Origin of the sequence: Flavobacterium sp. C4GT6 (genome assembly GCF_036347315.1) — a bacterium.
GTDB lineage: Bacteria > Bacteroidota > Bacteroidia > Flavobacteriales > Flavobacteriaceae > Flavobacterium.
The window spans coordinates 115343-230685 of the sequence record NZ_JAZGZU010000004.1 but is presented as its reverse complement, the minus strand read 5'-3'; the positions used below and the strand labels follow the sequence as shown (position 1 = coordinate 230685).

Below are 115343 nucleotides of genomic sequence, written 5' to 3'. Positions count from 1 at the left end.
TAATCCGTTTCAATATAAAGGACTTACCCTTAAAAATCGTTTTGTAATGGCACCGATGACCCGTGCTTTTGCCACAGATGGTGTGCCTAACGAACAGATAGCCGACTACTACTCACGCCGTGCCGCTGCCGGTGTGGGGCTTATACTTACCGAGGGTACAGTTATAAACAGGCCTGCCTCAAAAAATATGAAAGATATTCCTAATTTCTATGGAGAAGAGGCTTTGGCAAACTGGGGCAAGGTAGCACAGGCTGTGCATAATAAGGGAGGATTAATCGCTCCGCAAATATGGCATGTAGGGAATACACAGGCAGGTACATGGTTGCCCGAAGCTCCGCTTGAAAGTCCTGATACCATGACGCTACAGGATATACAAGCTACGATTAATGCCTTTGCCGAAGCTGCAAAAAACGCAAAAGCTTTAGGTTTTGATGCATTAGAGATTCATGGTGCACACGGATATTTGATAGACCAGTTCTTTTGGGCTGAAACCAATCACAGGACCGATGAATATGGTGGGAAAACGTTAAAAGAGCGCAGTCGCTTTGCGCTTGATGTGGTTAAGGCTATTCGTGAGGCTGTAGGGCCTGATTTTGTAATTATCCTTCGTCTTTCACAATGGAAACAGCAGGATTATACCGTGCAACTGGCACACACCCCTGCCGAACTGGAAGAATGGCTGGTGCCACTTGTTGAAGCCGGAGTGGATATTTTTCATGGCTCACAAAGAAGATATTGGGAGGCGGAGTTTGATGGTAGTGACCTGAATTTTGCCGGATGGATTAAAAAAGTAACCGGTCAGCCTACTATTACAGTTGGTTCTGTAGGACTTTCAGATGATTTCATGGGTGTATGGACAGGTCAGGGTGCCGAAACTACTAAAATAGATGAGCTGTTACGTCGATTTGAGCGCGGTGATTTTGATTTGGTTGCTGTAGGCCGTTCTCTTTTGCAGGATCCGCAATGGGTACAAAAAGTAAAAACGGGAAGCTTTGAGGATATTAAGCCTTTTGAGGCTGCCAGCGTACAAAAACTATATTAATTGATTTTAGCTTATCAGGCTAAGTGAGTCCGGGGCAATACTGCTTCGGGCTTTTTTATTTTCAGTATTTTTTAAAAAAAAATTATTCATCAGGCAACCTGAAGAATAAAAATTCCGTCTTTCAGATATAAACCAATTAAACAGAGCTTGAAAATTATCCGGTTACATACTTCTGACGAAGCTGCTATTAAAAAGGTACTGCAGGGAGACAGCAGGGCCGAAAAGCAGCTTTATGACCGCTATGCAGCAAAAATGCTTGGTGTTTGCAGGATGTATATTAAAGATATGCATTATGCCGAAGATGTAATGATACAGGGTTTTACCCGTGCGCTGGATAATTTGGGCAGGTTTAGGTTTGAAGGAAGTTTTGAAGGCTGGTTAAGGCGTATAATGGTTAGGGAGTCTATAGACTTTTTGAGGCAACGCACCCAGCTTTATTTTGAAGATATAACACAAGTGGAAGCAGGGCCTGTTATAACCGATAATCAGGATATGGATGCCGAGCTGCTCCAGTTACTGATTGATAAACTTCCCGAAGGCTACCGTACCGTGCTTGTAATGTTTGCGGTAGAGGGTTACAGCCATAAAGAGATAGCAGAGGTGCTAAACATTAGTGAGAACACATCAAAATCACAATTGTTCAAGGCTAGGAAACAACTGCAGGAACAATTGGAAAAAGTAAGAAGAATTGAAAATGAAAGATAGGAACCTTGAACAACAATTAGCAGACAAGCTAGGCAACCGAAGTATTACACCTTCGGCGAAAGCCTGGGATCGTATTGCGAATAACAGGCAACAGGGTAAAACCCAAAAGAAAAAGAAAAAGATGTTTGCCTATTATGCGGCAGCTGCAGTGTTTTTCCTTTTGGCCTCAGGGTATGTGTTCCTTATGCAAAATAAAACCGATGTTATTATAACAGAACCACAGGTTGTGGATGGTGGAGAGGTTGCAACTCCGGTATTACCATCAGAAGAGGCTGTTGTTAGTAAATCTGTAGAAATAAAAGAAACAGAGGCAGTAGCTTATAAAAAGCCTGAGGTTTTGGTTAAAAAACATAGTGTTGAGGTTGTTGCTGAAAAACAGGAAATGGCTTCGGTAGGTAACAAAGAGGTTGTGATAAAGAAAAAACAACCCAAATTCAATTTGCATGTTGAGCCTATAGAGGCACTTGTTTCTATAGAAGAGGACGAGTTCTATGAGCAGGAAACCGATATGCTTTTAGAAGAAGCTATAAAAGACGTCGCAGCAAACAAATATTTATCTAATACTACAAACGATACCGCCCTGCTGAAAGAGGTAGAGGCAGAAATGGATGAATACTACCGTGAAAAGGCTATGAGTATATTTTCACTTAAACATAAAACCATACGCATAGCGGTTAAAGACAAACAATAACTTCAATTTTTTAAATTATGAAACGCACCTTATTGTGTATCGCCTTTTTGGCGACAGGGATTTTTTTGCCTAAAGTTAACGCCCAAACCAGGAATGATACTGTAAAAGAACTATCTGCAAAGGAGAAGAAAAAGGCCGAACTGGATGAACGTGAAAAAGAATATTATGCGAGGGTAAAGCAAAACATGCTTGATGATCTTAAGGAAGAAAAGCAAAATATTATTGAGAACGAAAAGTTTGAACTTAAAAAAATTGTTGCAGATATAGACAAGAAACTTGAGAAAGGAGAAATAGATCAGGAAAAAGCTACTGCCCTTAAAAAGGAGGCGGCAAAACGATCGGCATTGAATATAGATAACAGGACGGCTATTATAGAAAACCAGATAGCGCTTACCGAAAGGGATATGGCTATGTATAGTTACAAACCCAATACAGGGGCTTATATAGCTTTAGGATTTGGTAATGTAGTTGATGAGAAAGGGAGTTTTTTATTAGGTATAGATTATAAAGGACTGGATAAAAAAACTAAGTATGATAAACGTACCTATAGGGATGTAGTGCTTAAATCGGGATTTGTGAATGCTGTGGGTGATGGGCAAACCATAGGAGACAGTTATAAATTTTGGAGAAGTAGCGGGTTTGAGTTAGGCCTGGCTTTTAAAACAAGACTTTTAAAGGATTCAAATTATTTCAGGCTGTCTTATGGTTTGTCGTATCAAATCAGTATGTACTCTCCGGGGAAGGATAAGTATTTTGTGAATGATAACGGTAAAACAATAGTGCAGCAGTTTCCGTATGAACTTAAAAATAGTTTCCTGCGAACAGAAAATCTTGTAGTACCGGTACATCTTGAGTTTGGTCCTTCAAAGAAAAAAGAATACAAAGATTATTTCAGGTATGATACCACTACCAGTTTTAAAGTAGGTTTAGGTGGTTATGTGGGAGTAAATACAGGGGCTGTACAACGACTGCAATATGAGATAGACGGTAAAAAGGTAGTGGATAAAAACAGGGCAGACTATAACGTGAACAAATTTGTGTACGGACTGGACGGATATGTAGGTTTTGGGGCGGTTAGTCTTTTTGCGCGATATGAGCTAAATCCTATTTTTGAGAATTCTACTTATAAGGAACATGCCGTATCGTTTGGAGTGAGGTTCGATTTGTAAAGGCTCCGCTTTTTTCGTTACATTTGGGATATGAAGCTAGAATCGCAATTAGAGAAAATATCATCATTTGGGCATCTGGAGCTTTTAGCTAATCAGATTGTGGAAGGATTTATTTCCGGTATGCATAAGAGTCCGTTTCACGGGTTCTCGTCAGAGTTTGCCGAACATAAAGTATATAACCCCGGGGAAAGTACCCGACATATAGACTGGAAGCTGTTTGCAAAAACCGACAGGCTTTATACTAAGCGCTATGAGGAGGAAACTAATTTAAGGTGTCATATCATACTGGACAACTCTTCTTCTATGCATTACCCGGCTTTAAAGGACGTACAGCCGTTTTATGAAAATAAGATAGGTTTTTCGGTATTGGCTTCGGCAGTACTTATGGATTTACTGAAAAGGCAGCGTGATGCGGTAGGATTAAGTGTGTATTCTGATTCATACGAGTTTTATGCGCCCGAGAAAGGTAGTGGAAGGCATCACAGGATGCTTTTAAATAAACTTGAGGATGTGTTGCAAAAACCGGGAGAAGCCAAAAACACCGATACAATTACCTATTTGCACCAAATAGCACAGAAGATGCACAGGAGGTCTATGATTATATTGTTTACCGATATGTTCCAGGCCGAGGATAACGAAGCATTGTTTAATGCGCTAAGGCATTTAAAGCACAACAAGCATAAGGTGGTGCTTTTCCATGTAACGGATAAGAAAACAGAGTTCAGTTTTGATTTTGACAATGCTCCACGCAAATTTGTAGACCTTGAAACAGGTGAACAGGTAAATTTATTTGCCGAAAATATAAAAGAAGAGTATGAAAAAAGGGTGGCCGACTATTTTAGGAAGATAGAGGAGACCTGCATGCAGTACCGAATTAAGTATGTTCCGGTTTCGGTGGACGAAAAATTTGAAAAAATTTTACTTACATACTTGGTTGAAAAACAAAAGTTTGGCTAAAAATGGAAATATTTTTTTAAAAATTTCTTTCAAAAGGCTTGCAAATGTCAAAAAGCGCCGTATATTTGCACCCGTAATAATGAAACAAACAACGGCACTCACAGAGCGCCAGTTTTGTTAAAAACGCTGGTTTGGTAGTTCAGTTGGTTAGAATACATGCCTGTCACGCATGGGGTCGCGGGTTCGAGTCCCGTCCAGACCGCCAGTAAAGGAGAAGTAGCCTCGCAATTGCGGGGCTTTTTTCGCCTCAAAGCATTTAAGATTAGTTGTGTTGTTTGCCCTAACGGGCTGGTTTAGTAGTTAAACCGAATGAAAGGCTTTCCATTAAATTGGAGGGCTTTTTTGATTTTAATACATTTGGTTTTAAAAATAGGTTATATGGAAATTAAAACACACCAAACAGATAATCTTACCATAGCAGAAATAATTTCTCAGAACATTATCATCACTACAGTTGAAGATGGAACAGACCTGGTAGGGAATCTTTACTATCAGGGATTTGATAAGGCTATACTTTACGAGAGGAATATCACACCGGCATTTTTTGATTTAAAAACCCGTATGGCAGGGGAGATCCTTCAAAAATTTTCCAATTATAAAATCTGGCTGGCTATTGTGGGTGATTTTAGTAAGTATGAAAGTAAAAGCTTAAATGATTTTATTTTTGAAAGTAATAAGGGAAGCGCGGTTAATTTTGTTGCTACTATAGAAGAAGGATTAGGTTAATGATATGAAAATACCCATTTATAGGTATTGTTTTGTTAAAACCTAATTGTTAATTTTATAATGTAAAAGCTTATTAAATAGCTTTTTAGTTTTTTAATAAATCGTATTTACATAGAAACACATTTTATTAATAACTAAATCTATACATTATGAAAACAAAAAGATCGTTTTTTGCCGCTGCAACACTAATGGCAGCAGCTTTTTTATGCTTTGCATTTACAACAAATGAAAAAGTCAACATGGTTGATGAAGGTCCGTCGGGTACAGCTTATGCTGTAACATGGCAAAACAGTTCAGGCTACTGGTTTGCAGTAGGCCCTGTACAGGCACTTTGGGCAGGAGAGCAAACCGAAGAGAAAGCTCTTGATTATGTAGTTGGCTCTAAGGCTAAGAAGGCAAAAAAAATGAAGTATAAAGATAGCTGTGGTAAGTTTAAGGTGTATAACCTTGGGGTTGACTACGAATCGTATGATACCGATGCTTTAAAATATGCAAGAAAAAAAGGATACGATTGTAACTGGCCTTAGTTCATGTAATCCTTAAATTAAAAAGCCTTTCAGAAACTGAAAGGCTTTTTTTAATGAATGAGAAAAGGTAGTTGTCTTTTTTCATCATTAACATTACAATAGCTAAAAAAATCAGCTATCCTAAAACAAGTGGCAATACTTAAGTTTTTAAAGCTCTAATAGAATTTTAGAAAATTCGTCTTTGCTTTTTCCTAGTTTTGTTTCTACTCTTCTAAACATAATATCTTTTTTTCCTTCCTCAAAATGCAAATCGGCATCAGTAAGGCTTGGAAACTTTAGTTTAAGCTTTGCCTTTTCTTCTTTCCATTTGGTTTTTACTGCTTGAGAATTTTCGTTTTTATTTTCCATTATGGTAAAAATTAATGAAGCTTAATTGCTTCATAACAAAGGTGGCTTTTTTTTAATTCTGAATGTTACAGTACTTTTAGTTTGTTTTATATCATTCTCATGTTTTTGCAATTCGTATATTTTTACCAGTTCTGTTAGTTGAGATTTTAAAAAACTTAAATAGCTTTTATAGTCAGCAATACTATTGTCTTTTTTCTCATAAGAAAGGAAAAGAGGTGTTTCAGTCAGTTTATCATAAAGCTCAGGGAAAGTATTTTTTATGATTGATGTATAGTTGTTAATCTCATTTGTTATTTCGTTTATTGTTTTCATAATTAGGTAGCTTTTGAGGTTATAAAAAAAGCATCATGAATTTCATGATGCTTAAGTAGTGTTAGGTTAGCTTTAGCTTTTACATTATTTAATTAATGATCTCAATTTATATTTGTTTATATTATAGTGATTGCTTTTATAATGAGTAAAGTTAGATTACAAATTGTTTATTTGCTTATATCATTATGTATTTAGCTTACATAATTCACAGGTATTGTAATTCTTTTCTTTTTTTCTCTTTTATAGTTTTGAAAAAAGTAGGCGTTAACCCTGTGATTTTTTTGAATTGTGCCGAGAGGTGAGCAACACTGCTGTAGTTTAACAGATATGAAATTTGTGTAAGGCTAAGCTCATCATATATTAGCAGTTCCTTTACTCTCTCTATTTTATGGTTTATAATGTAATGCTCAATAGTGGTACCGGTTGCTTCCGAAAATATATTAGCCAGGTAAGTATAATCATAATTAAGCTTGCTGCTTATGTACTCTGACTTTTTTGTTTTAATAAGATTACTGTCTTTATAAACGAGTTCAATAATTATATTTTTAATTTTCTCTATTAAAATGGCTTTTTTATCGTCCATAAGTTCCAAGCCGACTTTTATAAGAGATACTTTCAAAGCTTTGCTTTGTTCTTTGGTAATAGGTTCTTTTATTTCAATTTCCCCAAGCTCTACACTACCATACTTAATTTCCAACCTGTCGAGTTCGGCTTTTACAATTATCTTACAGCGCAGGCTTACCATATATTTAATGAAAATTTTTAGTGACATAATGGTTTTGTTAAAAACAATTGGTAATCCCGGCGTGTGATTTGTGAGGCTCTTAGTTTAATTGCCCAGCAAAGAGATATTTATTTTTTTAAGCATAGCTTTAAAGTCAGATGTGACAATGGTTTTAAAAGTATTGCTTTTAATGTTTTTTATATAAGCGTCGCAATTGTAGTTCCATAAGTACATCTCATTTTCAAGAGTGTTTTTGTCGCTTAATGACATCGGAAGCTTTAATATTTCCCTATATATTTTATTTCGCATTTCGGTTAATGCGGCAGGCTCTGTCATCTTGAAAAAATCTGCAATCATTTTTTCTATTTGTTCTTTCTTTTCAGATTTTTTCATAGTGCTAATTATTTGATAAACAATTTACAACATAAAAGTATTGTAATTACAAAACCCTAACTTTTATTTAAGTATGCCTGCTTTCCAAATTTTTTTAATACATGATAATGTGATTTTAATGCATCAAAAAAAGTTGGGTTCTCTATATAAGGCAGGTTAAATTCCTGAGCGGTTTCTCTAATTATACCACCTATTTTTTTATAATGTATATGGCAAACTCTTGGGAATAAATGATGCTCTATTTGTTGGTTTAATCCACCTAAAAAAAACGCCGCTATGTTATTCCCTGTAGCAAAATTTGCAGTAGTTCTCATTTGGTGTTCAGCCCAATTATCTTCTATATTGCCTGCCTTATTGGGTTCAGGGAAACTCGTGCCCTCCACTACATGAGCTAACTGAAAAATCATTCCCATTGTTAGGCCTTTAGTAAGGTGTAGTGCTGTAAACCCTATAATAAACTGCCACCAGGTTATATTAAGCACAAGTAACGGAAGTATTATAAATAAAAAGTAATATAATGCTTTAAAGAAAAATAGATTGAAATATTCAATTTTAGGATGTGTTACTTTGAGTTGACCGATTTTTGACTGGAAAAATTTTTTATAATCTTTTCTGAAGATCCATGACAGCGAAGCTAAGCTATATAGTGGGAAAGCATATAAATGTTGGTAGCGCTGTATTTTGTTTACGGGCTCTTCATCAGTAATCCTGATTAATCCTGGGGCGACAACAAGGTCTTCATCATGACCGGGTATATTTGTAAACGTATGATGAACCGTGTTATGCATAATGCTCCATAGGTAAGGGTTAGCACCTACTAAGTTGAACAAAAAACTGAAGCCCTTATTTACTTTTTTATTAGAAGATAATGAGTCATGTATGGCATCGTGGCAAATATTAAAGCCTATAAATGCACTAAACATGCCAAGTAATACAGTTAATAAAAGTAATATCCAGCTGTTAAAAGAACTGGTTATTATTAAATTATAGAGGAGTAAAAAGATTCCAAGAAAAAAAATGACTTTAAACCACATATTGCTGTTCGCATTTGGAGAGATATCATGCTCTTTAAAATAGTTGTCTACTTTTAATCTAACGGTAGGAAAAAATGCAGATTTTGTCTGGGTTTTAAATTTTAATCGGGTCATACTATGAATAGCTGCAACTTTTATTCACTATTCAAATCGTAAAATTATGCAAGTGCGAAAGGGCGACTATATTATCAGGATACTGTAATTTTTTCGGAAGCCCCGCCTGTTGAAGTTATATGTTTCAATATAACGATAAAAAGTGGTTTTTATTTGTTAGTTATTGAGTTTTAACTGTATTTAATGTGATATTTAACTTTTTAAACAAGGTTTTGTAGTTAAACAGTAATTAAAAAGCCTTTAAGTTTCTGAAAGCCTTTTTTTATTATATTAGCACAATCAAAATTTACTGCAAAACACCTTACCATGTTTAAAAAAATCGTTTACGGCTTTCTTGTAATTCTTCTGGCACTTTCTGTTTATCTGTATATATCGGTTAGGCAACCTTATGGTATTTTAGCTTTAGGACTTGTTGTAGGAGGTTTACTTTCAATGGTTTTACTTAAAATAAAATGGTTAAGAGTTAGCTTAGTTGTGATTTTTTCTTCAGCAGGTCTGTTTGTGCTTTCAGCAGGTTATTATTTTATGCTTGAAACCAATTTTAAAAGGGAAAAGTTTAATGTTGAAACGGCTGTACACTTTGAAAAAAATGGTTTTGAAGATGCCCTTGCTAAATCTAAAAAGGAAAATAAATACATATTTGTTGATTTTTACACAGGATGGTGTACACCATGCCTGCATATGGTTCAGCATGTTTTTACCGATGACCAGGTGGGGGATGCCATGAATGAGACCTTTGTCAATCTAAAATATGATGCAGAGAAAGGAGATGGTGTTGAGTTGGCTAAACGTTATAATGTTCGTGGTTATCCTACATGTTTAGTGCTTGACAGTGAGGGGGATATTGTTGAAAAAGTAGGCGGAAACCTGGTGCCCCGCAAGGATGATTTAATAGCTGTTGCAAAAAAATATAAACGTCATTGATTGTTATATTACTGCGTAGTACTGTTTCTTTCCTGAAAATTTCCTTATTTTTGGCTGATACGCCAAAACGTTTATCCCTACAATGAAGAAAGCAGTTGTTGCATTATCACTTTTACTATTGGGTTCCTGCCAGTATTTTGATAAAAAGGTGCCCAGTGAGGAAGAATTGCTGCAAAAACGCCGTGCCGAAATCAATATGGATGAGGTTAGTTCTTATCCGTCAATTGGTGAGTGTGACAGTGTAATGGACAAGGAGCAGAAAAAAGAATGTTTTTTCTCTTCCATGACCCGTTTGGTACAGGAAAGACTGGATGCCGATACCCTTTTGCTCCTATATCCTGAAATTGATACCATACAGCTTAAAGTAACTATATTCCCCGATGCTACCCTGGCTTTTGAAACCGAGTTTCCTAAAGATAGTGTGGGCTATGACCGAACTAAAATTGACAGCCTTTTGCGTAGCAGGCTTAGCGATTTTCCTGCTGTAGAACCGGCATCAAAAGAAGGGATTCCTGTAAAGAGTCAGTTTATTTTACCGGTTATTATTAACGTGGAGTAGTATTGGTTTTGAATCTGAATACAAAATAACTTCCTATACTTACAGGAATCACTATGTTAAGCAGCCATTGTAATGTGGCAGCAAATACCACAACCCACTCATTAATTCCCATTTTACCGAAAAACAATACGGCAACACTACCGCGAACGGCAAAATCAAACAGCTGGAATGTGGGTAGTGACGATCCTAAAAAATATACGGCAGTAATAGCAGCAATCATTTCCGGGTAGGGCTCGTGTATGCCAAACAGCAGGAATAAAAAATAATGCTGATGTATAAGGCAAAAATACCTCCCGAAGGCAAGCAGTATGTTTTTTCGGTGTATTTGTTTTGGTAATGCATTTACCTTATTTATTATTTTTTGAACCGAATATCCTTTTATGGTAAAGTTACGGGCTGTAAACAGTAATACGATTACAATAAAAACTATTGCTAATAAAATTAGCAAATAGCCTGCGGGTAAAATGCTGTAATAGGCATTAAACACGGCGAGCCCTATTAGCCCGGCAAATACTGCTATTATCAGTTGGATACCGTTGCAAACAAGGTTAAGGAAAACAATATTCTTTGCCTCTGTTTTTTCGAAGTACAATGCTTTGGCAGCATATTCGCCTATTCCGTTTGGGGTAAACAGGGCTGCAGTCATAGCAGCCAGTACCTGTGCTGCCGACTCCCTTAATTTTATTTCCCTGAATGAAGAAACCAAGTTTTGCCATTTTATAATTTCCAAAAAACGGTTTAGGAATGTTAGCGCTATAATAACAGCAGCTATAACGAAAGAAGTGCTTCCGTTAAAAAGGTTTTTCAACTTTATCCAGTCGGGGCTGTTGTCTCCTGCAAGCCTGCTGTAAATAAAATAAAATGCGCCGCTAACTATTAAAAGTTTAACAACCACAGTTAGGAAATGCTTAGCTTTGCGGGACAGTGTAATCATAACTGCAAAATAAACAAATTAAATTGGCAAACGAGCGCATCATATTAGGTATTGACCCCGGTACTACCATAATGGGATTTGGTCTTATTAAGGTGGTGAATAAGAAAATGGAATTTATTCAGCTAAACGAACTTCAGTTGAGTAAATATGATGACCACTATGTAAAGCTTCGCCATATATTTGAAAGAACTATCGAGCTGATTGATACCCATCATCCTGATGAGATTGCTATCGAGGCTCCCTTTTTTGGTAAAAATGTACAGTCTATGCTCAAACTGGGCAGGGCACAGGGGGTAGCTATGGCAGCCGGACTTTCCAGACAAATACCCATAACCGAATATGAGCCTAAAAAAATTAAAATGGCGATAACCGGTAACGGTAATGCCAGTAAGGAACAGGTGGCAAAAATGCTGCAACAGTTACTGGGACTTAAGGAAATACCTAAAAACCTTGACAGTACCGACGGACTTGCAGCTGCTGTATGTCATTTTTTTAACTCAGGTAAAACCGTTGTTGGTAAAAGTTATTCGGGATGGGATGCTTTTGTTAAGCAAAATACCAACAGGATAAAATAACAGCGATGGCAGGTATTTATATTCATATTCCTTTTTGCAGGCAGGCATGTCACTACTGTGATTTCCACTTTTCCACTTCCATGAAGAAAAAGCAGGAAATGGTAACGGCACTTGCTAAGGAAATTAGCATAAGGAAAAATGAATTTACAGGTCAAACGGTCGAAACTATTTATTTTGGGGGCGGTACACCATCGGTATTAACCAATCAGGAAATAGAGTTTCTTATCAATACGGTTCTTAAAAACTATACGGTATCAAATAATCCTGAAATTACCCTTGAGGCCAATCCGGACGACCTCTCAATTAGCCGCATAACCGAATTAGCAAATTCCCGAATAAACAGATTAAGCATTGGAATACAGTCGTTTTTTGAAGACGATCTTAAAATGATGAACCGTGCACATAATGCACAACAGGCTAATGAATGCCTTACCGAAGCGGTTAAGTATTTTGATAACATTTCTATCGATCTTATTTATGGTGTTCCGGGAATGACAAATGAGCGTTGGCTGCAAAATGTAGATAAGGCACTGTCTTTTGGAGTACCCCATATATCAAGTTATGCCCTTACAGTAGAGCCCAAAACGGCACTACATAATTTTGTACAAAAAGGGATCATTGCCCAACCGAGTGATGAGGTTGCCCATGAACATTTTATGTTGCTTACCGAAAAACTTCAGGAAAATGGCTTTGTACATTATGAACTTTCTAATTTTGGAAAGGAAGGCTATTTTTCCCGAAATAATACGGCCTACTGGCTTGGTAAAAAATATTTAGGCATAGGACCTTCTGCACATAGTTATGACGGAATTTCACGCAGCTGGAACATTGCTAATAACGCCTTGTATCTAAAAGCTCTTGAAAATAATGAGTTGCCTGCCGAAAAGGAAAAGCTAACCATAGCCGACAGGTATAACGAATATGTAATGACAGGTTTACGTACCATTTGGGGTGTATCAGTAACAAGGGTTGAGCAGGAATTTGGCTTATTGTACAAAAAACATCTTCTAAATGAGGCTGCTAATTTTATTGGCAACGATTTGCTTTCGTTGGAGGATAATGTTTTAAAAACTACTTCAAAAGGAAAGTTTCTTGCCGATGGTTTAGCCAGTGACCTGTTTTTTATAAATTTGGAATAGCATAAACAAACAAAACATGAAAGCTACCATACAGCATAACAATACTACTTACCAAGTTGATTTTTCAAACCCTATAGATATTTCCATCCCTTTAACTAATACCGATGCTAATCCTATTGCATGGTACATAGATAAACCGATAATAGAGCCCGTAAAAATGGGTGACTGGGTAGGGAAGGTGAGCGAGGGTTCGTCTACAAACTTTAATAATATATTCTTTAATCCGCATGGTCACGGTACGCATACCGAATGCCTGGGACATATAACTAAAGAATTTTACAGCATAAACCAGTCGTTAAAGCAATTTTTCTTTTTAGCCGAAGTAATTTCGATTACTCCTGAGGTGGATGGGGAAGATCTTGTTATTACCCGCGGTCAGGTTGAAAAAGCACTGGAGGGTAAATCACCGGGAGCAATTATTATCCGTACCCTGCCTAATGAAGCGATTAAAAAATCTAAAAACTACAGCAATACCAATCCGCCTTATCTGGAAGAGGCAGCAGCGGCTTATATACGTGAGTGTGGTATAAAGCATCTTTTAATCGATTTGCCTAGTGTAGATAAAGAGAAGGACGAAGGGAAGCTGGTTGCTCATAAAGCTTTTTGGAATGTTAAAGATGTAAACAACCTGAATGCCGACGCCAGGCATGATGCCACCATTACCGAAATGATTTATGTAAACGATACGGTGGCCGATGGGAGTTATTTACTAAATTTACAAATAGCATCTTTTGAGAACGATGCCAGTCCAAGTAAACCTGTATTGTACAAACTGTAATGAAAACACTTATAAAACTGGAGGAAGCCGCCCTGTTTTTGTTGGGGATTTATTTTTTTAGCCAACTGGATTATGCATGGTGGTGGTTTTTGGTGTTACTCCTGGTGCCTGATTTTTCAATGATAGGTTATGTGTTTGGCAATAAAGCCGGGGCATGGGCTTATAATTTTTTCCATCACAGGGGTGTGGCAATACTGTTGTATTTAGCCGGAGTGTATTACTCTAATCAGCTCTTACAGCTAATTGGTGTAATATGGTTTGCACATTCCAGTATGGACAGGATGTTTGGGTACGGACTCAAATATGAAAACGGGTTTAAATTTACCCATTTGGGAGAGATAGGGAAAAACTAAGTAACTACTAATTATGAATATCCAGTCTTACTATGATTACTGCCTTTCCAAGAAAGGCGTTACCGAACACTTTCCGTTTGATGAGGAAACACTTGTGTTTAAAGTGGGCGGAAAAATGTTTGCGCTTTCTTCACTAAAAGGATGGGAAGCCAATACACCTTCAATAAATTTAAAATGTGATCCCGATAGAGCGCAGGAATTTCGTGCCGAATATGAGGGTATAAAACCCGGTTATCACATGAGTAAGGTGCATTGGAATACGGTTACGGTAAACAGTGATGTCCCTCAAAAGCTTTTACTGGAACTTATAGATCATTCGTACGAACTGGTATTTAAAAGCCTTACCAAAAAACTACAGGCAGAAATAAGTGGTAGTTAAGGCAATAAGTAAGCATGATAAGATGTTATACTTTGTTTGACCTTACTTAGATTATGGAAACCACTACTAATATTGAACAGCTTATACCTCACCGATACCCTTTTTTATTTGTAGACGAAATTGTTTCGGCAAAAGACAATCAAATTGTAGGTACGGTAGTTTTTGATTCTGAAAATTTACTTTTAAAATGGACTTTTCCCGGCAAAGGTGTAGTGCCAAACACTATACTTTTAGAGTCTATGGCGCAATGCGGAGGCGCTGGTGTGCGGTTACTGGGAGTTAATAAAGGAATTTTTGCCCTGGTCCATATTGAGCAGTCGGCTTTTTTTGATGTAGTGAAATACAACGATGAGGTTAGGCATGAAGTCACCAATATACGGATGAGCGAAAAAATAATCAAACAAACAGGCAAGGCATATGTAGGGGACGCCCTTATTATGGAAGCTACCTGGATGTCTATCAGGATAGATTAACAAAAAAGAACCCATTGGGTTCTTTTTTGTTACATAACGTTTTTTTGTTTTTCACTAAAACTGTCGGCCTGCATTTGGAGCAGTTCTATAGCCTTTTTCTTCTTGTAGTCATACAGTTGTTTATCCTGCCTTATTTCGGCATATACATCATCATAAATTTCGGCATCGGTAGTTCGCATCAGTTCGCGCTGATGTTTGTTTTGTGCTAAATTCGTTTTTAAGGCTGTTTCACTGTCTTCCAGTTTAAAATCGTATTCACCCTTAGGAGAAAGTAATTTCGCGATTATAGGGGTTGTTTCTATGGCTAAAAACAGTAGCATTATAAACAGGGACGGAAGCAACGGCAGTTTATTAAGTGCGTTGATGCGTGCCATGAGTCCGTCAAACTTATCAATTATGGGTTGGGTTTCGGTAATTTTTTTATCCAAATTGCTTCTAAGGGTAATCGCCTCAGCTTCTTTTGTTGCTATTTTTGCTTCATTCCTTTTTCGTAGTGTGTCCAGTTGTGCCAGGGCAGTGTCGTGCTTATCCCTTTTTTCTTTATAAACAGGTCCTTTGCCCAGTTTCATAGTGCCGCTGGTACCTTCGGCTTCTGTAATGTAAGTGGAATAAAGGTCATTTACTTCCTTCTCCTTTTGTACAATTTCCGACTTAAGACTATCAATAGATGCTTTGTTCCTGTCTAGGTCAGACTGGTAATAATCGGCGACCTGTTTTTTATTGGCCATTGCCAGTTCGTTTTTCTCTTTAAGCAGTACGGTGTCTATTTCCTTTTGGAATATTTTTATTTCCAGCGGTTTTGAAATAACCACAGCAATGATAAGTGCTAAAATAATACGCGGTGTTGCCTGTAGTAGTTCCTGACCAAAGCGCTCCCTCTTTCTGATTGTGGAGACGATAAACCTGTCTAGGTTAAAAATAAGCAGTCCCCATATCAAACCGAAGAATACAGAGGTGTAAATATTGTCGAAAACCGTATACAGGGCATAGCTTGCGGCAATAAATGCCATAACAGCCGTAAAGAAAACGGTGGCTCCTATACCGGCATATTTATTCTGTTCGCCGTCAGAGCAGGAATAGATTAGTTTTTTATCTGCCCCAGAGCAGATAATGAAAAAACGTTTTAACATGATGATTTGATTTTTGATTGATGATGTAACAAAGGTAATGCGTTTTTTACTGTAAATGTTATAATGTGTTGATATGTTTTAGGTTATAAATAAAAAATCCGCCTTTATAGGGCGGATTTTGGTAATATAGTAAGATGGTGTGGTTATTTGGTTTTACGGTAAGTAAACACTCTATTGACTGTAATAGGTTTTCCGTCTTTTTGTTGAGGAATCCATTTGGGAGATGCTTCAAAAACTTTTTTTATGTCATCATTAAGTTTTTCATCATTATCGCCATATAGTTTTACATGAGTAACCGAACCATCGGTGTTTATAGTATAGCCTATAAATGCTTCGTTATCTTTTATAATACTATCCAAATCAAGGTTTTTACTGATATAAGCGTCAAATGCCTCGTTTCCTCCGGGGAATGCAGCATCTCTGGTGTGTGCTGTTTTTGCATTGTCTTCTTCAAAATTATAGGTAGCAGCACTTATCGTTGTTTCCTGTCTCATATCTATAACCTCTTTGTCACTTTTGCCTATTTCACTCCCTGATTTTATAATTTTAAAACTATCGGGAACAGGTTTTTTACTTATGGTTATTTGGCAGGTTTCTTCAGGATAATGATCATTTAAGTGTTTTATGTGTTTGTTATAGTAAGGATAGGTGTAGTAATATAACATAAATGTCATTGACATTTCTTCACCTGCTTTTGTTTCTCCAAACATTTTGAATCCTGTTGAGGCAAATTCTTCACGTTTATGCTTAAGGAATTCTTCCCTGCTTATTTTAATATTATCAATGTAAAAATAACTGTCTTTCTGTTCTAATGAGAATTTGTAATCTTCTTCGCTAACGCCATCTGGGTTATCTTTTTTCTTTGGAACTGTAGCGAGGTATAGTTGTTTCTGTTTTAAAGTAAGTTTCTCATAAGGCGAATTTATAAATACATTTCTAACACTATCCTGAATTATTATTCTTACTCCTTTAAAATATTCATCTCTTCTGCTGTTAGGACTAACAGAATCGGTTGCTGTAAGTGTTTTGTTTTGTTGTGTACCGGCATAAGCTACATTTTCTGTGCTTAAAAAATATACTATTCCGGCAACGGTTAATACCGAAGCCACTTTAAGTGCCAGTGTTTTGATTTTGGGTGTGGTTTTGGTCATCATAACAAATCGTTTTTTAGTTATGGGAAAGTTAAGGTTACTTGCCAGTATTGCAATTGGAGCCCTTTGCTGACTCCTGTTTAGCAATAATTGCTGGTAAGAAATAATATCGTTTTTATAAATTACATTCTCATCGGCCAGAAACTCGTGATTAAGCTGTATGGCTTTTTTATAAAAGTAAAGCAGCGGGTTAAACCATAATATTGTTTTTAGCAATTCGATAAACAGTATGTCTAGTGTGTGTCGCTGCTTTACATGAGTGAGTTCATGACTGTAAAGTTCGGGCTCTATAGCCTGGTTTTCATACTCCTCTTTGTTTACATAAACAGTGTTTAAAAAAGTATGAGGAAGTATATTGTTATCAATAAGTACTAGTGTTACACCTTTATAAGGAATATTTTGATTCCTTTTTTTAAGCCTGTAAAACCTGGTAATGTTTATTGCAAACCTTATAATTAGTAACAATGTCACTATGCTGTATATACTCCAAATAATGTATGGTATGTAGTTTGTTTTTGGTTGTAATACTACATCAGGTCCTAAACTATATGGTATTTGCGGACTCATAACAATATTGGATACCGTTACAGGGTTCTCAATAGGGATAGTAGGTATGCTAACATATACCGGTATGGTTATAAATGGCAGGCACAACGAAAATAGAAGGCTAAACAATAAGTAAAACCTATTGAAACGGTGCATTTTTTCTTTTTCAAGGAAAAGTTTGTACAACAGGAAAAGTACCGTCATACTTATTGCCAATTTTATAAGAAATTCACTCATGGTTTAGCCTTTTTATTTTAGTCGCCTATGTTTAATGTAATAGGTAGGGTATAGCTACTTCTTACCGTTTTACCATCCATTTCTCCGGGTATCCATTTTTCAGGTACTGATTTAAGTACTCTTACCGCTTCCTCTCCGGCACCATAGCCAGGATCACGTAATACTTTAATGTTAGTCATTGATCCGTCTTTTTCAATAACGAAAGAGATGTAAATTTTCAGCACTTTATTTTCTTTTACATCTGGGATTGTAAAGTTTTTATTGATGTAATTATAGAACTCAGGCATGCCTCCCGGATATTCAGGTTGTTTTGTAAGTCCAGATGGATTAAGTACTTCATCAGCTTCTGGAGCACTTACTTCAGGTTTTACGGTGCCTTCTTCAATTACGGTTGGAATTTCCTTTACAGAATTTGTTTCAGGTTCTGGTTTTGTTTCATTATCTGCGCAGGATATTAAAAACAGTCCTGCCATTACCGGAACAACAAGCAGTTGTTTGCTTATTGCTAAAAATCGTGGTGTGGTTTTAGTCATCATAACAAATCGTTTTTTAGTTATAGAAAAATTAATGTTGCTGGCCAGTGCAACAGTATGGCTTCCGGATGCCATTTTGAGTAATAGGTTTTGATAACCTGTAGTGTTTTTATTGTTGTTTATTACAGCATCATCGGCTAAAAATTCATGATTAAGCTGTATACTTTTTTTGTAGAAATATAAAACAGGATTAAACCAAAACAGGGTTTTAAACATCTCTATAAGCAGGATGTCCATAGTATGCATTTGATTCACGTGCGCTAACTCGTGTGTATAGAGATCTTTTTCAATAGCATTTTTATTATGGTCATCCTTACTTATAAAGATGTACTCAAGGAAGGTGTGTGGTAAGGTGTTGTATGGTAATAATACTAATGTTGCTGTTTTATATTTTATTTTTTTATTACTCTTTATTTTAGAAACAAAGGATAGTATGTTTTTTATGAATCTTATGACAAGTAATAAAGTAATGGATGTGTAAATTAAGATAAGCCAAAACTGTATGTCAAAACCTGCACTTTCTCGGGTTATGATAATCTCATCTAATGCTATTTGTGGTAATTCATTAATGTTTTTACTGTAATTAGCAATTGAAGGAATACTTATAAATGGCACGCAAATAGAAAATACAAGGCTTGTTAACAGATATATTCGGTTAAACAGATGCATTTTTTCTTTTTCTAAAAACAGCTTGTAAACCATAAGGAGTACAGCCATACTTATTGCCGATTTTATAAGAAATTCAGTCATAACTTAATTTTTAGGAGTGTCTGTTGTTAATTTTAGTAGGGTAAGAGCCATGTAAAATTGGTTGCTGATAGTGCATTTTTTAATGCCATTGTTTATTACAATTATAATAGTGTTATTTCTTCTTAGCTATTTCTTTGTCTATAATAGCTTTTAGTTCCTCCAGCTCCTTAGTACTCATGTTTGTTTCCTTTGTGAAAAAAGAGGCAAACTGAGAAGCAGAATTATTAAAAAAGTTTTTGATTATGCCGTTAACCTGTTTTGAAAAATAGTCGGTTTTTTTAACCATAGGGAAGTACTCTCTCGATTTTCCATACTCTTTATATCCTACAAAGCCTTTATCGGTCATTCGTTTTAAAAGCGTGGCAAGAGTAGTGGGTGCGGGTTTTGGATCAGGGAACTCATCCATCAAATCTTTCATGAAAGCTTTTTCCTGTTTCCATAAAAGTTCCATTACCTGTTCTTCTGTTTTTGTAAGCTGCATGTTCTACAATTTTAGAATTGTTTCTACAAATGTAGAATAAAAAATAATATGTGCAACTTTTTTCAATAAAAAATCCACCCGGTTAGGGGTGGATTAGTGAGTTTAGTTAGTAATTAAGATAAAAAGGTATGGTTATTTATATAGAGAACTAAATAATTAAAAAGGTTGGGAGGGGTATAAAAAAAATCCGTTACTAGTAACGGATTTTTCTTCTAAATAAATTAAAAAAGGTATAAGAAATGGAAGGTGTGTAGGTTGTTTATTGGTTATTTAATGGAAATGCTAAATGGCAAAGAGTAATTTGTTTTTACTGCTTTACCGTCTATTTCTCCCGGTGTCCATTTTTCATCAATGGAATTAAATATTTTTAAGACTTCAGTACTTATACCATAACCTGGGTCTTCTGTTGTTTTTATGTCTGATAATGTTCCATCCTCATTAATAACAAAAGAAATCATTACTTTGTATTTTCCCGGCGGGATTTTTTCATGAATAATAAACTTGCGGTTTATTAGGTTGTAAAAAGCCTGAATGCCGCCCGGAAAATCTGGACTTTTACTAAGCTCACTTTCATTAAAAATGGTTTCTTCCTGAGATTTCTCCTGTATTTGAACTGGTTTTGTTTCTTCTACAGGAGCTGTCTCAGTTTTTTCCGTCGCTGTTTTCACAGGTACGGTTGTCAATATTGGTTGGTTGGTTGGTTGTTCTTTTTTACTTTTAGTTTTCCCTGCTTTAGGTTGCTGTGCTACATTAGTTTGTTTTTCCTGTTTAACAACAACCAGATCAGTTTTCTTCTCCTCTGTTTTAGGGGCTGATGCCTGCTTAGGTTCTGGTTCTTCAATGAACAACTTAGGTTCAATAACAGGTTCAGGTACTATATAGTCTTCTTTGGTGTTTTGAATATTGTCTGTTTGCTTTACAACAGGAGCAGGAGTATTTGTTTCAGTAACTTTTATGTCTTCAGTTTTATTAAGACTGATAATGGCATATGCTATTCCTGCCGATAAAACTCCGCCTATTAATAAAGACTTCAATACAAAACCTTTTTTCAAAGCTGCTTTTGTTGCTGTATTTGCAGGTGGCGTATTGCTAAGCTGTCCTTCAATTTTAGCCCACAACTGATCCCCCGGCTGCTCATCAAATATGTCAGTTCGGTCTTTAAAATACTTAAACAATTCGTTATCTTTCATTGTTTATTGTTTTAGGATTTGTGAACTAAAAAAGGTTTTCTTTAATTTTTCTTTGGCATAACTAAGCTGTGATTTAGACGTGCCTTCGCTAATGCCCATTTTCTCGGCTATTTCGGCATGTTTATAGCCTTCAATAGCATATAGGTTAAATACTATTCGCGCTCCTTCCGGAAGACATTTCAGCATTTTTTCGATATCATTATCCAAAAGGTTGCTTTCATTGTCTGTTACTGCGATAGCAATATCATCAGTACTTATTTCATTTTTAAAATTCGTTTTCTTTCTTAACTCCATAAGGCAGCAGTTAACGGCTATGCGTAAAATCCAGCCTTCAAAACTGCCTTGGTTATTATATTGTTCAATTTTCTGAAAAACCGTGAGGAAGGTGTTCATTAGCATCTCCTCGGCGCGCTCGTGGTCTTTCATATAACGCTTGCATATACCCATTACTTTTGTGCCATAGGTATTGTAGACACGGTTTTGGGCAAGCCTGTCTTGTTTTTTGCAGCCTTGTATAAGTTGCTGTTCGGTCATTTATGGTTGTAGCTATTGCCGGTTATTTCGGATGGTTATTCTCTTTTTTGCGGATCTAGAAAGCTTTTTTCTTGTGTATTCCTGCTCTAAATTTACAAAATTAATTAAGTTGTTTAGTTATTGTCTAAACAACGGTGCTTCTGTACAGTGATTGTTTTTCCGATATTATAACGAGCAATGCCACAAAAAAAGTATACTTCATTCGGTGTGGCCTTGATTCTTTCTTTTAAAGATGCTGTTAGAATAAAAAGGGTTGTAATGGTATAAAAAAAATCCACCTACTGGTGGATTTTTTTTATTTGTAGGATGATTTATTACTTGCTCATCTCTGTAAAGTGCTTATAAAACAACGGAATAGTTTCAATACCTTTAAGGTAGTTAAATACTCCGAAATGTTCGTTTGGCGAGTGGATAGCATCACTGTCAAGGCCAAAGCCCATCATTATGGTTTTGCTTTTCAGTTCTTTTTCAAAAAGGGCAACAATTGGAATACTACCGCCCGAACGAACAGGGATAGGTTTAACTCCAAAACTTTCTTCATAAGCTGCCGCCGCTGCCTGATACCCTATGCTGTCTATAGGTGTAACGTAAGCCTGACCTCCGTGATGAGGTGTAACTTTTACTTTTACTCCTTTTGGAGCAATGTTTTCAAAGTGCTTAGTGAAAAGTTCAGTGATTTCTTTCCAGTCCTGATCAGGTACTAAACGCATAGAGATTTTTGCATAGGCTTTGCTTGCAATAACCGTTTTAGCACCTTCGCCTGTATAACCACCCCAAATACCGTTTACATCAAGTGTAGGGCGAATGGAGTTTCTTTCGTTTGTTGTGTAAGTTGCTTCACCATACACATCATCAATATCAAGAGCTCTTTTGTACGCTTCAAGAGAGAAAGGCGCTTTTGCCATTTCATCCCTTTCTTCGCGTGAAAGTTCTTCAACTTTATCATAAAAGCCCGGGATAGTAATGTGGTTGTTTTCGTCGTGAAGCTGGGCAATCATTTTTGCCAGTATGTTGATTGGGTTAGCCACAGCACCACCATATAAACCTGAATGCAGGTCGCGGTTAGGGCCTGTAACTTCTACCTCTACATAGCTAAGTCCTCTTAGTCCTGTTGTGATAGATGGCTGAGTGTTAGATATCATTCCGGTATCCGAAATTAATATCACATCATTTTTAAGTTTTTCCTGATTGCGTTCCACAAACCAGCTAAGGCTTGGTGACCCTACTTCTTCTTCACCTTCTATCATGAACTTAACGTTGCATGGCAGGTTTCCGTTTTGAGTCATGTACTCTAACGCTTTTACGTGCATGTACATCTGACCTTTATCATCACATGCCCCACGTGCAAATATTGCGCCTTCAGGGTGTAGTTCTGTTTCTTTGATAACCGGCTCAAAAGGAGGGGAAGTCCAAAGCTCTACAGGATCTGGTGGCTGAACATCATAATGTCCGTATACTAATACTGTAGGAAGGTTTGGGTCTATAAATTTTTCACCATATACGATAGGGTATCCCGGAGTTTCGCAAAGCTCTACTTTATCGCAGCCTGCTTTTTCCAAGCTTTCCTTAACTGCCTCGGCAGTGTTTATCACGTCTTGAGAATAGGCGCTATCGGCACTTACCGAAGGTATTTTTAATAGCTCAACAAGTTCGTTGATAAATCGGTCTTTATGCTGTCCGACATAGCTTTTTATGTTATCCATCTTATAATTAATGATATAGAATTGACGCCCAAAAATACAAAAAAATAAAATGAAAAAAATTTTCGTTTTTTCTTTGTTTGTTTGAAAGTAGTTGTATATTTGCAGCCGTAATAATGAAACACACTATTAGTTTTATTATCGGCCTGCGGGTGTGGTGAAATTGGTAGACACGCCAGACTTAGGATCTGGTGCCTCACGGTGTGTAGGTTCGAGTCCTATCACCCGCACAAAAAGCTCTTGATTTTCAGGAGCTTTTTTTATTTCCATCCTTTTTATCTGATTATTTTATTTGTTTTTATTCGCGCTTATTTTGTGTGACTTGCATTTTAGAGTTAAATAAAGTGAAAATTTATTTAAATAAGAGGTCAAAAATTACTTTGAAGTTTAAAAACTATGCGTATATTTGCAGCCGTAATAATGAAACACACTATTAGTTTTATTATCGGCCTGCGGGTGTGGTGAAATTGGTAGACACGCCAGACTTAGGATCTGGTGCCTCACGGTGTGTAGGTTCGAGTCCTATCACCCGCACAAAGCCTCTGAGAAATCAGAGGCTTTTTTTATTTCAAATAATCTCATTTTCAGGTGTTTATTTATCGGATAATCAAAAAAGTCCGTAAATTAGTTAGTGTATTTACCTTGTTTTTAATCACTAACTTAACCTTTTGCCTATGTCAATCATTAAAAAACCAACCAGGGCAGTAATATTAGGAGGGCTTTTTTTGGTAATTCCCTTAGTGCTTATCCTTATAATTATTAATCATGCCATTCAGATTTTAATTCCGTTAGGTCAAAAAATCTCCGATGGATTAAATATTCATTCCGTTTTTGGTGCTGCCACTTTAACTGTTATATGTGTATTGCTCATTATCTTTTTGTGTTATGTAGCCGGGATGCTAATCCAAATAGGGCTTGTGAGGCAATGGGGTAAAAAAATGGAACAGCAGCTTTTTTTGGTAGTACCCAGTTTACAGGTGCTTAAATACAGGCTTATTGATGAAAACCGTGCCGGGGTAGAAGGGGCGTGGAAAGCCATATTGTTAAAGGATGGTGATTTTTACCTGCTGGCTTTTATTACTGATAAAGGGGATGATAAATTTATGAGTGTATTTATACCCGATGCTCCAAATATGGGAGGAGGGGAAATACGCTTTGTAGAAAAGGCAACTTGTGAATACGAGCCTATTTCCATGCATGTAGCTATGAGTGCGCTAAATAGCTTTGGTGCTAATGGTAGGCCGTGGAAACATATAAAAAAGCCATAAGATTATCTCTTATGGCTTTTAAAAACCAACTCTATATACTAAAATTATGTTTATGTTTATTGTGCAAAGAATAGGGAAGCGATATCGCTTGCCTGTTGTCCGGTAAGGATTTCGTCAAACGATTCCGGTCCGGCTGCTGCAGGGATATCAGGTCCGTTTGTAGCCATTACCGATGCGGTATTGAAACCAGCCTGCATTGCATTTTCCTCTCCGTCATAAACGGCCTGTGCTGCTTCCGGTAATCCGCCACGGTCACTACCTACAATCCATCCTTTTTGTCCTCTCAGTCTTCTTATCTGTGAAGCATGGCGTGCCTCAACCGAGTGTATTTGTAATCCTGCGGTAAGTAAATCCCCGTTAGACATCAGGTTGCCTGCCTGACCTTTATAAGCACGAACTCCTGTATCTTCAAAAGCCTGTGCTAAAGCCATGAATGTTGGATAATCTCCAAAAGTGTCAAAAGCACCACCTACGGTAAAATCAAAATCGGGTTTTTCCGGAGCCATATCTCCTAATGCACTCGAAAGGAACTGTACGTGTGCTGCTTCGTGTTGTGATATTTGTGCTATTATTGCCTGATCGGCAGCCGGAATAAGTCCGTTAGTGTCAAGTGCCATCTGGTAAAATTCGTCTTCAAGGTATTCAAGTATCAGTGCCAATTGCAGGGCAGTGGTAGGAGTATCCTGAGTAGTCATAAATGCGGTAGCTGCTGCATTAGCTTTTGTAGGAGCCAGTACAAGCGATGCAATACCCAAAGGCAGGGAAGCTAAAGCTGCATTTTTTCCTAATGTTTTAAACTGGTTAAAACTATCTCTTCTGGAGCTTTTACTGTTTAGTAAATTATCATCAGTAAACGACTCTATAAATTTTAAAATATTCATAATGCTGAAGTTTAAATGTTAGTTGATTATGGTAAGAACTGTGCTGTGAAAGGTGTTTGTACCACACCCAGCGAACCTACCGCTGCTAAAATCTCTGAAGGCATTTGTGCAAGGTCTAGCCCATTTGCATCAATCACATCGTCTCCTGCAAAATCTGCTGATCCAGGGTTTAGTAAGCTCCTGATAGCCGATGCGTGTCTTGCTTCTACCGATACAATTTTACCTGCTATTACAAGATAATCAGGTGTTGTAATGTAACGTCCGGCACCGTTGTAAGCTGCTACACCAGTGTCTTCAAGTGTTTTTGCTGTATTCAGCACCTGTAATCTGTTACCGAAATCAAGTCCGCCATAATCAAAATCTAAATCCGGTAATACGCGGTCAGGGTCATTCAGCGCGCCTGCCAGTGCTGCCCTGAAAAACTCGCGGTGTACTACTTCATGTCTGTATAAGTCAGTAAGAACCGATTGTTCTTCACTACTGAAAACAGAACCGAAATTGTTTCCGTTTACTACTCGTGTATAAAAATCAGCCTCAAGCTGTTCTAAAGCATAAGCATAAGTAAGAATACCGGCATCTCCGCCACCAAGGTCAAATACTCCGTTTCTTACGCCGGGAAGCTGGTTATCTACCGGTGGATCTGTCATCATACCACCATCATCATCGTTACTGCATCCTGCTATAACAAGACCGGTTCCCGCAATGGCAAGCCCGCTGATTCTAAGGAAGCTTCGCCTGTTGGTCAGGTTTGATTTTACTTCCTCAACTTTTACTTTTTTCATAATTAAAAATTTTGAGGTTAATAATAATTGCTTTTTTACCGATGTAGGTTTAGTGTACGGTTGATGCTTTTACTTACGCCTTATTTTCAATGTTGGTTTTTGGTATATTCTCATTTTTGTATTTTTTTAACATTTGTTTGTTTTTTAATGATGCATTTATAGGTGTTATTTTGAATATTTTTTAATTGTTAACTCTTTTGTTTCAAAGGGTTAGCGGTATGTGAGTTAAGGATGTTTTAAAAGGAGGGTGATTTTACTTTTTTAATAAAAAGGATGAAAAATAATAGATTTTTAGTGTTCTAAATCCTTTTTATTAGTGTGATAACCGTTATAAATTCATTTTTTTTTGTTTCTTTACATTAAGAATTTATCCGCAGTATATGAAACCAAAAGCTACATTAAAACAGATCGCAAAAGAGCTAAATGTCTCTGTATCCACAGTATCTAAAGCTTTAAGCAATAGCCCTGAAATTAGTGAGCCTACAAAAATTAAAGTACAGGAGTTTGCCAAGCTTAAAAACTATAAGCCTAACCACATGGCGGTGAACCTTAAAAATAAAAGGTCTAAAACCATTGGGGTTATTATTCCAAACATCCTGAATCCGTTTTTTGCCAAGGTTTTTAGCGGTATAGAGAAAACCGCTAACGAAAAGGGTTACAATGTAATTACCTGTATCTCTAACGAATCGCTTGAAAAGGAAATCCACGCTATGGATATGCTTAGTAATGGTACTATAGACGGGTTTATCCTTTCTATATCAGAAGAGACACAGAAGGAAGGTGAATTCAAACACTTTAAGGAGGCAATGTCAGATGATTTGCCTATAGTTATGTTTGACAGAATATCTGACGAAGTAAGCTGTGATAAGGTAATTGTAGATGACTTTGATTCGGCTGTATACTCTATGAATCATTTCATAAAATCGAACTGCAGGAATATAGCACTATTTTCTACTATTGATAACCTTAGTGTTGGTAAATTAAGAGCAGAAGGGTATCTAAAAGCTCTTGCCGTAAACGGAATTGAGGTAAACGAGAAAATAATCCTGAGAACAGAAAGCACCGAAGAGTTTGATACTAAATTTCAGGATCTTTTTGATAATAATAAACTGGATGGGGTTTTTGCGCTTGATGAGCACGCATCTGTAATGGCAATGAAAGCGGCTATCAAGAAAGGTATTAAAATTCCGGAAGAGCTTTCCATTATCGGTTTTGCCGATGGGGTTTGGTCCAGAAGGCTAACGCCAAGCCTTAGCACAGTAAGTCAGCACGGACCTGAAATTGGGTCGGCGGCGGCAGAAATGCTTATTAACAGGCTTGAAGCCAAAGAAGGAGAGGAGCCAGATTATGAAACCCGTATAATTAAAACCGAATTAAGACAAAGGGAATCGACCCGTAAGTTATAAAACAATAAAAAAGCCTCCGTTTAGGAGGCTTTTTTATTGCTCTTTTCTGGTATAATTAAACTGTATTTGTCCCTGTTTGAGTACAAAACTGTTATTATCCCTAAATGTTATTTCAATATTCGCCTGGTTAAATATAAACTGTGTGTCGCTGGTAGGGGTTAGCGGGAAAGCGCTTTGCCCTGTGGCTTGGGCTGTTAGTCCGTCTTCGGTATGTTTAACGGTTATCTCTAACGGAATATCAGAAGAATCATAAGTCCCCTCATAACCTTTTAAAACTTCAGGAGCTACATCTGCAACAGTTAGGTTAGGTAATGGGTAGGGTATTTTGTAATAACAGCTTAAAATGCCTATTAAAATTTCGTTTAGGTCGTAGTTACTGCCATTTTGAATAACTGATATTGACATCTGTTCTTTTGGGTAGTAACCTAAAACAGAACTGAACGATTCTATGCCGCCGTTATGACCGTAAAAGTTACGGCTGTTAAAAGGAAAAATAAACATTCCCCTGCCATACCCCATATCAATGCTTTTCATTATTTCAAGCGACTCCTTTTTGATTATTTTTCCGTCAAACAGAGCTTTTATGAATTTGGTAAGGTCGTTAGGGGTAGAAACCAGTGCGCCCGCAGCATAGGCTACAGAGCTGTCCCACTCGTCCGACTGTACCCATTTACCGCCTTCAAAAGTATACGAGTAGGCCTCGTTTCTTTTTGGGTTGGTTTTAGAGTAGTAATAGGTGTCGGTTAGTTTTAACGGTCTTGTGATTCTGTTGTTAATGTTTGCTTTGTATGTTTTTTTGGTTACATCTTCAATAATATAGCCCAGTAGCACATAGTTGGAATTGCTGTATTCGGCTTTTTCACCCGGTTTGAACACAGGGTCAAATCCTGAAATCCTTTTTAGCATGTCCATTTTAGTTTGCGCATTTTTGGTGTAATCAACAAAATCATCGGCATTGGTATAGTTATAAATACCGCTTTTATGGCTAAGCAAATGGTCTATGGTTATGCTGTCGGCATTTTTTACCTCCGGATAAAACTGTGATAGTTTGGTGTTCAGTGTAAGCTTTTTGTCTTCAATTAGCTGAAGCACAATAGCAGCCGTAAACATTTTTGTTATCGAACCAATTTTGTATTTGGTATGGGTATTGGCTTTAATACCGTTTTCTGCATCGGTATAACCGTAAGCGTTTTCAAAAACCACATCGTTACCTTCTCTTATGGAGACTGATCCCATAAAGCGGTCGTTGGTGTAAAAGTGGTTTAAAAGCTGGTCTATTTTTTTAAACTTGGGTTCGGTTTGGGCAATACCCTGCGCCGAAGCCATTAAGAAAAATAGGAATAAAGCGGTTTTTCTCATAGCTGGTTTTAATTGTTGGTTTAACAATTAGACGGATGAAATGCCTGGTTGTTACAGTATTAATGTGCCTCAAGCCAGTTGTGGCCTTCGCCAATTTCCACATCAAGCGGTACTGCCATTTTAAAGGCGTTTTCCATTTCATGCTTAATCATTGGTTTTATTTTCTCCAGCTCACTGTTGTGAACATCAAACACAAGCTCATCGTGTACCTGTAGTAACATTTTGCTCTTCCAGTTCTCGTCTGTTAGTTTTTTATGGATGTTTATCATCGCAATCTTAATAATATCGGCAGCGCTACCCTGTATTGGTGCGTTAACGGCATTACGTTCGGCTGCTCCGCGTACTACCGCGTTTTGCGAGTTTATATCCTTAAGGTAACGGCGGCGTCCTGATATAGTTTGAACATAACCGTTTTCACGTGCCCACTCTATCTGGTCGTTAATATATTTTTTAAGGGTAGGGTAGGTTTTGTAATAAGTGTCGATAAGCTCTTTTGATTCCGAACGGCTTAACGATGTCTGGTTACTTAACCCAAATGCTGAAACACCATATATAATACCGAAGTTTACCGTTTTGGCATGACTACGCTGTTCGCGTGTTACCTCATTAAGCGGTACATTAAACACTTTTGCAGCAGTAGAGGCGTGAATGTCCTCTCCGTTTTGGAATGATTTTACCATTTCGGGGTCACCACTTAGGGCAGCAATAATACGAAGCTCTATTTGCGAGTAATCGGCAGAAACAAGGGTGTAGTTTTCATCTCTTGCTATAAAGGCCTTACGTATCTGTCGTCCTCTTTCGGTACGTATAGGGATGTTTTGCAGGTTAGGGTTGTTGGAACTTAGCCGTCCGGTAGCTGCTACCGTTTGCATATAGTCGGTATGTACACGGCCTGTGGTTTCCTGTACCTGCAAGGGTAGTGCATCCACATAAGTGTTTTGCAGTTTAACCAACTGTCGCCAGTCTAAAATATCCTGTACAATAGGGTTGTCTTTTGCCAGATAAGAAAGTACTTCCTCACCGGTAGCATACTGTCCGGTTTTGGTTTTTTTCTGTTTGGCTCCGCCTATTTTCAGTTTGTCAAATAAAATGTCGCCCAACTGTTTTGGGGAAGCAAGGTTAAATGTTTCTCCGGCAACTTCATAAATACGTTGCTCTAATGTTTTAGCATCGTTTGAAAGTTCTGTAGAAAGCTGTTTCAGGTAATCAGTATCAAGCCTAATGCCTTCGTGTTCCATATCGGCCAGTACGGGCATTAACGGGATTTCTATTTCATCAAACAGTTTGCGTGTTCCGGCAGCTTCCAGTTGTGGAGCAAAAAGCTCTTTTAGCTGTAGGGTAATATCAGCATCTTCAGATGCGTATTCCTTAATGAGTTCTAATTCCACATCACGCATTGACTTTTGGTTCTTACCTTTTTTGCCAATAAGTTCCTCAATAGGTTTTGGCGAATACTGCAGGTAGGTTTCTGCCAGTATATCCATACCGTGCCTCATATCAGGGTTAATAAGGTAATGGGCAATCATGGTATCAAATATTTTCCCTTTAACGGTAATGCCATAGTTGGAAAGTACCTGCAGGTCGTATTTAAGATTCTGACCTATTTTTTCTATGTTCTCATCCTCAAAAAACGGAATGAATTTATTGATTAGTTCCTGTGCTTCATTTCTGTTTTCAGGAAACGGAATGTAAAAACCTTTTCCGGTTTCCCATGAGAATGACATGCCTACCAGTTCGGCAGTAAGTGTATTTACTCCTGTGGTTTCGGTATCAAAACAAACACTAGGTTGTTTCAGTATGTCTTTAATTAACAATCCGGTTGCAAGGTTGCCCTGAACCAACTGGTAAAAATGGTTTGTGGTCTCCAGGTTTTTGTAAAAGCTCTCGGTTGCAGTGTCGGCTGACGGAGTTTCTTCTCCGCCTCCAAATAGTGAAAACTGCTGATCGTCACTTTTAGCTACCTTTTTGGTAGGGGCAGTACTATTATTTGAAATTTCGCTGTACTCCTCACCATCGGCAAACAGTTTATGGAACTGGTCGGCCATTCTTCTAAACTCAAGGTCATTAAAAATGGCTTCCACTTTTTCGGTATCCGGTTTGGAAAGCTCATAGTCTTTCTCATCAAACTTTACATCACAGTCGGTAATAATCGTAGCCAGTACTTTTGATAGTCTCCCCTGATCGGCATTCTGCTCAATCTTCTCTTTCATTTTACCTTTTAGCTCGTGTGTGTTGGCTAAAAGGTTTTCCATAGAGCCGTACTCTTTAAGTAATTTTTTGGCTGTTTTTTCACCTACACCCGGTAGTCCCGGTATATTGTCTACAGCATCGCCCATCATACCCAGAAAATCGATTACCTGTTCCGGTCTTTCTATCTCAAAACGTTCCAGTACTTCGGGTACTCCCCATATCTCTATACCGTTACCCATACGGGCAGGGCGGTACATAAAAATATTTTCGCTAACCAGCTGGGCAAAATCCTTATCGGGTGTTACCATAAAAGTTTGATAACCCTGTTTTTCGGCCTGTTTTGCAATGGTTCCTATAAGGTCATCGGCCTCACAGCCTTCAAGCTCCACAATTGGGATATGCATCGCCTTAAGGATTTCCTGTATATAAGGAACTGCCAGTTTTATAGCCTCCGGGGTTTCATCTCTGTTGGCTTTATATTCGGTAAACATTTCAGTACGCACGGCACTCCCTCCCTTGTCAAAAGCAACGGCTAAATGGTCTGGTTTTTCACGCTTTATCACATCCAATAGGGAGTTCATAAATCCCATAATGGCTGATGTATCCATTCCTTTGGAGTTTATCCTTGGGTTTTTGATAAAGGCATAATAACCACGGAAAATTAATGCATATGCGTCGAGAAGGAAAAGTCGTTTTTGCTGTGACATGATAAAATCTATTTGGCGTAAAAATAAACAAACTGGTGCAGAATAAGAATAATATGTCAGGCTTTTGTGTTACATAAATGCTACTGTGTCGTTTATTGTTTTATGGTGCGTTTTTTTAGGCGCACCATGCGAAACTTTGTTAAATTTGGATATCGGGTGTTTTTTTGAAATACCTTTATTCCCACTTATTTAAAAATAATTAGATGTTACGTTGGATTATACTTTTTGTTTTTGTGGTTTTAGTTGAGCTATATGCTTTTCAGGCTGTAAAAACATTAACCCGAATAAAATGGGTGCTTATTGCTTATCAGGTAATTTCCCTTTTAATTGTAGTTTATATATTTTACTCGTTTGCCACTCAGTTTGACCGAAGTGTGGGGCAAAATAAATATACCCTGTTTACCATAGGGTTATTGTTAATAACCTATATCCCTAAAATGCTCCTTATGGCTTTTATGTTTGGGGAAGATATTATTCGTGTTATTGGTGGGTTCCTTAAGGAATTCTCGGGTACTACAAACGAGTCTTTCCTTACCAGCAGGCGAAAGTTTGTTAGCCAGATCGCACTTGGTGCGGCAGCAATACCTTTTCTTTCCTTATTATATGGTATGACAAAAGGGAAGTACAATTTTAAGGTGCATAAAAAAACGATTTATTATCCCGATCTTCCGGATAGTTTTGATGGGTTTACCATTACGCAGATATCTGATGTGCATAGCGGTAGTTTTGATAACCACCATGAAATTGAACATGCCATTAATATGATTAATGAGCAAAAGTCAGACGTTATATTGTTTACCGGTGATATTGTAAACACGCATGCCGATGAGATGAATCCGTGGATTGAGACTTTTAAGTCTATTGAAACACCTCAGTTTGGTAAGTTTTCGGTTTTGGGGAATCATGATTATGGTGAGTATGTTACCTGGCCTTCGCAAAAGGATAAGAATGAAAACTTTGATGCTATTAAAGACCTGCACAGGCAAATTGATTTCAAGCTGTTGCTTAATGAGAATGTAAAGCTTAGAAAAGGGGATGACGAGATTGCTCTTATTGGTGTAAAAAATAAAAGTAGATGAGACTTTTTAGTAAAAGTAAGTGAGATACAATATATTTACTAGAAGTTGTTGAGACAAACCGAAAACTTGTTTGTTAATAACTGTACAATAATTATTCGTTTTTATCTGAGATATATTAGTTTTAATTGAACAAAATTTGTGATGATGCTTTCTATTATTATAAAGATTTATTACTACATTTAAAAATAAAAACTAAATGTTAAAAAAACTACTGCATTAGAAAAAATGCAACTAGATGAGAAATTTCATAATCAAAATTCGATTATTCGTAATATTTAAAAATTTCAAATACTAGGATAAATGATATAACTGAATGGCTAGTTTTATCTCACGATTTTTATCACCATTAATATGAAATCGATAGTTGAACCAATTTTCATCACTTTTGGAAACAAAACCTAAATAGTTTGAGTGAGTTGGAGTTACAGCATATACCTTTGAAATTATAGCTGAAAAATCTTTTTGTCTAGCAAAAATTATTATTGAGGCTTTTGTATCCCTCCATGTTAGGTACCCAAGTAATTGATCTATTGTATTCAAATACCCCTTCTCTCCAGTCCAAAACTTACACTCTGCAATAAAAACAACAGAACTATCGTAACGCAATTGAATATCAGTCTTTCCTGTCTTGTTAAATGTTTCTCCAGTAGCACTTCCATATTGAAAGTTAGGATCAAGTACCATTATAATATGATCTCTTAAATCTTCTTCTCCCTTATCTTTATAAATACTCGGCATCCGTTCAAAATTCTTACCAAGATCATTGATTAATTTTAATATATGATTATAAACATCACTGTTTAATGTTGGTTCAGGTCTAAAAGTTTCATTTTTAACTGAAGGCCTATCTATTGCAATTTTAGTTCTAAGAATGGGGTTAGGAACTGAAAAAGTTTGTGGAGTGTTCAAATTCTGTTTCAACGGCACTCCTAGTGAAGACATAAACTCATTCTTTTTCATAAAACTACTTTTACGATTTCTAAAACTCTTCATTATACTATTACTAAGTGAATTATTAAATAATCTTATATCACTTAATAAATCATCCAACTTTCGATGAATATTTCTACTATTTTCTTCATAAGTATCTTTTACTTTTTTAGGATCATTATAAAAGTTAGGAACTTCCAATTTTAATTTTGAAGAGCTTACCTCGAAATCGCATTGCCCTCCGCTAATCGTTATCGAGTTGATACCAGGACAGTATTTTAATATTTCAGAGTTCCCGTTTACTGGGATGTAGAAACATACAATTTGAGCTTTGTGTTTTTCAGCTCCATCGCCCCGAAATATGTGTGGATAATCACTAATATTTATTTCTTTTTCATAACTATCCGCCTGTACATTGTCAAACTCAATTTCGGGAAAATCTATAGTATATTTGTTAATCATATATTCCGAAAATTGCTCCTCACTTACGTTTAATATATAATCCTCTGAAAGATTTTCTATTTCAGATGTGATACTTTGTACTATTGGTTTAAAGTATTCCCTAATCGAACCACTCCCGCTAAAAATTCTATTTCTTGATCTTCTATACATATTATCCTTAATTATTATTCAAAAATAAACTATTTTAAAATTTATATATAAAGATTTCATTTACAAGCTTGCGATATTACTTATAAAAATTTTCAATTTTCTGAAACTTCTTTTAAAGCTTTAAAAGTGTAATATTGTCATTATGATTTTCCTTTCCTCCTAGCCCAAGGAGTTAGTTATTCAGAGTAGGACTCAAACATACTTTAGCCCCATTATTCAAAGGTTGGTCATAGAATACAAATTTTAAATCTTCAATAAGACATTTACTAATATAACTATCTTACCAGAATAAACCATCATAATTTTATCTACTTATGATAAATTAAGTTACAAACATTACTATTTTATAAAGTTTGCTAATAGGTGAGAAATTTCGTAATCAAAAATAAATATTCTCTATAATCATATAGATAATTAATGAAGCTACTTTAATATTTTTTTAACAGTCATTAAAGTGTAAACAACTTTACTTTGTTAATTATCAACTAATTAAATTTTTACAATTATGAAAAAAGTAATCTACTCAGCTCTGCTGGTATGTGGTGGTTTAACGACAGCTTTTCCACAAACATTAACATGTGGTTGCGGAAGTAAGGCATCAGGAACAACTATTGAATATCAAATTTTGGATCCAGGGCGACCAATAGATGATTGTTGTAGAGAAATAGCAGCGGGCTATGGTAATGCATATTCATTTACATGGATACCTGCCGGACGAGATAATTTTGTAATGACATCGGAAAGCACTTATCCTTCAAGCGCTTTAGCTCAACAGGATTGTTGCGATGAGGCAGCGTAATAAATAATAACCTAAAATGAAAAAATTTATATATACTATAGTAGGTCTTATAAGTTTTACCAGCATTATAAGCTGTTCAGACGATAAAGAAACAACAGAGGAAGGCCTTACGTTAAAATCCGAAAAAGTTAGTGAAGATAGAATGAAAGGAGATGTTCCCAGGGACAGAATAATCTACTCAGCATTTGGAGAGAGTGCCAACCTTTCAGTAGATGAATTAATAGAACTCTATAAAGAAGATATATCAACAGCTAATCCGGACTATGTAACAAACTTAAAAAACATGTGGTTAACAGTCATAAAACACCGACTAATGAAAGAAGCCACAGAAGATCAGAAACTTTTTTACATTAAAGAATCCCTTGCGATAGAAAACAACTTGGCCCACTTTACCGGTTTCTATACAATGTTAGCAACATCTACATCAATAGACAGGAAAGAAAAAGACGTAATGGCCGATGAATATTATAAGAAAAACTATGATGTAATTCAGCAACTTCAATGGAAGAGTCCTGAAGATAAAAAGAAAAAAGAAGGTGAGCTTATTTATGCAAAAAGAAATTATACAAATATCGCTAATTTCACTAAGTAATTACTGGAATAACTAATTTACAAAACAGCCCAAATTAACAGGTTGTTTTTCATTGAGACATATTAAATCCTAATTACATCAAAAAAGAGGAGGGTGGAATTTCGCTAAATAATAAATATCTAAACTGAATATCTTAAGGTAAAAAAAGAATCATTTATTATATATCATTAATACTTTACCTACATAATATTATACTTAGTCTTTAGGCAGCATTGATACTCCGTTATACAAGCATCAATTTCCTTTTGATTACCGTAAAATATAGAAATCATCATTTTGAATTACAATCAAAAGTTATATACTCGGTATAAGTCCTATTCGTGGTCTTTATAAGACATCTTCAAAATGTTATGAAAAATTAAAAATGAGTAACTAAATAATAACATTGTGATAATCAGAATATTATTTTTTTTACTTAAATTTATTTTAAGTGAAATTTAATAAAAAAGTCTTTCGAACAAGTATTCAATATACCTACTCTTAGGTATTTAACAAACCCAAGATATTTTTTAGTTTTCAAAACGTAACAACTAAAACTCATTACTATGATAAAAACTAAAATGTTTTTTTTAGAAAACTTAGAAAACGAGAATATTCCTAAAGAACTTATTGATGAGCTTAATACGCAGTTAGCAAGCGGGGTAAAAAACGATGATAATATTAGTCTTGTAGAGTTTAAAGTACACCAGAGAATATCAGATATTGAAAGTCAACAGAAGTTTAATTTCGGCCCTTTTGTCAATGCAAACTCTAATATAGACACTATGCATACTAGCTATGTTGCTTCCATAATGTCAGACAACTACCAAAGAGTAACAGATGGTGAGGGCGAAGTTATTATTTTACGTAGGTTTGGTATTGGTTTTGAACTTACTTTAAAGGCAAAAGAAGTAAAAACAAAAATAAACGCCAACTATGGCATATTAGCAGCCGCGGCATCTATGAATCTATCAGAAGTATTTTATAAAATAACGGTATATGGTATACTAACCCCGGAGTTAGCACAACATTTACCAAGTAGAGAAGGAAAATTTACTACTGAAATTTTTGAAAAAATACAGAACTTTTTTAACGAAGCCAAAATGCATATTAATAATATGCCTACCACTACACTTTTTCCCATTGAGGTATTAAAAAACAAACAAATAGTACCAGACAAACTTAATTCAAGAGCAATTTACTATGCTTCGGTTTGTGTGATGAAAGGCCTACCATTGGCTGACTGTATAACTTCTGATACTGTAAAAAAATTAAAATTTGATTCTGACGTTTTACAATTTATCTATCGCTATTTTGATATTGAAAATGCATACCTAGCGCCAACTGAATCTCAAAAAGATGCTGCAAAAAAATGGATAGCAGGTTCTTTTAATAAAGTAAAAAAGACACCATATGACGGCTCTTGGGTAGAAATAGACTCCGCATTTGTAAGCAATTTACCAGAAGATAGCCCATATAAACCACACCCTATGAATGACTGGGCAACTAGACCCAAAGCATTAGATGAAGAAAACTTTGATATCAGTTCAGAATATTCATCAGAACTTAAATTGGCTGGTATATCAAATACTTCAGGTAAATTTAATTCATACTTGTTTGGTAGACGTATAGGTTTTTTCACCTACGTTAACAATACCGATGGCAGCGGAAATAAGGTATTAGAAACCCGCTACGCAGTTGGTATAAATGTTCTAGTTAAAATTACAGGAGTTGAATTTGGCACCAATGTAAACTATGCTAGTGTAGGTGCCCTTGCAGAACTTAATTTGGGTAAAGTGGAATATGAAATATCGGGCATTGGTATAAATGATAAATCCTTGATAGATATATTACCAGTTCCACAAGATATAAATGCTACAACCTTTAAAGAATTAAATCTTATTATAGAAAATTTAAAGTATATGATAGGTAATATAGATCCTGATAAGTTTTCACCACGACCGGTATCTATTAGGGTTAAAGAAGCTGAAAAAGTAGATCCAACCCTGTATGCACAAACCGCTATTTACACATACGATCATATTAGAAATAGAGAACCTTATGAATTAACTGTAGCTAAAGTAAAGGAACTTGGACTAATGGAAGAAGTTGTAACGGAAATATACGATGATTTAGATATTAAAGATAATGAAAAACCTACTCGATCAGATAAACTAGAAGCACAAGACTGGCTAAACTTTGAGTAGATTAACTTAAATTTCTCTTTTAAATATTACTCAATAATCGAAATTAAATACACAGAGGCTTACCTTGCATATAATTAGATTTTTTTATTAAAGACTCAGATATTTATAATATATAATTTCAACATCTTTAAAAATAGCACTTAATAATTCAAGTTTAAAATATCTAATATAAAGCTAATAGCTATTTGTATACGATCCTTTTTTTCTGTTTCTTTTAATATAATTGATGCGTTTAAATCATAGCTAAGACGATACTTATCAAACAAAACTTTACAAGCCTCATCGATATCTTTTAATAAATAAATTTGCCATCCTAGTCTAGTGCTTTCGATTCGTATTTTTTCGTCAATTTTAATATAACTTAAATCACTAAATCTACCATAGTATAAAATAATCCGATTATTATCTTTAAACTCATTACGTAATGCAATTTCATATGAATTTAGATGGTAAGAATGAAGAGGTTGTTTTCCCGCATTACCCAGCTGACTTATCTCAAACCTTTCATCATCTAAGCATGAAAATAAATTAAGCTTCCTTCCATAATTATTTTTTGTAATTGAAGAATATGTTATAAAATAATAGCGCCAGTCTCGTAAATCTGCTTTATAATTAGCTATAATATTCTCTAGTTTTTTACTATTAGTATCTTCTTCATTATTAATATAATCAGTAAGAAATTTATCTAAAATTAAAGATACTTTTTTTCTCTCATTTTTTTCTGTAGCAGTAAGAATTCTTCCCCAATTGCCTTTAATACCAAAATACCTAATAGAACCTATAGAGGATCGGGAATGTGTCATGACTGAGTAATCTCCATAACATAAAAATGCACGTACTAAAAGACTATTTTTGGTAGAACTTGACCATAGAGATAAATAAGCTTCAATTTTTTCTATTGTATTCTCTTGCTCAAAATTAAAATTAATGGTATTACCCTGTATATTAGAATTCTCTTCAAGACTATGAATAGCATTTTTCCATTCTGGATTATCTATAATTGCTTTCGCCTTATATTTTTCACTTCTAATACTATCTCTTGTGAAACCCATAAATTCATTTTTTGCAAGTATCTGATAGGTTCCAATAGAAGGGTTACTATTTATTAGAGAAATAAATCCATCTATAAAACTACAATAATCTGAAACATTAGGCAAACGAAGATTTGATATATATTCAATCCTATTATGAGGATTAGGTTGACGGACTGTGTTTAATAGATTCCTAACAATACGAATATATTCCTTATAACTATCATTGATTGATGTAAAATTAGTTTTTATTGTATAAATTAACAGTGCATAAAAGATTGTTTTATCTTTTACTTCAAAACCAATATTAGTAATACACCTTAAAAAATAATTTTTACCATAATTATCAAATGTATCAATATTCTCAAATAATGAACTAAAAAAATTAGAGACGCTATCCAGACCTGATAAGAAATCTAGTGAATCGAATAGAAAGTCAATGTTTTCCTTAACAGAGAAAACTTTTCCAAGAAAATCAATATCACGCTTAGGTAATATTCCGTTGTAAATTCTGTCATCTCCATCGTAACGATAAAATAAAAACTCAGATACAAAATAAAGATAATTCAAAATACAATTATCAATACTATCTCTAATTTCATTTCTATATTTCCAAAAAAGATCAAGCCATTCTCCATCAATTTTAAAGGCAAAATAATCCTGATAACTTACTTCTGTATTCTCAAATATTTTTTTCTCATTGATATACTCTGTACTTTTTCCTGACAGTATTCCACAGAATAAAGCTTTAAAATTCTCAAAATCGCTTAGTGGTTTTCCTCTCGAGTTCATTTTAATATACAACTCATCTGTCAATCTGAACTCATCTGATTTAATATCTATATAATCAAAGGTTATCTTACCTTGAATGAGATTATACCATGCAGTCTCCCTGTCATTTATATTTTCCTGAATCGTATCTAACATAGTAAGAATAGATTTTATTGTTGGATCATTACTCCATGAAGACATATACCAAGGAGAGTCAAAAATCTTTTCACTTAACAAATCATATCCTTCTATGCTCAAGGATTCATTAATTAAACATTCACAAAATCTCTTTGATGAAACTCTTGTTTCATAACTAAAATTCTGTAAATAATTCATGCTTTCATTATTCAGATAATAAAAAGTATAATCTTTAGAAACTTCTTTAATTCTTGGACTTAAATACCAGTAAAGTAGCCAAAGAGTTGTGAGTCGTTGTTGACCATCTAAAGGAATAAAATTTTCTTTTTCTTTTCCTACAATCTCAGTATAACCATATATAAAATCCAGATTCATAACTTCTAATATTTCATTACTGAGTGTAGACTTAATCTTAAGTATAAATCCTCTCCTTAAATCGCTTTCTATTTCACGTCCCTGAGCATAATCTCTTTGAAGTTGAGGGATTACAACATTGTACTTTTCTAATAATTCTTTAAATGTAAATCGCATTTCCCTAAACTATTTTTCGCGTATAATAATCATAAACTTTTTTTATATCAGTTAGATATGCTTGTTGATCTTGCATAGTCCAATAAGCATAACTTGTGGGATATTTAGTATAAGCTTTCATAAAAACATTACGAGTACACACAGGAATGTAATGTCCTTTTGACTCTCTTTCTTTTATTTTTTCACGCTTTACATCAAAAACCGAATTATTGAGTAAACTATTAGTAGGACCATCAATAAGACATAAATTTCCTATTTTATGTATCGCATTTTGATTCTGTCCGGTCTTCGAACTTATAATTGTATAAACATCATCCACTATAGTTTCGAAATCATCCTTATCAATAATTTCAGATTTATATAAATTTCTCATTTGATCTAGGACAGAACTATAATCAATATCATTTTGATTTTCAAAAGATTGTATATGGTCTCTAAGCCATTCATATTGTCCCTCACTTTTTGTTATATATGCAGATTGCTGGGCATGTATGTGTTCTAAACTCCATCTTAGATTAGCTTTCGTATATTTATAAAGGTTAAAAGGAAATTTAGCTTTTTCTTTGTCACTTCGTAAAGACGAGTCAACATTATGCAATAATAATATTTGTCGAATTTCTAGACGATTATTTTTTTTCTGATCTTCATTCTCATAAACGAGATCCTCAATCGTCAAAAGGCATTCCTTACCATCCAAGTCTTTAAATGTTCCATTAATTTGTATGCTTCTCCCAATCATTTGTTCTAGGTAAATTACAAACTGTTTCTTTCCTAATAATTTAGAATTAAGGATAAAATTTTCAATTAAAGATGTGGGCCTAGATGAAATAGTGATTAAATAACCTATGTAATGAAAAAGTACTCTATCATTATACCAATTATAAAAATATTCAAAGTATTCTGTAACTTTTTTCCATATCATTCCAACAGCATCTACCCTATCAACATTCTCATTATCCAATAAATCCTGTAGATAAGAAGAAAGAATTAAAAAAGTAGCATGCTTAAGTGGTTTCTTTTCGAAATAACGTTTTTCTTTAAAAATTGTATCTGCTATTAAATCCAATATGAATTCAATATGCGTTGGTTTTATATTATTACTATTATTAAGAAAATACCAAAAATCTGTATCCTGCAATGTGTACTCAATTCTATCCCATTCAGAAGCCAATTCAAACAGCTTCATTTTCATAAACTTAAGCTCTTTTTCATCGTATTTATCCTTCTGTAAAAGAAGAGCTTTAACAAGTTCAGCATCAGTTAGAGGTATTTTACCAATATTAAGTCGAACAAAAATGTCTATGGGATTTATTTTTGGTTCTACAGTATACCAAATAACTCTTACATTTCGATTACTTTTCGAATTAGCGTCCATTAATATTGGTATGAGCTTTCCTTTTGCTCCAGCATGTTTTTTTTCTTTAAACCACTGTGTTATGATTTCGTATGCATTACTGATAAATAAGTAATCAATATTACTTTCATCTCTTCCATTTGAAAATTTTTTTTGTTCCAAAAATTCTTGACAATCTTTTCGTGTTTCATATCTCAAATGAAATAAGTCCTGATTATAGCCATAGTCAAATCGCGTATCTTCTAAGAAAGTAAGAATAAGATAGAGCGTTGTAAGTCGTTGCTGACCATCAAGAACAGTATAAGTGTTTTTTCTATTTTCCTGTAAAACAATAGGTTGAAGACAGTAAAATTCTCCATTATTAGATGTATTCTGAAAGTTCCAAATATCATCTAGTAATTCTTCAACTTCTTGGGCTTCCCAGCGATAACCTCTCTGATAGTGAGGAATTATAAACTCTTTACCAAACAAATCCACGATAGCAGTAGTCTGATTCAAAATTTCCATAGTATAAGGTGTGTTAAAAATATCTGCAATTTAACAAATATTTTCTGTATTACTTAAGATTAATAATCTATAAAATAATAATTAAAAACCTCATATTTATTAAAATATCTCAGATTGATTAATATATTCAAGTATAAGAAAATATATATTTTAACAACTAAAAATATATTTTATATCTTAGCAATCAATAACCTTACCTTATGCAATCTTTTCACAATCTTATCCCTAGATTATCAATAGTACTCCATTATTACTTCAAAGAGTTCACCGGAATAAAAAGAAAAAAAAACACATTTTTAATCCTAATAGGATTAGGTGGCATCTTTTTGATTAATCCATTTGCTTATGAAACACATTCATACCTTGAATATCAATCTACTTATTACATTAGAACTAATAAATTAAAAAACCGTAAAACGGTAATAGCAATTGTGAAGATATATGTAGATCGCATTTTAGCTAACATACCAAAATCCGGTCACCTATATATAAAGATGAGTTAGGCATAAATGTGCTGATAGAGTTAATCTAATATTGAAGCGTCAAATGACAAATAATAATACTTAAACATTAAATAGTAACATCTTTTTATTATGTTTGAAATAATAACAGAACTGATAGAAGAACCAGAAAAAAAAATAAAATACTTAGTTTTTGGGTTAAGAACCACAATGAGTATCGTATTAGCCTCATTTCTGTATAGTACTTTTATATCATCTTATATCCTATTAGATATTTTCAATAGTTCATTTTGGTTTGATTTCTATGCATTCATCATTGAAGGACGTCTCTTGCTAGCTGTATTTTTATTTCTAATTAGTCGAGTAATTCTTTTTGATTTAGTTTCAGGAATAATTATAAGTCCTCTTGTAGATTACATAATAAAATATTTTGTTCCAAACATGTCTAGTAGACATGATGAATGGATTATACGCTGGCCACTTATAGCAGTTGGAGCCATAAAATATAATGGTAATAAAATTATTAAAGGAAAAGATTTTGACTACTTCTATAAAATAATTAAAGAATATAGAAAAAAGGCTGCAAAAGAAGAAATTGAATATTATAAAAATATGCTTATCACACGAGTTATACACCTCTATTACGCTTTTCTTCTTATATATTATTATATTTTAGACACCCCAAGTAATTATTTCTTAAATATAATAATTATTATTTCTGGTGTAATTCTAGGGCTCTTTTACTATACTATACACTTCCTCACTCAAATGCTTGAAGAGAATGAAAATCAACTTTATAACAGTATGAGAATGCTGAAGTCAGACAAAATAGTTGAAGATTTTATAGAATATTATAATATACCTGCCAACTCTAATGAAAATGAATCAATATCAGCAACACCTTATGCTCGATATGTCTATGAACAAGATAATCTAATAGTCGTAGATTATCTAACTTTTGATAATTCGATAAGTGCAAAACATATAGATAAACTACCTAAACTAATGAAAAATAAGAATTGGCAACATTTACTATTGATAAGTACGCAAAAGCCAGGTCCCTCTGCAACAAAATTTCTAAAAGATTATTCTGACAAGATAACTCTTATCGTATTTTCATCTGAGAAAACACTTTGGAAATCATTATATTCTTTTTTTGAAAAATCAATCACTAAAGAGAGCTTAAATAACAAATCTTCACAGAAATAGATTCAGTACACTAAGTAGTTATTATTTTTATACATAATTCTTCTAAAATCGAATTTAAAAGCTATTCTTTCTATTAAAAATGGACGAAATTTGCCACATATACCTGAAAGGTATTACAAAAGTTTAACTAAAACAGATATAGTATGAAAAGAGAAAACTTCAAAAAATACTTTCTTAAATTTAAAGTTTGTAATACTAAATATCTTTACAACCAATTATAAAATATAAAAATGGGAAAGCCTTTTAACGAAGAACTAAAAAAAATTAATCAAACCTATAAGTGGGCTTCTGAAGTTGAAATTAAAAATTTAGAAGAGCTTTCTAGTGATTTGTTTAAAAAACCTCTATTGGTCATTGGCTCCGGAGGTTCATCAAGTGCATGCTCTTTATTTGCTTTATTACATAGACAGAAAGGGTTGATAGCTTCAGATATGACACCATTAGAACTACAATATTCTAAAAATGCAATTAATAAAAATTGTAATGTAGTATTTATTAGTGCGAGTGGCAAAAATTCAGATATATTGTTTGCCTTCGAAACTACTATAAAAAATGAACCTAATAAAGTTTTCAATATTTGTTTAAATAAAAACTCTCTTTTAAGTAAAAAAAGTAATAAATATTCTATATCCAGTATGATTGATTTTGAAAATCCTGCTGGTAAAGATGGTTTTTTAGCTACTAATTCATTGATAGCTTATCTAACTATAATATCTAGAATTTACAATTCTTTTAGCTTTATCAATGAACTAGAGCCTAAAAGAGAATTCACATTAGCTATACAAAATTTTGTAAATTTTTTACACAAAGATTTCACTATTACTGTTCTATATGCAGGTTGGAGTAAGCCTGTTGCTCTTGATATAGAATCAAAATTTTCTGAAGCAGGCCTTGGAAATATATTAGTTAGTGATTATCGAAATTTTGGACATGGTAGGCATAATTGGTTTGACAAGAAAAAACAAGAATCTGCTATTGTTGCTTTAATTACTCAAGAAGATAAAGAATTAGTTAATAAAACATTAAGTCTACTACCTAAAGAAATACCTTGTTTAAAAATTAATTCAAATTACGAAAAGGCTAATGCAACTACTGATTTACTTGTAAAATCATTTTATTTAGTAAATGAAGTTGGTAAACTAAAAAATATTGATCCCGGAAAACCAGGAGTACCAGATTACGGAAGTAAATTATATCATTTAAAATATTCCAAATTTTATCAAGAAAAAAATGTAATTCCTCATAAAATGAAAATTGCAATAACTAGAAAATTTGGAAATATAGGGTTAGCATCTGCAGAAAAAATGCTCCCTTTGTGGATAAAGGCATATAAAAATTTTATAAATGAATTGAAAGTTGCAAAGTTTAATGGCATCCTACTGGACTACGATGGGACACTATGTTCTAGTGAAGAACGTTTTGGGGTTCCCAGAAAAAAAATAATTGAAAAAATAATAAATTTTTTAAGTAATAATATAACTATTGGTGTAGTAACAGGGAGAGGAAAATCAGTAAGAGAAAGTTTTCGAAAAGTGATACCTGAAAAGTATTGGGAAAAATTCATAATTGGATACTATAATGGATCACAAATTAGTACTTTAAATGATTGTAATATCCCGTTAAAAGAAAATAGTAGTGACTTGCTTTTTGAAATAGAAAGTCTTTTGCTCTCTGAAGTGCTAATCAAGGATTTTATTGAGTTGGAATTAAGAGAAGGCCAATTAACTATATTAATCATTGATAAAATAAATTCTAATTTAATTAAAAATATCATTGTTGATATTCTTAAAAAGAATCATGCCTTCAGCATTCAAATTTTAGAATCAAGTCATTCAATAGATATTATTTCAATAAATACCTCTAAAAATGCAATAATCAATTATTGTAAAAATCTACTTGAAGATAAAAATTTTAATAGAGAATTTCTTTTTATAGGCGATAGAGGTAAGTGGCCAGGTAATGATTTTCACCTTCTATCAAACAAATTTTCATTAAGTGTTGATCAAGTTTCTAACGATCCTCATACTTGCTGGAACCTTTCTTCTACGGGAAATAATTGTGTAGAATCAACATTAGAATATTTTGAAGCTATAGAAGTAATTGATAAAGGAATTTTTAAGATCAATATTTAAGATGAGAACAGCCTTAGCAGAAAAATTACTTGTGAAAATTATGGAATGGAATTCCTCAGAAATAAGTAAAGAAAGGCCTTTAATACAAGCTCTTTCAAACCTTAAATATAATGAATATCAACAATTTTCAATCGGAACAAAATTCATTGAAAGCCTTGTTAAATGGCTTAAACAATTTGACTCAATAGAGGAAAGACAAATTGCTTATAATTTTTTAAAAAGCAAATTAATTTTCATATCTAATGACCAAATGCTACATTTAGTAAATATAACATTTAGCGATAAGATTAATCCCTTTCTAATACAAAAAACAGCTAAAGAATTAAATATCAGTCATTTTCTAACTAAACAAATTATTAATAGTCCGGAGTATAAAAAAATTATACGTAGAAGTCTTTTTATTGGTTTAAGCGATGGATCAAGAATTGATCAATTGAGAAGATATAGTAGCTTAGATAACGAACAAGTCATACCAACATACCAAATAAATCAAGAAAAGGTTGACGATATGCTTTCTGAATTAAAAAAAAGTAATATAATAGAAAGATATAATACAATATTTTTAATTGATGATTTTACAGCAAGTGGAACAAGTTATTTTAGAACAGAAGGAACAGAGAAAAAAGGTAAAATATATAAAACAATACGTGCTATATACGAACCCTCTTCAGAACTGTACCAGCTAATTGATAAAACACAACCCATAGATATTAAAATTATATTTTATATAGCTACTGAAGAATCTATTAATAAGCTAAAAAATGAAATAGAAAAGTGGAAAAACGAATCTTGTGATAAAAATTTCAATTTTACGATTGATGTTATTCAAATTATCGATGAAATAATAAAATTAACCCCTAATAATGATAATGATTTCATTGAGTTATCAAAAAAATATATAGATAGTGATATAGTAGATAAACATTTTAAAAAAGCGAAACATGAAAATTATTTTTTAGGATATAATGAATGTGCGTTACCTTTAGTACTGGTTCATAATACTCCTAACAACTCAATGCCTTTACTATGGCAAAATTCTAAGAATTTTGTTGGTTTATTTCCTAGAGTTACAAGACATAAATAAAGATGAGTAATAAATTACGTAATCCGTTTAAAATAAGGGCTTCTGAAAAAATAGATTCAGATGCTGGTTTTTTAAGACTATTTAGTCCTTTGGTTTTAGAATCGATGACAGAAAATCATGAGTCGGGTAAATTATGGGATAATGTATTATATATACATAGTTCTCCTGGAGCTGGAAAATCATCGTTAATCCGAGCGTTTGAACCTTCATCATTAAAAATATTGCTTAACAGTAAATCAGCTCCAAATTATAAAGAACTATTCACTTCACTCAAAAAAATTGATGTTATTGATGAAGAAAAAATTTCTGTTTTAGGAGTTTCCATGCCTTGTACAAGAAATTATGAAATTTTAGAAGAATTGAATATCTCAGATGCGATGAAGACTAGATTGTTTTTTTCTCTTTTGAATTCAAGAATTATATTAGCTACTCTAAGAAATGCTTGTATTTTAATTAATAAAAAGTTTCCTGAAGAATTAGATCAATTAAAATATAATTATAATAATTACAATAATTATTTTAAAAGCTTAGAAGTTCCTTGTGATGGTAAAACTCTATATAATTGGGCTTCAAAAATTGAAAAGAATATTTATCGAGCTATTGATAGTTTTTTACCCCTTGAAGACAATGAAATTGAAGGGCATGATGAACTTTTCGCTTTAGAAACTCTAACTCCCCAAAACATCACATTTAAAGGCTCAAAAATATGTAGTAGGATATTATTTGTTTTAGACGATGCTCATAAATTATCTTCTTCACAAAGAAAAAATTTAAAAAAATATTTATCTGAAAAAAGAGGTAGTTTTAGTATTTGGATATCTGAAAGATTAGAAGCTCTCGATTCAATAGAAAATATAGGTTCATTTCTTGAAAGAGATTATAATGAAATTAATTTAGAGAGCTTTTGGCGAAAAAATCCAAAAAAATTTGATAAAATATTAAGAAATATATCAGAAAAAAGAGCCAGTATCTCAACAGAAGATATTCCTTCTTTTGAAAACTATTTATTAGATAATTTAAATGAAGAACAGTACAAAGAAACTCTAAAAACATACTTTAATAAAAAAATAAATTCATTACAAAATATATCTCAATACACTAATAAATTTGATGAATGGATTGAATTTGCAATAAATTATTCAGGAAGTGAATATCAAAAATCTCTTAAAGCAAGTGAAATTGATATTTTAATCAAAAGGAATTTAGGAAAACAACAATTAAGTTTTGAATTCCCTTTAACTAAAGAAGAACTTAATGATAAAATTACTTCAGATATAACTTCAGCAGCTTTATTATTTCTTTCAAAAGAAATAAAACTCCCTTTTTATTACGGCTTTTCATCTTTAGTTAAATCTTCTTCTTCAAATATTGAGCAATTTCTTTCATTTTCAAGTGTATTTTTTGAAGAAATGATTTCAAATAAAATTTCAGGAGAAAATATTGTTTTAAGTGATAGTGATCAGGACAAATTAATTAAAGATGTTGCATCTCAAAAGTGGAAAGAACTAAAAAGAATAGTACCTTTTCCTGAATTAGTCATTAACTTTCTTAATTCTCTTGGCGAATTTTCTAGAAAAGAAACATTTAAACCTAATGCCCCATATTCACCAGGGGTTAATGGTTTTGCAATAAAAGAAAATAAGGGAATTAAATTAATTAATGATGAAAATATCTGGACAGAGAATTCTATTTATGACCAACTTATAAATGTTCTTTCTACATGTGTTGCATATAACTTACTGGAAATTCAGATTACTAATCAAGGAAAAAAAGGTCAAAGCTGGCATGTATACTACTTAAATAGATGGTTATGTATAATGTTTAATTTGCCTTTATCTTATGGTGGCTGGCGACATAAATCTCCTGATGAATTAACTAAATGGCTAAAAAAATGAGTAACAATAGATGGAATCCATATGTTTTATTGCAAAATAATACAGTCACAGAATTGTGGAAAGAACATTTTACTTCTGAAGATCAAAAGGTATTATTTATACTAGGTAAAGGTTTTGATGTAAGAATGAATATAGGCATTAAAAGTCTAATACAGAATTGTCCTAATGTTAATTTAGATTGTATGTTAATTAGCTTTGATGAAGGTATAACAGCCCCAAATAATAATTCAGATCTAATCGAAGAAAACATGGAAGAATTATATCAATTGATAGATAATGAAAAAATAATATCAAGGGATATAAAGTTATGGAGCACGAAAGGAAAAAAAAGAAGAAGAATTGGTGATAGAGAGGCTTCAAATCTATTTTTAAATTATGATTCTATAAAAGAATATACTGATATTATAGTGGATATTAGTGCTCTCCCTAGGGGAGTATATTTTTCTTTGGTTGGAAAATTATTATCTCTAATTGATAAATATTCTAAAGATGCAACTCAAAATTTATTTCTCTGTGTTGCAGAAAATGCTTCAATTGATAATTTAACTCAAGAAAATGCTATCGACGAGGACCTAAATTATTTACACGGATTTGGAGGAGAAATTGAGCTTGCTGCAGAAATGGAAAAACCACTAATTTGGTTCCCAATACTTGGTGAAAATAAGGTCCCTCACGTTAGAAAAGCTTTTGGAAAAATAACTGAATCAAAAAATCGACTTTATGAAATATGCCCTACATTTCCGTTCCCTTCTAAAAACCCGAGACGTTCAGATTCAATCTTAATTGAATACCATGAATTGTTATTCGATGAACTAGGTATAGAGCCTCAAAACATTATGTATGTATCTGAAAGAAACCCTTTCGAAACTTACATTCAATTAAGCAATGCAGTAAAAAATTATCAAAAATCCTTAGAAATTATAAATGGTTGTAAAGCTGCATTATCTAGCTTTTCAAGTAAATTACTATCAATAGGTACTCTATTGACAGCCTATGAAAACAGAGAAGAAATCGGTGTTCTTAATGTTGATTCCCAAGGCTATAATATTTTTGATAAAAATTCATTGAGAAATATGAAGTCTGAAAGTGAACTTTTTGTAACTTGGCTCACTGGAGAGCCATATAATGATTGAAATAAAAAAAATAGCTAATAATAAGGGTTCAATTGCATTGGGGGCCGGACTTGTAGCCTTAGATGTAATTGTAAATGGAACACCAGAAACACCTGCAAAACTTTGTGCAGGTGGTTCTTGCGGAAATGTATTATCAATTCTTTCTTTTTTAGGTTGGGAATCAAAACCCATTGCTAGATTAGCTAACAATGAGGCTTCAGATCGATTATTTAATGATTTCGAAAATTTTAATGTTAATACTTCATTAATTTCAAAATCTGAAGACGGTAGAACACCTGTTATAATACATAGAATATTAAAGGATAAATTAGGTAACCCAAAACATAAATTTGAATTTAAAGTACCTAATACAAATATCTGGTTACCGTCATATAAACCTGTTTTAACTTCTTCAGTTCATAATTTAATAGAGAATCAAGAAAAAACAAATGTATTTTATTTTGATAGAGTTTCACGATCTATAATTGAATTAGCGAAACATTATAAAAACGGAGGTGCTTTAATTGTTTTTGAACCTTCATCACTTAAAGAGGATCAGCAATTTTTAGAGTGCTTATCCTTGGCGGATATTATAAAATTTTCCAATGATAGAATTAAAAATTACTCTTCTAAATTTCCTTATCCTAATTCATTATTAGAAATTGAAACAATGGGAAAAGAAGGGCTAAGATATAGATTAAAATCTGACTCAAATCCACAATGGAAATTGTTATCTCCTTACGAATTTAAGCATACAGTTGATAATGCAGGAGCTGGAGACTGGTGTACAGCTGGCATCATAAACCAGCTTGGTTATAACGGTGTTAAATCTTTTCTTTCGTCTAGTAGAGAAGAAATTGAGAATTCATTATCAATAGGACAGATTTTTGGAGGGATAAATTGTACATATAATGGAGCACGAGGCTTAATGTATAATATGAATTACCAGTCGTTAATTAAAATTTCCGAAGCAATAATTAATGAAAATAAAGTAATTCCGGAAATAGAGCAAAATAATATCAATATTCTTACTATTCAAGACTTTGATTTTGAGTCTATTTTATAATTAAGAAATTTTGATCCCACTAACTACATAAAACTCACTATCAACATTAATTTAAATTAATTAAGCTATAATAAACTAATTACATTAAAAAGCTTACATAAAAAGTTTTAAGAAATAAAATGAATGAAATACTTAAATTTAATTAGATAAAAGTATTTTATTAAATTTGTTGTATGATATGCTTTTTTTATGACAAAAATTAATTTAACTGAGAAGGAATATGAATTAGCTTTATCAATGCTTTTAAAGTATTTTGATGCGAAACCTAATACTATCAGAGGAAAAATATTTCAAAACCTTTCTAAAAAGGTTGAAGATTACGAGAATAGACATTTTAAAATTGAGAATTTAGACCCTTAATTTTTCCCTTCTTCTTCTAAATACTTCTTTACTTTCATAACTGTATTTTTAGAACAATCACATAGCTTAGCTATATCAGTAATAGTATGTCTATTTTTTTTTTGAAGATATTGAATAACATTAGGGTATTTAGATAAAAAATCTTTCTTGGTTTCACTTGAACCTCTTTCCCTTCCTTTGTATATCCCCTTAGCTTTCGCTATCCTAATACCTTCTTGTTGTCTTTCCAAAATTGATTCTCGCTCCATTTCACTAATGTTAGCGAGAACACTAATAATTAATTTAAAGGTCAAATTTTCCTTTCCATTTGCCCAGCTTTTTAAACCTAAATTATCAACTTCAAGACAAATCTTTTTTGAATGAAGATAATCTATAGTTTTTAAGATATCAATTGTATTCCTTCCTAGCCTATCTATACTTGATACATTGATTGATGTTATATCCCTAAATTCGATCTCTTTTAAAAGTTTAGATCCTACTGGTCTAAGGGCGAATGGAACCGAACCACTAACTTTATCAATAAATACAATTTCATCTGGATGAGCTTTGAGTAACTGTCTTTCAATTTTTTGATTTAATGTTGAAACTCTTATATAACGTATTTTCATTTCAATTTCTTTTTTCAAATATATCAATTTTAGGATAGGTATAAATGATATCATTCTTTTTTAAGAATTATGTACTACTTTTAAGGTAAAAACATCTCACAAATAGACTATAGTCTATTTATGAGATGAAAATAATATTTTACAATATGATATATTCAACTTCAATAAATAATATGCCAAAACTTGATTTTCCTAAAAAATTTAAAGGAAGATATTGGACTTTATACTGGATTGGAAAAATTTATATGTACAAAGGTGAACTATATTGTAACTATTATTTTGTGAATCACAAGATAATAGAATTCTCATTTAACTATCCCGAAAAGAAAAAAATCATCAAATTTTCATTAGTTGCATCACTAATGTCATATTTAGAAATAGGAAGTGTCTTCCTTTCAGATGGAATTTTTTATACAAATTCTGAAGAATACTTTACAAGGAAAAATTCTATACAACTTCAAAGTACTGTAAAAAATAAAATTAGAATAAATAATGTTCCTAAGTCTATATCAAATAATTTACCTTTTATACCTAAAAATGAACTTAAGAAGTTTACTTACTTTAAAATAGATACTTTTATTGATAGTGAAAAAATTAGGGTCATCATACCATCATCTACGTTATGTAAATACTTTTATTTTAAAAATCATTCAGTAACAAACCTAATCTTATCTGGCATTTATGATGATGTATTTAAAATCATAAGCAAATTTACTTTTAAGAAAGAAAGAAACGCTGCGATTGAATATGATAATAAAATAGCACTTCCGGAAGAAATACATTCAATTGTACAGTATTCACAAATAAAAAATAAACAAGGAATCAAATCTTTAAACCACATAAGCTCTAGTATAAAAATTAATCACATACATAAAAATGAATGCTATTTAAATTTTAAATTCCCATTTAATAGCGCCTATAAAATTGAACTTTCTGGTAAATATTTTAAAGAAAAAGGCGAAAAATTATTCTTAGCTTTCTCTGTTATTGATTTATTACCTCTAAAGACCTTATTTAATATAGATAAAATTTTATTAATACCTAAATACCGAGAGGATACAAGAAAAACTTTAAATAGAAAAAGGTTGGCCAAAAAACACTTTGTAAAAGATTTACCTTCTTCACGAACTTGTAATGCTTGTATATTTCCTCAATATACTATAAACTTAGGATTATCAATATTAACTTTTGAATACATTTCTGAAAATCTTATACTTAATAAAAATATACATTATCAAGAAAATATTTCAAAAAGCAAAGATGTTACACAATCATATAAAGCAATGCTAAACAATGTATTAAATTATAACAGATTAGAATACAACTACATCAATTTAACTACTTTTGAAGAAAATTTAGGACTTCGTGAGAACATTGAACCTTTTGTACTAGAAGTAATTAATGACGAGAGTTACATTTATCATTTCTTTTTTTCTTACCATTTTTCACTTAATGTAATTAAAAAGACAACAATTTCAAAAATATCATCATTAGAAATTAATTTAATATGTAAAAAACTTATACAAGATTATTACCTTAATAATAATACTTTTAAACAATTCAAAAAAGAAGATGAGACAGTATTTGAAAGTTTATTTAATATAAAGTTTTACCATAATAATGCTCTAGAAAAATTATTCAACAACGAAGATAAAATTGTAAATTATTTTAATCAATTATTTATAACAATAGGATCTAGATAGTACTCATAATTAATAAACTAAATATTAAACTTAAGTACATTGCTAAACCAAAAAGGAGGAATATCTCTGAAGTCTTTGGAAAAATCACTATATGTAAGTTTTCTACCTGATAAAAAGTTTATGAATTTTTGAGGCCAGGATTCCAATAATTCATATGTAATAAGAAGTGACTCTTCCCTACTCTTAATTCTATTTAAATTTTTATTAAGCATACTAATACTTCTATATTTTTCAACCTCAATTCTAAATTTATTCCATTTTTTACTTCTTGAATATAATTTATGTTCGAGTTCATGTAATACACTAAAAAAAGTAAATGAATATTGTGTCAAATCATTAAAACCAAAATCTATAGTATTATTGATGTATTTTTGATACTTTATCGAGTCATCATCAGCATATATTTTATCTGTCTTAGTTATATCTCTCAAACATTTATAACAGGAATTTAAATCATTTTCAGGAATTTTACCTTTAATGCCATTTTCAAGTCGGTGAAAAGCAATTGGGCTATTACAATGAGGGCAACTGTCCAATAATTTTAAAGAACATTCTAAACACACTAATGAACTAGTTAACCTCCAACTTTTTTTAAAAAATTTTACTTCTTTTTCTAAACACCCTATACAGTAAAGTAATCCAAATTTCCTTCTTTTTCGATGATTTATACCAATAGACAGTAGTGATTTTGTACTAATGACATCGTTAAATACTATTCCATCAAATGATGATAGAAATAAATTTTCAATCCGGTCTTTCGAAAGAGGAGTATGTTCATATATCTTTCTTTTTATAATTTCTGGGCAATACTGATCAATATCTCTATTCCATATTGGCAATCCATCAAAGAAGAATTTAGAAAATGTGTGCGATTTTATTCTATGTTCTTTAGATAAACGATAAAACCAACTAGTAAAAATTTCATCCTCTTCAGGTTTAATATATCCCGGCCAGTTCATAATTATAGTTCAATATTGTTAATCCAGTCTATCATTATAGTTATAACGGATACTGTTCAAAATCTCAAATGTAATTTTTTCAGTTCCTGATTTTATAGCTAAAATTGCAGCCCTATCAATAACTGTTTTAGTTTCACCTAATATACCTCGACTCATCGAATAAATCTTTTCAGCTACTTTTTGATTATGAAGGTTTGAATTTTCTTTAAGAGGTAATATTTTTTCAAAACTCATTAGTAAACGGATATAATCATTATCTAATTGCCAAGGAGATAGCTCAATTTTATCAAATCTTCTACTTACGTTAATATCCGAATCAATTGCAAACCGAGCTTCATCAGTCCCGCAAATAACAATTGGCACTTTAATTTCGTTAGCAAACTCTTTCAATGTCGTCAAAAAGTGTCTTTGTTGACTTCTATTAGCTGTATTTAAAATGTTATGAAATTCATCAATAAGTATGAATTTCACATTAACTTTTTTTAATAGATGTACAGCTCTGTTAACCGTAAGACTCTTACTTTCCTGTATTCCATAGGGACTACCTATAGTATCAAGTATAGTTGTAAAAAAGGATTTTTCATCAGTCTTATAAACTCTAAAATAAATAACTGGAATATTGATTTTTTCATCATTTTTCGTAATAAATTCTGGATGCATTTTTAAAAATTGTTTTAAAATTGCTGTTTTCCCATTATTTGAAGGTCCAAATAGCAATAGTCCTGGCATTCTATCTCTCTCAGGAGTATTCATAAGTATGTTAAACTCATCAATAATACTAAGCGCATAGGTATAGCCTACCCAAACGAAAGTCATTATTTTTCTTATTCGCTCAATATCATCTAGGCTTTTTAAATTATTAATTCTAGAGTGCATCATAATCTATATCTTCAAAAGGTTCCAAATTAATTTTTTCTTTTAATTCAAATTCTTTTAATTCCATTTGTATCTCTTTCTCTAATGTGACAGAATCATTGAAGGTCTTTTCTTGAATTGTTGACTGTTTCTGTCTTTTTTTAGATTTACTTCTTTTAACCACAATATCTTTGATCTGTATCATTTTTTTGTAGCCTTCTAGAATTTTAGATTCATCTAATTTTTTACCATAAGTCTCCTTCGCTTTTCTATATGCTAAATTATACTCCCTCCTATCCATAATTGGAAAAGTAAGATTACTATATGGAACTTCATAATATTGATTGTCATTAGGATTGAGAAAAAAAATTGGTGAAGTTTTATTTCTCCACATTTTGAAAATTAATTTTATTTTACGATTATTTTTATCTTCTTTATTAATGAAAGAAGCTATTTCCTTCGAATAATATCGAAGATATTTTATCTGTATTCCATATCTCTGTGGAGTTCTTTCGATTGATGGTAAAAAATTAAGGAAAACCTCTTTTTGATTACTAACTTTTTTGGGTAGTCCACGTCCTACATTTATTCTATCTCCTTCAATACCTAATTTGTATTTATGCATTGGAGACATATTAATTCCACTATGCTCACGTTCATGATAAACACATAGAATAAATGTTAATATCCATTTCTCTAAATCATGGATGGTAAAAGCTTTACTGTTTCTTCGATGTTGTGATGTCAAAAGTGTATTTGAATCAGTAGCACCAGGTAAGTTTTTTATTTCATTGTTAATTGTTCTAAAAAATCTTTCTATGTGTCCTCCATCCTCTGGGTAACCAATTCTTCTATTCATTAAATTTATCCCATATAACTTTGCAGAATTTTTTATTGATGTACCTGTAAACTCCTTAGCATTGTCCATATGTAAAGTGTCCATCACTCCATAGATTGGCCACTCTTCATGAATATCATACTCTTGAAGAATATATTCTTTAGTAAGTATTGAAGTAGCAATACACATACCTGCACTCTCTGCTCCGGGAGAATCAAATGTGAGATAATATCCCGTAACCATTCTACTATAAATATCAAGTGCAATTGTAAGCCATGGACGACCTAACTCCATTCCGTCTTCATCCACCAGCAGAATATCTAACTTTGAATGATCCATTTGAACAATATGTAAAGGATACAACGCTTCTAAGGAGCCTGTTACAGGAGAATATTTTTCTTTTGCTTTCTTAATTCCTTCTCTTTTTTTCATTTTATCAAATGCAGGAATTCTAGCAATATAAGATCTTACTGTAGAATCACAAGGAGGTTTAAGTTTATGTCTATTACATTCTATCTTAATTCTAACTATAATAAGAGAGATTGATTCTCCTTGAAGGGTGAGATAATACTTTCGAATAATCATATCCATTATCTCTAGTACTTCTTTTTGAATTCGATTTTTACCTTTTCCTCCTGTGTGAGGCATTGGGGCTAAGGCACTTATATTTTTTGACTGTTTGTATTTATGAATCCATCTATTTATAGTTGAACGACTTTTACCAGATGAAATAACTATTTGATTGATAGATTTATTTTCAATAAAATAAGGTTCAATTATCTTAAATCTTTTACTTGCTATATTTAATAACTTTTCATTATTTACAACCTCAATATCACGACATTCTTTAGAATTGACCTCCTTAATTTCATTAATATCAACAGTAATAACCTCTCCATCTTCAAGCTTTTCTATAACAAGATGTTGGTAATCCTGAATAACCAATATGCGAAAAAGAAGATTCTTGTAACTTACAATATTACCAATATCAAATTTTACTCCCCCCATCTCAAAAAAACCTTATACTATTTGTAATCAGAAAGTTACAATTTTTTTATTACAATTTATAAAAAAAATTATTCAACCCAAACAATTGATTTCATTTTGAGTTTTTTTGTAAGATCACATCGAACAAAATTATTAGCAATCAATATCCACAGATAGTATTGAGATTGTTCCGGTCTTATATTTTCTTTCTTTAATTCTTTAATTAAACTCTCAATTGATATAGTTTTGGAATTACGTATTGTTTTAATAATTAACAATCCAACTAAAACATCTTCTTTAGATGAGTCATTAGCAGAAGCTATATTAAATCGAAATCTTGATAAGAATTTTATATTTCTGAGATAATCTCGTTCTTTTCTAATTTCTCTTTCGGTTATAATTATAAAATCTAATGAATGTAACTTACAAAAATCACGTGCAGCGTTAAATTTTCGGCCCAATTCTTTTTCATTTTTCTTTAAGTCATTAAAGTATTTAACTTCAATAATGTTGTCTTTTTTATTAGCATCAAAATAATGAATATAAAAATCTGGATAGTATAACCTTTCTTTATTTTCATTATCTAAATACTTAATTGCCAAAGGTTGCTCTGTATAGTATTCTACTTCAATATCAAATTCTAAGAGATATATAAAATCCATCTCTAAAGAAGATTCAAATTGTATTTCCTTCGAATTACAATTTTTTCTTGTAATGTATGATCCCGCTGAAGAAATCTCTTTCAGTGGAATATTTCTAATTCTCTTGCTAAAATGTGTCATCTTCTTATATAATTTTTTCATGAAAAGAGTTAAATAATCAAAAAAATGTGTCAATTACTCTTGTAAAAAATAATCATAACTATATCAATTACTTGTAAATATAACAATTGGGGTTGAAAATTGGGGAATAGGGTTTAAACAGGCAGGTGATTTAGCAAAGGCATCAGAGGGTATTAAGCAAACCGACTTTAAGATACTTATGAGTCATGACCCGTCACACTGGGAGCATGAGGTGAAAACCCACAGGGATAATTATCATTTAACGCTTAGTGGACATACACACGGATCGCAGTTTGGTATAGAAATACCGGGCTTTGTTAAGTGGAGCCCTATACAGTATCGTTACAAACAATGGGGCGGACTGTATGAAAATGTAGGGCGATATATATATGTAAATAGGGGATTTGGCTTCCATGCTTATCCGGGTAGGGTAGGTATTTGGCCAGAAATAACAGTATTAGAACTAAAAAAAGGCCCAAAAGTAGCGTGATTGCTTAAAAATGTTATATTTGTATATAGATTATTTGGAACTAAAGGTTTTTAAGTAAGTATAAATCTTTTTTTATGTCAAAATTTGGAGAACTTATAAACTCCCCGGTACCTGTATTAATCGATTTTTACACAGAGTGGAACGAGCCTTCTGTGTCAATGCATCCTGTAATTAGAGATGTAGCCGCTGCACTGGGAGACAGGGCAAAGGTGATAAAAATTGATGTAGATAAAAATCAGGAACTGGCCGATGCTTTAAGAATAAAAGGACTTCCTACGTTAATGATTTACAAGGGAGGACAAATGGTGTGGAGGCAGTCTGGCGAACTGGATGCTAATACAATTATTGGACTGGTACAGGAATTTACAAGTACTAGTGCATAGCTTCAAACCTAAACTTTTTCTTCTTTAAGTATTCTATTGCTCTTGGTAGAGCATATTCCAGATTAGGGAATGCTTTTACACTGTCGTGAAAAATAATCACGCTACCTTCTGTTGTGTTTTCCGTAACGTTTTCAAGGCACTTTTCGGGAGTTATGGTTTTGTCAAAATCAGCACTCAATACATCCCACATTATTATTTTGTACCCCTTACCCCTTATTGCTTTAGCTTGGGATGACTTTATCTTACCGTAAGGGGGTCTGAATAGCTTAGTGGTATATTCCTCGTGTGTAAAGCCTTTAATTACATCTTCGCAGGCAAATGTATTTTCCAGATAGGTTTCCTTTTTGGTTTTCCATCCGTTTAAGTGATTGTAGGTGTGGTTAGCAATGGTGTGACCATCGTCTGCTACCTTTTTGAAAATCTCCGGATACTTTTTGATGTTATTGCCTATGCAGAAAAAAGTGGCTTTAATGTCGTGTTTTTTCAGTACACCAAGTACCCATTCGGTAATCTCGGGAGTAGGGCCGTCATCAAAAGTAAGGTACACGGTATTACTGTTGTTAGGGATGTCCCAAACAAAACCGTTAAACAACTTTTTAATCAGTTTTCCTGTTTTGACCCAGTATGCTTTCATGCTAAAAAAATAAGCAGCTTTAAGTAAAGCTGCTTATAAAGTTACTAATATAATTTAGTTATTCTTCGTTTTCACGTTTAAACCTTTTAAACATTTCGTTGTACTTATTAAAGGTAGGTTTTTCCTTGTTGTAAAGCTCGGTGTCACCTTCATCTTTCATAATTAGTAAAAGGCTTCTGTAACGTTCAATATCGGTTATAATATCAACGATAATGTTGTTTTGTTCTCTTACGTCAACACTGTTGTAAAAGGTAAGTTTCTCCTGGTACTTTTTGATAAGTTGAGTAAGCAGGTCACGTGCTTTTTCTTTTTCACCAAGTTGATAGTATGCTGTTGCAAAAGGTTCCAGTAAGGTGTAGTAACCAAAGTAATCTACCGGCATCTTAGTCATGGCAAGATCAGCAATATCTTTAGCTTTATCCTTTTTACCTTCCTCAATCAGTTTTTCCATAAGTCGCGCCAGGTTGGTGCGGTATGTAATACTGTTTTTGCGGGTTTCAGGGTCATGATAAATGTTAGGGCTTTCGCTGTTACCCCAATCCCATTTCATAACAATATTATACATTTTTTCGGTATCAATATGTCCCATGTCAAGCAGGCTTCCTTCTTTAGGAACCGGAGTTTTTACAGGGATAAGTTTAAATACCATACCATCTAACTGAAGGTAGTCCTTCATCCAGATATAATCATCATCACCAAAGCTTCCTCCGGTAAAGTAAATAGGTCGCTCCCAGTTATTGTTATTAACAATGTCAAGCATTAACAGGCGGTTTTTGTATATAGCATCTCCTTTAATATCAATATCTATATAAGGAACAATAGAATCGTAAAGGTCAGGTTCTACTATCTTGTGTTTTATAACCGATTCACGGTCTACTTTAAGCCTGATTTTATTAGTAGGGAAGTAGTTAATACTATGCCCGTTTTTAAGCTCAACCATTGTTCTTGGGTCATCAGAAGCGATAAATGATATAAAGTCATTTATGTCCCAACGGTTTTCGGTTTGCTTATCAAAGAACATACAATCTCTGGTTCCCTGTACATACTGGTCGTGTGTAAAGGAAATAGGTAATGGCTCAGACGTGTAAGCTTTTGCTTTCATCTGGTCTATATACCAGTCGGTCATGAAAAGGCTGGTATTTACAATCCTGATGTCTGTACGTATACCTTCTATTTCCTGAGCATACCAAAGCGGGAAGGTGTCATTATCCCCAATGGTAAATAAAATGGCATTTTCGTCACATGACTCAAGGTAAGCCTTAGCCATAGCAAGTGCAGTATAACGGCCTGAACGGTCGTGATCATCCCAGTTTTGAGAAGCCAGTAATACAGGTCCTGCTAATAATGTAACAGCCAGTACAACCGGTCCTGCAATTTTTGGAGCCAAATATTTTTGTATGGATTCATAAATAGCATATACACCTATACCTATCCACATGGCAAATACATAGAATGATCCTACAAGGGCATAGTCTCTCTCCCTTGGTTCAAAAGGTCTTTCGTTTAGGTACACCTTAAGGGCAAGTCCTGTAAACAGGAATAATATAAGTAATACGTAGAAGCTCTTAGGGTCTCTTGATGCATGATAGCATAGTCCTATAAATCCTAATAGTAATGGTAAGAAGTAGTAAAAGTTTCTAGCCTTGTTGTTGAACTGGTCTTCTGTTAAGTGACTTTGCGGACCAACATGGTTTTCATCAATAAATTTAATACCGCTCATCCAGTTACCGTCATAGTTGTCATAACGTCCCTGTATATCATTTTGCCTGCCGGCAAAATTCCACATAAAGTACCTGAAATACATATAACCAAACTGGTATTGGAACATGAACTTCATGTTGTCGCTAAATGATGGTTTCTCTATTATAAGGTAACTGCTGTAGTTTCTAAGGAATTTGTCGTAATCATCAAGATCCAGTTCTCCTTTTTGGTAAGAGGCTTTGAACTGATTGATTATGTTTTGAAGTTCATCACGCACCTGTGCCATTGCTTTCCCTATTTCCTCATCACTCATTTGATCTAAAGGAAGGCCATATTGTACAAGGTCTCTTGAAAAATCATAATTAGGATCTATCCTAAAGTCAAGAGGTTTTGTGAAATTCATATAGTTTACCGGATGCCCATTGTCGGTACTCCACATTCTTGGCATAAAGCCTTTGTGGTTGTCATCGGTATTCTGTTTTGCGTTTTTGTAATTGTTTACAATAACATATTTTCCGGTTTTATAATCCCTTTGGTAGTTTGGTTTTTCATCCTCATACGGTTTGTCAGCATCAAGTCCGGCATAAATATCAGAATACATAGGGCCATAAAACAGTTTTTGTTCTCCATACTGCTCACGATTATAGTAAGCAAGTACTTCGGCGGCATCCGATGGTCTGTTTTCGTTAATAACCACATTAGCATTAGCACGTATAGGAAGCATCATCCAGGTAGAGAAACCTATAAATATAAATAGCACACAAAGTATAAGTGTGTTGGCTAATGCATGTCCTTTTTTACGGGTATAGCTAAGCCCGAAATAAAAGAAGGCTATTAGTAATATAGCTACAAATATGGTTCCCGAGTTAAACGGTAGACCTATCTTGTTTACCATGAATATTTCGGTCTTACCAAACAGTGCAAGTGTGTATGGTAATAGTAATTTGAAGATAAAAAGCAATACAGCTACAATAACAATATTTGCTATAATGAAGCTTTTTACTGTAACTTTTTCGTAGTTTTTAAAGAAGTATATAAATCCGATAGCAGGGATGGTAAGCAGTGCCATAAAGTGAACACCAAAAGTTAATCCTACTACCAGTGATATGATAAGCAGCCACTTGTTACCTCGTGGAGTGTTCATATCCTGCTCCCAGCGTAACCCTAACCATAGTAATAACGCTATAAATAACGATGCCATAGCATATACCTCGGCTTCAACCGCATTGAACCAAAAGCTGTCGGTAAAGGTAAAGGCAAGTGCACCAACGGCAGAACTTCCTATCACCATAAAGGCATTGTTGTTATTGAATTCGGAAAATTTCTCAACCAGTGATCGTATTATCATGGTCAATGACCAAAACATAAAAAGTATGGTGAATGCACTGGAGGCTACCGATACCATATTAACCATAAGGGCTTCTTTGTCAGGGCCTGATGCAAACATGGCAAAGAAAGCGCCTACCATTTGAAATAAAGGGGCTCCCGGCGGGTGACCTACCTCAAGCTTTGCGGCTGTGGTGATGTACTCGCCACAATCCCAAAAACTCATGGTTGGCTCTACGGTTAGTGAATAAACAATAAATGCAATGGCAAAAACAAACCATCCGGTGATGGTGTTCCATTTTTTAAAGTTGAATGTTATCATGCGGTTTTGAAAATTCCGGATTTATATATGCAAAGAAACTATTTTTTATTTAAAGGTAATTAAGCAAACTTATTTTTAATGATTAATATAAAGTAAAAAGGCGGGAATTATTGTAATTCCCGCCCTGTAAAATATTTCTCTCAGCTATTGTCTTCCATAAACCGTTCCATCATTTTATAATATCGGTCAAATTCAGGGAGCTGTTTGTTGTAAAATTCATCGTCACCCTGCTTTTTGATCATTTGTAATAATCTGTAATAGCCTCCTATGTCACCCGGTGAGTTAACCGAATTGAAAAAGGCTATGTTTTCCTGATATTTTTTTATTAACAGCGCTGCCAGTTCACGGGCCTTTTCGGTTTCGCCTACTTTATAATATCCCTCGGCAAAAGGTTCAGACATGAAGTGGTAACCATAATCTTGCGTAGGGAGCTTTGTTACGGCAAGGTCGAGTATGGTTTTAGCCATTTCGGTTTTCCCTTCCTGAATTAAAGTGTCGCTTAATCGGGCAAGGTTTTTACGGTAGGTAATGCTGTTACGTCTTGTTTCAGGATCAAGGTATATTTTTTTATTACTGCTACCCCAGTCCCATCGCATAACGGTATCATACATTTTTTGTGAATCAATATGACCAATGTCAATTGGGCTGTCTTTTGGCACTTCTGTTTTTACAGGGACCAGTTTGTAGGTCATACCGTCTAACTGAAGGTAGTCTTTTAACCAAAGATAATCTTCAGCTTTAGGACTTCCGCCTGTAAAGTAAATAGGACGCTCCCAGTTGTTGGTGCGTATAATATCCAGCATAACCAGCTGATGTTTAAAAATAGCCTCTTTAGGTAAATCTATTTCGATGTACGGTACAATAGAGTCATATAACTCTGGCGATACAACCTTGTTTTTAATAACGGCTTCTTTGTCTACGGGTATGCGTATTTTATTACTCGGGTAATAATTGGCCCAATGTCCGTTATTGAGTTCTACCTTTGCGCGCTCGTCATCCATTAAAACAAAATCCATAAAGTCATCTATGTCCAAACGTTCTTCTGTTCTTGGTACATATAATATAAAGTCGCGGGTTCCGTCTACATATTGACTGTGATTCATTGAAACAGGTACGCCTTCGGCTTCATAAGTTTTTTGTTTCAGTTGGTCAATATACCAGTCGGCAGGCAGGTATGTAGAGCAGGCAACTTTAATATCAGTCCTGAAGTTTTCTATTTCCTGAGCATACCATAACGGGAAAGTATCGTTGTCTCCTATAGTAAATAGTATAGCATTAGGGTCGCATGAATCAAGGTAGGTTTTTGCCATTACAAGCGCGGTGTCCCTGCCCGATCTGTCATGGTCGTCCCAGTTCTCAAAAGCCATAAGGGTAGGGGCTGCCAGTAGTGTTGCTCCTAATATAACCGGAACGGCTACTTTTTGGTTTATATGTTTTTGTATGCTGTTGTATAAAGAATAAACTCCCATAGCTATCCATATGGCAAAAACATAAAAAGCACCAACCATTACATAGTCTCTTTCGCGTACTTCAAATGGCTTTTCATTAAGAAATACTTTTATGGCTAAGCTCATAAATACAAATAGTACTAATAAGGTGTAAAAACTTTTTGGGTCTTTACGGGCATAGAAAATAAAGCCTATAAGCCCTAATATAAAAGGTATAAAAAAGTATATGTTACGACCTTTGTTGTTTAGCATGTCTGAGGTAAGATGGCTTTGTGCTCCCAGTCGGGCTTCATCAATAGCTTTAAAGCCGCTTAACCAGTTTCCGTTAAGGTAATCGCCTTCTCCCTGTACATCGTTTTGTTTTCCGGCAAAGTTCCACATTAGGTAACGCCAAAACATATAACCAAACTGATATTCGGCCATAAACTGCATGTTTTGCATTAATGTTGGTTTTTCTACAACAAGGTAGCTTTTGTAGGTTTTAAGGAATCTGTCGTAACCTTCATAGTCAATTTCGCCTTTGTTGTAGGCCAATTTGAATTCGTTTATCACATCGATAAGCTGTGATTTTATCTCGCTCATGGCGGTATAGGCTTCATCCTGACTAATGTTGTTTATGTCAATACCATATTTGCCAAGATCCTGAGAGAAATCGTATTGCGGATTTATTTTAAACTTGGGTGGGGCTGTGTAAGCTATGTAATTGGCGGCGTGCTTATCACTAATCATACGTGGTAATATGCCGTTGTGGTCTTTGTGGGTATTGTGTACTGCGTTTTTATAGTTATTTACTACTACATATTTACCGGTTTTATAATCGCGCTCATAATTTGGTTTTCCGTCTGAAAACGGATTGTCCGGGTCTAAGCCTGCATAGGTTTCGGTGTAAAGCGGACCGTAAAATACTTTTTGTTCACCATAATTTTCGCGGTTGTAATATGCCAGCAGTTCGGCAGCATCGGTAGGAGGTACTTCGTTAATTACAACTCCGGCGTTTGAGCGTACCGGTAAAACCAGCCAGGTTGAAAAGCCAGCAAACATAAATAGGGTGCAAAGTATCACTGTGTTGTATAACGGCAATCCTTTTTGTTTTGTGTATCGCAATCCGTAATAAAAAAGTCCTATCACTAATAGTCCCATTATTATAGTGCCCGAATTAAAAGGTAGTCCTAAAGTGTTTACGGCAAATATCTCGGTTTTACCAAACAGCGCCATGGTGTAGGGCATTAAAAACTTAAATACAAAAAGTAACACGCCTACTATAGCGATGTTAGCTATTATAAAGTTTTTAGTGGTTACTGTTTTATAGTTTTTAAAGTAATAAATAAGACCAATTGACGGTATGGTTAATAGCGCTAAAAAATGTACTCCGAATGATAATCCTACCAAGAGGGAGATTAATAATAGCCATCGGTTGCCGTTAGGTAAATGCATTTCTTCACCCCAGCGTAATCCTGCCCACATTAGTAATGATATAAATAAGGATGCCATGGCATATACCTCGGCTTCGGTAGCATTAAACCAGAAACTGTCTGAAAAGGTGAGGCACAAACAGCCTATAAGTGAGCTTCCCAATATCATTATTGTGTTGCCTTTTGTTATTTCTCCAAACTTAACAATAATGTTTTTTAATAGTAATGAAACCGACCAGTACATAAAAAGTATGGCAAATGATGCCGAAAATACCGATACCATATTTACCATTAGCGCAACTTTTTCTTTAGAGAATGCAAAAAGCGCAAAGACTGATCCTATTAACTGGTATAACGGGGCGCCTGGTGGATGACCTACCTGTAGCTTTGCAGATGTTGATATATATTCACCCGAGTCCCAAAAACTAACAGTGGGTTCTACGGTGAGGGAGTAGGTAATTAGTGCAACAGCAAAAGAAGTCCATCCTAAAATAATGTTCCATCTTTTAAAGTAATGATCATGCATAATGGGTCTTTTAATTGGTTATCAGTTTGTTTGCCTTGCAGGCAATATTAGAGTAGTAACGCAGAAAAATTTTTTTTCATATTTTTTGAAATAAAAATTTGCAAAAATGAATTTATGTGCTACATTTGCACCCGCAATCACGCACCAATACAATGGTCTATGGTGTAATGGTAACACTACTGATTTTGGTTCAGTCATTCTAGGTTCGAGTCCTAGTAGACCAACAAAAGCCTCTCAAAAAACTGAGAGGCTTTTTTTATTGCGTTATTTTTAGGTTAATTATATAAAAAAAGCTGCCTAAGGGCAGCTTTATGTTTTTTCTTTCTAGGTTAAATTTTGAAAGTTACAACCGGTCTTACAGCATGATTAACCAGGTCTTCGCTTATACTTCCGTTAAAGAAGTGTGCAAGTCCTTTTCTGCCGTGAGTGCACATACCAATAAGGTCGGCATTTACACTGTTTGCAAAGTGAAGTATACCTTTCTCTACATTAATGTCGTTGTATATGTGTGTAGAGTAGCCTCCTGTTAGGTTTGCATTTGCAGCAAAATCATGGATAAGTTTCTCTGCAGCGTGTGTAGATTTGAAGTCGTTTGGTGTGTTAACAAAAACAAGGTGTAGGTTTGCATTAAATAGGTTAGCAAAGCTTACTACGTCTTTGAATGGCTTTTTGATTTCGTCTGAGAAGTCAGAAGCAAAAACAAAGTTTTGCGGAGCGAACTCGCCTTCTTCTTTCTTGATTACAAGTACCGGAATGTCTGAAGTACGAACCACTTTTTCAGTGTTAGATCCAATAAACATTTCTCTAAAGCCGCTTGCTCCGTGAGATCCCATAACTACTAGATCGATATCGTGTTTCTTGCTATGAGCAATAATACCGTCAAAGGCTTTGTCAAACTGAATAGCTTCAATTACAGTTAGACCTTCAAGGTATGGTTCGTTAAGCAGGTCCTGGAAACGTTCGCGTGTTTTTTCCATAAAGAACATAACCTCAGGTACTCCTGCACTTCGTCCTACGGCGTTGCTTTCTCCTATACCGTCATCGCTAATGTGGTTTGGTAATTCCAGCATGTGAAGCAGGTATATTTCGCCGTTGTTTTTGCGGGCAATCTGAGCTGCTACTTTAAGTGCATACTCAGCGTGGTCTGAGAAATCGGTAGGTACTAAAATTCTTTTCATATGTGTAAATTATTAACAAAAATTTGGTTGGAAAAATAATACAATAAAAGTAGTGAATAAATTTTACATTATGTAATGATTTTCAATATATAAAAAAATTAGTATATTTGCACAGTTATTTATTAAAAAACTAAATAATGAGGGGACAGGAGTCCCCTCTTTTTATACTTGATATGACATTTAGAGAGAAAGTTGCAGAACTGGTGAATGCAGCGCTGGAAGAGCGCCCTTCGTTGTTTCTTATAGATCTTTCCATAAGTGATTCCAATAAAATTAATGTTACGCTGGATGGCGATAATGGGATAAATTTACAGGACTGTATTGATGTAAGCAGGGCTGTAGAGCATAATTTGGATAGGGAAGAGCAGGATTTTTCCCTTGAAGTAGCTTCGGCAGGAGCGACAAGCCCTTTAAAAAACATCAGGCAGTATAAAAAAAATATTGGACGAACACTTAAGGTAAAGACTGAGAGTGGTGAAACTGAGGCTAACCTTACAGATGCTACTGAAGAGTTCATAGTACTGGAGTGGAAGGCAAGGGAGCCTAAAAAGATAGGTAAAGGGAAAGAAACCGTACAAAAAAGAGCTGAAATACCTTATGCAGAAATTAAGGAAGCAGTTGTTGTTATAAAATTTTAAAAAATAAAGAGAGTTGGCATGGAAAATCTTGCATTAATTGATTCGTTTTCAGAGTTTAAGGACGATAAGCTGATAGATCGCGTTACGCTGATGGCGATTCTGGAAGATGTATTTAGAAATGCATTAAAGAAGAAATATGGTTCTGATGATAATTTTGATATCATTATAAACCCTGATAAAGGGGATATGGAGATTTGGAGGAACCGTGTGGTTGTAGCCGATGGTGAGGTAGAAGATCCTAACCAGGAAATTTCTCTTTCTGAAGCCAGAAAAATTGAGCCTGACTTTGAGGTGGGTGAAGATGTTTCTGAAGAGGTGAAGCTAATACAGTTAGGTCGTCGTGCCATACTTGCGTTACGCCAAAACCTTATATCTAAAATTCACGAACACGATAATACAAACCTTTACAAGCAGTTTAAAGAGCTTATAGGTGATATTTATACTGCAGAAGTGCACCATGTTCGACCAAAAGCTGTAATTTTGGTGGATGATGAAGGTAATGAGATTGTTTTACCAAAAGAAAAACAAATCCCTTCAGACTTTTTCAGAAAAGGAGATAACGTTCGCGGTATAATAGAAAATGTTGAGCTTAAAGGAAATAAGCCGCAAATTATTATGTCCAGAACTTCTGAGAAATTCCTTGAGAAACTTTTCGAACAGGAAATACCAGAGGTGTTTGACGGACTTATCACTATCAAAAAAGTAGTGAGAATACCGGGCGAGAAGGCTAAAGTTGCTGTTGATTCTTATGATGACAGAATTGATCCTGTTGGTGCCTGTGTGGGTATGAAAGGTTCAAGGATTCATGGGATTGTACGTGAACTAGGAAATGAAAATATTGATGTAATAAACTATACGTCTAATACTCAGCTTTATATTACAAGAGCATTGAGTCCTGCAAAAGTTTCTTCTATCAAAATTGATGAAGAAGCTAAAAGGGCAGAAGTGTTTTTAAAGCTGGAAGAAGTGTCTAAGGCTATTGGCCGTGGAGGACACAACATTAAGCTTGCCGGGTTGCTTACAGGATATGAGCTTGATGTGATACGTGAAGGTAATCTAGAGGAGGATGAGGATGTTGAATTAACAGAATTCTCAGACGAAATCGAAGATTGGATTATCCAGGAGTTTGCTAAAATAGGTTTAGATACAGCCAGAAGCGTGCTTAATCAGGATGTGGCAGACCTAGTAAGAAGAACAGACCTGGAAGAAGAAACGATTCTTGAAGTTGTAAGAATACTTAAAGAAGAGTTTGAAGATTAATAAAACTAATTGTATAAATACAACATACAACCGGGAAAGATAATATTAAAAAGATTTTATGTCTGAAGAAAGAGTAATAAGATTAAATAAAGTTTTAAGAGAATTAAACATTTCGCTGGACAGGGCTGTTGAGTTTCTTAAGGATAAGGGGCATAATATTGATGCTACCCCTAATGCTAAAATATCCAACGAGGAATATAAAGCTCTTATTAACCAGTTTTCTGCCGATAAAGGTAAGAAAGAGGCTTCTCTTGAAGTGAGTGAAGAGAAAAGGAAGGAGAAGGAGGCTCTAAGGCTGGAGAGGGAGCGTGAGTTAGAAGAGAAACGTAAGCAGCAGGAAGAGGAAGAAAAGCAAAGGCAGGAAGTAATCCGTGCCAGAGCGAGTATATCCGGTCCGGTAGCAGTGGGTAAAATAGATCTTAATTCTGATAAAAAGGCTCAGCAACAATCTTCAGACACTGTGGGGGAACCTGTGCAGGAAACTGCACCTAAAGAGGAGGCTCCAAAAGCTAAAGAGGAACCTGTAAAACAACCGGAACCTGTGAAAGCACAAGAAGAGGTTAAAAAACCTGAGGAAGCACCTGCGCCAAAGCAGGAGGCTCCAAAAGCAAAACAGCAGCAGCCTGCAAAACAGCAGGAACAACCTGTTAAACACAAAAAACAGGATAAGCCGCAACATGCGCCAAAACAGGAAGCTCCAAAACAACAGGCACCTAAGCAGGAAACACCTAAAGAAGGTGAAGGAGCAACGCCTGTAGAGGATGTTATTAAAACACAATATCAAAAACTTAGCGGTACTACCTTTACGGGTAAAACCATAGATCTTTCCCAATTCGAAAAAGCTAAGAAGAAAAAAGAAGAGCCTAAAAAAGATAACAAAGGCGGAAATAACAACCAGGGCGGAAATAACAATAACAAGAATAAGAGAAAAAGAATAACTACCAAGCCTCAGGGTGGTGGTAACAACCAGGGCGGTAACCAACAGGGAGGAAATAACCAAGGTGGTAACAGACAAGGTGGCGGTAACAGATTTGGTAACAATAATAACAGAGGCAACAACAAGCGTCAGGCTATTGTTAACAAGGTAGAGCCTACCGATGAAGAAGTTAAAAACCAAATTAGAGAAACCCTTGAAAAACTTCAGGGTAAAGGTAGCAAGTCTAAGGCGGCTAAGTACAGAAGAGATAAGCGTGAAACACACCGTCAGCGTACTGATGACGAGCAAAAACAGCTTGAAGAAGGAAGCAAAGTGCTTAAAGTAACAGAGTTTGTTACAGTAGGTGAAATTGCAAGTATGATGGATGTGCCTATTACTAAGGTAATCTCTGTATGTATGTCGTTAGGAATCATGGTAAGTATGAACCAGCGTTTAGATGCTGAAACACTTACTATTGTTGCTGATGAGTTTGGTTATGAGGTTAAAATTACAACGGCTGATATTGAAGAATCAATAGAGGTTGTAGAAGATAAAGAAGAAGATTTACAGTTCAGAGCACCTATCGTTACAGTAATGGGTCACGTTGACCACGGTAAAACGTCGTTACTTGACTACATCCGTAAGGAAAATGTAATCGCAGGTGAGTCGGGAGGTATTACACAGCACATTGGTGCATATGGAGTAACTCTTGAAAGCGGACAAAAAATCGCATTCCTTGATACACCGGGTCACGAGGCATTTACCGCGATGCGTGCACGTGGTGCTCAGGTAACAGATATCGCTATTATCGTAATTGCTGCGGACGACGATATCATGCCACAAACAAAAGAGGCAATTAACCACGCTCAGGCAGCTGGTGTGCCAATTATATTTGCAATAAACAAAGTTGATAAGCCAACGGCTAACCCGGATAAAATTAAAGAACGCTTAGCAGGTATGAACCTGTTAGTGGAAGACTGGGGGGGTAAAATTCAGTCGCACGATATATCTGCAAAAACAGGTTTAGGTGTGAAAGAATTACTTGAAAAAGTATTACTTGAAGCAGAGATTCTTGATCTTAAAGCTAACCCTGATAAGCCTGCAGTTGGTACTGTAGTTGAGGCCTTCCTTGATAAAGGTAGGGGTTATGTAGCTACTGTACTTGTACAGGGTGGTACTTTAAAAGTAGGTGATTATGTACTTGCTGGTAAACACCACGGTAAGGTAAAAGCAATGCACGATGAGCGCGGAAACAGCCTACAGGAGGCAGGTCCTTCAACACCGGTATCGCTACTGGGTCTTGATGGTGCGCCAACGGCGGGTGACAAGTTCAACGTGTTTGAAGATGAGAAAGAGGCTAAGCAAATTGCTGCAAAACGTACTCAGTTACTACGTGAGCAGGCGGTACGTACTCAGCGTCACATTACGCTTGCTGAGATTGGACGTAGGATTGCTTTAGGTCAGTTCAAGGAACTTAACATTATCCTTAAAGGTGACGTGGATGGTTCGGTTGAGGCATTGTCTGACTCGTTCTCTAAACTGTCTACAGAAGAAATTCAAATCAATATCATACATAAAGGTGTAGGTGCTATTACAGAGTCTGACGTATTATTAGCTTCGGCTTCAGATGCGATTATTATCGGATTTAACGTAAGACCAATGGGTAGTGCTAAGCAACTTGCAGAGAAAGAGGAAATCGATATCAGAAACTACTCTATTATCTATGATGCTATTGATGATGTTAAGGATGCTATGGAAGGAATGCTTTCTCCGGAACTTAAAGAAGAAGTTACCGGTACTGCAGAGATCCGTGAAACATTCAAAATTTCTAAAGTGGGTACTATTGCCGGATGTATGGTTACAGATGGTAAGATATACAGAAGCTCTAAAATCCGTCTTATCAGGGATGGTGTGGTTATCTATACCGGAGAGCTTGCTACGCTTAAGCGATTTAAAGATGATGTTAAAGAGGTATCTAAAGGTTACGACTGTGGTATGCAGGTTAAAAACTATAACGATATCCAAATTGGTGATGTTATTGAAGCATTCCAGGAGGTTGAAGTTAAAAAGACGCTTAAATAATAATAAGAGTTTATATATGACAAAAAGTCCGGCTATTGGCCGGACTTTTTTGCTTTGATATCTTTTGTTTGATAGTTGTTTTTATTGTTTATGAGCTGTTATTTGCTTGGTTTTATCAATAAGGCATAAGGGTATTTCTCTTTTACCTTTACAAGCTGTCTTTCGGCTTCTATGCGTGATTTAAAGCTGCCGACCCATACTTTGTAGGTTGGGCTTTCAAATATTATTGTGCCATCTAAATCTTGGTATTCTTTTTTAAATTCAGCTAATGTTTTTCGGGCATTACTGTTCTCTCCATAGTAAATCTGAATCTTGTATCGGTCGTTAATATCGATGTTTGAATTCAGTTTTCTTTTTTCATTTAGTAATTGCTCAAATTTGGGGTCCTGAGAGATAGGATTTTCCTGTTGTTGGGCGTTACTTTCTAAAGAATAAAAAGTAAGAAAAACTGCAGCTATTTTTAGGGTGTTTATTTTTAAAATTCTCATAATGAATTGGGTTTGAATGCAAAATTACGATTTATTACAAAATCTTGTTAGAATATATTTATTTAGAATTGTTATAAATTATGCTTTAAGATTTAATTAAGGTTTGAGAATAGTACATAAGTCGTATTTTTGTGGGAGTTTTTAAAAAAGTATATAGATTCATTCAAATATACCCTTAAAAACTATACCAATTTAAGTCGATAATCATTTTTTAATATGAAAAAAGTGGGTAACCATACTTCGTTTTCGAGAATTTTATTTTTCTGTTTAGCTTTATCGCTCTCATTCTCATTTGCTTCTTACGCGCAAGATGCTGCTCCGGCGGCTGATGCAGGTCAGGAAGCTGCGGCTTCGGCAGGTGCCGGAGATCCGAAAAAAGGTAAAGAATTGTTCAATTCATTATGTGCTGCATGTCACAAGCTTGATGGTAAAGCAACAGGTCCTGCTCTAAGGGGTGTTGCTGAAAAGCATGACCGTGAGTGGCTTTACAAATGGGTTCGTAACAGTAGTGAGCTAATTAAATCAGGTGATGCTACAGCTGTAAAGCTGTTTGCTGATAACAACAACGTTACAATGACTGCGTTTCCTCAGCTTTCTAATGGGGATATAGACAATATCATGGCGTATACGTCGGAGCCAAAAGTGACTCCTCCGGGGCCAGGTCCTGGTTCTGCTGTTGTTGCTCAGGAAAGTGGTGCTTCTAATAATCTAATTCTTGGGGCGCTTGTTCTTGTTCTTTTAGTTCTTATTGTTATGTTGGTTCTTGTGAACAGTACATTAAGAAAAGTTGCTGCTGCAAACGGTGTTGATGTTTCTAAAAAAGGAAATACAGTGTCTTTCTGGCAGGCTTATGCAAGAAACCAGTTCTTGGTTTTGGTTACTTCAATCCTATTATTATTATCGGGTGCGTACTTCCTTTATGGTTACTTAATGCAAATTGGGGTTGATCAAGGGTACGAGCCAATTCAGCCAATACATTTCTCTCATAAAATTCACGCAGGTGAAAACGGTATTGATTGTAAATACTGTCACTCTTCTGCAAGGGTAAGTAAAACTTCAGGTATACCGTCTCTTAATGTTTGTATGAACTGTCATAAAAACATCTCTGAGTTCTCAGGTAGCAAAGATTCTACTTACGTTGAATATTCAAAAGAATTCTATACTGCAGAAATCCAAAAACTATACGACGCTGTAGGTTGGGATAAATCTGCACAACAATACACAGGTAAAACTAAACCGGTTAAATGGGTTAGAATTCATAATCTTCCAGACTTTGTTTACTTCAATCACTCTCAGCACGTTTCTGTAGCTGGTGTTGAATGTCAAACATGTCATGGTCCTGTTGAGACGTTTGAGATTATGAAACAAAACGCTCCTTTAACAATGGGCTGGTGTATTAACTGTCACCGTGAGACAAATGTGAAAGTAGAAGGTAACGACTACTACAAAAAAATCCACGACGAACTTGCTAAGAAATATGGTGTGCAGAAGCTTACAGCTGCCAACATGGGAGGTACAGAGTGTGGAAAATGTCACTATTAATCAATTTTTAAGAAGCTAATATCTATATACAACATGGCATCAAACAAAAAATACTGGCAAAGTGTTGAAGAACTGAACGAAAACAGTTCTATTGTTGAGACGCTAAGAAACAATGAGTTTGTTGAGGAGATTCCTACTGATGAATTTCTTGGTAATGAAGAGGCTATGTCTTCTTCTTCAACAAGCCGTCGTGACTTTTTGAAATATGTCGGGTTCAGTACTGCTGCAGCTTCTCTTGCAGCGTGTGAAGGACCAGTAATTAAGTCGATTCCTTATGTGGTTCAACCAGAGGAAATCATTCCGGGTGTTGCAGATTACTATGCAACTACAATAGCGGATGGTTTTGATTTTGCAAACATATTAATCAAAACCCGTGAGGGTAGGCCAATTAAGGTTGAGAATAACAGAATGCCTGGTTCGGGCATTAGTGCTAACGCAAGGGTTTATGCCTCTGTTCTTTCTCTTTATGACAGCATGCGTTTAAAGCAGCCTATGGTTGCTGGTAAGCCGGCTTCATGGGAAGAGGTTGATACCAGGGTTAAAGCTGGTTTAGCAGAAGCTGCAGCAAGTGGTGGTCAGGTAGTTTTATTAACTAACACTATGGCTAGCCCGTCTACAGATAAGCTTATTGCTGAATTTGGTGCCAAGTATGCGAACTTTAAGCATGTTGTTTATGATTCAGTTTCTTCGTCTGAGGCTCTGGATGCTTACCAGACTGTTTATGGTGAGAGAGCTTTAGCTAATTACGATCTTTCAAGTGCTGATGTTATTGTTGCTGTTGGAGCAGATTTCTTAGGTGACTGGCAAGGTGGAGGGTATGATACTGGTTATGCCGGTAAGCGTATCCCGAAACTGGGTAAAATGTCTAAGCATATCCAGATGGAGGCAAATCTTACTCTGTCAGGTTCTAATGCAGATAAGCGTATACCTTTAACTGTTACTCAACAAAAACACGCATTAGTTCATTTATATAATGAGGTTACAGGTTCTTCTGTAAGCGTTCCTGCTGTAGGTGAGAAATATGCTGCAGAGGTTAAGAAGGCTGCTAAGCAGTTAAAAGCTGCCGGATCTAAAGGTGTTGTTATGACAGGTTTAGACGATGTTAATGCTCAGCTTCTTGTAATTGCAATTAACCAAGCGCTTCAAAGTGAGGCATTCAAGCCGGAAGAGGCTCGTTACACTCGTAAGGGTGATGCTAAACAGGTGCAGGTGCTTATCAATGATATTAAAGCAGGAAGTGTTAGCGCGCTTATTATGAGTGGAGTTAATCCTGTGTATACTTTACCAAACGGAGCTGAATTTAAAGAGGCTTTAGGTAAGGTAAAACTTTCTGTTGCATTCTCTATGAAAGAGGATGAAACTGCAGCTCATACTACTGTAGCTGCTGCTGCCCCTCACTATCTTGAGTCTTGGGGTGATGTAGTTATCACAAAAGGTACTTACAGTGTTACTCAGCCAACTATCCGTCCTTTGTTTGATACAAAACAACTTCAGGATGCTTTATTAAGCTGGAGTGGTAACTCACAATCTTACTACGAATATTTAAAAGCTTCTTCTTCTGAGTTCTTTACAGGGAAATCATGGAATCAATTAGTTCACGATGGTATTTCTGTTTCAGAAAACGTTCCTGCTCTTACGGCTGGTGCTGCTGACTTTGGTGGTGCTGCGACTGCATTAGCAGGTGCTAAAGCTGCGGGAGATTTTGAGCTTGTACTTTATACTAAAACAGGTATGGGTGATGGTCAGCAGGCTAATAACCCATGGTTGCAGGAGTTCCCTGATCCAATTACAAGAGCATCTTGGGATAACTATGTAACAGTTGCTAAAGCTGATGCTGAAAAGCTGGAGCTTAAAAATTACCATGTTGCTAATGGTGGTCTTAATGGTAGCTATGCTACTCTTGAGGTAAACGGAGTAAAACTTGAAAATGTTCCTGTAATGATCCAGCCGGGTCAGGCCGTAGGTACATTAGGTCTTTCTTTAGGTTACGGTCGTACAGCGGCAATGAAGCAGGAAATGCAGGTAGGTATCAATGCTTACCCTGTATACAAAAACTTCAACTCGTTCCAGTCGGCTAAAATTTCTAAAGGAAACGGTGACCACGAGTTTGCTTGTTTACAGTTACAAAAAACATTAATGGGTAGAGGAGATATCGTAAAAGAAACTACCCTCGAAATATTCAATACTAAAGATGCTTCTGAATGGAATGAACTTCCTCAGGTTTCTTTAGATCACAGTGAAGTAGCTTCTACTTCGGTTGACTTATGGGAGTCCTTTGACAGAACAGTAGGTCACCACTTTAACTTGTCAATCGACCTTAATGCTTGTACAGGTTGTGGAGCTTGTGTTATAGCTTGTCACTCTGAAAACAACGTTCCGGTTGTAGGTAAGTCTGAAGTTAGAAGAAGCCGTGATATGCACTGGTTACGTATCGATAGGTACTATTCTTCTGAGGAGACTTTCGCAGAGGATGTAGAGCTTAAAGAGAATACTTCCGGCTTAATGGACTCTATCAGTACATTTAATGCTATGGAAGATCCGGCAGAAAACCCACAGGTTGCATTCCAGCCGGTATTCTGTCAGCACTGTAACCACGCACCATGTGAAACTGTATGTCCGGTAGCGGCTACATCACACGGTCGTCAGGGTCAAAACCACATGGCTTACAACCGTTGTGTGGGTACTCGTTACTGTGCTAACAACTGTCCTTACAAAGTGCGTCGTTTCAACTGGTTCCTTTATAACAAGAACAGTGAGTTTGATTACCATATGAATGACGATTTAGGACGTATGGTTCTTAACCCTGATGTTAACGTACGTTCTAGAGGTGTAATGGAGAAATGTTCTCTATGTTTACAAATGACTCAGGCAACAATCTTAAAAGCTAAGAGAGAAGGTCGTCCGGTTGCTAAGGATGAATTCTCAACAGCTTGTTCAGAGGCTTGTGGATCTGGAGCACTTGTATTCGGGGATATCAACAACCCAGAGGATACAGTTACTAAACTTAAAGAAGATGACAGGATGTATCACCTACTGGAGCATGTAGGTACTCAGCCTAACGTATTCTTCCAGGTTAAAGTAAGAAACACCTAAAATCAAATAAGTATTAATAAGAAACAATATAAAGGATTATGTCGTCTCATTACGAAGCACCCATTAGAAAACCTTTAGTTATAGGTGATAAAAATTTTCACGATGTAACAGTAGATGTTGCAGCACCGGTGGAAGGCAGGGCAAATAAGCAATGGTGGATTGTATTCTCGATCGCTTTGGCAGCTTTCCTATGGGGTGTAGGTTGTGTGGCTTACACAGTTGGAACAGGTATCGGTACTTGGGGTTCAAATAAAACAGTTGGCTGGGCCTGGGATATTACTAACTTCGTTTGGTGGGTTGGTATCGGTCACGCCGGAACACTAATTTCAGCAGTATTATTATTATTCCGTCAAAAGTGGAGAATGGCGATTAACCGTTCTGCAGAGGCGATGACCATCTTCTCGGTAATTCAGGCAGCAATGTTCCCTGTATTCCACATGGGTCGCCCTTGGTTAGCTTACTGGGTAATGCCGGTTCCTAACCAGTTCGGTTCACTTTGGGTTAACTTTAACTCACCTCTACTTTGGGACGTATTTGCAATTTCTACTTATCTGTCTGTTTCACTTGTTTTCTGGTGGACAGGTTTATTACCTGACTTTGCAATGCTTCGTGACAGAGCTGTAACTCCTTTCACAAAAAGAGTATACTCGATCGTTAGTTTCGGATGGAGTGGTAGAGCAAAAGACTGGCAGCGTTTTGAAGAGGTTTCTCTTGTACTTGCCGGTTTAGCAACTCCTCTTGTACTTTCTGTACACACTATCGTATCGTTTGACTTTGCTACTTCGGTTATACCGGGATGGCACACTACAATTCTTCCTCCATACTTCGTTGCCGGTGCGATCTTCTCTGGATTTGCAATGGTAAACACGCTTCTTATCATTATGAGGAAGGTATCAAACCTTGAAGCTTACATTACAATACAGCATATTGAGCTTATGAACATCATTATCATGATTACAGGTTCGATTGTTGGTACAGCTTATATTACTGAGTTATTTATTGCATGGTATTCAGGAGTTGAATACGAGCAATATGCATTCCTTAACAGAGCAACAGGTCCTTACTGGTGGTCATACCTATTAATGATGACTTGTAATGTTGTTTCTCCACAGGTTATGTGGTCTAAAAAGATCAGAACTAGTATCATGGCATCGTTTATTATCTCTATCGTGGTAAACATCGGTATGTGGTTTGAGCGTTTCGTAATTATCGTTACCTCACTTCACAGAGATTACCTGCCATCATCATGGACTATGTTCCAGCCTACATTTGTAGATGCAGGTTTCTTCATTGGTACAATTGGTTTCTTCTTTGTATTATTCTTACTTTACTCAAGAAGCTTCCCTGTAATTGCACAGGCAGAGGTAAAATCTATCATGAAAACTTCAAGTGAGAAGTACAAGAAATTAAGAGATCAGGAAGGACACAACAATCATTCACATTCAGATAATCATTAAGAATCATGAGTAATAAAGTTATACATGTACTATACAATGATGATGATATCCTGATGGATGCCGTTAAGCAAACGCGTGCTGCTCATCATCACATTGAAGAAGTTTATACACCTTTCCCGGTTCACGGGTTAGATAAGGCCATGGGTCTTGCTCCTACAAGATTAGCTATTTGCTCTTTCTTATATGGTTTAGTAGGTTTATCTGTTGCTACATCTATGTTATACTACATTATGATTGTAGACTGGCCACAGGATATTGGTGGTAAGCCAAGTTTCAGTTTCATTCAAAACATGCCTGCATTCGTACCGGTAATGTTTGAGATGACAGTATTCTTCGCAGCTCACTTAATGGTAATTACTTTCTATATGAGAAGTAAATTATGGCCATTTAAAGAGGCAGAGAACCCGGATGTAAGAACTACAGATGACCATTTTTTAATGGAAGTTTCTGTTCACGGTGATGTAGACCAGATGGTTTCATTCTTTGAGAACACAGGAGCTGTGGAAGTAAAAGTAATTGAAAAGCATTAAGAGAGATATGAAAGCATTATATAAAATAGCATTATTGGCATGTGTGTCGGCAGTAGCTACTTCCTGCTTCGATAAATCGCGTCCAAACTACCAGTATTTTCCAAATATGTATGAGCCGGTTCCTTATGAAACTTATTCTGAGGTTCCAACTTTCGCTAACGGTAAAGAAGGTCAGCTTCCGGCTGAAGGATCTATACCGAGAGGTTTTACTCCATACGAATATGAAAATAGTACTGAAGGTTACGATTTAGCTAAAGCTAACTTAGTATCTCCTCTTGACAGTGCTGAAGTTGACTTACCAAGAGCTGAACAGCTTTTCACGATTTACTGTGCAGTTTGTCACGGTGATAAAGGTGATGGTAAAGGAAACCTGGTAAAAAGAGAAAAATTCCTTGGGGTGCCTAACTACAAAGACAGGCAAATTACTGAAGGAAGTGTGTTTCATGTAGTTACTTACGGTCTTAATAGTATGGGTTCTCATGCTAACCAGTTAAGTCAGGAAGAGCGTTGGCAGGTAGCTCACTATGTAATGAAACTTAGGAGTGAATTATAATTGTAGAACACTGAAAGCATAAAATATGTATACATTTTCAAGTAAATTAAAAACTTTTTCTTTCATCCTTATGATCGTAGGTGTTCTGGGGATCGGTTATAGTTTTTTTACTGCGCCAAAAGATATCAATGATGTTGAGGCAATATTAGCCAGTCAACACGGTCATCACGGTGATGCTCACGCTGAAGGCGCAGAGCACCATGATGCTAAAGATGCTCATGTTAATACAGCTCACTCTGAAGATGCTCATGCAGCAGCGGGTCACGATGCACATGATGCTCACGGAGCAGAAGCTCATGAAGCACACGATGAACACACTCATCACCTAGAGCACGTTTTACATCAATTACAAAACAAGCCTTGGGCTGGTGTTTATGTAGCGGCTTTATTCTTTATGTTAATTTCACTTGGGGCATTAGCTTTCTATGCTATCCAAAACGCTGCATCTGCAGGATGGTCTCCTGTATTGTTTAGAGTTATGGAAGGTATATCTGCTTACCTTATCCCTGGTGCTGTTATAGTATTTTTATTACTTGTATTAGGTGTTATGGGATCACACCACCTGTTCATATGGATGGACAAGGATGTGGTTGCTCACGATCATTTAATTCAGGGTAAATCGGGCTACCTTAACGGTCCTTTCTTCCTTATCAGAGCAGCTCTTTTCATGGGTGGATGGATTTTCTACCGTCAGTATGCAAGAAAAGTTTCTTTAGCTCAGGATGAGGCATCAGATAACCTGAACTTTAAGAAGAGTTTTAAAGCTGCGGCTTCATTCCTTGTATTCTTCATCGTATCAGAGTCTATCATGTCTTGGGATTGGATCATGTCTGTAGATCCACACTGGTTTAGTACGCTATTCGGATGGTATGTGTTTGCAAGTTTTGTTGTAAGTGCAGTTACTGTTATTGCAATGGTTACTCTTTACCTAAAATCTCAGGGTTATTTAGAGTATGTAAATACTAGCCACATACACGATTTAGCTAAATTCATGTTTGGTTTCAGTGTATTCTGGACTTACCTTTGGTTCTCTCAGTTCATGCTTATATGGTATGCTGATATACCGGAAGAGATTACTTACTTTGTAACAAGAATTGAACACTATAATCTTCCTTTCTTTGGTATGGTTGTTATGAACTTTGTTCTGCCTGTACTTATCCTTGTTAATACAGACTTTAAACGTCTTACATGGATTGTAGTTCTTGCAGGTACAATCATCCTTTGCGGTCACTATGTAGATTTCTTCAACATGATTATGCCTGCAACAGTTGGTGATCAGTGGTTCATTGGAGCTGGTGAGATAGGTTCTATACTATTCTTTATGGGATTGTTTATCTTTGTTGTGTTCAGTGCCATTTCAAAAGCGCCGTTATTAGCTAAGCGTAACCCGCTGATTGAAGAAAGTAAGCATTTTCATTATTAATATTTAAAGAATAAACAGATGACAAGTTTATTGATAGTTATAGTTTTAGTTTTATTAGGCATTGCAATATGGCAATTAACTAAAATATTTGATTTAACTCAAATCGGCACAGCTGTTAACGGCGATTCAGAAGTTGCTAATGATAGAGATAATAATGTAAATGGTTACCTGATGTTTGCCTTTCTTGGCTTCATCTATGTGTTCACTATATACTCTCTTGTAAAATGGGGTCACCTTGTATTAGGTACTCCTGCATCAGAGCATGGTCCGCAGTATGATAACTTGATGACTATTTCGTTAGTATTAATCTTTATTGTACAAACGATTACTCAGTTCCTTTTACACTACTTCGCATTTAAATACAGAGGTAAAAAAGGACAGGTTGCTTTTTATTATGCAGATAACGACAAACTGGAATTTGTATGGACAATTATCCCGGTAATTGTACTTGCAGGTCTTATACTTTACGGTCTTTATGCCTGGACAAACATCATGTTTGTTGATGAGAATAAAGAAGATACTATTGTTGTTGAAATTTATGCTAAACAATTTAGCTGGGAAGCAAGATATGCCGGTGAAGACGGTGTACTTGGTAAAGCTAACGTAAGATATATTGAAGGTGTTAATACTTTAGGTGTGGATATGTCTGATCCAAATGCTCAGGATGATATCCAGTCTACAGAACTTCACCTACCAAAAGGTAAGCAGGTTATATTTAAGTTCCGTTCTCAGGATGTACTTCACTCTGCTTACATGCCTCACTTCAGAGCTCAAATGAACGTAGTGCCTGGTATGGTAACACAGTTTGCCTTTACTCCTACAATCACAACTGAAGAGATACGTTTAGATCCAAAAATCATGGATAAAGTAGCTAACATTAACAAAATCAGATCTGAGAAAAGTGCTGATTTAATTGCTGATGGTGGTGAAGCTCTTTCTCCTTATACATTTGACTACTTACTTCTTTGTAACAAAATTTGTGGTGCATCTCACTACAACATGCAAATGAAGATTGTTGTTGAGGATGAGGCCGACTTTAATAAATGGTTAGGTGAGAAAAAAACACTTGGTGCAGCTGTAAAAGAATCTCAGGCTAGTGAAGCTCCGGCTGAGGCGGCTCCTGCTCCTGCTACTGAAGAGCAAGAGGCAGCAACTGTAAACGATTCTACAGCAGTAGTAGACCATAAATAATAAAATAATTCTTTTTAAATATTCAAATTAAAGAAATATGTCAGCAGTAGGACACGAAGTACACGGTCACGATGATCATGGACATCACAAAGAGACCTTCATCACGAAGTATATCTTTAGTATAGATCACAAAATGATCGCTAAGCAATACCTGCTTACCGGTGTAGTTATGGGTATTATTGGTATTGTGATGTCATTATTATTCCGTATGCAAATTGCATGGCCGGAAGAGTCTTTCACAATTTTTAAAGTTCTTTTAGGAGATAAATTTGCTCCGGGTGGAGTAATGCGTAACGATATCTATCTGGCGCTTGTAACCATTCACGGTACCATCATGGTATTTTTTGTATTGACTGCAGGTTTAAGTGGTACTTTCAGTAACCTTCTTATTCCGTTACAAATTGGTGCAAGGGATATGGCATCAGGTTTCATGAACATGATATCATACTGGTTATTCTTCCTTTCTTCTGTAATCATGGTTATCTCTCTATTCGTAGAGGCAGGACCGGCTTCAGCAGGTTGGACAATATACCCTCCTTTAAGTGCACTTCCGCAGGCAATAGGTGGTTCTGGTGCAGGTATGACACTTTGGTTAGTATCTATGGCAATATTCATTGCTTCGTCACTTATGGGATCACTTAACTATGTGGTAACTGTAATTAACCTTAGAACAAAAGGTATGTCTATGACAAGACTACCTCTTACAATCTGGGCATTCTTTATTACTGCTGTTATCGGTATAGTTTCGTTCCCTGTATTACTTTCTGCTGCATTACTATTAATATTCGATAGAAGTTTCGGTACTTCATTCTTCCTTTCAGATATCTTTATCGCTGGTGACGTTCTTCACTACCAGGGAGGTTCTCCTGTATTATTTGAGCACCTATTTTGGTTCTTAGGTCACCCTGAGGTATATATCGTATTACTACCTGCATTAGGTATTACATCTGAAATTATTGCAACTAACTCACGTAAACCAATCTTTGGTTACCGTGCGATGATTGCTTCTATTCTTGCAATTGCATTCCTTTCAACAATCGTTTGGGGTCACCACATGTTCGTATCAGGTATGAACCCGTTCTTAGGATCTGTGTTTACCTTTACAACACTTCTTATTGCGATTCCATCGGCTGTTAAGGCATTCAACTATATTACAACGCTATGGAGAGGTAACCTGCAAATGAACCCTGCAATGCTATTCTCTATCGGTCTTGTATCTACTTTCATCACTGGTGGTCTTACAGGTATCATTCTAGGTGACAGTACACTTGATATTAACGTTCACGATACTTACTTCGTTGTGGCTCACTTCCACTTAGTAATGGGTATCTCTGCTCTATACGGTATGTTTGCCGGTATTTACCACTGGTTCCCTAAAATGTTCGGTAGAATGATGAACAAGAACCTTGGTTACATTCACTTCTGGGTAACTGCAGTATGTGCTTACGGAGTATTCTTCCCAATGCACTTTATAGGTATGGCGGGTCTTCCAAGGCGTTACTATACTAACTCTGCTTTCCCTTTATTTGATGACCTTGCAGATGTTAACGTTATCATCACTATGTTTGCTATTATTGGTGCTGCATTCCAGTTAGTGTTCCTTTGGAACTTCTTCTACAGCATCTTTAAAGGTAAAAAAGCTCCTCAAAACCCATGGAGATCAAACACTCTTGAGTGGACTACTCCGGTTGAGCATATTCACGGTAACTGGCCAGGTGAAATTCCTGAAGTTTACAGATGGCCATATGACTACAGTAAACCAGGTCACGATGAAGACTTCGTACCTCAAACTGTACCGATGAAACCAAACGAAGAACAGTTACACCATTAATAAATGGTACATATCATAATAAAAGCCTCTCCTAACAGGGAGGCTTTTTGTTTAAATGCTTATTTTTATATAAAATAAGAAATGATATGATGGCAGAAGATTATACTTTTAGTGTTAACAAAAACATGAATCAGTTTGAACTGGTTGTGGATGAAGATAACATTGCTTTTTTGGAATTCTATACCGATGGCAAAAAAATCTTTTTAAACCACACAGAAGTTCCTGTTGATTTGAGGGGAAGAGGCATTGCGGCAAAGCTTGTTGAGAAGAGCCTGGCGTATTGCAGGGAAAATAATTTAATTGTTGTGCCCGCCTGTTCTTATGTGGCTCATTTTATTGATGATAACCCGCAGTGGAATGATGTGTTGTCTGAAGGTTATCAAATGTGAGCCTAATTAAATTATATTTGCTGTATGAATGAGAATTTAGATCCTACTAATAAAAACTTTAATCCCGAAGAGCTTGATTTAGAGAAAAAGCTGAGACCCCTGTCGTTTGACGATTTTACAGGGCAGGATCAGGTGCTTGAAAACCTAAAGGTTTTTGTGGAAGCGGCTAATTTTCGTGACGAAGCTTTAGATCATACCCTTTTTCACGGACCTCCGGGGCTTGGTAAGACCACTTTGGCAAACATACTGGCAAATGAGCTTGGGGTTGGTATTAAAATCACCTCAGGGCCTGTTTTAGATAAACCGGGTGATTTAGCCGGATTGCTTACCAATCTTGATGAAAGGGATATACTTTTTATTGACGAGATTCACCGTCTTAGTCCGGTTGTGGAGGAGTATCTTTACTCAGCTATGGAGGATTTTAAAATAGATATCATGATTGAGTCGGGACCTAATGCCCGTTCAGTACAAATAGGTCTTAACCCGTTTACACTGGTTGGGGCTACAACCCGTTCGGGCTTACTAACGGCGCCTATGCGTGCCCGTTTTGGTATTTCAAGCCGACTTCAGTATTATACTACTGAGCTGTTAACGAGTATAGTGGAGCGTAGTTCTGCCATACTTAAAATGCCTATTACTATGGAAGCTGCTATTGAAATAGCAGGACGCAGTCGTGGTACACCCCGTATTGCCAATGCACTTTTACGACGAGTGCGTGATTTTGCCCAGATAAAAGGTAATGGTAAAATTGATATCGAGATAGCCAGATATTCACTTAAGGCTCTTAATGTAGATGCTCATGGTCTTGATGAAATGGATAATAAGATACTTAATACTATAATCGATAAGTTTAAAGGTGGACCTGTTGGTTTGTCTACACTGGCAACAGCAGTGTCTGAAAGCGGAGAGACTATTGAAGAAGTATATGAACCTTTCCTTATTCAGGAAGGGTTTATAGTAAGAACGCCAAGAGGTAGAGAAGTTACCGAGAAAGCATACAAGCATCTGGGTAAGATTAGAATGACGCAGGGAGGATTGTTTTAACAGTGACTGATAACAGAAAGAAATACTCTGATTTTATAAAAGCCGAAGCCAAACGCCTCGGCTTTTTGTCATGTGGTATATCTAAAGCCGGGTTTCTTGAAGAGGAAGCACCGCGTTTGGAAAAATGGCTTAATGAGAATAGGCACGGGCAAATGCAGTACATGGAAAACCACTTTGATAAAAGATTAGATCCAACCCTGCTTGTAGACGGAGCTAAAAGTGTGATTTCACTTTTACTGAATTACTATCCTGAGCAAATCCAGACGGAGGGGAGTTATAAAATATCAAAATATGCCTACGGGCAGGATTATCACTTTGTAATAAAATCCAAGCTTAAGGAGCTACTGCATTCCATTCAGGAGAATATAGGTGAAGTAGGAGGTAGGGCTTTTGTCGATTCGGCTCCGGTGCTCGATAAGGCTTGGGCGGCAAAAAGTGGTTTGGGCTGGATAGGTAAAAACAGTAACCTGTTAAGTAAGCAGGTGGGTTCTTTCTTTTTTATTGCCGAGCTTATTGTTGATATAGATTTAGAATACGACGGTGTAACTACAGATCATTGCGGAAGTTGTACAGCCTGTATTGATGCCTGCCCTACACAGGCAATAATAGAACCTTATGTTGTTGATGGCAGTAAGTGTATTTCTTATTTTACCATTGAGCTTAAGGAAAACATTCCGGCAGATATGAGGGGTAAGTTTGACGACTGGGCTTTTGGTTGTGATGTTTGCCAGGATGTATGTCCGTGGAACCGTTTTTCCAAACCACATCGTGAACCGTTATTTAATCCGCATCCTGATTTATTATCCATGACAAAAAAGGACTGGGATGAAATTACCGAGGAAACTTTTAGGGCGGTGTTTAAAAACTCGGCGGTTAAGCGCACAAAATTTGAAGGGCTTACAAGAAATATAAATTTCCTTAAGCCCTGATGCGACTTTGGGGAGATGATAATTTTTTTACCACACGAAATATGGATGTATATATAACAAAGCTCAGGAAAAAGCTGAGTGAAGATGCACGGTTAGAGATTGTAAATGTTCGGGGTTTTGGTTACAAGCTCATTTGTTAACTATTCATTAATTAAATAAAAAGAAAGTTCTTAAAAATTTCTCAATTTCGACGATACGCTTACCTTTGTAAGTTCTGTAATAAAAGCAAATAGAATGAACAAGTACAGTAAGCGCAGAGAAGCACTTTTATACCACGCCAAACCCCATCCGGGTAAAATACAGGTGGTGCCTACAAAGAAATATGCTACACAAAGGGATTTGTCGTTAGCTTATTCTCCGGGAGTGGCAGAGCCATGTCTTGAAATAGCCAAAGATGTAAATAACGTTTATAAATATACTGCAAAAGGTAACCTTGTAGCCGTAATATCAAACGGTACAGCGGTTTTAGGTTTAGGGGACATAGGTCCTGAAGCATCTAAGCCTGTAATGGAGGGTAAAGGTCTTTTGTTTAAGATTTTTGCTGATATCGATGTTTTTGATATCGAGGTAGATACTAAGGATATAGATAAGTTTATAGAAACGGTAAAAAATATTGCTCCTACTTTTGGGGGTATTAACCTTGAGGATATTAAAGCGCCGGAGTCTTTTGAAATTGAAAGAAGGCTTGTTGAAGAGCTTAATATTCCGGTAATGCACGATGACCAGCACGGTACGGCCATAATTTCTTCGGCTGCACTTTTAAATGCGTTGGAGCTTGCTAATAAGAAAATTGAAGATGTTAAGGTGGTGGTTTCGGGTGCAGGATCGGCTGCTTTGGCATGTGCTAACCTTTATCTGCTTTTAGGGGTAAAGGCCGAAAATATAACCATGTTTGATAAAGATGGTATGCTTGTAAAAAGCCGTACCGATTTATTAGATCTTCAGATGAAATATGCTAAGGATGCTGAGTCTGTTACTTTAGCCGAAGCGGTTAAGGGAGGCGATGTTTTCTTAGGACTTTCGGTAGGTAATGTACTTACACCTGAAATGCTGCTTACTATGAATCATGACCCAATTGTGTTTGCAATGGCCAACCCAATTCCGGAAATTGATTATGACCTTGCTGTCGCAACACGTGACGATATTATTATGGCAACGGGTAGATCTGATCACCCTAACCAGGTAAATAACGTGCTTGGTTTCCCTTATATCTTTAGGGGTGCTATGGATGTTAGGGCTACAAAAATTAACGAGGCTATGAAAATGGCTGCTGTTAAAGCGCTTGCCGAACTGGCTAAAGCCCCGGTGCCTGAGCAGGTAAATATCGCTTATGGTGAAACTAAACTTAACTTTGGTCGTGACTATATTATCCCGAAACCTTTTGATCCAAGGCTTATTGCAGTGGTGCCGCCGGCAGTAGCTCAGGCAGCAATGGAGTCGGGTGTGGCATTAAACCCTATAACCGACTGGGATAAGTATGCCGAGGAACTTTTAGACAGGCTGGGTAACGATAACAAAATGGTAAGACTGCTTACCAACAGGGCTAAAACCGATCCTAAACGAATTGTATTTGCCGAGGCAGATCATCTTGATGTGCTTAAAGCTGCGCAAATTGTTCATGAGGAGAAAATTGGTATACCAATCCTGTTAGGTAACAGCGAAATTATAAATGAACTTAAGGAAGAAATAGGTTTTGAGGCCGAAGTGGCTATTATTGATCCTAAAACCGATGAGGAAGAGGAAAGAAGAAACCGTTATGCTGATGTGTTTTGGAGTTCGAGGAACCGGAGGGGTGTAAGCCTTTTAGATGCACAAAAGTGGATGCGTGAACGTAACTACTTTGCGGCAATGATGGTGAACGAAGGAGACGCCGATGCTATGGTTACAGGGTATTCAAGGAGTTATCCGGCAACGGTTAAACCTATTATCCAGCTTATAGGTAAAGCACCAAGTGTAACTAAAATAGCTACTACTAACCTTATGCTTACCAAACGCGGACCAATGTTCCTTTCAGATACGGCAATTAACCCTAATCCAAACGCTGAAGAGCTTGCTAAGATAGCTATTATGACAGCAAGAACAGTAAGAATGTTTGGTATGGAGCCTGTATTGGCAATGGTATCATTCTCAAACTATGGTTCGTCGCCCGATCCTGAAGCGGTAAAAGTAAGGGAGGCAGTACAGATACTTCACCGTGATTATCCTGATTTAATGGTAGATGGAGAAGTTCAGGCTGATTTTGCCTTAAATGCAGAAATGTCAAAAGATAAGTTTCCTTTTTCAAAAATTGCAGGAAAAAAGGTTAATACATTAATTTTTCCTAACTTGGATGCTGCTAACATTACTTATAAGTTGTTAAAAGAACTCAATAAGGTAGTTTCTATCGGGCCTATAATGCTTGGTATGAACAAGCCTGTTCACGTTTTCCAGTTAGGAGCCAGTGTAGAGGAGATGGTAAATATGGCAGCGGTAGCTGTTGTAGATGCTCAGGAGAAGGAAAAACGTTTAAAAATGGCAAAAAATTAATACATAGCTAATCGTTAGAGAATTTTATTATTTTTGGGAACGGATAAAAAAATGTTATGATAGCACATCTTCAGGGAAGACTTGTTGAGAAAACACCAACAGAAGTAGTAATAGACTGTAATGGGGTTGGTTACCAGGTTAATATTTCCCTGCACACCTTTTCTCTTTTACCTGACTCTGAAAACATAAGGTTGTATACCTTTTTACAGGTTAAGGAAGACGCACACACTCTTTTTGGTTTTATGGAGAAAGCCGAAAGGGAACTATTTAAGTTTCTTATTTCTGTTTCAGGAGTGGGGGCAGGTACGGCACGTACAATGCTCTCTTCGCTTGAACCGAAACAAATTATAAACGCCATCGCATCGGGAGATGTGGCAACAATCCAGTCTATAAAAGGGATTGGTGCAAAAACGGCACAAAGGGTAATACTGGACCTTAAGGATAAAGTGTTAAAAGTGTACGGTTTGGGTGAAGTTTCGGTATTGGGCTACAATACAAATAAAGATGAGGCGTTATCTGCGTTAGAGGTTTTAGGATTTAACAAAAAATCTGCAGAAAAAGTTGTAGATAAGATTGTTAGGGAAAATCCGGATGTTACTGTTGAAACAATTATCAAACAAGCATTAAAAAATTTATAGTCCTTGAAAACAGAATACTCTAAAGATTTTTATATAAAGTTAAGGCTGGCTGTTTCGCTATTGTTCTTATTTTTCAATTTAACCGCACAGGCACAGGATGATGAAGATGATAACGAAAAACAGGACACTCTTACCGGTTACAGTACTGCAAGGGTAGAGCTCGAAAATCCCAGGAGTATAGTACAGGGTTATACTTATGATCCAATTACAAATAAATATATATACACGGAAAGTGTAGATGATTTTAATATCAATTATCCGCTTATTCTTACACCTGAGGAGTATGAGGAGCTGGTTTTACGTGAATCCATTCGTGAATACTACCAACAAAAATCAAAAGCGCTTGATGGTAAAGGAACAGAGGAGGAGCAGAAAAACCTGCTTCCGCGATATTATGTCAACTCCAAATTCTTTGAAACCATATTTGGAGGTAATACCATTGATATTAAGCCTCAGGGTTCGGTAGAACTCGACTTAGGAGTTAGGTATACCAAGCAGGATAATCCGTCACTTTCGCCAAGAAACAGAAGTACCTTTACCTTTGATTTTGACCAAAGGATTAGTATGAGTCTCCAGGGACAGGTAGGTACTAAATTAGGGGTGACCGCTAATTATGATACCGAGTCGACCTTTGCATTCCAAAACCTTATCAAGTTAGAATATACACCCGATGAGGATGATATTATCCAGAAAATTGAAGTAGGTAATGTGAGCTTTCCGCTGTCTAACTCATTGGTTAGAGGGGCGCAAAGCCTTTTTGGTGTTAAGGCACAGTTCCAGTTTGGTAAAACTACTGTAACGGGGATTTTCTCAGAACAAAAATCACAAACCAAAACAATAACCGCTCAGGGTGGTGGTACAGTGCAGGAGTTTAGTTTCTTTGCTGCTGAGTATGATAGCGACAAGCACTTCTTCCTTTCACAATGGTTTAGGAATAATTATGATAAGGCATTAAAACAATATCCTTTAATAGACAGCCGTGTACAAATTACCCGTGTGGAAGTATGGGTTACAAACAGGCAAAACAGGATAAATTCTCAGGAAAATAACTCCCGTAACATTCTTGCACTTCAGGATTTAGGTGAATCACAACTAACCGGTTATTATAGTAATGCCGATATTACCGGTGATGCTGTAGGTTTTGCAAGTGGTGGTGCGCCGGGAGGTTTCTTTACATCGAGCCCTAACTCGCCTTCTGATAATAGTAATAACGGACTTGATCCTTCTCTTCTTGATGAGGGAAATAGCCAGTTTTTAAGTCCGTCGGTAAGGGAAATTGTAACGCTAAGTAACAATAGCTTTATTGGTGGTCTTGATGCTAACGAAGGGCGTGATTATGCTAAACTTGAAAATGCGAGGAAACTTACTTCAAATGAATTTACATTCCATCCGCAGTTAGGTTATATTTCATTAAACCAAAGACTTTCTAACGATGAAATTCTTGCTGTAGCTTATCAGTATACTATTGGTGGCGAAGTGTATCAGGTAGGTGAATTTGCAACAGACGGTACCGATGCTACTTCGGTAACAGAATCAGATAATCCAAACGAAGACGCTTCTATCAGTACCAAGAGTCTTATATTGAAAATGCTTAAGAGTAGTTTGGTAAATGTAGATGAGCCGGTTTGGAATTTGATGATGAAAAACATCTATTCTATCCCGGGAGCTTACCAGCTAGAGCAGGAGGATTTCAAAATGAATATCCTTTATACCGATCCTTCTCCGCTAAATTATATCACACCGGCTACCGATGTTAATGGTAATATTATAGATCAATTCCCTCCAGCCGGACCTGGAGAATTTGATAAGCAGGTTGCAGAAACACCTCTTTTAAGAGTGTTCAATGTAGATAGGTTAAGTTATGCTAATGACCCGCAGCCGGGAGGTGACGGTTTCTTTGACTTTTATCCGGGGATTACTGTAAACACGCAAAACGGTAATTTAATTTTTACGACTGTAGAGCCGTTTGGTCAATACCTGTTTGAAAAATTAAGGTTAGACGGTTTAGAGAATTATGGTGACGAAAATGAAACCACCTATAATGCTAACCAGGAAAAATATGTATACCGCAGGCTGTACATGAGTACACAGGCAGATGCATCGCAGGAAAGTGCAAAAAATAAATTCCAGTTAAGAGGTAAGTTCAAATCTACAGGAGGTGATGGTATATCTCTGGGAGCGTTTAATATTCCTCAGGGTTCGGTTGTAGTAACAGCCGGAGGTCGTACACTTGTTGAAGGTGTAGACTATACGGTGAACTATCAGTTAGGTAGGGTACAAATTTTAGATGCTTCCCTTCAAAACTCAAATACACCTATTGAAGTTTCTGTAGAGAACAATGCGGTATTCGGGCAACAAACCCGTCGTTTTGCGGGGGTGTATGTTGAACATAAGTTTACCGATAAATTTTTAGTAGGGGCTACCTTATTGAATATGGCAGAAAGGCCGTTTACCCAAAAAACCAATTATGGACAGGAATCGGTTAACAATACTATTTTCGGACTTAATACTACCTATTCTACCGAAGTACCTTTCTTTACCCGACTGGTAAATAAACTTCCAAACATAGATACTGATGTTCCTTCTAACTTATCGTTTAGAGGGGAAATAGCATACTTACAACCGGGAGCCTCTAAGGCAGACCAGTTTAACAGTGAGCCTACTACTTATGTAGATGACTTTGAGGGTTCACAAACTACTATAGATATGCGTTCGCCGCTATCGTGGTCGCTTGCCAGTGCACCAATTACCCTGTTTCCGGGTAACGCACCACCTGTAGATGATCTTTCTTATGGTTACCAGAGAGCAAAACTTGCATGGTATACTATAGATCCTACATTCTTTACAAACCAGCGTCCTACCGGTATTAGTGACGATGATCTGTCTTCAAACAGAACAAGACGTGTGTATTACAGTGAGCTTTACCCTGTGACAGATGTTGCGCCGGGACAAACTACAGTAGTTAATACTTTAGACCTTACTTATTTCCCACAGGAAAGAGGTCCATACAACTATAACCCTACGGTAGCAGGTACAGGAGGTGTTTTTGACCAGATACAGGCTGAACAAAACTGGGGAGGTATAATGAGATCTATAACCTCTACGAACTTTGAGCAAACCAATGTTGAATATATTCAGTTTTGGGTTCTTGACCCGTATTCGGGTAATGCAGGTGATGTAGCAGACCCTACTAATACAGGTATGCTTGAAATTAACCTTGGAGAAATATCTGAAGATATATTAAAAGATAACCGTAAGCAGTATGAGAACGGACTTCCGGCAGCGGGAGGAACTCAGCCAACATTTACATCTTCATGGAGTAGGGTTCCGGTTTCTCAATCGCTTATTTATGCTTTTGATACCGATACAGGTAACAGGGCTTTGCAGGATGTAGGTCTTGATGGTTTAAGCGATCAGGAAGAAGCAGCAAAATTTGCGGCTCAGGGATATGGTGGTTATGAAGACCCTTCGGGAGATAACTATCAGTTTTTCCTTGATGCTGATGGAGATGTAATAAACAGATATAAAAATTATAATGGTACAGAGGGGAACTCTCCTGTAGATGTTACGAGTAACAGTAGGGGGTCTACTTCACTTCCTGATGTAGAAGACATTAACAGGGATAATACCATGAATACCATTGATGCCTACTACAGGTATAGAATCCCTATTGAGCCGGGAGTTCAGCCGGGACAGGGCTATGTTATAGATGCAAGAACTTTTACTGTAGATGTGCCTGGTAATAATGGTGATGCAGGAAGTAATCAGGCTACCGGTAGATGGTTATTATATAAAGTGCCTATTGAGGTGCCGGATGAGGATGATGAAGAATATGCAGTAGGAGGTATAACGAATACCCGTTCTATACGTTTTATGAGGATGTTTGTTTCCGGATTTAAAGAGGAAATAACCCTAAGGTTTGGTGCTTTAGACCTTGTAAGGGGTGAATGGAGAAGATATACAGGATTGTTTGATGAAGATACAGATCCTGACGGGAATACCAGTGATACTCAAACCGGCTTTGATGTAACATCACTTAACGTACAGGAAAACGGAGCGCGCTCACCTATTAATTATGTATCACCACCGGGAGTTGTTCGTGAACAACTATATAGTGGTACTGCTGTTATTAATCAAAATGAGCAGGCGTTATCGTTAAGGGTTTATTCTACCAGCGGTTCGGGTACAGATGGTGGTTTAGAACCGGGTGACTCTCGTGCTGTATTTAAAAATGTAAATGTAGACATGCGTCAGTTTAAAAAGCTGAGAATGTTCCTGCATGCAGAACCATTGTCTGCCGGCGGAGGTGGAGAATTAGAAGAAAACGGTGCTGTACAGAGTGGAGAACTAAAAGCATTTATCCGTTTTGGTAATGACTTTACTGATAACTATTATCAGGTGGAAATTAAGCTTGATCAAACCTCGTTACAAGCAACTACGGCTGAAGCGATATGGCCTGAGGAAAATGAAATTAACTTACCGCTGGAATTGCTTACCCAAATAAAAATTTTAGCAATGCAGGATAACCTTCCTATTGACCAGGAAGGAGCAAGGTATGCTGATGTGAGTGATTTAGATCCTTCACTTGGCGACAGGATGACGGTAAGAATTAAAGGTAATCCTAACTTTGGTTTGGTACGTACCTTAATGGTGGGTGTTAAAAACGGATATGAAGTAGGAGATCCGGGAGCCAGAAATCTTAGAGGTGAAGTTTGGTTTAATGAGTTGCGCCTTTCAGATATGGACAGTAATGGTGGTATGGCTGCACTTGCCAGTATGGATACTAACTTTGCTGATTTTGCAAACTTTTCGGCAACGGGTAGAGTAAGTACTATAGGTTTTGGTACTATTGAGCAGGGGCCTAATGAAAGAAGCAGGGAAGATGCTAAGCAGTATAATGTGGTAACTAATCTTAACCTTGGGCAGTTACTTCCTAAAAAATGGGGAATTAACCTTCCGTTTAACTATGGTGTGGGTGAAGAGATAATTACACCTGAATACGATCCGTTCCAACAGGATGTTAGGCTCGATCAGTTAATAGATTTAGCAGAGACGCAGGCCGAAAAAGACAATCTTAAGGATAGGGCAATAGATTATACCAAGACAAAAAGTATCAACTTTATAGGGGTTAAAAAGAACAGGTCGCCAGAGCAAAAACCTCATGTATACGATCCTGAAAACTTTACACTTTCATATTCGTACAATCAAACCAATCACCATGATTATGAGGTAGAGGATTTGGTTGATCAGCAGGTAAGAGCATCTGTAGATTATAATTATTCGTTTAACAGTAAGCCTATTGAGCCTCTTGCTAAAACAAAGTTTATGAGTAAGAGCCAGTACTGGAAGCTGTTAAGGGATTTTAATTTTAATTATCTGCCTACCAGTATTTCTTTTAGTTCTAATATATTAAGGCAGTATAACAGGCAGCAGTTTAGAAATGTAGATGTAGAAGGTATTCCTATTGATCCGCTTTACAGGAGGAATTATTTCTTTAACTATCAGTATGGTTTTAACTATGTGCTGTCAAAAGGCCTTAAGTTTAATTATAGTGTTTCTACAAGTAATATTGTTAGAAATTACCTTGATGAAAATAATGTCCCTATTGAAGATTTTACCATATGGGATGACTTTTGGAGTGTAGGTTCGGCTAATCAGCATACACAGCAGCTTACCGTGAATTATGAGATTCCTATTAGTAAGTTGCCAATGTTTGCTTTTATTAAGCCAACTTATACTTATAATACAACCTTTAACTGGCAAAGGTCTACTGATGGATTACGTTATTTTGATGTAACAGATGTTAATAATGTAACAACTACATACGATCTAGGTAATCTTATTCAGAACTCAAGTTCCCATAATCTGAACACACAGTTAAACATGGATGTGTTCTATAAGTATATTGGGTTAACAGGTAAAAAGGCAGCTAAAAATGCTAAGCCTAAACCACAGGCGCCAAAACCGGGTCAAAAGGTTACTAACAATCAAAAAACAGGAGACGATGGTAATATGTTCTTAAACGGACTTGTAGGTGTTGTTACCAGTGTGAAAAATATTAGTGTTAAATATGTAGAGAACAGGGGTACTGTATTACCGGGTTATATACCGGGTATAGGCTTCTTTGGTACAACTAAGCCTGGTCTTGATTTTGTTTTGGGTAGTCAGGGTGATATTAGGTATGAAATGGCGCGTAATGGTTATCTTACCAACTATGAGGATTATAATCAGAACTTTACCAGGGTTAAAACCCAAATATTGAACATGACGGCTTCAATAGACCTTTTCCCTGATTTAAAAATAGAATTAAGTGCCGATAGGACTTACTCTAAAAACGACTCAGAACAATACCACGTAGAGGATGGTTTATATATAGCAGAGTCTCCTTATACAACGGGTAATCTTCAAATGAGTACTATACTTATTTCAACGGCATTCAGTAAGAGTGATGTAAATTCGTCTGAAGCTTTTGATCAGTTCCGTGAAAATAGGTTGGTTGTAGCTAACAGACTGGCTGAACAGCGTTATGGTACTACAAACTTCCCTGTTTATAACGGTCCGCTTGATGATAATGCAGGTAGTGAATATAGTGTTGCCAATGCAGGTTATCCTTTAGGTTATGGTAAAAACTCTCAGGCAGTATTACTTCCTGCTTTCCTTTCAGCTTATTCAGGTCAGGATGCATCAAAGGTAAAAACAAGTCCGTTTAGAGATGTTCCACTTCCTAACTGGGTAGTTAAGTATACCGGTTTAATGCGTTACAAGTACTTTAAAGAGAGGTTTAAACGATTCTCTTTACAACACGGTTACAGGGCTTCTTACAATATCAACTCTTACAGAACTAATTTAGAGTATGAATCAACACCTATAGATGCTAACGGTAACTTCGCTAATAAGTACATTATATCTAACATTAACCTTGCAGAGCAGTTTAATCCGCTTATACGTGTTGATATGGAGATGAAAAACTCTATTAAGATATTAGCAGAGATTAAAAAAGACCGTACGCTTAACATGAGTTTTGATAATAACCTTTTAACTGAGGTTAAGGGTAATGAGTATACTGTAGGGTTAGGCTACCGTATTAAAGATGTAACAATTAACTCAAGCCTTGCAGATAATCCTACAAATGTTATTAAGAGTGACATTGATTTGAAAGCCGATTTTACACTGAGGAAAAATGAAACCATAGTGCGTTATCTGGATTATGATAACAACCAGTTAGGTGGTGGTCAAAATATATGGTCAGTTAAGTTTACGGCCAGTTATTCGTTTAGTAAAAACCTTACGGCTATCTTCTATTACGACCATTCGTTCTCTAAAGCGGTTATTTCAACAGCCTATCCGTTAACAAATATTCGATCAGGCTTTACTTTGAGGTATAATTTTGGAAATTAATAAAAAAAACATTTTATAATTATTTTATTCAGCATACATTTGCTAAAAAATATAAACTAACATGAATATTCCGGCAGATTTAAAGTACACAAAAGACCACGAGTGGGTTAAAATTGATGGAGATGTAGCTACTGTAGGTATTACAGACTTTGCTCAAAAAGAACTAGGTGATATTGTTTATGTAGAGGTTGATACCCTTGACCAGGCTCTTGATAAAGATGAAGTTTTCGGTACGGTTGAAGCAGTAAAAACAGTATCTGATCTTTTCTTACCTCTATCTGGAGAAATAATTGAATTCAATGACTCTCTTGAGACTACACCGGAAACTGTTAACTCTGATCCTTATGGTGACGGTTGGATGGTTAAAGTGAAAATTTCTAACCCTGAAGAGGAAAGTGAACTTTTAACTAGTGACCAATATAAAGAACTAATTGGCGCATAATAAATCTTTTTGGGGTGCGGTTGTCTGGCTGGTTGTAATTACAGTTATGTGTCTTATGCCTGCTAATAACTTCAATGAGTTTGAAGAATTTCCTATCCCTTATAAAGACAAAGTAGTTCATTTTACTTTTTACTTTGTGTTGGTTCTGTTGTGGAATAACGCATTTAAAAAGAAACAAAATATAAAAGTCAGACTTTTAATTTTTACCGGTGCAGTTTTTTACGGAGTTGTAATTGAACTATGTCAAAAACTATTTACAGTGACACGAAGTCCTGATGTTACAGATGCTCTGGTTAATACTTGCGGAGCACTGTTAGGAACTATACTTTTTTGGCTTTTAAATCAAAATAAGCAAAAATAAAAATCCCGCATTATGCGGGATTTTTTATTTTTATAGTATGGATATAAGGCAATACATAGACTCTACCTATTTAAAAACTCCTGCTATGGCAGGTACTACCATCAAGGAAAACAATGAGGTTGTAAGAAGCCTTGTTAATGAAGCTGTGGCTAATGGTTATAAGTTAGTTATGGTAAGGCCTGAAATGGTTGCTTTTGTTAAGAGGTTGCTTTGTGTTGAAAAGAGTAAAGTTTTGATTGGAACCGTGATTGATTTTCCTGAAGGTGAGGGTATGTTGTTTAAAAAGCTTGATGAAGCGAATAAGAGTATTTATGATGGTGCTGATGAACTTGATTTTGTAATCGATTACAAAGCTTTTAAGAGACGAGATTTCGAAAAAGTGAAAACTGATGTGATTGAATGTACCCGTTTGTGTTTAGATCATAAAAAGATAGCGAAATGGATTATTGAGGTAGCGGCTTTATCAGATAAAGAGATTATATCCATTACTGCATTGGTTAAAAATGTAGTGCTAACTTATTTTTCAGAGTCTGATTATTTCAATGTATTTGTAAAATCATCAACAGGGTTTTATAAAACGGAGAGTGGTAAGCCAAATGGGGCAACTATTCATTCGGTTAAGCTAATGCTTGAGAATTCTTTTCCGTTGCCTGTTAAGGCTGCCGGAGGAATACGTAATTATGAAGATGCTGTGCAAATGATAAGGCTTGGTGTAAAGCGTATTGGTACATCTTCTGCCAGTGAGATAATTGCAGGCGAACAGGTTTCGGATGAATATTAAAAACAAAAAAACCTTCCCGGTATGGAGGAAGGCTTCTTTTTCATAGCAATTTTTCCCAATTTTTCTTTTTCGTTACACCTGCACTACCATAGCAGCTGTATATATATAGATGCGTATTTATCGCAAAAGGTTGCGTTGGGTAGTGAAAAAAATATTTTTTTTATAAAATCCCTTTTTAAAAAGCTAATGCTTTGATGAAAAGCAATTTTTCAAGTATCTTTGCGCCAGTTTTTGAAAACAATGAAAATTACTTTGGATACTACTGAAAAAACTATTTCCGTTAAGTCTTTATTTGCAGATTTTACAGCAATTACCAAGGCAAGGCTTGCGGTAAGCGTTGTTTTTTCGTCTATGGCAGGATATCTGTTAGGCTTTTCTGATGCAAATCCGTTTAGCTGGGCTACATTTATTTTACTTGGAATAGGCGGTTACTGTATGGTTGGGGCATCAAATGTTTTTAACCAGATAATAGAAAAAGACTTGGATTCTCTTATGGACAGGACTAAAAACAGGCCTGTTCCTTCCGGAAAAATATCTGTAAAAAATGCTTTTTGGTTAGGTTGTCTGCTTACTGTGTTAGGGATAGGGATACTTTATGCGATTAATCCTAAAACAGCCATGTTTGGGGCAATTTCAATTTTTCTTTACACAAGTGTTTATACCCCGTTAAAAACCAAAACACCTCTTGCTGTATTTGTGGGGGCTTTCCCGGGGGCTATACCTTTTATGTTAGGGTGGGTAGCTGCAACAAATAATTTCGGTATTGAGGCAGGGACACTGTTCATGATTCAGTTTTTCTGGCAGTTTCCTCACTTTTGGGCTATTGGCTGGTTTTTGTATGACGATTATAAAAAAGCAGGTTTCTTTATGCTTCCTACAAGGAAGAAAGATAAGAAAACAGCTTTATATACCATATTGTATACCGTTTGGTTGATATTAGCATCATTGCTTCCGGTTACAGGGTTTACAGGAGAGCTTAAGCTAAGCTATGTTTCGGCAGCTGTTGTATTACTTGTAGGGGTATGGATGCTTATTTATGCAATAAAGCTTTATAAAAAAATGGATGGGCCTACTGCCCGAAAACTTATGTTGGTAAGTGTATCATATATTTCCCTTTTACAGGTGATATATGTAATAGATAAATTTATTAGATAATATTATGGTAGAGAAAATGACTGCCCAGGAGCATATGGATAGAAATGCAAAATCAAAGAAAATGTTACTTTGGTTTGCTATGATTAGTATGTTTATGACTTTTGCCGGTTTAACGAGTGCTTATGTTGTGAGTGCATCAAGACCTGACTGGCTTAATGACTTTAAGCTTCCGCAGGCTTTTGTAATCAGTACTGTAGTTATATTTTTAAGTAGTATTACGTTTCACATGGCAAAAACCTTTGTAAAAAAAGGTAATAACAGTATGGCGGGTACTATGCTTTTGGCTACGCTGGCACTGTGTATTGCTTTTGTTTTTTGTCAGTTTCACGGCTTTAATGAGATAATAGAAAACGGTTATTTTTTCACCGGAAGTGAGAGCAGTGTAACAACATCTTTTGTTTACATTGTTATTGTGGTACACATGGCTCACCTTTTTGCCGGGCTTATTGTGCTTTTGGTGGTAATTTATAATCATTTTAAACAAAAATACAACCCTTCTCAAACGCTTGGTATAGAGTTAGGTGCGATGTTTTGGCACTTTCTCGATGTTTTGTGGGTTTACTTGTTTTTGTTTTTGTATTTCTATTAATAAAAAAAAATGTAAATTTGGAAACTTTTTATAATTAACTAACTTTTATGGCAGCGACAGTTACTTCTTCAGCTACTACAGGTAAAACATGGGAGGGCGGTAATGAACCTATGGGTGCGAGTTACGGCAAGATGATGATGTGGTTCTTCATCGTATCAGATGCTCTAACTTTCTCAGGATTCCTTGCAGCTTACGGTTTTTCAAGATTTAAATTTATAGAAACATGGCCTATTGCGGATGAGGTGTTTAATCACTTCCCGTTTATGCATGGTGTTGATGCACCTATGTACTATGTAGCGTTCATGACATTTATCCTGATCTTTTCATCAGTAACCATGGTACTTGCCGTAGATGCGGGGCACCAGTTGAAAAAAACAAAGGTTGCTGTTTATATGGCTCTTACTATTGTAGGAGGTTTTATATTCTTAGGTTCTCAGGCCTGGGAGTGGAAAAACTTTATCAAAGGTGAATATGGAGCAATTGAAACTAAAGGTGGTGCGATTCTTCAGTTTGTTAAACAAGGTGAAAATGGTACTTATGAAAGAGTTAAGCTTGCTGATTTTGCTGCTCATATTCAAACTGATCGTGTAAACAATACCAGAAGTAATGGTATTTGGTTTGAAGACTCTGCAGCTTTACCAAGTTTTAGTGTTGAGGAAGTTGCAAAAGGTCTTGAGGCACATCCTGAAGTTTTAATCAGAACAGAAGTAATTAAAGATAAACATAAGACAGTACTTTCACGAGAAGAATCTCTGGTAAGGATTAAAGATGCTAAATATGTAGTTGAGGGAGCTAACCTTGTTAGAAATGAATACGGTCACAAATTGTTTGCTAACTTCTTCTTCTTTATTACAGGTTTCCACGGTTTCCACGTTTTCTCTGGGGTAATGATTAATATCGTTATTTTCCTTAACGTACTGTTAGGAACTTATGAAAGAAGAAAAAGCTATGAAATGGTAGAGAAAGTTGGTCTTTACTGGCACTTTGTAGACTTAGTTTGGGTGTTTGTATTTACATTCTTCTATCTTGTTTAATTGTTAAAAAGTATTAATGTCATGGCACATACTCACGAATCTAATACAAAAAGAATCTGGACCGTTTTCGGACTACTGTCAGTAATTACAGTGGTAGAGGTAGCATTAGGTATTATTAAACCTGATTTCCTTTTCAAAACTGACTTGTTTAAAATGCACCTGCTTAACTGGATATTTATTATCCTTACAGTAGTAAAAGCTTATTATATCATGTGGGCTTTCATGCACCTTGAAGGGGAGAAGGCTAATTTAAGATGGTCTATTGTAGCTCCACTGGTATTCCTAATTATCTATTTAGTGTTCATCTTACTTATAGAAGGTAATTATGTATTTGATGTGTTCCAGGTTTCTCAATATAAATGGATATTCTAAAGAGCACATATTAACGATAAAAAAGGCGGTTTTTCAACCGCCTTTTTTTATTTTTGTACCCGGAAACTTCCCCTCAATATTATGAAAAAAAAGTTTGTCCTTATACTGCTGCTTATATTCCCAATAACAGCTTATGTTTACTTTTCAATGGTAAAGCATAATTCTATTTATTTGTCTACACTTGTTAAGGATGTAGATGAATTACCTGAGGGTACAACGCTTAATGGTATGAAGGTGCATTTGCTGGATAAAATCACGGTAGTGGGTTTTCCGGGAGATGATCTTTCAAAGAGAAAAGAAAGTCTTTTTAATCTCAATCAGAAGATTTATAATAAGTGTGCGGAGTTTGATGATTTTCAAATGGTGATGCTGCTGCCTAAAGGTAGTGATGAGGAAGTGAAAGAAGTTATTTCTGATTTAAAAAGAATGAGTGACCTGTCCGGATGGAGGTTTCTTTTTACTGAGCCTGAAAATATAGAGGCGTTTCATAAATCGTTGCAAACTAAACAACCCCTTGATAAGGATTACGGGTCTTTTTATGTTTACATAATTGATAAGGACAGAAATCTTAGAGGTAGAAATGGTGAGGTTAAAAGTGAAAAAGGGCAGGATGTTATGGATGGCTATAATACCTTCTCTGCTGCCGAACTTCACAATGAGATGACCGATGATATAAAAATCCTTTTAAGAGAGTACAGATTGGCCTTGAAAAAAAATACAGGCAAAGGTGTTAAAAGAGAAATCTAATTACAATGAAAAATAAGTCATATATAGGTATATCCTTTATTGTCCTGGTTTTTGGTATATGGGCAGTAAAAGAAATAGGAGAACGCTTTAGTAAATCTGATTTGGTAGAGATAGGACCTGTGCCTTCTTTCGAATTAACAGATCAAAACAACAAAACCATTACTGATAAAGATTATTTAGGTAAGGTATATGTAGTGGAATTCTTTTTTTCTACCTGTCCTACAATTTGCCCTGTTATGAACCAAAATATGGTTGAGATACAAAATGAGTTTTATGGTAATCCTGAATTTGGTATAGCTTCAATTACTATTAATCCGGAGTATGATACTCCGAAGGTATTAAAACAGCATGCCGAAGATTTAGGGGTTAAGCATTACAATTGGCATTTTTTAACCGGCGATAAAGATTATATTTTTAACCTTGCGGAAAAAGGTTTTAATCTTTATGCAGGTCAAAACGATAAGGTGCCGGGAGGTTTTGAGCATTCTGGTTTGTTTGCTCTTATTGATAAGGATGGTAATATAAGATGTAGGGAAGATCAGTATGGTAATCCTATTTTATATTATGACGGGCTGGAGGAAGAAGGCGTTAAGGCAATTAAGGAAGATATACGAAAATTATTAGCAGAGTAATATGGATGCAGCAGCTCAAAGTGTTGAAAAAAAGTACAGGGTTTGGATAATATTATTATCAATAGTTATCCCTTTAGCAGTAGCGGTGCTTTTTAGTGTTAAGCTTAAGGATTTTGGCTTTGATGTAGAGCCGTTATATTTTCTTCCGCCTATATATGCCGGAATTAATGGCCTTACAGCTGTGGTGCTTGTAGTTGCTGTTATGGCGATTAGGAGGGGTAAGCAAAAACTGCATGAAAACCTTATGAAGTTTGCTATAACTCTTTCCTGTATGTTTCTTGTAATGTATGTGGCTTACCATATGACTGCCGATTCTACCATATTTGGTGATTTTAACCACAATGGTATATTAGAACTTTCTGAAAAAAATGAAGTAGGCTTCTCAAGGTATATTTACCTGTTTATTCTTTTATTTCATATAGCGCTTTCTGTAATCATTATCCCCCTTGTGTTATTAACTTATGTAAGGGCTTTGTCAAAAAGCTTTTTAAGGCACAGAAAACTGGCTCGTATAACCTATCCGTTATGGTTGTATGTGGCAGTTACCGGAGTGGTGGTTTATTTGATGATATCGCCTTATTATAACTATTAAATAAAGAACGTTATGAATAACGGACTTAAAAAATATGGATTCCTGCTTATTATACTGTTTCTTTCAGTTCAGGGGCAGGCACAATGTGCCATGTGCAGGGCAGCTTTAGAAAGCAGTGACAGTGGCATTAAACCCGAAGCGGTTAACGATGGTATAGTTTACCTGATGATATTTCCCTATCTGCTTGTAGGACTTGTAGGTTTTGCCGTTTACAAGCTCAGGAAAAAGAAAACTGCTAAGGCAGAGTAATAATAAAAATAGACGGCTACTTCATGCCGTCTATTTTTATATTCATATTACCCGAAGTTTTTATAAAGGCTATAATAGCATTGTCTGTAAGTACGATTTTATCAAACTCAAAACCGTTTAGTTTGCCGTTTACAAATATTCCCGGCATGGGTGAGTAATTGTTAAGGTATGGAGTCAGACTTCGCTCGCCTTCATTTAGATTTTCTGTTATGGTGTAACGGCAGTTCTCCTGTATTTTTAATAATACCGTTTTCTCAGCAAGCCAGTTTGCGGTTTTTATCAAAACACTTTTGGTATCCAGTACATAATCCAGTCTGTCAAAATAAATTTCCTGTGTTGTGGCATTGTAGCTTGGGTACCCCGAAAGGTATATTGTTCCGTTTATACTGCCCGACATGTTTAGGGCTATTATCATCTTTCCGTCTTTATGCCATAGTTCAACATTGTTTACAATTACCTTCTGGCTACCTGAACCAAATTCCTGTCCTTTAAAGTTTTTAGTTATAATTTTTGAGGCGCTTTCATAGGTCGATATCCCGGCTACCACTACATTAACCTTATCAGGCATTTTACTTACTGCTTTTAGTACAACCTTGTCTTTGTTAAAAGTGTTATTTGGTTTTTGTCCTATCATGGTTTGCATAGTGCACTTCAGTCCCATTTCCATAGTGATTTTCTTGTCGTTTAAAACGGCATCGGTAACATATAGTTCTATTGGGTTTAGCTTGAACCAGGCCTCATATTGTTCGTTGGATAGGAATGGGGTGCTTATTTTGTGCAGTGCATTAAGTACGTTTGGCTTAAAGTTAGTGGCCTCTTTAATCGCATTATCCAGCATTTCTTCAATTTTAGATTTAAAGAGTTTTACTGCTGGGTTTATAAGGTAGGTTATGGCTACTTTTTGTCCGGCAATAGTTGTGGTTGGGCTTTCCTGCCATTTAATTTTTTCAAGGTTTGTAACGGTTTTAAGTTCCCAGTTGGTTAGCCCGATATTACTTTCCATAGTTACAATGGCATTAAGGTCAAACTCTCTGGTATCTTCAATATTTATACCTAGTGCCGATGTGCCATATCTTACCTTAGCATTTATTTTTATTGGAACCCTGGATTTTAGTTTCCCGTTTTCATCGGTAAATTTTATAGAAGCTGTTTTCCATATTTTGAGAGCAATATCATCATCGTTAATATCGTTGTCCTCATAAATGAGTCCGGTAAAAAATTTGTTGAGCTGATTTTCAATGTCGCTCAGGGATATGGTAACCGGCAGGTTTATAAATGATGTTGTGGTTTCATAAACCGTTGGTGTGTTTTTTGAAGGTTCGGGCTTTAGTGCTTCTATGTGTTTTGTTGTGGAGCAGGCTGTAACTATAACGGCTAACAGGCTATACACGAGTAACTTTTTCATTAAGTGTGCGGCTTTTTTTAGCTAATTTAAGGGTTAATTTGTAACATTTACAATATCTTGTCGACTAAAAGTATACAGTATAAGGGTATTTACTTTAAATAAAATAAATACCTTTGTGAAACCCGTATTTTTACGCTATGAAAACCAACCTACGAATAACTTTTTTATTGTTTTTTTCATTTTGCGCATTTTTTTCCTTTTCTCAGGAAAAGAAATGGACGCTGGAGGAGTGTGTAAACTATGCATTGGAAAAAAACATTTCGATAAGAGAAGCCGGACTTGATGTTCAGTTGGCAGAAGTTAACAAAAGTGATGCTTCAGGAAACTTTATGCCGAATGTTAATGTTACTGGCAGCCACTTTTGGAACATAGGTTTAACCCAAAGTATTAGTGGTATCCTTGAACAGCAAACTACCCAGTTTACCAATGCCGGTGCAAGTGCCAGTATAGATTTGTATAAAGGGCTTTTGAACCAAAAGCAATACAGGAGGCAAAAAATGGCACTGGTGGCAAGTCAGTATCAATTAGTGAAAATGAAAGAGGATATTTCGCTTAATGTTGCGAATGCTTTTTTGGAGATCCTTTTTAATAAAGAGAATTTAAAAGTACAGCAGGAGCAGCTAAAGGTTGACCTTGAGCAGAAAAACCGTACTGCCGATCTTGTTGAGGGAGGAATGGTGCCAAGAGGAGACCTTTTAGATATCGAGGCGACCGTTGCTGCCGACAGGCAAAAAGTAATACAGTCAGAAAATCAATTGCTTATTTCTAAACTTAGCCTTGCACAACTATTACAGCTGGAGGAGTTTTGGAAATTTGACATAGCCGACGAGGAGTATGATTTAAGTGAAAGTGAAGTAATGCTTAATACTCCTGTGCAGGTATATGATAAGGCAAGGGAACTGCGTACCGAAATTAAAATAGCACAGGCTAACCTTGAAGTGGCCGAGCAGGATGTGAAAATTGCACGTGCAGCATACCAACCTACACTTACAGGATTTTATAACCTGAATACAAGGGTTACCTATGCTGATTATAATTCTTTTGAAAACGGTCAGGTAGTGAGTGTTACTCCGCCGCCATTCTGGAATCAGTTTTGGGATAATAAAGGGCATTCATTTGGGTTCCAGTTAAACATACCTATATTTAATGGTTTTGCTACCAGAAACAATGTGAGAAAGTCTAAAATAGCTTTAGAGCGTTCTAAACTGGCTTTTGAAAGAGAAGAACTGGATTTACAGCGTAACGTTTATACTGCTTATACAGATGTTCAGGGAGCTCAAAAAGCATATGAGGCAGCCGTATCGGCGGCAGATGCCAGAAAGGAAGCACTTGTTTATGCTAAAGAGCGTTATGAAGTGGGGCTTATTAATGTTTTTGACCTTAATCAGGCACAAACACTATCCGCTAATGCACAAAGTGAAGTGCTTAGAACTAAGTACGATTATATATTTAAAGTTAAGATATTAGAATTCTATTTCGGTATACCAATTACTCAAAACTAAAACCTTATGTCTAAAAAGTCATTATATTATTTACTGGGAGCTGCAGCTATTGTTGTAGTGTTGCTTATTGTTTTAAAGCAAAAAGGAGTTATAGGTAAAGGAGAAGAAGGTAAAGAAGTTGAAACTGCAAAAGTGGAAGCGATTACACTTACCGAAACGGTTTCGGCAACAGGAAAAGTACAGCCCGAGGTAGAAGTTAAAATATCTTCTGAGGTTTCGGGTGAGATAATTGAACTCCCTATAAAAGAAGGACAAGCCATAAAAAAAGGTGATTTACTGGTAAGAATTAATCCTGATTTGTATGAGTCGGGCGTTAATAGGAGTGCAGCGGCATTATCTACTGCTAAGGCAGGATTAAGCCAGTCTGAAGCGCAGCTTAAGGAAGCTGAGGCAAACTATAACAGGAACAGGTCACTTTATGATAAGGGAGTAATATCCAAATCAGAATGGGATAAAATCGTTTCGGCTTATGAAGTGGCAGTTGCCGCAAAGCAATCGGCTTATTACAACGTTCAAAGTGCTAATGCTACAGTGAGTGAAGCACGCGATAATTTAAACAGAACAACCATATATTCTCCGGTAGATGGTACTATATCAAAACTGGATGCCGAACTGGGTGAGCGTGTTGTAGGGACTCAGCAAATGGCAGGTACCGAAATTTTAAGGGTAGCAAACCTTAATAACATGGAAGTGGAAGTTGATGTTAACGAGAATGATATTGTTAAGGTTGAAATAGGTGATGAGGCTGATATTGAGGTTGATGCTTACTTAAAAAGTAAGTTTAAAGGTGTTGTAACCAGTATATCAAATTCAGCCAGTAGTGATCTTACTGCCGATCAGGTTACCAATTTTAAGGTTAAAGTAAGAATACTTAAAGAGTCGTATGAAGATATGACAGAAGGTAAGGCGTCTAATTATTCACCTTTCAGACCTGGAATGACCGCTACGGTTGAAATTATTACTCAGCGTAAGGAAAATATACTTGCAGTACCTATTAGTGCCGTAGTAATAAAAACAGATACCACATCGGCTAAAAAAGATGTTATTGCCGAAATGGAGCGCAAGGAAAAAGAACAGAAAACAGGTAAACTGGATGAGCGTTTTGAATGTGTATTTATAAACCAGGGAGGTAAAGCTGTTCTTAAGCCTATTAAGACGGGTATACAGGACGATACTAATATAGAGGTGGTAAGCGGACTTGAAAAAGGTGATGAAGTGATTACAGGTCCTTATACTTTAGTTTCAAAAGAGCTTAACCCAAATGACATGGTAAGAGTTAAGCAGGGTACATCTAAAAAGTAATTTTATACAGAAGGCAGAAGATAGAAATGGCTTTAATACTTAATATTGAAACGGCTACCAGAAACTGTTCGGTAGCTTTGTCTTTAAACGGAGAGGTAACTGCAGTAAGAGAAATAGCGGCTCAGGGATACCTGCACGCCGAAAAACTGCATGTTTTTATTGAAGAGTGTATTACTGAAGCTAATAAGGAAGTTAAAGACTTAAATGCAATAGCCGTAAGTATGGGGCCGGGTTCGTATACCGGATTACGCATAGGTGTTTCGGCAGCTAAAGGACTATGTTATGCTTTAGGTATTCCGTTAATAGCGGTAGATACTTTAGAGGTATTGGCAAGGAATATTAAGGTTGGAGAAGATGAATATCTCTTACCTATGATTGATGCCAGAAGAATGGAAGCTTATACAGCTATTTTTGATAATAACTACAATAAGTTAAGGGAAACCAAAGCCGAAATAATAACCGAAGAATTATTTGCCGAACTGAGTGGCAAAGTACATCTTTTAGGTGACGGAGCTGCTAAGTGTAAAGAAGTGCTAACAGATGATAAATTTGTTTATCATGACGAGGCATTGTTCCCGTCGGCTAAACAAATATGTAGTATAGCTTATAATAAATACAAAATAAGCGACACTGTAGATGTCGCTTATTTCGAGCCTTTTTATTTAAAAGACTTTATTGTAAATAAATAATAATCTTAGATAAGAGTGCCAAGATAATTTGCAAGTTGCTTTAGGTCTTCGTCTTCGTCTGTAGAGATTTTGTTTTGCTTTATAAAGGTTTTTATCTCTTTTTCTTTACCAGGTACAAGACTTAAGATATCTTTTTTCTTAGTCGACATGTGCACTATTTCTCCGTTGTTAAACTGAATGTAGTATTCAATGTCATTTTTCCTGAACATAGGTGCTTTATATCTTCCGTAACCACTTGTAGGGTGCTCTTCCGGTTGCAGGTAAATGCTTTCTTCTTTGTAAATGCTTACTTTATCGCTTTTACTTATAGGTATTAGATAACGTTGCCTGCTTGTACCTTCTTTATCTGTGTATTGCAGATATTCGTAGCTAAGGTTTTGTCCTTTTAATTCTATAACCTGATTGTTTACAGGCTGAACTGCCATCTCTTCTCCGTTTACCTGAACTTCAATTTCATCGTGATAAGCATTATATCTCGCAAGAACAACTTCTTTTTCTCCGTTAATGTTAGCCGGAAGGAATTTTTCTGAAAAATACTGAGAACCCTGTGCAACTTCACTGTCTGCTTTTTTGTTATTTATGTAACCAATTTGTCCACCCTGATAATTATAAGTGGTTTGCTGGGCACTCATTAATGCACCCGAAAATAGGAATGGGATTACAAGTAATTTAGTTAATTTCATTTTTATAGTTTTTTTATGCTCAAAAATAGGTAATATGGCTAGGTTGTTATGTTAAAAAACGGCAACAAATGTGCCGTTTTATGAAACCTGTGTTTTTTTAACGCATTATATTTGAATATATTATTTAAGAAGGTAGGTTTTTTGTGTCCAGGTTTCTTATAACAATATCTCTTTGAGGGAAAGGTATTTCTATCTTTTCGTTGTCGAACATTAATTTTACATTTTCCTGAACATCCGAAAGCATTTGCCAGTAATCTTCATTTTTAGCCCAAGCCAGTATCTGGAAGTTAACAGAGTTGTCTGCAAGCTCTTTAACCCTGATGATAGGAGCCGGTTCCTCTAATATTTTAGGTTCTTCGGTAACTATTTTAGTCAGTACATCTTTTACATGTTTCATATTGCTGCCATATCCTGCACCAACTATAATTTCACCACGACGCGTAACCTCTTTAGAGTAGTTTTTAATGTTACCATTAGAAAGTGATCCGTTAGGAATGTAAATAACCTGATTACTTGGAGTAGTAAGTTTGGTTGCAAAAATCTGGATTTCGTTCACGGTACCACCTTCACCCTGTGCCTCTATATAATCTCCAACTCTAAAAGGCTTGAATATTATAATAAGTAATCCGCCTGCAAAGTTGGATAGTGATCCCTGTAGTGATAAACCTACAGCTAAACCGGCAGCACCCAGTATGGCGACAAATGAAGAAGTTTCAACACCTAATTTAGCTATCACAATAATAAAGAGCATTACCCTTAATACCCAGGTAAGTATATCTAAAAGGAAACGTACCGCAGTGGGGTCCATATCCCTTTTCTTCATTACTTTTAGTATAATTGTTCTTATCAATTTAATGGCAAGTAAACCACCTATTAAAAGTACAAAAGCATATATAAGTCTAGGGGTATATTCAACGAGTAAGTTTAAAAACCATTTTAAATATTCATTTAAGTTTTCCATTTCTATTTTATTTTTAAATTATTTAGAGTTTCACTTATTGAAGTATGCGGAAGTTCGCAGGCTTTATTTTTGCAAATATAAAAGAGCTGTTTGTCTTTCACAAAGCGGTTTTTAAGTATTGGTATGTTACTTTCACTGTTGTTTCCCGCTATCAGTACATGTGGCAGGTATTTACTATTTATTGCTTTGATTGACGTTGTTGCCTCTGTACCACATACCGCCAGTTCCTTATTATCTGCCGAAAGGTTCAGCCACAGGTTCAGCCAGTTGGAAAATGCAGATGGGTAATCCATATTCGGGATTATGTTGTGCAGCATTTGCAGAGCTGTTTTTTCGTAGTAGCTATTATCAAAAATCACACTTAGTTTATACAGCACATTTGCCATAACCGAATTTGATGCCGGGATAACATTGTCCTCGGTTTCATAATGTGGAGTTATAAGCTGTTCTGCTTTTTGTGAATTGTAAGTGAAGAACATTTTTTGTTCGTCATAAAAATTTTCCAGCGTATAGTCGGTTAGTTGTTTGGCATAAAGCAGCCACTTCTCATCAAGTGTTGCCTGATATAAACTTATAAAAGCATCTGCCGTATGAGCATAATCTTCTAAAAAGGCTTCAATTTTTGCTTTGCCGTCTTTGTAGGTACGCCATAAAAATCCGTCATTATCCCAAAGGTATTCGGTTATAAATAACGCGTTTTTGTGTGCAGCGTTAAGATATTGTTCTTCTCCCAAGGCTTTATAAGCATCGGCATATCCTTTAAGCATAATGGCATTCCAGGAGGTAAGTATTTTATCGTCAAGTCCGGGTTTGGTTCTCTTTTGCCTTTCATGGTATAATATGCCTTCCCATTCTTTCTTTTTACGGCTTAATTCTTCCGGAGTATAACCCAGTTGCTCTGCCAGTTTTTCAAGAGGTTCACTTTGTATAAGTACATATTTTCCGTTTTCCCAGTGCCCGAAATCATTTATATTAAAAACCTTTGCAAAGGCATCAAAGTCATCCTTTAGTAATTGCTGTAATTGCTGTTGTTCCCATACATAAAAAACACCCTCTTCACTATCTCCGTCTTTATCAGGACTGTCGGCATCCAGCGCACTGTAAAAGGCACCGTTTGTTGTGGTAAGTTCGTCGCTAATAAAACGATGGGTTTTTTCTATAACCTCTTTGTATAATGGATTTTTGGTACGCTTGTAGGCTTCGGCATACAGGCTCATCAATTGCCCGTTGTCATAAAGCATTTTTTCGAAATGGGGTACATGCCACTTCATGTCTACCGAGTATCTTGAAAATCCACCAGCTACAGCATCAAACAACCCACCATATGCCATGCGGGTAAGAGTAAGATCGGTAAAATTAAGCAGGTCTTCTGAATGTGCCTGATACCCGTAACGTTGCAGGAACAGGTAATTATTAGGCATCATAAATTTAGGAGCACGTGCATAACCGCCAAAATCCCAGTCAAAACTTTTAGACCATTTTTCAACTAGTGGTCTTATTGCGTTGGGTTCAGGGATGTGTTCCTCTTCATTTGTATTAATAAGGCTCATTGCCTGCAAGCCTTCAATAAGCTTTCCGGCATATTCGGTTACCCTGTTAGGATCTGTTGCATAAAGTTGGTGCAGTTGCTCCAGTGAAGTAATCCAGTTTTCTTTTTTGAAATAGGTGCCTCCCCAAACCGGTCTTCCGTCAGGTAGTAAAACTACATTCATGGGCCAGCCTCCCTGCCCGGTCATTACCTGTACGGCTTTCATATAGACGGCATCAACATCGGGTCTTTCTTCACGATCCACTTTTATTGATACAAAATGGCTGTTCATTACTTTGGCCACTTCGCTGTCCTCAAAACTTTCATGTTCCATTACATGGCACCAGTGACAGGCCGAATATCCTACGCTTAGTATGATGAGCTTATTTTCCTCTCGGGCTTTGGCCAGCGCATGGTCGTTCCATGCTTTCCAATGTATAGGGTTATTGGCGTGTTGTAGTAAATACGGACTTGTTTCAAAGTGAAGTTCGTTCATAGGCTGGTTGTAAAAGCTGTAAAATTAGGAATTTTTAAACGAGAGGCAATGTGTTTTAAGAAAACTGAAACACTTGTTGAGAGGTAAAATTAAGTGTTTATAGCTGTTACTTTTACCGTTTTTCAGATAAAAGATTTAGGTGCTTACAGTAAAATGGCAAATTTTTACAAAAAGTTTTATCTATCATATTGCACATCATTTGTTTGCGCAGTTAGGGATTCTTAATTATCCGTATATTGCATTTATTATTAAAAGTATGCTGATAATGCACATAGAAATCTAAAAAAACATTATGAAAAAAATTGTGGCATCCTTATTACTGCTTAGTGCAGTGACTGCCTGTAAAAATGAAAACAAAGAAACAGTTGAAGAACCTGCTGGAACAACAGAGCAGGCTGAACCTGTAAAAGACACTATCCCTTATGCTGATTTTGGTATGGATACTGCTGATTTGCCAGAAGGGCTTAAAGTAGGGGATATGGCTCCGGAAATTGCTATGACTACAGCCGACAATAAAACGGTTACACTACAAAGCCTGTATGAAAAACAACCTGTTGTGGTATTGTTTTACCGCGCTTACTGGTGTCCGGTATGTAGCAGGCACTTAACTGAGTTTGCCGAAAGAGCTAAGGAGATTGAAGATAAAGGAGCCAAACTGGTTATTGTTACACCTGAAACCTATGAGAATGTAACCAAAACTAAGGAGCAGACTAAAACCGATTTCACAACCATATCTGACACTGATGGAAGTATAATGCGTGCTTTTGATGTTGACTTTAAGGTAACCGATAGTTATCAGGATATGATTAAGGAAAAGCTAAGCGCATCGGTAGCAGAAACCAATGCTACAGGCGAAGCTGTGTTACCGGTTCCGGCAACATTTGTTATTGATAAAGGCGGTAAAATAGTGTATAGGCACTTTAATCCTAACTATAGGGAAAGAGCAAGTGTTGATGAAATTATTAATCATCTTCCTTAAGCAATCAAACTATTTTATATATAGTAAAAAAACCTCGCCGGCACTGCCTTTGAGGGTTTTTTCAATTAAACACAACGAAACGATTTTTATAACTTGCTAAGTACTCTCTCGGGATAATCGGTAATAATACCGTTTACTTTAAGCTGTATCATGCGGTTTATGTCTTCATCGTTATTCACGGTCCACGGAATAACACGCATGTTTTTTTGTCTTAAAGAGTCTATAAAAGCCTCATTTACCAGCTTATAGTTAGGGCTGTAAATAGATGGTGTGAAATCCATTTGCGATAGGTTACTGTCTATGCCCGGTTTTGCGGTAAGGTAAGCTAGGGTTACCTGAGGATATTTTTTATGCATTTCATTAAGGATAGCAGGGTCAAATGACTGGATGTTCATTTTATCTATTATTCCTTTTTCGGTAAGTACCTTCATTACCATATCTACAAAAACCGATGGTTGAGGCTGGCTTATGCCATACTCTTTTTCCTCTGATTTGATTTCGATATTGTAATGTACCGGTTTATTATTATTTGCCTTTACATAATTTTCCACACTGTCTATCACTTCTTCAAGTAATGGCTTGTAGGTATGCATTTTTTGCTGCTGCGTAAAGTTTTTATTTCCTTTAGAACCCGTGTCAAACTTCCTTATACTGTCGTAGGTCATTTCATGCAGGTTATAGTTGCGTTCGGTTTCCTTAGCAATAGAATCTCCTGCCGGAGTAGTAACGTATAATGATGACATAAACGGTTCGTGTGAAACTACTACTTTACCATCTTTAGAGATTACCACATCAAGCTCAACCACATCGGCACCTTTTTTAACGGCACTTAAAAAAGCAGGTATGGTATTTTCGGGAAAATTACCCCTGTCACCCCTGTGTCCCTGTACTTCTACAGTAGTTTTTGGCTGTTTGGCAGTTTCCTGTACTTTTTTACTTTCGTTTTTACAGGAAATCATTGTCACTGCCATTACGAAAACTAAATAGGCTTTATTGTATTTCATAATTATTTAGGCATTTCTATTCGGTAGCTTTTTTCAGCTGTGTGTACCTTACCAAACATATCTGTAGCTTTGATTTCAATTTTATGTTCACCGGTTTCAAGGTTAGCCGGAAGGCTGCCTCTCCATACGTGTGTACTGATAACCGGATCTGACGAGCGTCTTCCTGCCATAAGCTCTTCGGCAAGGTCCCATTCGTAAACCAGTTCCACA

The 115343-nt window shown here is 35.7% G+C and carries 98 protein-coding genes, 4 tRNA genes and 2 pseudogenes (2 of these 104 running past the window's edge); 68 read left to right on the top strand and 36 right to left on the bottom strand.

Annotated features, from left to right (window positions below):
* The 8 genes from V3Z67_RS07275 to V3Z67_RS07240 form a co-directional block, all read left to right on the top strand.
* Positions 1 to 1042: the 3' portion of an NADH:flavin oxidoreductase gene (locus V3Z67_RS07275; RefSeq protein ID WP_330442676.1), read on the top strand. The gene continues 20 nt to the left of window position 1, outside the view; 1042 of the gene's 1062 nt are visible here — the last part of the coding sequence; its start codon lies beyond the left edge, outside the window; the stop codon is at positions 1040 to 1042.
* Between the two features lie 147 nt (positions 1043 to 1189).
* Positions 1190 to 1747, top strand: a complete 558-nt coding sequence (locus tag V3Z67_RS07270; protein ID WP_330442675.1) for an RNA polymerase sigma factor — start codon at positions 1190 to 1192, stop codon at positions 1745 to 1747.
* On the top strand, positions 1737 to 2438 hold the full coding sequence (locus V3Z67_RS07265) for a hypothetical protein (protein WP_330442674.1): 702 nt from the start codon (positions 1737 to 1739) through the stop codon (positions 2436 to 2438). Before V3Z67_RS07270 ends, V3Z67_RS07265 begins: the two co-directional genes overlap by 11 nt.
* 17 nt (positions 2439 to 2455) lie before the next feature.
* Positions 2456 to 3607, top strand: coding sequence for a hypothetical protein (locus V3Z67_RS07260; protein WP_330442673.1), 1152 nt, complete (start codon positions 2456 to 2458; stop codon positions 3605 to 3607).
* Between the two features lie 30 nt (positions 3608 to 3637).
* Positions 3638 to 4564, top strand: coding sequence for a DUF58 domain-containing protein (locus V3Z67_RS07255; protein WP_330442672.1), 927 nt, complete (start codon positions 3638 to 3640; stop codon positions 4562 to 4564).
* A gap of 128 nt (positions 4565 to 4692) precedes the next feature.
* Positions 4693 to 4769 (top strand) — tRNA-Asp (locus V3Z67_RS07250).
* 173 nt (positions 4770 to 4942) lie between these two features.
* Positions 4943 to 5290, top strand: a complete 348-nt coding sequence (locus V3Z67_RS07245) for a DUF4180 domain-containing protein (RefSeq protein WP_330442671.1) — start codon at positions 4943 to 4945, stop codon at positions 5288 to 5290.
* Positions 5291 to 5439: 149 nt separating this feature from the next.
* Entirely contained in the window at positions 5440 to 5817 is a 378-nt protein-coding gene (locus V3Z67_RS07240) for a hypothetical protein (RefSeq protein WP_330442670.1), read from the top strand.
* 147 nt (positions 5818 to 5964) lie between these two features.
* On the opposite strand, the gene V3Z67_RS07235 is transcribed toward V3Z67_RS07240, so the two are convergent.
* The 5 genes from V3Z67_RS07235 to V3Z67_RS07215 all read right to left on the bottom strand — a co-directional run bounded on the left by V3Z67_RS07235 (position 5965) and on the right by V3Z67_RS07215 (position 8742).
* On the bottom strand, positions 5965 to 6165 hold the full coding sequence (locus tag V3Z67_RS07235; RefSeq protein ID WP_035134408.1) for a hypothetical protein: 201 nt from the start codon (positions 6163 to 6165) through the stop codon (positions 5965 to 5967).
* Between the two features lie 30 nt (positions 6166 to 6195).
* Complete coding sequence (locus V3Z67_RS07230; protein ID WP_330442669.1) at positions 6196 to 6477, bottom strand: hypothetical protein; 282 nt, start codon at positions 6475 to 6477, stop codon at positions 6196 to 6198.
* Between the two features lie 205 nt (positions 6478 to 6682).
* Entirely contained in the window at positions 6683 to 7249 is a 567-nt protein-coding gene (locus tag V3Z67_RS07225; RefSeq protein ID WP_330442668.1) for a helix-turn-helix domain-containing protein, read from the bottom strand.
* A gap of 57 nt (positions 7250 to 7306) precedes the next feature.
* Positions 7307 to 7594 (bottom strand): hypothetical protein, encoded by a 288-nt coding sequence (locus V3Z67_RS07220; protein WP_330442667.1) that lies wholly within the window; start codon positions 7592 to 7594, stop codon positions 7307 to 7309.
* A 56-nt stretch (positions 7595 to 7650) separates the two neighbouring features.
* Entirely contained in the window at positions 7651 to 8742 is a 1092-nt protein-coding gene (locus tag V3Z67_RS07215; protein WP_330442666.1) for a fatty acid desaturase family protein, read from the bottom strand.
* A 306-nt stretch (positions 8743 to 9048) separates the two neighbouring features.
* Between V3Z67_RS07215 and V3Z67_RS07210 the strand changes: the two genes are divergently transcribed.
* The gene (locus V3Z67_RS07210; protein ID WP_330442665.1) at positions 9049 to 9666 is read left to right on the top strand and encodes a thioredoxin family protein; all 618 of its coding nucleotides are present in this window, start codon (positions 9049 to 9051) and stop codon (positions 9664 to 9666) included.
* A gap of 82 nt (positions 9667 to 9748) precedes the next feature.
* Positions 9749 to 10225, top strand: a complete 477-nt coding sequence (locus tag V3Z67_RS07205; protein WP_035134396.1) for a hypothetical protein — start codon at positions 9749 to 9751, stop codon at positions 10223 to 10225.
* On the opposite strand, the gene V3Z67_RS07200 is transcribed toward V3Z67_RS07205, so the two are convergent.
* Positions 10212 to 11159, bottom strand: a complete 948-nt coding sequence (locus V3Z67_RS07200) for a hypothetical protein (protein ID WP_330442664.1) — start codon at positions 11157 to 11159, stop codon at positions 10212 to 10214. The genes V3Z67_RS07205 and V3Z67_RS07200 overlap by 14 nt on opposite strands.
* 23 nt (positions 11160 to 11182) lie before the next feature.
* On the opposite strand from V3Z67_RS07200, the gene ruvC reads away from it, so the two are divergent.
* The 6 genes from ruvC to V3Z67_RS07170 are packed head-to-tail and all read left to right on the top strand — an operon-like array spanning position 11183 to position 14856.
* A complete protein-coding gene (ruvC, locus tag V3Z67_RS07195; RefSeq protein WP_330442663.1) occupies positions 11183 to 11734 on the top strand; it encodes a crossover junction endodeoxyribonuclease RuvC in 552 nt (183 codons plus the stop codon).
* Positions 11735 to 11739: 5 nt separating this feature from the next.
* Entirely contained in the window at positions 11740 to 12873 is a 1134-nt protein-coding gene (gene hemW, locus V3Z67_RS07190) for a radical SAM family heme chaperone HemW (protein WP_330442662.1), read from the top strand.
* A 16-nt stretch (positions 12874 to 12889) separates the two neighbouring features.
* Positions 12890 to 13651, top strand: a complete 762-nt coding sequence (locus V3Z67_RS07185) for a cyclase family protein (RefSeq protein ID WP_330442661.1) — start codon at positions 12890 to 12892, stop codon at positions 13649 to 13651.
* A complete protein-coding gene (locus tag V3Z67_RS07180; protein ID WP_330442660.1) occupies positions 13651 to 14004 on the top strand; it encodes a DUF4260 domain-containing protein in 354 nt (117 codons plus the stop codon). The genes V3Z67_RS07185 and V3Z67_RS07180 overlap by 1 nt, the downstream gene beginning before the upstream one ends.
* Positions 14005 to 14017: 13 nt before the next feature.
* Positions 14018 to 14383, top strand: a complete 366-nt coding sequence (locus V3Z67_RS07175; RefSeq protein WP_330442659.1) for an MmcQ/YjbR family DNA-binding protein — start codon at positions 14018 to 14020, stop codon at positions 14381 to 14383.
* Positions 14384 to 14436: 53 nt separating this feature from the next.
* Positions 14437 to 14856 carry a 3-hydroxyacyl-ACP dehydratase FabZ family protein gene (locus V3Z67_RS07170; RefSeq protein WP_330442658.1) on the top strand — a complete coding sequence of 140 codons (420 nt, stop codon included), beginning with the start codon at positions 14437 to 14439 and terminating at the stop codon, positions 14854 to 14856.
* Positions 14857 to 14885: 29 nt separating this feature from the next.
* On the opposite strand, the gene V3Z67_RS07165 is transcribed toward V3Z67_RS07170, so the two are convergent.
* The 7 genes from V3Z67_RS07165 to V3Z67_RS07135 form a co-directional block, all read right to left on the bottom strand.
* Complete coding sequence (locus tag V3Z67_RS07165; protein WP_330442657.1) at positions 14886 to 15986, bottom strand: DUF4407 domain-containing protein; 1101 nt, start codon at positions 15984 to 15986, stop codon at positions 14886 to 14888.
* A 143-nt stretch (positions 15987 to 16129) separates the two neighbouring features.
* Positions 16130 to 17920 carry a M56 family metallopeptidase gene (locus V3Z67_RS07160; protein ID WP_330442656.1) on the bottom strand — a complete coding sequence of 597 codons (1791 nt, stop codon included), beginning with the start codon at positions 17918 to 17920 and terminating at the stop codon, positions 16130 to 16132.
* Between the two features lie 17 nt (positions 17921 to 17937).
* A complete protein-coding gene (locus tag V3Z67_RS07155) occupies positions 17938 to 19203 on the bottom strand; it encodes a M56 family metallopeptidase (RefSeq protein ID WP_330442655.1) in 1266 nt (421 codons plus the stop codon).
* A 112-nt stretch (positions 19204 to 19315) separates the two neighbouring features.
* Positions 19316 to 19684 carry a BlaI/MecI/CopY family transcriptional regulator gene (locus V3Z67_RS07150; protein WP_330442654.1) on the bottom strand — a complete coding sequence of 123 codons (369 nt, stop codon included), beginning with the start codon at positions 19682 to 19684 and terminating at the stop codon, positions 19316 to 19318.
* 266 nt (positions 19685 to 19950) lie between these two features.
* Positions 19951 to 20874: an energy transducer TonB gene (locus tag V3Z67_RS07145; RefSeq protein WP_330442653.1), complete on the bottom strand. Its 924-nt coding sequence runs from the start codon at positions 20872 to 20874 to the stop codon at positions 19951 to 19953.
* Between the two features lie 3 nt (positions 20875 to 20877).
* Positions 20878 to 21408: an RNA polymerase sigma factor gene (locus tag V3Z67_RS07140; protein WP_330442652.1), complete on the bottom strand. Its 531-nt coding sequence runs from the start codon at positions 21406 to 21408 to the stop codon at positions 20878 to 20880.
* A gap of 314 nt (positions 21409 to 21722) precedes the next feature.
* Positions 21723 to 23111: a dipeptidase gene (locus V3Z67_RS07135; protein WP_330442651.1), complete on the bottom strand. Its 1389-nt coding sequence runs from the start codon at positions 23109 to 23111 to the stop codon at positions 21723 to 21725.
* A 145-nt stretch (positions 23112 to 23256) separates the two neighbouring features.
* Between V3Z67_RS07135 and V3Z67_RS07130 the strand changes: the two genes are divergently transcribed.
* The 3 genes from V3Z67_RS07130 (at position 23257) to V3Z67_RS07120 (ending at position 24376) form a co-directional block, all read left to right on the top strand.
* A tRNA-Leu gene (locus V3Z67_RS07130) sits at positions 23257 to 23338 on the top strand.
* 222 nt (positions 23339 to 23560) lie between these two features.
* Positions 23561 to 23642 (top strand) — tRNA-Leu (locus tag V3Z67_RS07125).
* A 140-nt stretch (positions 23643 to 23782) separates the two neighbouring features.
* The gene (locus tag V3Z67_RS07120) at positions 23783 to 24376 is read left to right on the top strand and encodes a hypothetical protein (RefSeq protein ID WP_330442650.1); all 594 of its coding nucleotides are present in this window, start codon (positions 23783 to 23785) and stop codon (positions 24374 to 24376) included.
* Between the two features lie 56 nt (positions 24377 to 24432).
* On the opposite strand, the gene V3Z67_RS07115 is transcribed toward V3Z67_RS07120, so the two are convergent.
* The gene (locus tag V3Z67_RS07115; RefSeq protein ID WP_157481714.1) at positions 24433 to 25257 is read right to left on the bottom strand and encodes a ferritin-like domain-containing protein; all 825 of its coding nucleotides are present in this window, start codon (positions 25255 to 25257) and stop codon (positions 24433 to 24435) included.
* A gap of 26 nt (positions 25258 to 25283) precedes the next feature.
* A complete protein-coding gene (locus V3Z67_RS07110; protein ID WP_330442649.1) occupies positions 25284 to 26039 on the bottom strand; it encodes a ferritin-like domain-containing protein in 756 nt (251 codons plus the stop codon).
* A gap of 380 nt (positions 26040 to 26419) precedes the next feature.
* Here V3Z67_RS07110 and V3Z67_RS07105 point away from each other — a divergent pair, with 380 nt between their 5' ends.
* The gene (locus tag V3Z67_RS07105; protein ID WP_330442648.1) at positions 26420 to 27445 is read left to right on the top strand and encodes a LacI family DNA-binding transcriptional regulator; all 1026 of its coding nucleotides are present in this window, start codon (positions 26420 to 26422) and stop codon (positions 27443 to 27445) included.
* Positions 27446 to 27478: 33 nt separating this feature from the next.
* Here the strand turns inward: V3Z67_RS07105 and V3Z67_RS07100 are convergent, their stop codons facing one another.
* Together V3Z67_RS07100 and polA are read right to left on the bottom strand one after the other, a co-directional pair.
* Positions 27479 to 28804, bottom strand: a complete 1326-nt coding sequence (locus V3Z67_RS07100; protein WP_330442647.1) for a serine hydrolase domain-containing protein — start codon at positions 28802 to 28804, stop codon at positions 27479 to 27481.
* Between the two features lie 59 nt (positions 28805 to 28863).
* Positions 28864 to 31701 (bottom strand): DNA polymerase I, encoded by a 2838-nt coding sequence (polA, locus tag V3Z67_RS07095; protein ID WP_330442646.1) that lies wholly within the window; start codon positions 31699 to 31701, stop codon positions 28864 to 28866.
* A 203-nt stretch (positions 31702 to 31904) separates the two neighbouring features.
* Here polA and V3Z67_RS07090 point away from each other — a divergent pair, with 203 nt between their 5' ends.
* Positions 31905 to 32780, top strand: a complete 876-nt coding sequence (locus V3Z67_RS07090) for a metallophosphoesterase (RefSeq protein WP_330442645.1) — start codon at positions 31905 to 31907, stop codon at positions 32778 to 32780.
* Positions 32781 to 33071: 291 nt separating this feature from the next.
* Here V3Z67_RS07090 and V3Z67_RS07085 read toward each other — a convergent pair whose 3' ends face one another.
* A complete protein-coding gene (locus V3Z67_RS07085) occupies positions 33072 to 34322 on the bottom strand; it encodes a hypothetical protein (RefSeq protein WP_330442644.1) in 1251 nt (416 codons plus the stop codon).
* Positions 34323 to 34827: 505 nt separating this feature from the next.
* On the opposite strand from V3Z67_RS07085, the gene V3Z67_RS07080 reads away from it, so the two are divergent.
* From V3Z67_RS07080 to V3Z67_RS07070, 3 genes are all read left to right on the top strand, one after another.
* Complete coding sequence (locus tag V3Z67_RS07080; protein ID WP_330442643.1) at positions 34828 to 35121, top strand: hypothetical protein; 294 nt, start codon at positions 34828 to 34830, stop codon at positions 35119 to 35121.
* Positions 35122 to 35137: 16 nt separating this feature from the next.
* Positions 35138 to 35713, top strand: a complete 576-nt coding sequence (locus V3Z67_RS07075) for a hypothetical protein (RefSeq protein WP_330442642.1) — start codon at positions 35138 to 35140, stop codon at positions 35711 to 35713.
* 545 nt (positions 35714 to 36258) lie between these two features.
* Positions 36259 to 37899 (top strand): hypothetical protein, encoded by a 1641-nt coding sequence (locus V3Z67_RS07070; RefSeq protein WP_330442641.1) that lies wholly within the window; start codon positions 36259 to 36261, stop codon positions 37897 to 37899.
* A 140-nt stretch (positions 37900 to 38039) separates the two neighbouring features.
* Here V3Z67_RS07070 and V3Z67_RS07065 read toward each other — a convergent pair whose 3' ends face one another.
* Both V3Z67_RS07065 and V3Z67_RS07060 read right to left on the bottom strand, forming a co-directional pair.
* Positions 38040 to 40370 (bottom strand): DUF262 domain-containing protein, encoded by a 2331-nt coding sequence (locus V3Z67_RS07065; protein WP_330442640.1) that lies wholly within the window; start codon positions 40368 to 40370, stop codon positions 38040 to 38042.
* A 4-nt stretch (positions 40371 to 40374) separates the two neighbouring features.
* Complete coding sequence (locus V3Z67_RS07060) at positions 40375 to 42231, bottom strand: DUF262 domain-containing protein (protein WP_330442639.1); 1857 nt, start codon at positions 42229 to 42231, stop codon at positions 40375 to 40377.
* A 593-nt stretch (positions 42232 to 42824) separates the two neighbouring features.
* On the opposite strand from V3Z67_RS07060, the gene V3Z67_RS07055 reads away from it, so the two are divergent.
* The 7 genes from V3Z67_RS07055 to V3Z67_RS07025 all read left to right on the top strand — a co-directional run bounded on the left by V3Z67_RS07055 (position 42825) and on the right by V3Z67_RS07025 (position 51550).
* Entirely contained in the window at positions 42825 to 43901 is a 1077-nt protein-coding gene (locus V3Z67_RS07055) for a hypothetical protein (protein ID WP_330442638.1), read from the top strand.
* A gap of 230 nt (positions 43902 to 44131) precedes the next feature.
* The gene (locus tag V3Z67_RS07050; protein WP_330442637.1) at positions 44132 to 46033 is read left to right on the top strand and encodes a hypothetical protein; all 1902 of its coding nucleotides are present in this window, start codon (positions 44132 to 44134) and stop codon (positions 46031 to 46033) included.
* A gap of 1 nt (position 46034) precedes the next feature.
* Positions 46035 to 47117: a phosphoribosyltransferase-like protein gene (locus V3Z67_RS07045; protein ID WP_330442636.1), complete on the top strand. Its 1083-nt coding sequence runs from the start codon at positions 46035 to 46037 to the stop codon at positions 47115 to 47117.
* Between the two features lie 2 nt (positions 47118 to 47119).
* Positions 47120 to 49012 carry a hypothetical protein gene (locus tag V3Z67_RS07040; RefSeq protein WP_330442635.1) on the top strand — a complete coding sequence of 631 codons (1893 nt, stop codon included), beginning with the start codon at positions 47120 to 47122 and terminating at the stop codon, positions 49010 to 49012.
* Positions 49009 to 50145 carry a hypothetical protein gene (locus V3Z67_RS07035; RefSeq protein WP_330442634.1) on the top strand — a complete coding sequence of 379 codons (1137 nt, stop codon included), beginning with the start codon at positions 49009 to 49011 and terminating at the stop codon, positions 50143 to 50145. The genes V3Z67_RS07040 and V3Z67_RS07035 overlap by 4 nt, the downstream gene beginning before the upstream one ends.
* Positions 50138 to 51190 (top strand): hypothetical protein, encoded by a 1053-nt coding sequence (locus V3Z67_RS07030; RefSeq protein WP_330442633.1) that lies wholly within the window; start codon positions 50138 to 50140, stop codon positions 51188 to 51190. The genes V3Z67_RS07035 and V3Z67_RS07030 overlap by 8 nt, the downstream gene beginning before the upstream one ends.
* 189 nt (positions 51191 to 51379) lie before the next feature.
* Positions 51380 to 51550: a hypothetical protein gene (locus V3Z67_RS07025; protein ID WP_330442632.1), complete on the top strand. Its 171-nt coding sequence runs from the start codon at positions 51380 to 51382 to the stop codon at positions 51548 to 51550.
* On the opposite strand, the gene V3Z67_RS07020 is transcribed toward V3Z67_RS07025, so the two are convergent.
* Positions 51547 to 52176: a recombinase family protein gene (locus V3Z67_RS07020; protein ID WP_330442631.1), complete on the bottom strand. Its 630-nt coding sequence runs from the start codon at positions 52174 to 52176 to the stop codon at positions 51547 to 51549. The genes V3Z67_RS07025 and V3Z67_RS07020 overlap by 4 nt on opposite strands.
* Positions 52177 to 52331: 155 nt before the next feature.
* On the opposite strand from V3Z67_RS07020, the gene V3Z67_RS07015 reads away from it, so the two are divergent.
* Positions 52332 to 53861 (top strand): hypothetical protein, encoded by a 1530-nt coding sequence (locus V3Z67_RS07015; RefSeq protein ID WP_330442630.1) that lies wholly within the window; start codon positions 52332 to 52334, stop codon positions 53859 to 53861.
* Positions 53862 to 53878: 17 nt separating this feature from the next.
* Here V3Z67_RS07015 and V3Z67_RS07010 read toward each other — a convergent pair whose 3' ends face one another.
* The 4 genes from V3Z67_RS07010 to V3Z67_RS06995 form a co-directional block, all read right to left on the bottom strand.
* The gene (locus tag V3Z67_RS07010; protein WP_330442629.1) at positions 53879 to 54820 is read right to left on the bottom strand and encodes a TniQ family protein; all 942 of its coding nucleotides are present in this window, start codon (positions 54818 to 54820) and stop codon (positions 53879 to 53881) included.
* An 18-nt stretch (positions 54821 to 54838) separates the two neighbouring features.
* Positions 54839 to 55699 carry a TniB family NTP-binding protein gene (locus V3Z67_RS07005; protein WP_330442628.1) on the bottom strand — a complete coding sequence of 287 codons (861 nt, stop codon included), beginning with the start codon at positions 55697 to 55699 and terminating at the stop codon, positions 54839 to 54841.
* Entirely contained in the window at positions 55686 to 57521 is a 1836-nt protein-coding gene (locus V3Z67_RS07000; RefSeq protein WP_330442627.1) for a hypothetical protein, read from the bottom strand. The genes V3Z67_RS07005 and V3Z67_RS07000 overlap by 14 nt, the downstream gene beginning before the upstream one ends.
* Before the next feature lie 68 nt (positions 57522 to 57589).
* Complete coding sequence (locus V3Z67_RS06995) at positions 57590 to 58303, bottom strand: TnsA endonuclease N-terminal domain-containing protein (protein ID WP_330442626.1); 714 nt, start codon at positions 58301 to 58303, stop codon at positions 57590 to 57592.
* A gap of 85 nt (positions 58304 to 58388) precedes the next feature.
* On the opposite strand from V3Z67_RS06995, the pseudogene V3Z67_RS06990 reads away from it, so the two are divergent.
* Both V3Z67_RS06990 and V3Z67_RS06985 read left to right on the top strand, forming a co-directional pair.
* Positions 58389 to 58772 (top strand): annotated as a pseudogene (locus tag V3Z67_RS06990) (metallophosphoesterase); the annotation flags it as partial.
* A gap of 74 nt (positions 58773 to 58846) precedes the next feature.
* The gene (locus V3Z67_RS06985) at positions 58847 to 59155 is read left to right on the top strand and encodes a thioredoxin family protein (RefSeq protein WP_035134121.1); all 309 of its coding nucleotides are present in this window, start codon (positions 58847 to 58849) and stop codon (positions 59153 to 59155) included.
* Here the strand turns inward: V3Z67_RS06985 and V3Z67_RS06980 are convergent.
* The 3 genes from V3Z67_RS06980 to V3Z67_RS06970 form a co-directional block, all read right to left on the bottom strand.
* Entirely contained in the window at positions 59145 to 59789 is a 645-nt protein-coding gene (locus tag V3Z67_RS06980) for a polysaccharide deacetylase family protein (RefSeq protein WP_330442625.1), read from the bottom strand. The genes V3Z67_RS06985 and V3Z67_RS06980 overlap by 11 nt on opposite strands.
* A 58-nt stretch (positions 59790 to 59847) precedes the next feature.
* Positions 59848 to 63138, bottom strand: a complete 3291-nt coding sequence (locus V3Z67_RS06975; protein ID WP_330442624.1) for a protein O-mannosyl-transferase family — start codon at positions 63136 to 63138, stop codon at positions 59848 to 59850.
* A gap of 140 nt (positions 63139 to 63278) precedes the next feature.
* Complete coding sequence (locus tag V3Z67_RS06970; protein WP_330442623.1) at positions 63279 to 66524, bottom strand: glycosyltransferase family 117 protein; 3246 nt, start codon at positions 66522 to 66524, stop codon at positions 63279 to 63281.
* A 153-nt stretch (positions 66525 to 66677) separates the two neighbouring features.
* Between V3Z67_RS06970 and V3Z67_RS06965 the strand changes: the two genes are divergently transcribed.
* Positions 66678 to 66748 (top strand) — tRNA-Gln (locus tag V3Z67_RS06965).
* A gap of 105 nt (positions 66749 to 66853) precedes the next feature.
* On the opposite strand, the gene V3Z67_RS06960 is transcribed toward V3Z67_RS06965, so the two are convergent.
* Positions 66854 to 67702: a universal stress protein gene (locus V3Z67_RS06960; RefSeq protein ID WP_330442622.1), complete on the bottom strand. Its 849-nt coding sequence runs from the start codon at positions 67700 to 67702 to the stop codon at positions 66854 to 66856.
* A gap of 173 nt (positions 67703 to 67875) precedes the next feature.
* Here V3Z67_RS06960 and rimP point away from each other — a divergent pair, with 173 nt between their 5' ends.
* From rimP to infB, 3 genes are read left to right on the top strand one after another with little or no spacing between them, the layout of a single operon-like run.
* The gene (rimP, locus tag V3Z67_RS06955) at positions 67876 to 68340 is read left to right on the top strand and encodes a ribosome assembly cofactor RimP (protein ID WP_035134151.1); all 465 of its coding nucleotides are present in this window, start codon (positions 67876 to 67878) and stop codon (positions 68338 to 68340) included.
* Positions 68341 to 68358: 18 nt separating this feature from the next.
* Entirely contained in the window at positions 68359 to 69600 is a 1242-nt protein-coding gene (nusA, locus tag V3Z67_RS06950; protein ID WP_035134109.1) for a transcription termination factor NusA, read from the top strand.
* A 58-nt stretch (positions 69601 to 69658) separates the two neighbouring features.
* Positions 69659 to 72598 carry a translation initiation factor IF-2 gene (gene infB / locus V3Z67_RS06945; protein WP_330442621.1) on the top strand — a complete coding sequence of 980 codons (2940 nt, stop codon included), beginning with the start codon at positions 69659 to 69661 and terminating at the stop codon, positions 72596 to 72598.
* A gap of 98 nt (positions 72599 to 72696) precedes the next feature.
* Here infB and V3Z67_RS06940 read toward each other — a convergent pair whose 3' ends face one another.
* The gene (locus V3Z67_RS06940; RefSeq protein WP_330442620.1) at positions 72697 to 73086 is read right to left on the bottom strand and encodes an SPOR domain-containing protein; all 390 of its coding nucleotides are present in this window, start codon (positions 73084 to 73086) and stop codon (positions 72697 to 72699) included.
* 216 nt (positions 73087 to 73302) lie between these two features.
* Here V3Z67_RS06940 and V3Z67_RS06935 point away from each other — a divergent pair, with 216 nt between their 5' ends.
* The 26 genes and pseudogenes from V3Z67_RS06935 to V3Z67_RS06810 all read left to right on the top strand — a co-directional run bounded on the left by V3Z67_RS06935 (position 73303) and on the right by V3Z67_RS06810 (position 104584).
* Positions 73303 to 74628: a cytochrome c3 family protein gene (locus V3Z67_RS06935; protein ID WP_330442619.1), complete on the top strand. Its 1326-nt coding sequence runs from the start codon at positions 73303 to 73305 to the stop codon at positions 74626 to 74628.
* 33 nt (positions 74629 to 74661) lie between these two features.
* A complete protein-coding gene (locus V3Z67_RS06930) occupies positions 74662 to 77721 on the top strand; it encodes a TAT-variant-translocated molybdopterin oxidoreductase (protein ID WP_330442618.1) in 3060 nt (1019 codons plus the stop codon).
* A gap of 38 nt (positions 77722 to 77759) precedes the next feature.
* Positions 77760 to 79178: an NrfD/PsrC family molybdoenzyme membrane anchor subunit gene (gene nrfD / locus V3Z67_RS06925; RefSeq protein ID WP_157481699.1), complete on the top strand. Its 1419-nt coding sequence runs from the start codon at positions 77760 to 77762 to the stop codon at positions 79176 to 79178.
* Positions 79179 to 79183: 5 nt separating this feature from the next.
* Positions 79184 to 79708, top strand: coding sequence for a DUF3341 domain-containing protein (locus tag V3Z67_RS06920; protein ID WP_035134090.1), 525 nt, complete (start codon positions 79184 to 79186; stop codon positions 79706 to 79708).
* A gap of 7 nt (positions 79709 to 79715) precedes the next feature.
* Positions 79716 to 80261, top strand: coding sequence for a c-type cytochrome (locus tag V3Z67_RS06915; RefSeq protein WP_330442617.1), 546 nt, complete (start codon positions 79716 to 79718; stop codon positions 80259 to 80261).
* Positions 80262 to 80286: 25 nt separating this feature from the next.
* Positions 80287 to 81684 (top strand): quinol:cytochrome C oxidoreductase, encoded by a 1398-nt coding sequence (locus tag V3Z67_RS06910; RefSeq protein WP_330442616.1) that lies wholly within the window; start codon positions 80287 to 80289, stop codon positions 81682 to 81684.
* A gap of 18 nt (positions 81685 to 81702) precedes the next feature.
* Entirely contained in the window at positions 81703 to 82875 is a 1173-nt protein-coding gene (locus tag V3Z67_RS06905) for a cytochrome c oxidase subunit II (RefSeq protein WP_330442615.1), read from the top strand.
* Between the two features lie 37 nt (positions 82876 to 82912).
* Positions 82913 to 84706 carry a cytochrome c oxidase subunit I gene (locus tag V3Z67_RS06900; RefSeq protein ID WP_330442614.1) on the top strand — a complete coding sequence of 598 codons (1794 nt, stop codon included), beginning with the start codon at positions 82913 to 82915 and terminating at the stop codon, positions 84704 to 84706.
* Between the two features lie 86 nt (positions 84707 to 84792).
* Positions 84793 to 85095 (top strand): GNAT family N-acetyltransferase, encoded by a 303-nt coding sequence (locus V3Z67_RS06895; protein ID WP_330442613.1) that lies wholly within the window; start codon positions 84793 to 84795, stop codon positions 85093 to 85095.
* A gap of 24 nt (positions 85096 to 85119) precedes the next feature.
* Positions 85120 to 86139 carry a Holliday junction branch migration DNA helicase RuvB gene (gene ruvB, locus V3Z67_RS06890; RefSeq protein WP_035134081.1) on the top strand — a complete coding sequence of 340 codons (1020 nt, stop codon included), beginning with the start codon at positions 85120 to 85122 and terminating at the stop codon, positions 86137 to 86139.
* A 2-nt stretch (positions 86140 to 86141) separates the two neighbouring features.
* Positions 86142 to 87068: a tRNA epoxyqueuosine(34) reductase QueG gene (gene queG, locus V3Z67_RS06885; protein ID WP_330442612.1), complete on the top strand. Its 927-nt coding sequence runs from the start codon at positions 86142 to 86144 to the stop codon at positions 87066 to 87068.
* Positions 87065 to 87208, top strand: a pseudogene (locus V3Z67_RS06880) (winged helix-turn-helix domain-containing protein); the annotation flags it as partial. The gene queG and the pseudogene V3Z67_RS06880, both read left to right, overlap by 4 nt.
* Positions 87209 to 87302: 94 nt before the next feature.
* On the top strand, positions 87303 to 89594 hold the full coding sequence (locus tag V3Z67_RS06875; protein WP_330442611.1) for an NADP-dependent malic enzyme: 2292 nt from the start codon (positions 87303 to 87305) through the stop codon (positions 89592 to 89594).
* A 56-nt stretch (positions 89595 to 89650) separates the two neighbouring features.
* Positions 89651 to 90232 carry a Holliday junction branch migration protein RuvA gene (gene ruvA / locus V3Z67_RS06870; RefSeq protein WP_330442610.1) on the top strand — a complete coding sequence of 194 codons (582 nt, stop codon included), beginning with the start codon at positions 89651 to 89653 and terminating at the stop codon, positions 90230 to 90232.
* Between the two features lie 3 nt (positions 90233 to 90235).
* A complete protein-coding gene (sov, locus tag V3Z67_RS06865; protein WP_330442609.1) occupies positions 90236 to 97630 on the top strand; it encodes a T9SS outer membrane translocon Sov/SprA in 7395 nt (2464 codons plus the stop codon).
* A gap of 61 nt (positions 97631 to 97691) precedes the next feature.
* A complete protein-coding gene (gcvH, locus tag V3Z67_RS06860) occupies positions 97692 to 98072 on the top strand; it encodes a glycine cleavage system protein GcvH (protein WP_330442608.1) in 381 nt (126 codons plus the stop codon).
* A complete protein-coding gene (locus V3Z67_RS06855; protein ID WP_330442607.1) occupies positions 98062 to 98433 on the top strand; it encodes a VanZ family protein in 372 nt (123 codons plus the stop codon). The genes gcvH and V3Z67_RS06855 overlap by 11 nt, the downstream gene beginning before the upstream one ends.
* Positions 98434 to 98470: 37 nt before the next feature.
* Positions 98471 to 99214 carry a deoxyribose-phosphate aldolase gene (deoC, locus tag V3Z67_RS06850; RefSeq protein WP_330442606.1) on the top strand — a complete coding sequence of 248 codons (744 nt, stop codon included), beginning with the start codon at positions 98471 to 98473 and terminating at the stop codon, positions 99212 to 99214.
* 252 nt (positions 99215 to 99466) lie between these two features.
* A complete protein-coding gene (gene cyoE, locus V3Z67_RS06845) occupies positions 99467 to 100369 on the top strand; it encodes a heme o synthase (RefSeq protein ID WP_330442749.1) in 903 nt (300 codons plus the stop codon).
* Between the two features lie 4 nt (positions 100370 to 100373).
* Positions 100374 to 100958, top strand: coding sequence for a cytochrome c oxidase subunit 3 (locus tag V3Z67_RS06840; RefSeq protein ID WP_330442605.1), 585 nt, complete (start codon positions 100374 to 100376; stop codon positions 100956 to 100958).
* Between the two features lie 47 nt (positions 100959 to 101005).
* A complete protein-coding gene (locus V3Z67_RS06835) occupies positions 101006 to 101992 on the top strand; it encodes a cytochrome c oxidase subunit 3 (protein ID WP_330442604.1) in 987 nt (328 codons plus the stop codon).
* Positions 101993 to 102013: 21 nt separating this feature from the next.
* Positions 102014 to 102364 (top strand): cytochrome C oxidase subunit IV family protein, encoded by a 351-nt coding sequence (locus V3Z67_RS06830; RefSeq protein ID WP_330442603.1) that lies wholly within the window; start codon positions 102014 to 102016, stop codon positions 102362 to 102364.
* 81 nt (positions 102365 to 102445) lie between these two features.
* The gene (locus V3Z67_RS06825; RefSeq protein WP_330442602.1) at positions 102446 to 103111 is read left to right on the top strand and encodes a hypothetical protein; all 666 of its coding nucleotides are present in this window, start codon (positions 102446 to 102448) and stop codon (positions 103109 to 103111) included.
* Between the two features lie 5 nt (positions 103112 to 103116).
* Positions 103117 to 103743 (top strand): SCO family protein, encoded by a 627-nt coding sequence (locus V3Z67_RS06820; RefSeq protein WP_330442601.1) that lies wholly within the window; start codon positions 103117 to 103119, stop codon positions 103741 to 103743.
* A 1-nt stretch (position 103744) separates the two neighbouring features.
* Complete coding sequence (locus V3Z67_RS06815) at positions 103745 to 104335, top strand: DUF420 domain-containing protein (protein ID WP_330442600.1); 591 nt, start codon at positions 103745 to 103747, stop codon at positions 104333 to 104335.
* 12 nt (positions 104336 to 104347) lie between these two features.
* Complete coding sequence (locus V3Z67_RS06810) at positions 104348 to 104584, top strand: hypothetical protein (RefSeq protein ID WP_330442599.1); 237 nt, start codon at positions 104348 to 104350, stop codon at positions 104582 to 104584.
* Between the two features lie 16 nt (positions 104585 to 104600).
* On the opposite strand, the gene V3Z67_RS06805 is transcribed toward V3Z67_RS06810, so the two are convergent.
* Entirely contained in the window at positions 104601 to 105989 is a 1389-nt protein-coding gene (locus V3Z67_RS06805) for a DUF4403 family protein (protein WP_330442598.1), read from the bottom strand.
* A 137-nt stretch (positions 105990 to 106126) separates the two neighbouring features.
* Here V3Z67_RS06805 and V3Z67_RS06800 point away from each other — a divergent pair, with 137 nt between their 5' ends.
* Genes V3Z67_RS06800 through tsaB form a run of 3 tightly spaced genes read left to right on the top strand, consistent with a single transcriptional unit; the run spans position 106127 to position 109482 of the window.
* On the top strand, positions 106127 to 107491 hold the full coding sequence (locus V3Z67_RS06800; RefSeq protein ID WP_330442597.1) for a TolC family protein: 1365 nt from the start codon (positions 106127 to 106129) through the stop codon (positions 107489 to 107491).
* A gap of 6 nt (positions 107492 to 107497) precedes the next feature.
* Positions 107498 to 108793, top strand: coding sequence for an efflux RND transporter periplasmic adaptor subunit (locus V3Z67_RS06795; RefSeq protein WP_330442596.1), 1296 nt, complete (start codon positions 107498 to 107500; stop codon positions 108791 to 108793).
* 26 nt (positions 108794 to 108819) lie between these two features.
* On the top strand, positions 108820 to 109482 hold the full coding sequence (gene tsaB / locus V3Z67_RS06790) for a tRNA (adenosine(37)-N6)-threonylcarbamoyltransferase complex dimerization subunit type 1 TsaB (RefSeq protein ID WP_330442595.1): 663 nt from the start codon (positions 108820 to 108822) through the stop codon (positions 109480 to 109482).
* A gap of 5 nt (positions 109483 to 109487) precedes the next feature.
* On the opposite strand, the gene V3Z67_RS06785 is transcribed toward tsaB, so the two are convergent.
* The 3 genes from V3Z67_RS06785 to V3Z67_RS06775 all read right to left on the bottom strand — a co-directional run bounded on the left by V3Z67_RS06785 (position 109488) and on the right by V3Z67_RS06775 (position 113150).
* On the bottom strand, positions 109488 to 110165 hold the full coding sequence (locus tag V3Z67_RS06785) for a hypothetical protein (protein ID WP_330442594.1): 678 nt from the start codon (positions 110163 to 110165) through the stop codon (positions 109488 to 109490).
* A gap of 124 nt (positions 110166 to 110289) precedes the next feature.
* Positions 110290 to 111126, bottom strand: coding sequence for a mechanosensitive ion channel family protein (locus tag V3Z67_RS06780; RefSeq protein ID WP_330442593.1), 837 nt, complete (start codon positions 111124 to 111126; stop codon positions 110290 to 110292).
* A 2-nt stretch (positions 111127 to 111128) separates the two neighbouring features.
* Positions 111129 to 113150: a thioredoxin domain-containing protein gene (locus V3Z67_RS06775; protein ID WP_330442592.1), complete on the bottom strand. Its 2022-nt coding sequence runs from the start codon at positions 113148 to 113150 to the stop codon at positions 111129 to 111131.
* A gap of 292 nt (positions 113151 to 113442) precedes the next feature.
* Between V3Z67_RS06775 and V3Z67_RS06770 the strand changes: the two genes are divergently transcribed.
* Positions 113443 to 114129 (top strand): peroxiredoxin-like family protein, encoded by a 687-nt coding sequence (locus V3Z67_RS06770; protein ID WP_330442591.1) that lies wholly within the window; start codon positions 113443 to 113445, stop codon positions 114127 to 114129.
* Positions 114130 to 114215: 86 nt separating this feature from the next.
* Here V3Z67_RS06770 and V3Z67_RS06765 read toward each other — a convergent pair whose 3' ends face one another.
* Positions 114216 to 115133 (bottom strand): glycerophosphodiester phosphodiesterase family protein, encoded by a 918-nt coding sequence (locus V3Z67_RS06765; protein WP_330442590.1) that lies wholly within the window; start codon positions 115131 to 115133, stop codon positions 114216 to 114218.
* A 2-nt stretch (positions 115134 to 115135) separates the two neighbouring features.
* Positions 115136 to 115343: the final stretch of a calcineurin-like phosphoesterase family protein gene (locus tag V3Z67_RS06760; RefSeq protein ID WP_330442589.1), read on the bottom strand. It continues 1367 nt past the right edge of the window; only the last 208 of its 1575 coding nucleotides appear in the window; the start codon falls outside the window, past its right edge; it ends in the stop codon at positions 115136 to 115138.

What these genes read in the sequence shown, in the direction of transcription:
- V3Z67_RS07265 (WP_330442674.1), top strand. Translation starts at nt 1,737, where the DNA reads ATGAAAGATAGGAACCTTGAACAACAATTAGCAGACAAGCTAGGCAAC.
- V3Z67_RS07260 (WP_330442673.1), top strand. Translation starts at nt 2,456, where the DNA reads ATGAAACGCACCTTATTGTGTATCGCCTTTTTGGCGACAGGGATTTTT.
- V3Z67_RS07255 (WP_330442672.1), top strand. Translation starts at nt 3,638, where the DNA reads ATGAAGCTAGAATCGCAATTAGAGAAAATATCATCATTTGGGCATCTG.
- V3Z67_RS07245 (WP_330442671.1), top strand. Translation starts at nt 4,943, where the DNA reads ATGGAAATTAAAACACACCAAACAGATAATCTTACCATAGCAGAAATA.
- V3Z67_RS07240 (WP_330442670.1), top strand. Translation starts at nt 5,440, where the DNA reads ATGAAAACAAAAAGATCGTTTTTTGCCGCTGCAACACTAATGGCAGCA.
- V3Z67_RS07235 (WP_035134408.1), bottom strand. Translation starts at nt 6,165, where the DNA reads ATGGAAAATAAAAACGAAAATTCTCAAGCAGTAAAAACCAAATGGAAA.
- V3Z67_RS07230 (WP_330442669.1), bottom strand. Translation starts at nt 6,477, where the DNA reads ATGAAAACAATAAACGAAATAACAAATGAGATTAACAACTATACATCA.
- V3Z67_RS07225 (WP_330442668.1), bottom strand. Translation starts at nt 7,249, where the DNA reads ATGTCACTAAAAATTTTCATTAAATATATGGTAAGCCTGCGCTGTAAG.
- V3Z67_RS07220 (WP_330442667.1), bottom strand. Translation starts at nt 7,594, where the DNA reads ATGAAAAAATCTGAAAAGAAAGAACAAATAGAAAAAATGATTGCAGAT.
- V3Z67_RS07215 (WP_330442666.1), bottom strand. Translation starts at nt 8,742, where the DNA reads ATGACCCGATTAAAATTTAAAACCCAGACAAAATCTGCATTTTTTCCT.
- V3Z67_RS07210 (WP_330442665.1), top strand. Translation starts at nt 9,049, where the DNA reads ATGTTTAAAAAAATCGTTTACGGCTTTCTTGTAATTCTTCTGGCACTT.
- V3Z67_RS07205 (WP_035134396.1), top strand. Translation starts at nt 9,749, where the DNA reads ATGAAGAAAGCAGTTGTTGCATTATCACTTTTACTATTGGGTTCCTGC.
- V3Z67_RS07200 (WP_330442664.1), bottom strand. Translation starts at nt 11,159, where the DNA reads ATGATTACACTGTCCCGCAAAGCTAAGCATTTCCTAACTGTGGTTGTT.
- hemW (WP_330442662.1), top strand. Translation starts at nt 11,740, where the DNA reads ATGGCAGGTATTTATATTCATATTCCTTTTTGCAGGCAGGCATGTCAC.
- V3Z67_RS07185 (WP_330442661.1), top strand. Translation starts at nt 12,890, where the DNA reads ATGAAAGCTACCATACAGCATAACAATACTACTTACCAAGTTGATTTT.
- V3Z67_RS07180 (WP_330442660.1), top strand. Translation starts at nt 13,651, where the DNA reads ATGAAAACACTTATAAAACTGGAGGAAGCCGCCCTGTTTTTGTTGGGG.
- V3Z67_RS07175 (WP_330442659.1), top strand. Translation starts at nt 14,018, where the DNA reads ATGAATATCCAGTCTTACTATGATTACTGCCTTTCCAAGAAAGGCGTT.
- V3Z67_RS07170 (WP_330442658.1), top strand. Translation starts at nt 14,437, where the DNA reads ATGGAAACCACTACTAATATTGAACAGCTTATACCTCACCGATACCCT.
- V3Z67_RS07165 (WP_330442657.1), bottom strand. Translation starts at nt 15,986, where the DNA reads ATGTTAAAACGTTTTTTCATTATCTGCTCTGGGGCAGATAAAAAACTA.
- V3Z67_RS07160 (WP_330442656.1), bottom strand. Translation starts at nt 17,920, where the DNA reads ATGAGTGAATTTCTTATAAAATTGGCAATAAGTATGACGGTACTTTTC.
- V3Z67_RS07155 (WP_330442655.1), bottom strand. Translation starts at nt 19,203, where the DNA reads ATGACTGAATTTCTTATAAAATCGGCAATAAGTATGGCTGTACTCCTT.
- V3Z67_RS07150 (WP_330442654.1), bottom strand. Translation starts at nt 19,684, where the DNA reads ATGCAGCTTACAAAAACAGAAGAACAGGTAATGGAACTTTTATGGAAA.
- V3Z67_RS07145 (WP_330442653.1), bottom strand. Translation starts at nt 20,874, where the DNA reads ATGAAAGATAACGAATTGTTTAAGTATTTTAAAGACCGAACTGACATA.
- V3Z67_RS07140 (WP_330442652.1), bottom strand. Translation starts at nt 21,408, where the DNA reads ATGACCGAACAGCAACTTATACAAGGCTGCAAAAAACAAGACAGGCTT.
- V3Z67_RS07135 (WP_330442651.1), bottom strand. Translation starts at nt 23,111, where the DNA reads ATGGATAACATAAAAAGCTATGTCGGACAGCATAAAGACCGATTTATC.
- V3Z67_RS07120 (WP_330442650.1), top strand. Translation starts at nt 23,783, where the DNA reads ATGTCAATCATTAAAAAACCAACCAGGGCAGTAATATTAGGAGGGCTT.
- V3Z67_RS07115 (WP_157481714.1), bottom strand. Translation starts at nt 25,257, where the DNA reads ATGAATATTTTAAAATTTATAGAGTCGTTTACTGATGATAATTTACTA.
- V3Z67_RS07110 (WP_330442649.1), bottom strand. Translation starts at nt 26,039, where the DNA reads ATGAAAAAAGTAAAAGTTGAGGAAGTAAAATCAAACCTGACCAACAGG.
- V3Z67_RS07105 (WP_330442648.1), top strand. Translation starts at nt 26,420, where the DNA reads ATGAAACCAAAAGCTACATTAAAACAGATCGCAAAAGAGCTAAATGTC.
- V3Z67_RS07100 (WP_330442647.1), bottom strand. Translation starts at nt 28,804, where the DNA reads ATGAGAAAAACCGCTTTATTCCTATTTTTCTTAATGGCTTCGGCGCAG.
- polA (WP_330442646.1), bottom strand. Translation starts at nt 31,701, where the DNA reads ATGTCACAGCAAAAACGACTTTTCCTTCTCGACGCATATGCATTAATT.
- V3Z67_RS07090 (WP_330442645.1), top strand. Translation starts at nt 31,905, where the DNA reads ATGTTACGTTGGATTATACTTTTTGTTTTTGTGGTTTTAGTTGAGCTA.
- V3Z67_RS07085 (WP_330442644.1), bottom strand. Translation starts at nt 34,322, where the DNA reads ATGTATAGAAGATCAAGAAATAGAATTTTTAGCGGGAGTGGTTCGATT.
- V3Z67_RS07080 (WP_330442643.1), top strand. Translation starts at nt 34,828, where the DNA reads ATGAAAAAAGTAATCTACTCAGCTCTGCTGGTATGTGGTGGTTTAACG.
- V3Z67_RS07075 (WP_330442642.1), top strand. Translation starts at nt 35,138, where the DNA reads ATGAAAAAATTTATATATACTATAGTAGGTCTTATAAGTTTTACCAGC.
- V3Z67_RS07070 (WP_330442641.1), top strand. Translation starts at nt 36,259, where the DNA reads ATGATAAAAACTAAAATGTTTTTTTTAGAAAACTTAGAAAACGAGAAT.
- V3Z67_RS07065 (WP_330442640.1), bottom strand. Translation starts at nt 40,370, where the DNA reads ATGCGATTTACATTTAAAGAATTATTAGAAAAGTACAATGTTGTAATC.
- V3Z67_RS07060 (WP_330442639.1), bottom strand. Translation starts at nt 42,231, where the DNA reads ATGGAAATTTTGAATCAGACTACTGCTATCGTGGATTTGTTTGGTAAA.
- V3Z67_RS07055 (WP_330442638.1), top strand. Translation starts at nt 42,825, where the DNA reads ATGTTTGAAATAATAACAGAACTGATAGAAGAACCAGAAAAAAAAATA.
- V3Z67_RS07050 (WP_330442637.1), top strand. Translation starts at nt 44,132, where the DNA reads ATGGGAAAGCCTTTTAACGAAGAACTAAAAAAAATTAATCAAACCTAT.
- V3Z67_RS07045 (WP_330442636.1), top strand. Translation starts at nt 46,035, where the DNA reads ATGAGAACAGCCTTAGCAGAAAAATTACTTGTGAAAATTATGGAATGG.
- V3Z67_RS07040 (WP_330442635.1), top strand. Translation starts at nt 47,120, where the DNA reads ATGAGTAATAAATTACGTAATCCGTTTAAAATAAGGGCTTCTGAAAAA.
- V3Z67_RS07035 (WP_330442634.1), top strand. Translation starts at nt 49,009, where the DNA reads ATGAGTAACAATAGATGGAATCCATATGTTTTATTGCAAAATAATACA.
- V3Z67_RS07030 (WP_330442633.1), top strand. Translation starts at nt 50,138, where the DNA reads ATGATTGAAATAAAAAAAATAGCTAATAATAAGGGTTCAATTGCATTG.
- V3Z67_RS07025 (WP_330442632.1), top strand. Translation starts at nt 51,380, where the DNA reads ATGACAAAAATTAATTTAACTGAGAAGGAATATGAATTAGCTTTATCA.
- V3Z67_RS07015 (WP_330442630.1), top strand. Translation starts at nt 52,332, where the DNA reads ATGCCAAAACTTGATTTTCCTAAAAAATTTAAAGGAAGATATTGGACT.
- V3Z67_RS07010 (WP_330442629.1), bottom strand. Translation starts at nt 54,820, where the DNA reads ATGAACTGGCCGGGATATATTAAACCTGAAGAGGATGAAATTTTTACT.
- V3Z67_RS07005 (WP_330442628.1), bottom strand. Translation starts at nt 55,699, where the DNA reads ATGATGCACTCTAGAATTAATAATTTAAAAAGCCTAGATGATATTGAG.
- V3Z67_RS07000 (WP_330442627.1), bottom strand. Translation starts at nt 57,521, where the DNA reads ATGGGGGGAGTAAAATTTGATATTGGTAATATTGTAAGTTACAAGAAT.
- V3Z67_RS06995 (WP_330442626.1), bottom strand. Translation starts at nt 58,303, where the DNA reads ATGAAAAAATTATATAAGAAGATGACACATTTTAGCAAGAGAATTAGA.
- V3Z67_RS06985 (WP_035134121.1), top strand. Translation starts at nt 58,847, where the DNA reads ATGTCAAAATTTGGAGAACTTATAAACTCCCCGGTACCTGTATTAATC.
- V3Z67_RS06980 (WP_330442625.1), bottom strand. Translation starts at nt 59,789, where the DNA reads ATGAAAGCATACTGGGTCAAAACAGGAAAACTGATTAAAAAGTTGTTT.
- V3Z67_RS06975 (WP_330442624.1), bottom strand. Translation starts at nt 63,138, where the DNA reads ATGATAACATTCAACTTTAAAAAATGGAACACCATCACCGGATGGTTT.
- V3Z67_RS06970 (WP_330442623.1), bottom strand. Translation starts at nt 66,524, where the DNA reads ATGCATGATCATTACTTTAAAAGATGGAACATTATTTTAGGATGGACT.
- V3Z67_RS06960 (WP_330442622.1), bottom strand. Translation starts at nt 67,702, where the DNA reads ATGAAAAGAATTTTAGTACCTACCGATTTCTCAGACCACGCTGAGTAT.
- rimP (WP_035134151.1), top strand. Translation starts at nt 67,876, where the DNA reads ATGACATTTAGAGAGAAAGTTGCAGAACTGGTGAATGCAGCGCTGGAA.
- nusA (WP_035134109.1), top strand. Translation starts at nt 68,359, where the DNA reads ATGGAAAATCTTGCATTAATTGATTCGTTTTCAGAGTTTAAGGACGAT.
- infB (WP_330442621.1), top strand. Translation starts at nt 69,659, where the DNA reads ATGTCTGAAGAAAGAGTAATAAGATTAAATAAAGTTTTAAGAGAATTA.
- V3Z67_RS06940 (WP_330442620.1), bottom strand. Translation starts at nt 73,086, where the DNA reads ATGAGAATTTTAAAAATAAACACCCTAAAAATAGCTGCAGTTTTTCTT.
- V3Z67_RS06935 (WP_330442619.1), top strand. Translation starts at nt 73,303, where the DNA reads ATGAAAAAAGTGGGTAACCATACTTCGTTTTCGAGAATTTTATTTTTC.
- V3Z67_RS06930 (WP_330442618.1), top strand. Translation starts at nt 74,662, where the DNA reads ATGGCATCAAACAAAAAATACTGGCAAAGTGTTGAAGAACTGAACGAA.
- nrfD (WP_157481699.1), top strand. Translation starts at nt 77,760, where the DNA reads ATGTCGTCTCATTACGAAGCACCCATTAGAAAACCTTTAGTTATAGGT.
- V3Z67_RS06920 (WP_035134090.1), top strand. Translation starts at nt 79,184, where the DNA reads ATGAGTAATAAAGTTATACATGTACTATACAATGATGATGATATCCTG.
- V3Z67_RS06915 (WP_330442617.1), top strand. Translation starts at nt 79,716, where the DNA reads ATGAAAGCATTATATAAAATAGCATTATTGGCATGTGTGTCGGCAGTA.
- V3Z67_RS06910 (WP_330442616.1), top strand. Translation starts at nt 80,287, where the DNA reads ATGTATACATTTTCAAGTAAATTAAAAACTTTTTCTTTCATCCTTATG.
- V3Z67_RS06905 (WP_330442615.1), top strand. Translation starts at nt 81,703, where the DNA reads ATGACAAGTTTATTGATAGTTATAGTTTTAGTTTTATTAGGCATTGCA.
- V3Z67_RS06900 (WP_330442614.1), top strand. Translation starts at nt 82,913, where the DNA reads ATGTCAGCAGTAGGACACGAAGTACACGGTCACGATGATCATGGACAT.
- V3Z67_RS06895 (WP_330442613.1), top strand. Translation starts at nt 84,793, where the DNA reads ATGATGGCAGAAGATTATACTTTTAGTGTTAACAAAAACATGAATCAG.
- ruvB (WP_035134081.1), top strand. Translation starts at nt 85,120, where the DNA reads ATGAATGAGAATTTAGATCCTACTAATAAAAACTTTAATCCCGAAGAG.
- V3Z67_RS06875 (WP_330442611.1), top strand. Translation starts at nt 87,303, where the DNA reads ATGAACAAGTACAGTAAGCGCAGAGAAGCACTTTTATACCACGCCAAA.
- ruvA (WP_330442610.1), top strand. Translation starts at nt 89,651, where the DNA reads ATGATAGCACATCTTCAGGGAAGACTTGTTGAGAAAACACCAACAGAA.
- gcvH (WP_330442608.1), top strand. Translation starts at nt 97,692, where the DNA reads ATGAATATTCCGGCAGATTTAAAGTACACAAAAGACCACGAGTGGGTT.
- deoC (WP_330442606.1), top strand. Translation starts at nt 98,471, where the DNA reads ATGGATATAAGGCAATACATAGACTCTACCTATTTAAAAACTCCTGCT.
- V3Z67_RS06840 (WP_330442605.1), top strand. Translation starts at nt 100,374, where the DNA reads ATGGTAGAGAAAATGACTGCCCAGGAGCATATGGATAGAAATGCAAAA.
- V3Z67_RS06835 (WP_330442604.1), top strand. Translation starts at nt 101,006, where the DNA reads ATGGCAGCGACAGTTACTTCTTCAGCTACTACAGGTAAAACATGGGAG.
- V3Z67_RS06830 (WP_330442603.1), top strand. Translation starts at nt 102,014, where the DNA reads ATGGCACATACTCACGAATCTAATACAAAAAGAATCTGGACCGTTTTC.
- V3Z67_RS06825 (WP_330442602.1), top strand. Translation starts at nt 102,446, where the DNA reads ATGAAAAAAAAGTTTGTCCTTATACTGCTGCTTATATTCCCAATAACA.
- V3Z67_RS06820 (WP_330442601.1), top strand. Translation starts at nt 103,117, where the DNA reads ATGAAAAATAAGTCATATATAGGTATATCCTTTATTGTCCTGGTTTTT.
- V3Z67_RS06815 (WP_330442600.1), top strand. Translation starts at nt 103,745, where the DNA reads ATGGATGCAGCAGCTCAAAGTGTTGAAAAAAAGTACAGGGTTTGGATA.
- V3Z67_RS06810 (WP_330442599.1), top strand. Translation starts at nt 104,348, where the DNA reads ATGAATAACGGACTTAAAAAATATGGATTCCTGCTTATTATACTGTTT.
- V3Z67_RS06805 (WP_330442598.1), bottom strand. Translation starts at nt 105,989, where the DNA reads ATGAAAAAGTTACTCGTGTATAGCCTGTTAGCCGTTATAGTTACAGCC.
- V3Z67_RS06800 (WP_330442597.1), top strand. Translation starts at nt 106,127, where the DNA reads ATGAAAACCAACCTACGAATAACTTTTTTATTGTTTTTTTCATTTTGC.
- V3Z67_RS06795 (WP_330442596.1), top strand. Translation starts at nt 107,498, where the DNA reads ATGTCTAAAAAGTCATTATATTATTTACTGGGAGCTGCAGCTATTGTT.
- tsaB (WP_330442595.1), top strand. Translation starts at nt 108,820, where the DNA reads ATGGCTTTAATACTTAATATTGAAACGGCTACCAGAAACTGTTCGGTA.
- V3Z67_RS06785 (WP_330442594.1), bottom strand. Translation starts at nt 110,165, where the DNA reads ATGAAATTAACTAAATTACTTGTAATCCCATTCCTATTTTCGGGTGCA.
- V3Z67_RS06780 (WP_330442593.1), bottom strand. Translation starts at nt 111,126, where the DNA reads ATGGAAAACTTAAATGAATATTTAAAATGGTTTTTAAACTTACTCGTT.
- V3Z67_RS06775 (WP_330442592.1), bottom strand. Translation starts at nt 113,150, where the DNA reads ATGAACGAACTTCACTTTGAAACAAGTCCGTATTTACTACAACACGCC.
- V3Z67_RS06770 (WP_330442591.1), top strand. Translation starts at nt 113,443, where the DNA reads ATGAAAAAAATTGTGGCATCCTTATTACTGCTTAGTGCAGTGACTGCC.
- V3Z67_RS06765 (WP_330442590.1), bottom strand. Translation starts at nt 115,133, where the DNA reads ATGAAATACAATAAAGCCTATTTAGTTTTCGTAATGGCAGTGACAATG.